Annotated in this window: 101 protein-coding genes and 2 riboswitches (2 of these 103 only partly in view); of the genes, 45 read left to right on the forward strand and 56 right to left on the reverse strand. The window is 71.0% G+C overall.

Annotation, left to right across the window (positions count from 1 at the left end; all coding sequences use genetic code 11):
- Together ABIC53_RS10270 and ABIC53_RS10275 are read left to right on the forward strand one after the other, a co-directional pair.
- Nucleotides 1-1,034, forward strand: partial view of a carboxylesterase/lipase family protein gene (locus ABIC53_RS10270; RefSeq protein ID WP_354451344.1) — the 3' portion only. The gene continues 445 nt to the left of window position 1, outside the view; only the last 1,034 of its 1,479 coding nucleotides appear in the window; the start codon falls outside the window, past its left edge; it ends in the stop codon at nucleotides 1,032-1,034.
- Between the two features lie 26 nt (nucleotides 1,035-1,060).
- The gene (locus ABIC53_RS10275; protein WP_354451346.1) at nucleotides 1,061-1,816 is read left to right on the forward strand and encodes a hypothetical protein; all 756 of its coding nucleotides are present in this window, start codon (nucleotides 1,061-1,063) and stop codon (nucleotides 1,814-1,816) included.
- Between the two features lie 12 nt (nucleotides 1,817-1,828).
- On the opposite strand, the gene lplAB is transcribed toward ABIC53_RS10275, so the two are convergent.
- Nucleotides 1,829-2,878, reverse strand: a complete 1,050-nt coding sequence (gene lplAB / locus ABIC53_RS10280) for a lipoate-protein ligase LplAB (protein ID WP_023952552.1) — start codon at nucleotides 2,876-2,878, stop codon at nucleotides 1,829-1,831.
- A 100-nt stretch (nucleotides 2,879-2,978) separates the two neighbouring features.
- Here lplAB and ABIC53_RS10285 point away from each other — a divergent pair, with 100 nt between their 5' ends.
- Both ABIC53_RS10285 and ABIC53_RS10290 read left to right on the forward strand, forming a co-directional pair.
- Complete coding sequence (locus ABIC53_RS10285) at nucleotides 2,979-3,722, forward strand: ABC transporter ATP-binding protein (protein ID WP_354451348.1); 744 nt, start codon at nucleotides 2,979-2,981, stop codon at nucleotides 3,720-3,722.
- On the forward strand, nucleotides 3,719-5,134 hold the full coding sequence (locus tag ABIC53_RS10290; protein ID WP_114589116.1) for an FtsX-like permease family protein: 1,416 nt from the start codon (nucleotides 3,719-3,721) through the stop codon (nucleotides 5,132-5,134). The genes ABIC53_RS10285 and ABIC53_RS10290 overlap by 4 nt, the downstream gene beginning before the upstream one ends.
- Nucleotides 5,135-5,156: 22 nt before the next feature.
- Here ABIC53_RS10290 and ABIC53_RS10295 read toward each other — a convergent pair whose 3' ends face one another.
- Nucleotides 5,157-6,002, reverse strand: coding sequence for an alpha/beta fold hydrolase (locus ABIC53_RS10295; RefSeq protein ID WP_274178307.1), 846 nt, complete (start codon nucleotides 6,000-6,002; stop codon nucleotides 5,157-5,159).
- Between the two features lie 83 nt (nucleotides 6,003-6,085).
- On the opposite strand from ABIC53_RS10295, the gene ABIC53_RS10300 reads away from it, so the two are divergent.
- Nucleotides 6,086-6,544, forward strand: a complete 459-nt coding sequence (locus ABIC53_RS10300; RefSeq protein ID WP_112616303.1) for a MarR family winged helix-turn-helix transcriptional regulator — start codon at nucleotides 6,086-6,088, stop codon at nucleotides 6,542-6,544.
- 8 nt (nucleotides 6,545-6,552) lie between these two features.
- Nucleotides 6,553-7,893: an MFS transporter gene (locus ABIC53_RS10305; protein ID WP_274178306.1), complete on the forward strand. Its 1,341-nt coding sequence runs from the start codon at nucleotides 6,553-6,555 to the stop codon at nucleotides 7,891-7,893.
- 140 nt (nucleotides 7,894-8,033) lie between these two features.
- Here the strand turns inward: ABIC53_RS10305 and ABIC53_RS10310 are convergent, their stop codons facing one another.
- Both ABIC53_RS10310 and ABIC53_RS10315 read right to left on the reverse strand, forming a co-directional pair.
- Nucleotides 8,034-10,910: a rhamnogalacturonan lyase gene (locus ABIC53_RS10310; RefSeq protein ID WP_354451352.1), complete on the reverse strand. Its 2,877-nt coding sequence runs from the start codon at nucleotides 10,908-10,910 to the stop codon at nucleotides 8,034-8,036.
- 229 nt (nucleotides 10,911-11,139) lie between these two features.
- Nucleotides 11,140-12,144, reverse strand: a complete 1,005-nt coding sequence (locus ABIC53_RS10315; RefSeq protein WP_354451354.1) for a LacI family DNA-binding transcriptional regulator — start codon at nucleotides 12,142-12,144, stop codon at nucleotides 11,140-11,142.
- A 128-nt stretch (nucleotides 12,145-12,272) separates the two neighbouring features.
- Here ABIC53_RS10315 and ABIC53_RS10320 point away from each other — a divergent pair, with 128 nt between their 5' ends.
- From ABIC53_RS10320 to ABIC53_RS10355, 8 genes are all read left to right on the forward strand, one after another.
- The gene (locus ABIC53_RS10320) at nucleotides 12,273-12,698 is read left to right on the forward strand and encodes an L-rhamnose mutarotase (protein WP_354451356.1); all 426 of its coding nucleotides are present in this window, start codon (nucleotides 12,273-12,275) and stop codon (nucleotides 12,696-12,698) included.
- Nucleotides 12,695-13,861 (forward strand): L-rhamnose isomerase, encoded by a 1,167-nt coding sequence (gene rhaI, locus ABIC53_RS10325; protein ID WP_269267134.1) that lies wholly within the window; start codon nucleotides 12,695-12,697, stop codon nucleotides 13,859-13,861. Before ABIC53_RS10320 ends, rhaI begins: the two co-directional genes overlap by 4 nt.
- Nucleotides 13,858-15,174: an MFS transporter gene (locus ABIC53_RS10330; RefSeq protein ID WP_354451358.1), complete on the forward strand. Its 1,317-nt coding sequence runs from the start codon at nucleotides 13,858-13,860 to the stop codon at nucleotides 15,172-15,174. The genes rhaI and ABIC53_RS10330 overlap by 4 nt, the downstream gene beginning before the upstream one ends.
- A complete protein-coding gene (locus ABIC53_RS10335) occupies nucleotides 15,171-16,031 on the forward strand; it encodes an alpha/beta hydrolase fold domain-containing protein (RefSeq protein ID WP_354451360.1) in 861 nt (286 codons plus the stop codon). The genes ABIC53_RS10330 and ABIC53_RS10335 overlap by 4 nt, the downstream gene beginning before the upstream one ends.
- Nucleotides 16,032-16,059: 28 nt before the next feature.
- Complete coding sequence (locus tag ABIC53_RS10340) at nucleotides 16,060-18,111, forward strand: bifunctional aldolase/short-chain dehydrogenase (protein ID WP_354451362.1); 2,052 nt, start codon at nucleotides 16,060-16,062, stop codon at nucleotides 18,109-18,111.
- 97 nt (nucleotides 18,112-18,208) lie between these two features.
- Nucleotides 18,209-19,636 carry a rhamnulokinase gene (locus ABIC53_RS10345; RefSeq protein ID WP_502915522.1) on the forward strand — a complete coding sequence of 476 codons (1,428 nt, stop codon included), beginning with the start codon at nucleotides 18,209-18,211 and terminating at the stop codon, nucleotides 19,634-19,636.
- Nucleotides 19,637-19,805: 169 nt separating this feature from the next.
- Complete coding sequence (locus ABIC53_RS10350; RefSeq protein WP_112616291.1) at nucleotides 19,806-20,027, forward strand: hypothetical protein; 222 nt, start codon at nucleotides 19,806-19,808, stop codon at nucleotides 20,025-20,027.
- Between the two features lie 103 nt (nucleotides 20,028-20,130).
- Nucleotides 20,131-21,741, forward strand: a complete 1,611-nt coding sequence (locus ABIC53_RS10355) for a DHA2 family efflux MFS transporter permease subunit (RefSeq protein WP_354451366.1) — start codon at nucleotides 20,131-20,133, stop codon at nucleotides 21,739-21,741.
- On the opposite strand, the gene ABIC53_RS10360 is transcribed toward ABIC53_RS10355, so the two are convergent.
- The 4 genes from ABIC53_RS10360 to ABIC53_RS10375 form a co-directional block, all read right to left on the reverse strand.
- Nucleotides 21,725-22,570 (reverse strand): transglutaminase family protein, encoded by an 846-nt coding sequence (locus ABIC53_RS10360; RefSeq protein WP_354451368.1) that lies wholly within the window; start codon nucleotides 22,568-22,570, stop codon nucleotides 21,725-21,727. The genes ABIC53_RS10355 and ABIC53_RS10360 overlap by 17 nt on opposite strands.
- Nucleotides 22,567-23,499, reverse strand: a complete 933-nt coding sequence (locus ABIC53_RS10365; protein WP_112616285.1) for an alpha-E domain-containing protein — start codon at nucleotides 23,497-23,499, stop codon at nucleotides 22,567-22,569. The genes ABIC53_RS10360 and ABIC53_RS10365 overlap by 4 nt, the downstream gene beginning before the upstream one ends.
- Nucleotides 23,493-25,157: a circularly permuted type 2 ATP-grasp protein gene (locus ABIC53_RS10370; RefSeq protein WP_354451371.1), complete on the reverse strand. Its 1,665-nt coding sequence runs from the start codon at nucleotides 25,155-25,157 to the stop codon at nucleotides 23,493-23,495. Before ABIC53_RS10370 ends, ABIC53_RS10365 begins: the two co-directional genes overlap by 7 nt.
- Nucleotides 25,158-25,252: 95 nt before the next feature.
- Nucleotides 25,253-26,377 carry an aminotransferase class III-fold pyridoxal phosphate-dependent enzyme gene (locus tag ABIC53_RS10375; protein ID WP_354451373.1) on the reverse strand — a complete coding sequence of 375 codons (1,125 nt, stop codon included), beginning with the start codon at nucleotides 26,375-26,377 and terminating at the stop codon, nucleotides 25,253-25,255.
- Between the two features lie 206 nt (nucleotides 26,378-26,583).
- Here ABIC53_RS10375 and ABIC53_RS10380 point away from each other — a divergent pair, with 206 nt between their 5' ends.
- A complete protein-coding gene (locus ABIC53_RS10380) occupies nucleotides 26,584-27,474 on the forward strand; it encodes an aldo/keto reductase (RefSeq protein WP_354451375.1) in 891 nt (296 codons plus the stop codon).
- 33 nt (nucleotides 27,475-27,507) lie between these two features.
- Here ABIC53_RS10380 and ABIC53_RS10385 read toward each other — a convergent pair whose 3' ends face one another.
- Complete coding sequence (locus ABIC53_RS10385; protein WP_274178296.1) at nucleotides 27,508-27,828, reverse strand: DUF952 domain-containing protein; 321 nt, start codon at nucleotides 27,826-27,828, stop codon at nucleotides 27,508-27,510.
- Nucleotides 27,829-27,877: 49 nt separating this feature from the next.
- Between ABIC53_RS10385 and ABIC53_RS10390 the strand changes: the two genes are divergently transcribed.
- On the forward strand, nucleotides 27,878-28,435 hold the full coding sequence (locus ABIC53_RS10390; protein ID WP_354451377.1) for a TetR/AcrR family transcriptional regulator: 558 nt from the start codon (nucleotides 27,878-27,880) through the stop codon (nucleotides 28,433-28,435).
- A 30-nt stretch (nucleotides 28,436-28,465) separates the two neighbouring features.
- On the opposite strand, the gene ABIC53_RS10395 is transcribed toward ABIC53_RS10390, so the two are convergent.
- The 11 genes from ABIC53_RS10395 to thiM form a co-directional block, all read right to left on the reverse strand.
- The gene (locus ABIC53_RS10395) at nucleotides 28,466-28,747 is read right to left on the reverse strand and encodes a hypothetical protein (protein ID WP_354451379.1); all 282 of its coding nucleotides are present in this window, start codon (nucleotides 28,745-28,747) and stop codon (nucleotides 28,466-28,468) included.
- Between the two features lie 36 nt (nucleotides 28,748-28,783).
- A complete protein-coding gene (locus tag ABIC53_RS10400; RefSeq protein WP_354451381.1) occupies nucleotides 28,784-32,479 on the reverse strand; it encodes a proline dehydrogenase family protein in 3,696 nt (1,231 codons plus the stop codon).
- Nucleotides 32,480-32,531: 52 nt separating this feature from the next.
- Nucleotides 32,532-33,092, reverse strand: coding sequence for an acyl-CoA thioesterase (locus ABIC53_RS10405; RefSeq protein WP_112616269.1), 561 nt, complete (start codon nucleotides 33,090-33,092; stop codon nucleotides 32,532-32,534).
- 170 nt (nucleotides 33,093-33,262) lie between these two features.
- Nucleotides 33,263-34,804 (reverse strand): arabinosylfuranosidase ArfA, encoded by a 1,542-nt coding sequence (gene arfA, locus ABIC53_RS10410; protein ID WP_114589100.1) that lies wholly within the window; start codon nucleotides 34,802-34,804, stop codon nucleotides 33,263-33,265.
- 58 nt (nucleotides 34,805-34,862) lie between these two features.
- Nucleotides 34,863-35,780: a carbohydrate ABC transporter permease gene (locus tag ABIC53_RS10415; protein ID WP_354451383.1), complete on the reverse strand. Its 918-nt coding sequence runs from the start codon at nucleotides 35,778-35,780 to the stop codon at nucleotides 34,863-34,865.
- Entirely contained in the window at nucleotides 35,777-36,748 is a 972-nt protein-coding gene (locus tag ABIC53_RS10420; RefSeq protein WP_274178291.1) for a carbohydrate ABC transporter permease, read from the reverse strand. Before ABIC53_RS10420 ends, ABIC53_RS10415 begins: the two co-directional genes overlap by 4 nt.
- Entirely contained in the window at nucleotides 36,745-38,076 is a 1,332-nt protein-coding gene (locus ABIC53_RS10425) for an extracellular solute-binding protein (RefSeq protein WP_112616261.1), read from the reverse strand. The genes ABIC53_RS10420 and ABIC53_RS10425 overlap by 4 nt, the downstream gene beginning before the upstream one ends.
- 109 nt (nucleotides 38,077-38,185) lie before the next feature.
- A complete protein-coding gene (locus tag ABIC53_RS10430) occupies nucleotides 38,186-39,238 on the reverse strand; it encodes a LacI family DNA-binding transcriptional regulator (RefSeq protein ID WP_354451386.1) in 1,053 nt (350 codons plus the stop codon).
- Nucleotides 39,239-39,247: 9 nt separating this feature from the next.
- Nucleotides 39,248-40,750: a bifunctional hydroxymethylpyrimidine kinase/phosphomethylpyrimidine kinase gene (gene thiD, locus ABIC53_RS10435; RefSeq protein ID WP_354451388.1), complete on the reverse strand. Its 1,503-nt coding sequence runs from the start codon at nucleotides 40,748-40,750 to the stop codon at nucleotides 39,248-39,250.
- Nucleotides 40,747-41,427 (reverse strand): thiamine phosphate synthase, encoded by a 681-nt coding sequence (thiE, locus tag ABIC53_RS10440; protein ID WP_354451390.1) that lies wholly within the window; start codon nucleotides 41,425-41,427, stop codon nucleotides 40,747-40,749. The genes thiD and thiE overlap by 4 nt, the downstream gene beginning before the upstream one ends.
- Entirely contained in the window at nucleotides 41,424-42,251 is an 828-nt protein-coding gene (gene thiM / locus ABIC53_RS10445; protein ID WP_274178288.1) for a hydroxyethylthiazole kinase, read from the reverse strand. The genes thiE and thiM overlap by 4 nt, the downstream gene beginning before the upstream one ends.
- Nucleotides 42,234-42,330, reverse strand: a riboswitch (TPP riboswitch). (Overlaps the previous gene by 18 nt.)
- Nucleotides 42,331-42,446: 116 nt before the next feature.
- On the opposite strand from thiM, the gene ABIC53_RS10450 reads away from it, so the two are divergent.
- From ABIC53_RS10450 to ABIC53_RS10460, 3 genes are all read left to right on the forward strand, one after another.
- Nucleotides 42,447-43,406, forward strand: a complete 960-nt coding sequence (locus ABIC53_RS10450) for a hypothetical protein (protein ID WP_354451392.1) — start codon at nucleotides 42,447-42,449, stop codon at nucleotides 43,404-43,406.
- A 65-nt stretch (nucleotides 43,407-43,471) separates the two neighbouring features.
- Nucleotides 43,472-43,978, forward strand: coding sequence for a GNAT family N-acetyltransferase (locus ABIC53_RS10455; RefSeq protein WP_112616251.1), 507 nt, complete (start codon nucleotides 43,472-43,474; stop codon nucleotides 43,976-43,978).
- 130 nt (nucleotides 43,979-44,108) lie between these two features.
- Nucleotides 44,109-45,449 (forward strand): HNH endonuclease signature motif containing protein, encoded by a 1,341-nt coding sequence (locus tag ABIC53_RS10460; protein WP_354451394.1) that lies wholly within the window; start codon nucleotides 44,109-44,111, stop codon nucleotides 45,447-45,449.
- Nucleotides 45,450-45,494: 45 nt separating this feature from the next.
- Here the strand turns inward: ABIC53_RS10460 and ABIC53_RS10465 are convergent, their stop codons facing one another.
- Both ABIC53_RS10465 and ABIC53_RS10470 read right to left on the reverse strand, forming a co-directional pair.
- Complete coding sequence (locus ABIC53_RS10465; protein ID WP_274178285.1) at nucleotides 45,495-46,424, reverse strand: cytochrome b/b6 domain-containing protein; 930 nt, start codon at nucleotides 46,422-46,424, stop codon at nucleotides 45,495-45,497.
- 9 nt (nucleotides 46,425-46,433) lie between these two features.
- Nucleotides 46,434-47,210, reverse strand: a complete 777-nt coding sequence (locus ABIC53_RS10470) for an enoyl-CoA hydratase-related protein (RefSeq protein ID WP_274178284.1) — start codon at nucleotides 47,208-47,210, stop codon at nucleotides 46,434-46,436.
- Nucleotides 47,211-47,329: 119 nt separating this feature from the next.
- On the opposite strand from ABIC53_RS10470, the gene ABIC53_RS10475 reads away from it, so the two are divergent.
- On the forward strand, nucleotides 47,330-51,115 hold the full coding sequence (locus ABIC53_RS10475) for a choice-of-anchor I family protein (protein ID WP_354451397.1): 3,786 nt from the start codon (nucleotides 47,330-47,332) through the stop codon (nucleotides 51,113-51,115).
- 28 nt (nucleotides 51,116-51,143) lie between these two features.
- Here ABIC53_RS10475 and ABIC53_RS10480 read toward each other — a convergent pair whose 3' ends face one another.
- The 4 genes from ABIC53_RS10480 to ABIC53_RS10495 are packed head-to-tail and all read right to left on the reverse strand — an operon-like array spanning nucleotide 51,144 to nucleotide 55,481.
- Entirely contained in the window at nucleotides 51,144-52,334 is a 1,191-nt protein-coding gene (locus ABIC53_RS10480) for a bifunctional 2-methylcitrate synthase/citrate synthase (protein ID WP_274178282.1), read from the reverse strand.
- Between the two features lie 41 nt (nucleotides 52,335-52,375).
- Nucleotides 52,376-53,302 (reverse strand): methylisocitrate lyase, encoded by a 927-nt coding sequence (gene prpB, locus ABIC53_RS10485; protein WP_274178281.1) that lies wholly within the window; start codon nucleotides 53,300-53,302, stop codon nucleotides 52,376-52,378.
- A complete protein-coding gene (locus ABIC53_RS10490) occupies nucleotides 53,302-54,822 on the reverse strand; it encodes an MmgE/PrpD family protein (protein WP_274178280.1) in 1,521 nt (506 codons plus the stop codon). Before ABIC53_RS10490 ends, prpB begins: the two co-directional genes overlap by 1 nt.
- A complete protein-coding gene (locus ABIC53_RS10495) occupies nucleotides 54,819-55,481 on the reverse strand; it encodes a GntR family transcriptional regulator (protein WP_181574183.1) in 663 nt (220 codons plus the stop codon). Before ABIC53_RS10495 ends, ABIC53_RS10490 begins: the two co-directional genes overlap by 4 nt.
- Before the next feature lie 107 nt (nucleotides 55,482-55,588).
- On the opposite strand from ABIC53_RS10495, the gene ABIC53_RS10500 reads away from it, so the two are divergent.
- Nucleotides 55,589-56,119, forward strand: a complete 531-nt coding sequence (locus ABIC53_RS10500) for a ribonuclease H family protein (protein WP_354451400.1) — start codon at nucleotides 55,589-55,591, stop codon at nucleotides 56,117-56,119.
- A 17-nt stretch (nucleotides 56,120-56,136) separates the two neighbouring features.
- Here ABIC53_RS10500 and ABIC53_RS10505 read toward each other — a convergent pair whose 3' ends face one another.
- The 4 genes from ABIC53_RS10505 to rlmN are packed head-to-tail and all read right to left on the reverse strand — an operon-like array spanning nucleotide 56,137 to nucleotide 59,931.
- Nucleotides 56,137-57,072 carry a hypothetical protein gene (locus ABIC53_RS10505; RefSeq protein WP_354451402.1) on the reverse strand — a complete coding sequence of 312 codons (936 nt, stop codon included), beginning with the start codon at nucleotides 57,070-57,072 and terminating at the stop codon, nucleotides 56,137-56,139.
- Between the two features lie 21 nt (nucleotides 57,073-57,093).
- Nucleotides 57,094-57,576: an NUDIX hydrolase gene (locus ABIC53_RS10510; protein WP_323987175.1), complete on the reverse strand. Its 483-nt coding sequence runs from the start codon at nucleotides 57,574-57,576 to the stop codon at nucleotides 57,094-57,096.
- Between the two features lie 2 nt (nucleotides 57,577-57,578).
- Complete coding sequence (locus tag ABIC53_RS10515) at nucleotides 57,579-58,592, reverse strand: aldo/keto reductase family protein (RefSeq protein ID WP_354451404.1); 1,014 nt, start codon at nucleotides 58,590-58,592, stop codon at nucleotides 57,579-57,581.
- Between the two features lie 55 nt (nucleotides 58,593-58,647).
- A complete protein-coding gene (gene rlmN, locus ABIC53_RS10520; protein WP_112616219.1) occupies nucleotides 58,648-59,931 on the reverse strand; it encodes a dual-specificity RNA methyltransferase RlmN in 1,284 nt (427 codons plus the stop codon).
- Nucleotides 59,932-60,026: 95 nt separating this feature from the next.
- Here rlmN and ABIC53_RS10525 point away from each other — a divergent pair, with 95 nt between their 5' ends.
- From ABIC53_RS10525 to ABIC53_RS10550, 6 genes are all read left to right on the forward strand, one after another.
- Entirely contained in the window at nucleotides 60,027-60,938 is a 912-nt protein-coding gene (locus ABIC53_RS10525; RefSeq protein ID WP_112616217.1) for a PRD domain-containing protein, read from the forward strand.
- 187 nt (nucleotides 60,939-61,125) lie between these two features.
- On the forward strand, nucleotides 61,126-62,985 hold the full coding sequence (locus ABIC53_RS10530; RefSeq protein ID WP_354451407.1) for a beta-glucoside-specific PTS transporter subunit IIABC: 1,860 nt from the start codon (nucleotides 61,126-61,128) through the stop codon (nucleotides 62,983-62,985).
- Nucleotides 62,986-63,113: 128 nt separating this feature from the next.
- A complete protein-coding gene (locus ABIC53_RS10535) occupies nucleotides 63,114-64,529 on the forward strand; it encodes a glycoside hydrolase family 1 protein (RefSeq protein ID WP_354451409.1) in 1,416 nt (471 codons plus the stop codon).
- Nucleotides 64,530-64,613: 84 nt separating this feature from the next.
- Entirely contained in the window at nucleotides 64,614-65,489 is an 876-nt protein-coding gene (locus ABIC53_RS10540; RefSeq protein WP_354451411.1) for an HAD family hydrolase, read from the forward strand.
- Between the two features lie 23 nt (nucleotides 65,490-65,512).
- Nucleotides 65,513-66,382, forward strand: coding sequence for a Cof-type HAD-IIB family hydrolase (locus tag ABIC53_RS10545; RefSeq protein WP_274178270.1), 870 nt, complete (start codon nucleotides 65,513-65,515; stop codon nucleotides 66,380-66,382).
- Nucleotides 66,382-66,861 (forward strand): GNAT family N-acetyltransferase, encoded by a 480-nt coding sequence (locus ABIC53_RS10550; RefSeq protein ID WP_274178269.1) that lies wholly within the window; start codon nucleotides 66,382-66,384, stop codon nucleotides 66,859-66,861. Before ABIC53_RS10545 ends, ABIC53_RS10550 begins: the two co-directional genes overlap by 1 nt.
- Nucleotides 66,862-66,871: 10 nt before the next feature.
- Here the strand turns inward: ABIC53_RS10550 and ABIC53_RS10555 are convergent, their stop codons facing one another.
- The 3 genes from ABIC53_RS10555 to ABIC53_RS10565 are packed head-to-tail and all read right to left on the reverse strand — an operon-like array spanning nucleotide 66,872 to nucleotide 69,290.
- Nucleotides 66,872-67,714: an SDR family oxidoreductase gene (locus ABIC53_RS10555; RefSeq protein ID WP_269267089.1), complete on the reverse strand. Its 843-nt coding sequence runs from the start codon at nucleotides 67,712-67,714 to the stop codon at nucleotides 66,872-66,874.
- Nucleotides 67,711-68,532: an enoyl-CoA hydratase/isomerase family protein gene (locus ABIC53_RS10560; RefSeq protein WP_274178268.1), complete on the reverse strand. Its 822-nt coding sequence runs from the start codon at nucleotides 68,530-68,532 to the stop codon at nucleotides 67,711-67,713. Before ABIC53_RS10560 ends, ABIC53_RS10555 begins: the two co-directional genes overlap by 4 nt.
- Nucleotides 68,529-69,290, reverse strand: coding sequence for an SDR family NAD(P)-dependent oxidoreductase (locus tag ABIC53_RS10565; RefSeq protein ID WP_274178267.1), 762 nt, complete (start codon nucleotides 69,288-69,290; stop codon nucleotides 68,529-68,531). Before ABIC53_RS10565 ends, ABIC53_RS10560 begins: the two co-directional genes overlap by 4 nt.
- A 74-nt stretch (nucleotides 69,291-69,364) precedes the next feature.
- On the opposite strand from ABIC53_RS10565, the gene ABIC53_RS10570 reads away from it, so the two are divergent.
- Both ABIC53_RS10570 and ABIC53_RS10575 read left to right on the forward strand, forming a co-directional pair.
- Nucleotides 69,365-70,102, forward strand: coding sequence for a phosphotransferase (locus tag ABIC53_RS10570; protein WP_354451414.1), 738 nt, complete (start codon nucleotides 69,365-69,367; stop codon nucleotides 70,100-70,102).
- Nucleotides 70,087-70,596 carry a GNAT family N-acetyltransferase gene (locus ABIC53_RS10575; RefSeq protein ID WP_240309802.1) on the forward strand — a complete coding sequence of 170 codons (510 nt, stop codon included), beginning with the start codon at nucleotides 70,087-70,089 and terminating at the stop codon, nucleotides 70,594-70,596. Before ABIC53_RS10570 ends, ABIC53_RS10575 begins: the two co-directional genes overlap by 16 nt.
- A gap of 2 nt (nucleotides 70,597-70,598) precedes the next feature.
- Here ABIC53_RS10575 and glpK read toward each other — a convergent pair whose 3' ends face one another.
- From glpK to ABIC53_RS10590, 3 genes are all read right to left on the reverse strand, one after another.
- A complete protein-coding gene (gene glpK, locus ABIC53_RS10580) occupies nucleotides 70,599-72,113 on the reverse strand; it encodes a glycerol kinase GlpK (protein WP_112616195.1) in 1,515 nt (504 codons plus the stop codon).
- A 48-nt stretch (nucleotides 72,114-72,161) separates the two neighbouring features.
- Nucleotides 72,162-72,914, reverse strand: a complete 753-nt coding sequence (locus ABIC53_RS10585) for an MIP/aquaporin family protein (RefSeq protein WP_274178264.1) — start codon at nucleotides 72,912-72,914, stop codon at nucleotides 72,162-72,164.
- 101 nt (nucleotides 72,915-73,015) lie between these two features.
- Nucleotides 73,016-74,734, reverse strand: coding sequence for a glycerol-3-phosphate dehydrogenase/oxidase (locus tag ABIC53_RS10590; RefSeq protein ID WP_274178263.1), 1,719 nt, complete (start codon nucleotides 74,732-74,734; stop codon nucleotides 73,016-73,018).
- Nucleotides 74,735-74,856: 122 nt separating this feature from the next.
- Between ABIC53_RS10590 and ABIC53_RS10595 the strand changes: the two genes are divergently transcribed.
- On the forward strand, nucleotides 74,857-75,837 hold the full coding sequence (locus ABIC53_RS10595) for a sugar-binding transcriptional regulator (protein ID WP_112616956.1): 981 nt from the start codon (nucleotides 74,857-74,859) through the stop codon (nucleotides 75,835-75,837).
- 22 nt (nucleotides 75,838-75,859) lie between these two features.
- On the opposite strand, the gene ABIC53_RS10600 is transcribed toward ABIC53_RS10595, so the two are convergent.
- From ABIC53_RS10600 to ABIC53_RS10610, 3 genes are all read right to left on the reverse strand, one after another.
- Entirely contained in the window at nucleotides 75,860-76,651 is a 792-nt protein-coding gene (locus ABIC53_RS10600; RefSeq protein ID WP_114589073.1) for an energy-coupling factor transporter transmembrane component T family protein, read from the reverse strand.
- Nucleotides 76,648-78,258 carry an ABC transporter ATP-binding protein gene (locus tag ABIC53_RS10605; protein ID WP_502915523.1) on the reverse strand — a complete coding sequence of 537 codons (1,611 nt, stop codon included), beginning with the start codon at nucleotides 78,256-78,258 and terminating at the stop codon, nucleotides 76,648-76,650. The genes ABIC53_RS10600 and ABIC53_RS10605 overlap by 4 nt, the downstream gene beginning before the upstream one ends.
- Nucleotides 78,177-78,812 carry an ECF transporter S component gene (locus ABIC53_RS10610; RefSeq protein ID WP_112616187.1) on the reverse strand — a complete coding sequence of 212 codons (636 nt, stop codon included), beginning with the start codon at nucleotides 78,810-78,812 and terminating at the stop codon, nucleotides 78,177-78,179. Before ABIC53_RS10610 ends, ABIC53_RS10605 begins: the two co-directional genes overlap by 82 nt.
- A riboswitch (TPP riboswitch) is annotated at nucleotides 78,805-78,914 on the reverse strand. Its footprint overlaps the gene before it by 8 nt.
- A gap of 37 nt (nucleotides 78,915-78,951) precedes the next feature.
- Here ABIC53_RS10610 and ABIC53_RS10615 point away from each other — a divergent pair.
- Complete coding sequence (locus ABIC53_RS10615; protein ID WP_354451420.1) at nucleotides 78,952-80,304, forward strand: D-alanyl-D-alanine carboxypeptidase family protein; 1,353 nt, start codon at nucleotides 78,952-78,954, stop codon at nucleotides 80,302-80,304.
- A gap of 22 nt (nucleotides 80,305-80,326) precedes the next feature.
- On the opposite strand, the gene ABIC53_RS10620 is transcribed toward ABIC53_RS10615, so the two are convergent.
- Both ABIC53_RS10620 and ABIC53_RS10625 read right to left on the reverse strand, forming a co-directional pair.
- Nucleotides 80,327-81,250 (reverse strand): DnaJ domain-containing protein, encoded by a 924-nt coding sequence (locus tag ABIC53_RS10620; protein WP_269267077.1) that lies wholly within the window; start codon nucleotides 81,248-81,250, stop codon nucleotides 80,327-80,329.
- Between the two features lie 100 nt (nucleotides 81,251-81,350).
- Nucleotides 81,351-82,421 (reverse strand): enoyl-CoA hydratase/isomerase family protein, encoded by a 1,071-nt coding sequence (locus ABIC53_RS10625; RefSeq protein ID WP_354451423.1) that lies wholly within the window; start codon nucleotides 82,419-82,421, stop codon nucleotides 81,351-81,353.
- 86 nt (nucleotides 82,422-82,507) lie between these two features.
- Here ABIC53_RS10625 and ABIC53_RS10630 point away from each other — a divergent pair, with 86 nt between their 5' ends.
- Both ABIC53_RS10630 and ABIC53_RS10635 read left to right on the forward strand, forming a co-directional pair.
- Entirely contained in the window at nucleotides 82,508-83,440 is a 933-nt protein-coding gene (locus ABIC53_RS10630; RefSeq protein WP_354451425.1) for an ATP-binding cassette domain-containing protein, read from the forward strand.
- On the forward strand, nucleotides 83,437-84,258 hold the full coding sequence (locus ABIC53_RS10635; RefSeq protein WP_282501977.1) for an ABC-2 transporter permease: 822 nt from the start codon (nucleotides 83,437-83,439) through the stop codon (nucleotides 84,256-84,258). Before ABIC53_RS10630 ends, ABIC53_RS10635 begins: the two co-directional genes overlap by 4 nt.
- On the opposite strand, the gene ABIC53_RS10640 is transcribed toward ABIC53_RS10635, so the two are convergent.
- From ABIC53_RS10640 to ABIC53_RS10665, 6 genes are all read right to left on the reverse strand, one after another.
- Complete coding sequence (locus tag ABIC53_RS10640) at nucleotides 84,225-84,644, reverse strand: hypothetical protein (protein ID WP_114589068.1); 420 nt, start codon at nucleotides 84,642-84,644, stop codon at nucleotides 84,225-84,227. The two genes, ABIC53_RS10635 and ABIC53_RS10640, sit on opposite strands and share 34 nt — an antisense overlap.
- 70 nt (nucleotides 84,645-84,714) lie before the next feature.
- Nucleotides 84,715-85,515 carry a uroporphyrinogen-III synthase gene (locus ABIC53_RS10645; RefSeq protein WP_112616173.1) on the reverse strand — a complete coding sequence of 267 codons (801 nt, stop codon included), beginning with the start codon at nucleotides 85,513-85,515 and terminating at the stop codon, nucleotides 84,715-84,717.
- Between the two features lie 200 nt (nucleotides 85,516-85,715).
- On the reverse strand, nucleotides 85,716-85,982 hold the full coding sequence (locus ABIC53_RS10650) for a hypothetical protein (RefSeq protein WP_114589066.1): 267 nt from the start codon (nucleotides 85,980-85,982) through the stop codon (nucleotides 85,716-85,718).
- On the reverse strand, nucleotides 85,972-86,382 hold the full coding sequence (locus ABIC53_RS10655) for a phage holin family protein (RefSeq protein WP_023952744.1): 411 nt from the start codon (nucleotides 86,380-86,382) through the stop codon (nucleotides 85,972-85,974). The genes ABIC53_RS10650 and ABIC53_RS10655 overlap by 11 nt, the downstream gene beginning before the upstream one ends.
- Nucleotide 86,383: 1 nt before the next feature.
- Nucleotides 86,384-86,743 (reverse strand): hypothetical protein, encoded by a 360-nt coding sequence (locus ABIC53_RS10660; protein ID WP_112616169.1) that lies wholly within the window; start codon nucleotides 86,741-86,743, stop codon nucleotides 86,384-86,386.
- Nucleotides 86,744-86,837: 94 nt separating this feature from the next.
- Nucleotides 86,838-88,373, reverse strand: a complete 1,536-nt coding sequence (locus ABIC53_RS10665) for a protoporphyrinogen/coproporphyrinogen oxidase (protein ID WP_354451428.1) — start codon at nucleotides 88,371-88,373, stop codon at nucleotides 86,838-86,840.
- Here ABIC53_RS10665 and ABIC53_RS10670 point away from each other — a divergent pair.
- Together ABIC53_RS10670 and ABIC53_RS10675 are read left to right on the forward strand one after the other, a co-directional pair.
- Nucleotides 88,273-88,851 (forward strand): HhH-GPD-type base excision DNA repair protein, encoded by a 579-nt coding sequence (locus tag ABIC53_RS10670; RefSeq protein ID WP_354451430.1) that lies wholly within the window; start codon nucleotides 88,273-88,275, stop codon nucleotides 88,849-88,851. The two genes, ABIC53_RS10665 and ABIC53_RS10670, sit on opposite strands and share 101 nt — an antisense overlap.
- A 94-nt stretch (nucleotides 88,852-88,945) precedes the next feature.
- The gene (locus ABIC53_RS10675; RefSeq protein ID WP_354451432.1) at nucleotides 88,946-92,545 is read left to right on the forward strand and encodes an endo-1,4-beta-xylanase; all 3,600 of its coding nucleotides are present in this window, start codon (nucleotides 88,946-88,948) and stop codon (nucleotides 92,543-92,545) included.
- Between the two features lie 104 nt (nucleotides 92,546-92,649).
- Here the strand turns inward: ABIC53_RS10675 and ABIC53_RS10680 are convergent, their stop codons facing one another.
- Nucleotides 92,650-94,038 (reverse strand): glycine--tRNA ligase, encoded by a 1,389-nt coding sequence (locus ABIC53_RS10680; protein WP_112616161.1) that lies wholly within the window; start codon nucleotides 94,036-94,038, stop codon nucleotides 92,650-92,652.
- Nucleotides 94,039-94,178: 140 nt separating this feature from the next.
- Between ABIC53_RS10680 and ABIC53_RS10685 the strand changes: the two genes are divergently transcribed.
- Both ABIC53_RS10685 and ABIC53_RS10690 read left to right on the forward strand, forming a co-directional pair.
- Nucleotides 94,179-95,597, forward strand: coding sequence for an SPFH domain-containing protein (locus tag ABIC53_RS10685; protein WP_323987160.1), 1,419 nt, complete (start codon nucleotides 94,179-94,181; stop codon nucleotides 95,595-95,597).
- 153 nt (nucleotides 95,598-95,750) lie between these two features.
- A complete protein-coding gene (locus ABIC53_RS10690) occupies nucleotides 95,751-96,557 on the forward strand; it encodes an SDR family oxidoreductase (protein ID WP_274178250.1) in 807 nt (268 codons plus the stop codon).
- Nucleotides 96,558-96,578: 21 nt separating this feature from the next.
- Here ABIC53_RS10690 and ABIC53_RS10695 read toward each other — a convergent pair whose 3' ends face one another.
- Entirely contained in the window at nucleotides 96,579-97,310 is a 732-nt protein-coding gene (locus ABIC53_RS10695; RefSeq protein ID WP_181574180.1) for a GNAT family N-acetyltransferase, read from the reverse strand.
- A 75-nt stretch (nucleotides 97,311-97,385) separates the two neighbouring features.
- On the opposite strand from ABIC53_RS10695, the gene ABIC53_RS10700 reads away from it, so the two are divergent.
- The 5 genes from ABIC53_RS10700 to purU all read left to right on the forward strand — a co-directional run bounded on the left by ABIC53_RS10700 (nucleotide 97,386) and on the right by purU (nucleotide 102,246).
- Entirely contained in the window at nucleotides 97,386-98,783 is a 1,398-nt protein-coding gene (locus ABIC53_RS10700) for an MFS transporter (protein WP_274178541.1), read from the forward strand.
- 20 nt (nucleotides 98,784-98,803) lie between these two features.
- Nucleotides 98,804-100,297: a peptide MFS transporter gene (locus ABIC53_RS10705; protein WP_354451436.1), complete on the forward strand. Its 1,494-nt coding sequence runs from the start codon at nucleotides 98,804-98,806 to the stop codon at nucleotides 100,295-100,297.
- A gap of 21 nt (nucleotides 100,298-100,318) precedes the next feature.
- Nucleotides 100,319-100,588 (forward strand): hypothetical protein, encoded by a 270-nt coding sequence (locus tag ABIC53_RS10710; RefSeq protein ID WP_112616153.1) that lies wholly within the window; start codon nucleotides 100,319-100,321, stop codon nucleotides 100,586-100,588.
- A 100-nt stretch (nucleotides 100,589-100,688) separates the two neighbouring features.
- Entirely contained in the window at nucleotides 100,689-101,324 is a 636-nt protein-coding gene (locus ABIC53_RS10715) for an alpha/beta fold hydrolase (RefSeq protein WP_112616151.1), read from the forward strand.
- A 43-nt stretch (nucleotides 101,325-101,367) separates the two neighbouring features.
- A complete protein-coding gene (gene purU / locus ABIC53_RS10720) occupies nucleotides 101,368-102,246 on the forward strand; it encodes a formyltetrahydrofolate deformylase (protein WP_114589060.1) in 879 nt (292 codons plus the stop codon).
- A gap of 31 nt (nucleotides 102,247-102,277) precedes the next feature.
- On the opposite strand, the gene ABIC53_RS10725 is transcribed toward purU, so the two are convergent.
- The 5 genes from ABIC53_RS10725 to ABIC53_RS10745 are packed head-to-tail and all read right to left on the reverse strand — an operon-like array spanning nucleotide 102,278 to nucleotide 108,848.
- Nucleotides 102,278-103,150: a hypothetical protein gene (locus tag ABIC53_RS10725; protein ID WP_269267066.1), complete on the reverse strand. Its 873-nt coding sequence runs from the start codon at nucleotides 103,148-103,150 to the stop codon at nucleotides 102,278-102,280.
- A gap of 31 nt (nucleotides 103,151-103,181) precedes the next feature.
- Nucleotides 103,182-103,979, reverse strand: a complete 798-nt coding sequence (locus ABIC53_RS10730) for a MerR family transcriptional regulator (protein WP_354451439.1) — start codon at nucleotides 103,977-103,979, stop codon at nucleotides 103,182-103,184.
- Between the two features lie 58 nt (nucleotides 103,980-104,037).
- Nucleotides 104,038-104,961, reverse strand: coding sequence for a serine hydrolase (locus ABIC53_RS10735; RefSeq protein WP_112616143.1), 924 nt, complete (start codon nucleotides 104,959-104,961; stop codon nucleotides 104,038-104,040).
- A 46-nt stretch (nucleotides 104,962-105,007) separates the two neighbouring features.
- Complete coding sequence (locus tag ABIC53_RS10740; RefSeq protein WP_323987155.1) at nucleotides 105,008-107,005, reverse strand: M13 family metallopeptidase; 1,998 nt, start codon at nucleotides 107,003-107,005, stop codon at nucleotides 105,008-105,010.
- 46 nt (nucleotides 107,006-107,051) lie between these two features.
- Nucleotides 107,052-108,848, reverse strand: coding sequence for an alpha/beta fold hydrolase (locus ABIC53_RS10745; RefSeq protein ID WP_112616139.1), 1,797 nt, complete (start codon nucleotides 108,846-108,848; stop codon nucleotides 107,052-107,054).
- A 127-nt stretch (nucleotides 108,849-108,975) separates the two neighbouring features.
- Here ABIC53_RS10745 and ABIC53_RS10750 point away from each other — a divergent pair, with 127 nt between their 5' ends.
- Together ABIC53_RS10750 and ABIC53_RS10755 are read left to right on the forward strand one after the other, a co-directional pair.
- Nucleotides 108,976-110,292 carry an MATE family efflux transporter gene (locus tag ABIC53_RS10750; RefSeq protein WP_354451442.1) on the forward strand — a complete coding sequence of 439 codons (1,317 nt, stop codon included), beginning with the start codon at nucleotides 108,976-108,978 and terminating at the stop codon, nucleotides 110,290-110,292.
- Between the two features lie 84 nt (nucleotides 110,293-110,376).
- Nucleotides 110,377-110,886, forward strand: coding sequence for a hypothetical protein (locus tag ABIC53_RS10755; RefSeq protein ID WP_354451444.1), 510 nt, complete (start codon nucleotides 110,377-110,379; stop codon nucleotides 110,884-110,886).
- Nucleotides 110,887-110,904: 18 nt separating this feature from the next.
- Here ABIC53_RS10755 and ABIC53_RS10760 read toward each other — a convergent pair whose 3' ends face one another.
- Nucleotides 110,905-111,573, reverse strand: coding sequence for a TrmH family RNA methyltransferase (locus ABIC53_RS10760; RefSeq protein WP_404568331.1), 669 nt, complete (start codon nucleotides 111,571-111,573; stop codon nucleotides 110,905-110,907).
- Between the two features lie 38 nt (nucleotides 111,574-111,611).
- Between ABIC53_RS10760 and ABIC53_RS10765 the strand changes: the two genes are divergently transcribed.
- Nucleotides 111,612-112,250 carry a metal-dependent transcriptional regulator gene (locus ABIC53_RS10765; protein ID WP_114589053.1) on the forward strand — a complete coding sequence of 213 codons (639 nt, stop codon included), beginning with the start codon at nucleotides 111,612-111,614 and terminating at the stop codon, nucleotides 112,248-112,250.
- A 6-nt stretch (nucleotides 112,251-112,256) separates the two neighbouring features.
- On the opposite strand, the gene ABIC53_RS10770 is transcribed toward ABIC53_RS10765, so the two are convergent.
- A protein-coding gene (locus ABIC53_RS10770; RefSeq protein ID WP_112616129.1) for an SDR family NAD(P)-dependent oxidoreductase crosses the window boundary here: on the reverse strand, nucleotides 112,257-112,819 show its 3' portion. Its footprint extends 400 nt past the window's final position; 563 of the gene's 963 nt are visible here — the last part of the coding sequence; its start codon lies beyond the right edge, outside the window; it ends in the stop codon at nucleotides 112,257-112,259.

Raw genomic sequence — 112,819 nt, forward strand, 5'->3', positions numbered from 1 at the left:
TCCTTCCCGGAGCCCCGACGAACCGCGCGGTGCGCGACTGGATCGCCGCCCTCGAATGGGTGCGGGCGAACGTGTCCGCCTTCGGCGGGGATCCGGATGATGTCACGATCGCCGGGCAGTCCGCGGGCGGCGGCGCGGTGCTCACCCTGCTCGGGATGCCGGATGCTCAACACCTGTTCCGCCGTGTGCTGGCGATCTCGGCGGCCCTGACGAACGTGCCGCCCGCCCGGGCCGCGACGGCGACAGGCCGGCTCGCCGCGCGCCTCGGCATCGCCCCGACACGCGAGGCGTTCGCCGGCGTCGACGAGCTCACGGTGCTCACGGCGCAGCAAGCTCTCGAGTCGGAGCGGCACGGCAGCATCATCGCCTCGGTGCGCTCGCGGCTCGCCGAAGGGCTCACGTGGGGTCCGGTCGTCGACGGCGAGCTCATCCCGCGCCCCACCCTCGACGCACTCGCGGCCGGCGTCGGCGCGGACAAGACGCTCGTGCTCGGCACCACCGACGACGAGTTCACGATGATCACCGACGGGGTCGCCGGCCCGTTGCGTTTCGTCCCGCCGGCGCTCGCGCTGGCCGCCCTCGGGGTCGGCCACGCGATGCGCTGGCGCTACATCCGCGACAACCGCGCGCAGCGACGACTCGGCACCGCCGCGTTCCTCGGCCGTTACGCCACCGACCGCATCTTCCGCGACACCGTGCCGCTCGTCGCCCGGGCACGAAGCGGCTCGCCGACGTGGGCCTACCGGTTCAGCTGGCCCTCCCCGACCAAGCGCTGGGCGCTGCACTGCCTCGATGTGCCGTTCTGGTGGGACGTCCTCGACGCCGACGGCGTCGCGAGGCTCGCGGGGCCGCACCCGCCGCAGGAGCTGGCCGATGCGATGCACGGCGCCGCCGTGTCGTTCGTGCGGACCGGCGACCCGGGCTGGCCGCGATGGACGCCGGACGAGCGGGCGACCCGCATGTTCGGCGCCGCGCCGTCGGTGCCGACGGTCGCGGCCGACGGCTACGCGTCGGTGCGGGCGCTCGTCGACTGACGGGGTACGGGTGAGAGCAAAAGACGATGCGTGAGAGCTCCGCCGCCTCCGCGGCCCGCGAACTCGTGGAGTCCGGGCGCGGATTCGACGCCGCGCTGATCGAGCGCGCCGCCTTCGCCGACGAACCGGCGGTCCAGGATCTGCTGGACGCGTCGGACGAAGAGCGCCGCCGCCCGGTCGGCCGCGGGTCGATGTTCCGCTCACTGGGCGTCGCACTGCTGGAGTTCCTGCCGATCATCGCCGCCGGGGTCGTCGTGATCCCCGCCCGAACGGCATCCGACCTGACCGTGCCGACCCTCGTCGCCGCTGCGCTGGCGATCGTGGCGGCGGCATCGCGTCCGGTGCTGTGGCGGCAGCTGGCGAGCGGGCGCGCCGAGGCGAACGGTTCCCAGCTGTCCATCAATGCCATCTCGGTGCTCTTCGCCGCGTTCGCGATCCTCATCGTCGCGCTGCGCTCCGATGACGCCGGTGCCCCCGGCCTCACCATCGGCGCCTTCGCCGTGCAGGGCATCGCGTCCGCCGTCACCGTCGCCACCATCGTCCGAGCCGGGCGTCGCGGCGGAGGGTCTTCGACTCCGCGCACGGGAGTCGAGGCCCTGCGCGCCGCCGTCGGCGCGCTGCCGGCCGCGCGACAGGAGCGGGCACGGGAAGACATCGCCACCGCATTGCGCGTGGCGGTCGACGGCGGCATCCTGAGCGAATCGGATGCCGCCATCCTGACGCGAGCGCCGCTCGGCGGTCTCACCCGAGCCCACTGGGCCCTGTCGCAGACGCGCCGCTGACGACGCCGCGGCTCAGGGAACGCGCTTGAGCCAGGCGTCCGTCGCGAACTTGGACTCGACGAGCGCTTCGGCCTCGGCGTACTCCTCGTCGGAGATCGTGCCGGGCACGGCGCCGTAGCGCTTCGAGAACACCTCGATGAACCGCTCGATGATCGCGTCGCGAGGCAGACCCGTCTGGCTGCGCAGCGGGTCGACGCGCTTGGCGGCCGAGACGGTTCCCTTGTCGCTGAGCTTTTCGCGGCCGATGCGCAGCACCTCGGTGAGGACCTGACCATCCATGTCGTACGACAGGGTGGCGTGGTGGAGCACCCCGCCGTTCGCGAGACGCTTCTGCGCGGCGCCGCCGATCTTGCCCGACGGTGAGGCGATGTCGTTGAGCGGCTGATACGTCGCCTCGATGCCGAGTGAGCGGAGGGCCTCGAGCACCCAATCGTCGAGGAAGGCGTACGAGTCGGCGAAGGTCAGCCCCGCAACGAGGGATGCCGGCACGTACAGCGAGTACGTCACGATCGAGTTCGCCGCCATCATCATCGCTCCCCCGCCGGAGATGCGGCGCACGACGTCGAACCCGTGCTTCGCGGCACCCTCGGGGTCGACCTCGTTGCGGTACGACTGGAACGACCCGATCACGACGGCCGATTCGTTCCACTCCCAGATGCGCAGGGTGGGGTTCCGCCGGCCGTCGCCGACGCGGGTGGTCAGCACCTCGTCGAGCGCGAGGTTCATGCTGGGCGACACGGCTCGGTCGTGGACGACCTCCCAGTCGAACTCGCGCCAGCCCGGGGCCGTGATCATGGCGCGCCGCACCGCAGTGCCCACCGACTCGGGCGTGAAGCCGAGCAGCTGGGCGCCGTCGGGCAGCGCCGAACGGACGGCGGCGGCAATGGTGGCGACATCAGACTCCTCGGGCAGGCCCGTCACTGCCGCATCGATGTCGGCGAGCGCGTCGTCGGGCTCGAGGAAGAAGTCGCCCGCCAGGTGGAAATCGGCGATGCGGCCGTCGCGCACCTCGAGGTCGACGACGACCAGCTTTCCTCCGGGGACCTTGTATTCGCCGTGCATGCGTCCAGCCTAGGACCGGGCGGAGGATCGGTCGCCCGACGGATGCCGTTACACCTCGCGACGGACGACGGCGCGGGCCCCGCTCGGAAAAGTGGATGACATGAACCCCACCATCGATTCCGCCCCCGTCCTCGAAGCCCGCGGGCTCGTGAAGCGCTACGGGGCGCTCACCGCGCTCGACCGCGTCGACCTGACCGTGCGCGCCGGCGAGGCCGTCGCGATCATGGGCGCCTCGGGGTCGGGCAAGACGACGCTTCTGCACTGCCTCGCCGCAATCATCTCGCCCGATGCCGGCTCCGTCCGCCTCGCCGCTCCCGGCGCCCCGGCGCAGGAGCTCGTCGGCATGCCCGACGCCGACCGCTCCGCCGTACGTCGCAGCAGCCTCGGCTTCGTCTTCCAGGACCACCTGCTGCTGCCCGAGCTCACCGCCGTCGAGAACGCCGCCCTTCCGCTGCTCCTCGTCGGCACGGCGCGAGCTGCTGCCGAAGCGCACGCCGCCGCCTGGCTCGGCGCCCTGGGCCTCGCCGGCATGGAGACCCGGCGCATCGGCGAGCTCTCCGGCGGGCAGGCGCAGCGCGTCGCCATCGCGCGCGCCCAGGTGACCGGAGCCCCCGTGGTGTTCGCCGACGAGCCGACCGGCGCCCTCGACTCCACCACCTCCGCGGAGGTCCTCGATGCGCTGCTGCACGCCACCACCGGCCAGGGCCGCAGCCTCGTCGTCGTGACCCACGATGCGGAGGTCGCGCGCCGCTGCGACCGCGTCCTCCGGATGCGCGACGGACGCATCGTCGATTCGTCCGTCGCGCCCGCGCGTGGGGCCGCAGCCGCCGAGGTGACCCGATGAGCGTCGTCGTCGCGACCGGTTCGCTCCCGCAGCCTCCGACCCCGCTGGCCCGAGCGACGGAGACACCGGGCAGTGTGCGCCGCGTCGCGGCTCTCACGGTCCTGCTCTCCCGGCCGGCGCGGCAAGGGTCTGCGGCCATCGTCCTGCCACTGGTCGCCTTCGCGGTGACGACGATGCTCATGCTGATCGTCGCGGGCGGCACCCGCATGTTCCTCACCGACCCGCGCACGGGCCAGATGGCTTTCCTCTACGGCGTGCTCAGCGTCCTCGCGCTCATCCTTCTCGCCGTTCCGACAGCAACCCTCGGGGCTGCCGCCGCGCGCCTGTCGAGCCGGCGCCGCAACGACCGGCTCTCGACGCTGCGCCTCCTCGGCGCCACCAACACCGAGGTCGGAGCGATGGCTGTGGGTGAGGCATCCGCCGTCGCGTTCGCGGGAGCACTGGTCGGCGCCGCCGCCTACGGCATCGCCCTGCCGCTGGTCGGGCTGCTCCCCTTCTTCGGTGGCCCCGTCGGTGCCGCCGCCGTGTGGGCCGGATGGCCGATCGTCCTGGCCGTCATCCTGGGCGTCGGGCTCATCGCGACGGTGAGCGCGGCAGCGAGCCTGCGACGCGTGCGGCTCACCCCACTGGGCGTGCGCCGCCGCACCGAGGCGCCGCCGCGACGCACCCGCACCCTCGTGATCTCCGGGATCGCGATCGTCGCCGTCGGCACGATCGTGGCCCAGTTCAGCAGCGTGAGCGCGGTCCTCGCCCCCGCAGCGTCGATCGCCCTCCTGCTGGCTCTGTTCGCCGGGGCCCTCGCTCTGGTGAACCTCATCGGTACGCCCATCGTCGCCGCACGCGGCCGCTCGATGGCACGCCGCGCCCGGACGGCTGCTCAGCTCATCGCAGGCCGGGAGCTCGCCGCACATGCCCCCACCGCCTGGCGTCGAGTCTCGAGCATCGCGATGATCTCGTTCATCGCCGTCGTGGGGGGCAGCGGCATCGCGCTCACCGAGATCGCCGGCGACGAGCCTGGAATGACGCTGTTCGCCGACATCCGCACCGGCGTCCTCGTCACCCTCGGGGCGGGCTTCGTCCTGCTCGCCGCCTCGGTGGGCGTCAGTCAGGCGGCGTCGGTGCTCGACGACCGCGAGCTCATCGTGGGCCTCGACCGGCTCGGCATGGAGCCCGCGGAACTCGCTCGGGCACGTCGCATCACGGTGATGCTGCCCCTGCGCTGGGCTGCCGCCGGCGGAGCGGTCGTCGGCGTGGCGCTGGCTCTCCCGGTCGTGGGGATCAGCCTGGTCGTCGCGCCGCTGACGATGGCCGTCATCGCGGCGACCTTCGTCGCGGGCTTCGGGGCGGTCGCGCTGGCGCTCCTCGCGTCACGCCCGCTCGTCACGGCAATCCGACGCGGTCCCGCCGGGTGACACCGACGCTGCTTGCCGCGATTCAGTCCCGCGGGAAGCGGGCGTCGAGCCAGGCGAGCAGATCGGCCTGCACGTCACCCCGGACCGCCTCGTTGAAGATCTCGTGACGAGCACCGGGGTAGACGAGCGTCGTCACATCCGTCAGGCCCGATCGCGTGCGGTAGGCGTCGGCGAGGCGATGGACGCTGCGAGGCCCGCCGACGGTGTCGTCCCGGCCGACCATGAGCAGCACCGGGACGTCGACACCGAGGTCGCGTCGGGGTCGGCCGATGAGCTTGAGCGTCTCGACCGGCCCGAACAGGCGGGGCAGCGCGGTCGTCGTCGTGAGCGGGTCGTCCAGGAAGCTCTGCTGGACGGCGGCATCCGTGCTCAGCCACTCGACGCCGTTCGCGCCGGGCGCCTTCCACGGCGCGTTCAGGTCGCCCGAGTTGAGCGATCCGGGCCAGCGCAGCGCCGACCCCGACAGCACGAGTGCCGCGTATGCCTCGGGCCGGTCGTCGAACAGCATCTGCGCGAGGAATGATCCCCACGAGTGGCCGAGGAGCACGATCGGCGCCCCGGGATGGTCGCGCTCGATGATGCGGGTCAGCTCGGCGCAGGCGTCGCGCGCGGCATGCAGCCCTCCCCGACCGAGCTTGCCGAGCTTGCTCGGATCACCGTGCTGCCGGATGCCGGTGCGGCCATGACCCCGGTGGTCATCGGCGTAGACGGTGAAGCCCGCTGCGGTGAGGATCCCGGCGAGTTCGGCATACCGGCCCGCGTGCTCGCCGACACCGTGCAGCAGCTGCACGACGGCCCGCTGCTCGCCATGCGCGGGATGGATGTCGTAGACGATCGCGACCCCGTGCGCGTCGATGAACTCGGGCATGCGGCGAGTCTACGTTTCCGGCCGTCGCATTCCGGACACCACAGACCGTTAGCAAAACTAATGAGCTAAGCTAAACATCACAGATGAGCACCTCTTCCCCCGCTTCCGCCCCACCGACCGCCATCGATCTCGCGCACGACGCGACCGACCTCCGCATGGCGACCTTCCGCCTCGCACGGCGGCTCCGCGCGCAGCGTGCCGTCGATTCGATGAGCGACGGGCAGTACGCCGTGCTCGCGAACCTGCACGTGCACGGTCCGCACACGCTCGGCGAGCTGGCCGACCGCGAGCGCGTATCGGCACCGTCGATGAACCGCACCGTCAACCACCTCGAAGAGCTCGGGTACCTGACCCGGACACCCGACGACGGCGACCGCCGCAAGGTGAACATCGCCCTCACCGACGAGGGCCGCACCGTCGTGATCGAGACGACCCGCCGTCGCGACTCCTGGCTCGAGCACGCGCTGGAAGAGCTCGAACCGGCGGACCGTGAGACTCTCGCGGCCGCCGCCGTCATCATGCGGGCGGTGGCCGACCGATGAGCTCCGCGATGTTCCGCTCCTTCTCGGTGTTCAACTACCGGGTGTGGTTCTTCGGCGCCCTCGTGTCGAACGTCGGCGCGTGGATGCAGGCCACAGCGCTCAGCTGGGTCGTCCTCACCGGCCTCACCGACAACGACGCGGGAGCGATGGGCGTCACGATGGCGCTGCAGTTCGCCCCGCCGCTCCTGCTCGTGGGCGTCACCGGGTGGGTCGCCGACCGTTTCGACCGGCGCCGTCTGCTCGTGGTCACGCAGAGCTCGCTCATGCTCGTCGGGCTGGTCATCGGCACGCTGCTGCTCACGGGCGTCATGACGCTCCCGCTCATGTACGTCTTCGCGTTCACGCTCGGCATGATCTCGGCCTTCGACAATCCGGCGCGCCAGGCGTTCGTCTCCGACATCGTCGCGCGCGAGATCGCGGCCAATGCGGTCGCGCTCAACGCGGCATCCTTCAACGGAGCGCGCATGATCGGCCCCGCTGCCGCGGGAATCGTCATCGTCGCGGTCGGCACCGGCTGGGTGTTCTTCATCAACGCGGCGACGTTCCTCGCGATGATCGTGGCGCTGTTCCTCATCCGACCCGGCGAGCTCATCCCGCGGGTCACCTCTCCCGGCGCGGCGCGCCTCGCCGACGGCTTCCGGTACGTGCGCGGGCGCCCCGACCTCATGGTGACGTTCGCGATGGTGTTCCTCCTCGGCGCCTTCGGTATGAACTTCCCGATCTTCGCCTCGACGATGGCGATCGAGTTCGGACGCGATGCCGACGGGTACGGCCTCCTCAGCTCGATCCTGGCGATCGGATCGCTCGCGGGCGCCCTGATGGCAGCACGTCGCGATCGCGCCCGCATCCGCGTCGTGATCTTCGGCGCCGGACTCTTCGCGCTCGCCGCAGCGGTGTCGGCCTTCATGCCGGACTACTGGCTGTACGCAGTGACCCTGATGTTCACCGGGTTCGCGGTCGTGACCACCCTCACGACGGCCAACGGGTACGTGCAGACCACGACCGACCCGGCGCTGCGCGGCCGCGTGCTCGCGCTGTACATGGCGATCCTCATGGGCGGCACGCCCATCGGCGCGCCGATCGTCGGGTGGGTCGCCGACCAGTTCGGGCCGCGCGCGGCCATCGGCCTCGGTGCCGTCGCCGCCTTCGTCGCGTTCGGGGTCGGGGTGACGTGGATGCTCGTCTCCGGACGCGTGCACCGCTCGAGCTCGCGCCGGTTCGCCCTCTCGCTCGACGAGACGCGTCCGATCTCGGTCGTCGCCCCGGAGGAGTTCAGCGACGAGGTCGCGGGCACGACGCCCATCTCCCTGCCCGACGCCACGTCCGACCGCCCCCGCCGCTCCCGCTGACGCCCGCGCCCGCGCCCGCGCCCGCGCCCGATACATCTGTCGGATGGGTGGGGCTGGTGAGCATTCGCACGGCCTCACCGGCCCCACCCGTCACTCCGGCCCTTCGGATGTATCGGGGCCTCGCGTCCGAGCGGGACGCCTCAGCACATCCGGGCGAAGTAGGGCACGTCGTAGGTGGCGTGGTAGCCGACACCGTCGACCCACTGATACGCCGTGACGGTCGCCGACCCGGGCACGAGCGAGTCGCGGCCCGAGTCGAAGAGCCGGTACGCCGCGTCGGCCGCCGCGACCTTCCGCTGCGCGTGCTCGCCGCCGACCGCGGCCAGCCGCACGTCGACCGGCGCCCCCGCCTGATTCGCGGCATGGACCGCGACGTGCACCGCTCCGTTGACGCACTGCGACCGCGCGCTGACTCGGAGTGGCACCGGCTGCCCCTCTCGCACTGTGGCCGTCGCCGACGGCTGCGACTGCGCCGCCGAGCCGAAGGTGCCCGCAGGCGTGACGGTCGCGGTCCACTCCCCCGGCGGGACCGTCGCGAACCGCGCAGAGCGAGCCTCGGTCCCGACCTGCTGCTCGATCATGTCGCCCGCCTCCGAGCCGAGGATGACGGTGAAGCCGGTGACCTCGGCGCCGGCATCCGTCGTCTTCCAAGTGACGTTGACGCCGGTCGAGTCCACCCCGATGCCGGGCGTCGCGACGGGCGCGGGAGCGGGCCGCAGCGGCACACCGGCGAAGTCCATGCCCGAGGCGAGGTGGAAACCGGTGTAGCTCGGCTGGTTGTAGGTCGTCTGCTGACGGGCGACCTCGGCGCGGTACTGCGGATCGTGCATGAGCGTGTACAGCTTGTGCTCGGTCACCTCGGTCGAGACGTACACCCGCAGCGCCGACGAGTCGGCCGTGCGCACGACCAGCTCTTCGCGCCAGTCTCCCAGCACGTCGGCGACGAGCCCGGGGTTGCCCTTCGTGCCGTTGTTGGCGAGGGTTCCGGATGCCGTCAGTACGGTGCCGCGCGCCCAGTCGTCGATCGTCGGGGTGACGTCACCGCTGCCGTTCACGATCTGCGTCGTGAGGTCGCCGCCCCAGCGGATCGAGGCGTTGGTGCCGGGCGTCGCCGCCGAGAGCACCTCGCCCTGGGCGGTCAGCAGGCCCGAGGCATCCGTTCCGCCGGGCATGCTCGACCAGACCTCCATGCCGGGCACATCGGGGCGGACGTCGCCGATCATCCCGCGCCCGGTGTCACGGCCCGAGTAGGCGCCGAAGATGACCTCGCCGGTGGCGGCATCCCGCAGTGCCGTACCGGACGGCGCGTACGCTCCGCCCTCGTGCACGGTGAAGATCTCCAGGCCCGGGCGGGACGGGTCGATGTCGGCGACGTGCATCGCGTCGCCGTGACCGAGGCGCGCCATCTCGCCCGGCGTCGCCGATCCCTCGGGCATCTCGGCGAACGAGCTGTAGAGCAGGCTGCCGTCGTCGTCGAGCGTCGCCGATCCGTAGACGATCTCGTGGCGGCCGTCTCCGTCGACATCCGCCGCCGACAGACTGTGGAAGCCCTGCGTCGTGATCGAGCCGTACACGGGATCGGTGCCGTCGACCCCGTGGGGACCGTCGTTGAACGGGTTGGTCATCGGGGCATGCCCACTGTCGACGAACCACCGTTTCGAGAGGTTCTCGCCGTCCCAGTCGTAGGTCGCGATCGTCGTGCGGGTGTAGTAACCGCGAGCGAACACCGCCGACGGGCGCTCACCGTCGAGATAGGCGACGCCCGCCAGGAACCGGTCGACCCGGTTGCCGGGCTCGATGCGCGACATCGCGTAGTCGCCCCACAGCAGGCCGTCGTCGCCGCGGTCCGGCTCGTAGCGCACGGTCTGCAGTTCGGCTCCGCTCTCGCCGTCGAAGACGGTGAGGTACTCGGGCCCGTCGAGGATGAAGCCCTCGAAGTTCCGCAGGACGTTGCGGGCGCTGCGGCTCGGCGCGTACACGTCGATGAAGTGATCGACGAGGGCGCGGGCGTCGGCATCCGACAGCGGGTAGTCGTAGCGCGGCTCGATGCCGAAGGCCTCTTCCAGGGTGGCCGGCCACTGGCCCGAGACGACTTCGTCGCGCGTCGACCATCCGCGGAACATCTCATCGAGGTGGTCGGCGTAGTCGGCGGCGCTCATGCGGTAGTCATCGGTGTGGGCGTAGCCCGCCGCGACATCCTCGTCCGGCATCGTGACGTACTGCTCCGAGGCCACCGAGCCGTCGTCGGCGTAGGTGATCGACTTCGTCCCGGGCGCGGTCTTGAGCATCGTCTCCGACCGGCCGTCACCGTCGAAGTCGTAGACGAGGAACTGCGTGTAGTGCGCGCCGGCACGGATGTTCGGACCGAGGTCGAGCCGGTTCAGCAGGCGCCCCTCGAGGCTGTAGGTGTCGATGTAGACCCCGCCGGTGTACCCGACCTGCGAGACATCCTTGGAGTTCGAGGGATCCCACTTCACGATGAACTCGTAGCGCCCGTCACCGTCGACGTCACCGACGGAGACGTCGTTGGCCGAGTAGGTGTACTCCTCGCCCGCCGGGGTCACGCCGCCTTCGGGCCGCTGCAGCGCGATGTCGAGGAAGCCGGCATCCATCGCGATCGCGGCCTCGCTCGCCGCCGCCTCGACGCCCGCCGTGACCGGCGCCACGCGATAGACGGATGCCGCCGTCCCGGCGTCGTCGCGGTAGTTCGTGCTGTCGGTGACGGTGGCGATCGGAACGTCGTCGCGGTAGACGACGAAGTCGGTGCCCGTGAGGCCGGTCTCGCCGGCACCGCTGGCCTCGCCCGCGAGCAGACGCCAGCTGAGGAAGACGCCCTCGTCCGTCGGCACGGCGACCAGGCCGCGATCGAGGGTCTCGAGCCGCGGTATCGGCGCGGACGGCGGCGCCTCGACCCCTGCCGCGGGAAGCGTTGCGACGCCCCCGACCGTGAGGGTCGCCGTGGCGAGCGTGCCCGCGGCGAGGCCGGCGAGCAGCGAGGAGCGGAGTCTGTTCTTCATTGAATGGATCCCATCGGAATGCGCTTTCCTGCGTTCCGATGAGCCTAGGCGCACCTCCCCCGCGCGCCGATGAGTCTTCTCTCATCCGGGCCGCGCGGCGGGTACCCGATGGTGCCGAGGTCCCACTTGGGCCGGTAAAGCGGCGCGCAGAACCGGCCGAACGGGGACCTCGCGGGGCGACGGCGCCTCGCGCGGCGACGGTGCCTCGAGGGGCGACAGGATGCCGCGGTCAGCCGGTCGACTCGCGGACGACGAGCTCGGGGCGGAAGCGCACGCGGCGCTCGTGCTCGCCGGCGGGATCGTCGAGGCCGCGCAGCAGGAGGTCGACGGCGCGGTATCCGATCTCGTGGGCGGGCTGGCGGATCGAGCTGAGCGGCACTACGGTGGCGGACGCGAAGTCGATGTCGTCGTAGCCGATGAGCGCGACCTCCTCGGGCACGCGAAGCTGCCCGAGGACCGCGAAGGCCTGCAGCACTCCGACGGCGAGCAGGTCGTTCGCCGCGAACACGGCATCGACGCGGTCCTCTCCGCGGCGGTCGCGCAGCTGCTCGCCGGCAGCACGGCCGTGCAGCACCGACAGGGCGGGCACGGCGAGCTCTTCCAGGTGGGCACCGGCGACTTCGGCCACCGCGCGCCGCGCACCCTCGAGACGATCGGCGACCTGACGGATCGACACCGGCCCGCGGACGAACGCGATGCGCCGACGCCCGCGGGCCAACAGGTGCGACACGGCGAGATAGCCGCCCTCGACGTCGTCGACCGACACCGAGGCGAAGACGTCGTCGGGCACCTCGCGGTCGACGAGGACGACCGGGACCCCCGCCGCCTGCAGCCCACGCAACCGGTCCAGGTCGTCGCTCGCGGGGGTCACGAGCACGCCGTTGACGCGCTGCTCGCGGAAGAGGTCGAGATACGCCGACTCGCGCTCGGGCTTCTCGTCGCTCGTGCTGAGCAGGACCGCCATGCCGCTCTCGGCAGCACGCTCCTCCGCGCCCCGCGCGACCTCGGCGAAGAACGGGTTGCCGATGTCGAGCACCACGAGGCCGATCGACCGGCTGCGTCCGGCCCGCAGCTGTCGGGCCGCATCGTTGCGGACGAACCCCAGATCCGCGATGGCCTGCTGCACGCGCGCGACCATCTCCGGCGACACGCGCGTCGGGTTGTTGAGGACGTTCGAGACGGTCCCCACCGAAACGGATGCCGCGACCGCGACATCCCGCACGCTCACTGCCATGCACACCACCGTAGCGCGAGCACGACGGCAACGGCAGGATGTGGGTAAGCGCTTGCCGTTTGTGCCCGCGCGCACAACCCGCTACGCTCGTGAAACGATTCACACCAGCTCACCAAGGAGCCTCGACGATGAGTGCATCTACCCACCGGGTCTGCTTCTCGCTGCAGATCCATCCGGATCTGCTCGACGAGTACGTCGCCCGACACACCCCCGTATGGCCCGAGATGCTGGCGGAGATCGCCGCGTCCGGCCGCCGCAACTACTCCCTGTTCCTCGGTGAGGGCGGCCGGTTGATCGGCTACTACGAGGTCGACGACGACGCCGCGGCTCAGGCGTACCTCGCCGCGTCGCCCGTCGCAGCCCGCTGGGAAGCCGAGATGGCCCGCTTCTTCGTCGGACTCGAGGGGCGTCCCGATCAGGCCGCCACGCCCCTCACCGAGGTCTTCAACCTGCACGACCAACTCGCGGCGACCGTCACCGGCACGGCGACCGCCACAGGCACGGCCCCGACGACATCCACCGAAACCTCCGACGAAAGCGACGACGCATCGTGAGCACCCTCTCCCCCGACCACTTCGCCCTGCTCGAGCGCCAGGGCATCGAGCTGCCCAGCTGGGCGTTCGGCAACTCCGGCACCCGTTTCCGGGTGTTCCCCACGGCCGGCACGCCGCGCGATCCGTTCGAGAAGATCGCGGATGCCGCCGAGGTGAACCGCGTCACCGGGCTCGCCCCGGCCGTCGCGCTGCACATCCCGTGGGATAAGGTCGACGACTTCGGTGCCCTGCGCCGCCACGCCGAGGATCTGGGCGTTGCGCTCGGCACGATCAACTCGAACACGTTCCAGGACGAGGACTACAAGTTCGGGGCGCTGACCCACGAGGATGACGCGATCCGCCGCAAGGCCATCGACCACCACCTCGAGTGCATCGACGTCATGGATGCCACGGGCTCCCGCGACCTGAAGATCTGGCTGGCCGAGGGGTCGAACTACCCCGGGCAGAACGACATGCGCGCGCGTCAGGACCGCCTGGCCGATTCGTTGCAGCGGATCTACGACCGCCTGTCGGGCGAGCAGCGCCTGGTGCTGGAGTACAAGTTCTTCGAGCCGTCGTTCTACCACACCGACGTCCCCGACTGGGGGACGAGCTACGTGCAGGTGGCGGCGCTCGGCGAGCGCGCGATGGTGTGCCTCGACACCGGCCACCACGCTCCCGGCACCAACATCGAGTTCATCGTCATGCAGCTGCTGCGCCTCGGCAAGCTCGGCTCGTTCGACTTCAACTCCCGCTTCTACGCCGACGACGACCTCATCGTGGGCGCGGCCGACCCGTTCCAGCTGTTCCGCATCCTCGTCGAGGTGCTGCGCGGCGGCGGCTTCGACAACCCCGATGTCGTCTTCATGCTCGACCAGTGCCACAACATCGAGGCGAAGATCCCGGGCCAGATCCGCTCGGTGCTCAACGTCCAGGAGATGACCGCCCGCGCGCTGCTCATCGACGCCGACGCCCTGGCCGCCGCCCGCACCGCGAACGACGTCCTCGGGGCGCAGGCGGTGTTCATGGACGCGTTCTACACCGACGTCCGCCCGGCCCTGGCCGAGTGGCGCGAGTCGCGGGGTCTTCCCGCCGACCCGATGGCCGCGTACGCGGCATCCGGCTACCAGGAGAAGATCGAAGCCGACCGCGTCGGCGGCACCCAGGCCGGGTGGGGCGCATGAGCACGACCCGCACCCGCCGCCCGCTGAGCGCCTGGAAGGCGACGATCGCCGTCGCCATGTCGAACTACATCGAGGCCGGCGCGATCATCGCGCTCGCCACGAGTCTGACGCTGTGGCAGGAGGCCTTCGGCTTCGACGACGGGGTCGTCGGCATCGTGGCCGCCCTGTCGGCCAACGCCTTCGGCGCCGCGATCGGTGCCGCGATCGGCGGTCCCCTCTGCGACCGCCTGGGCCGCAAGTTCATCTACACCTACGACCTGATCGTGTTCATGCTCGGAGCTCTGGCCGTCACGTTCGCGCCGAACCTCGGGGTCCTGCTCGTCGGCGTCATCCTCATGGGCATCGCGGTCGGCGCGGGCGTTCCGGCGTCGTGGACCTACATCGCCGAGGAGGCACCCAACGAGCACCGTGCCGCACACGTGGGCACGGCGCAACTCGCCTGGTCCATCGGCCCGGCGGTCGGGTTCCTGCTCGCGGTCATCGTCGGCCCGCTGGGTCTGCTCGGCTCGCGCCTGATCTTCTTCCACCTCTTCGTCATCGCCGCCGTGACGTGGTGGGTGCGCCGCGGACTCCCCGAGTCGCGCCGGTGGAAGAGCCAGCGCGAGGCCGCGCTCGTCGCGGGCGAACGCCCGTCGTTCTTCTCCGGCATCGTGGGCCTGCTCAAGGAACCGAAGAACTGGGGCGCCCTCGCCTTCCTCATCGGCGTCTACGGCCTCTGGAACACCGTCGCGGGCCAGGCCGGCATCTTCCAGCCGCGTGTGTACGACGCCGCGGGCCTCCACGACCCGATGCAGCAGAACCTGCTGCAGGTGCTCGTCTGGAGCCTCACGGCAGCCGCGACCTTCTTCGGCTTCATGCGCTTCGGCGACCGGGTGCGCCGCAAGTGGCTGTACCTCGGCGGTGCGGCGCTCGGCGTCGTGGCGTGGGCGGTGCTGATCTACGCTCCCCCGGGGCTGTTCTCGCTGCTGTTCTTCGCCGTCGCGTGGGGTATCTCCGCCGGCGTCGGGGCGCAGGCGTTCTACGGTCTGTGGACTGCCGAGCTGTTCGCCACCCGCTACCGCGCGAGCGCGCAGGGCGTGCTCTTCATGCTCGCCCGGGTCATGGTCGGACTCCTGAGCCTCGTCTTCCCCGTCCTGCTGTCGGGACTGGGACTCGCCGGACTGGGCGTGATCATCCTCGGGCTGCTCGTCGCCGCGCTGCTGATCGGAACCATCTGGGCGCCGAACACCGAGGGCAAGTCACTCGAGGACATCGAGCTCGAGCGCTACGGCCGGCATGTCCCGACTCCCGCGGAAGAGCGGGTCGTCCGGTGAGCGCCGCCTCCCCGGCCGCGCCCTCGCCCACGTCCGAGGCGGGCGGGCTCATCCGGCTCTACCGCGCGGCCGAGCCCGACGGCACCGGCATGGTATGGATGCACGGCGGCGGCTTCGCGTTCGGCGACCTCGACATGCCCGAAGCGGATGCCGTCGCTCGCGGGCTCGCCGCGGCGGGGACGACGGTCTTCTCCGTCGACTACCGCCTCGCCCCGGTGCCGCCCGCGTGGGACGGCGCCGACCAGCAGACGGACGACCGCAGCGGCAACCGCTACCCGGCGGCATCCGACGACGTCCTGCGGGCTTGGCAGTGGGCGGCGTCTCACGCCGAGGAGCTCGGTGTGACGCGCCTGGCGATCGGCGGCGCGAGCGCGGGCGCGAACCTCGCGACGGGCGCGACTCTGCGCCTGCTCGGCGAGGGCGGCATCCTGCCCCGCCTCGTCGTGCTGGCCTATCCCACCCTCCTCGCGGTGCAGCCCGCCCCCGGCCCCGCGCTGCGCGCCGCTCTCGCCGCGCACCCCGAGCACGACCGGTTCGGGGCCGACGTCGTCCGTGAGATGTACGAGAACTACCTCGGCCACTCGGTGATCGGCGCGCCGATCGCGGCCGTTCCGGGCCTCGCGTCGACCGACGAGCTGCGCGGCTTCCCGCCGACGCTCATGATCAACAGCGAGATCGACGAACTGAGCGTCTCGGGCGACGTGTTCGCCGCGACGCTGCGGGCCGCCGGCGGCGATGTCGACGTCGTCGTCGAGCCGGGCACCGATCACGGCCACCTCAACCGGCCCGAGCATCCGGGTTTCGCCGCATCGATGGCACGCATCGTGCAGCGATTCGCTGCCCTCGCCGCATCCTGACCTCCCCTCCCTACCCCGAAGGAAAGCCATGACCTCCGCCGCAGCCGCCGACCTCATCGCGCGCAGCAACCGCCTGGGCTCCGACCCCAAGAACACCAACTACGCCGGCGGCAACACCTCCGCCAAGGGCACCGACATCGACCCCGTCACCGGTGAGCCCGTCGAGCTGCTGTGGGTCAAGGGATCGGGCGGCGACCTCGGCACCCTCACCGAGTCGGGGCTCGCGGTGCTGCGCCTCGACCGGATGCGCGCGCTGGTGAACGTGTACCCCGGTGTCGAGCGTGAAGACGAGATGGTCGCCGCGTTCGACTACTGCCTGCACGGCAAGGGCGGGGCGGCTCCCTCGATCGACACCGCGATGCACGGGCTGGTGGATGCCGCGCACGTCGACCACCTGCACCCCGACGCCGGCATCGCGATCGCGACCGCCGCGGACGGCGAGGAGCTGACGGCGAAGATCTTCCGCGACGGCACCGGTTCACAGCGCGTGGTCTGGGTGCCGTGGCGGCGACCGGGCTTCCAGCTCGGCCTCGACATCGCCGAGATCAAGGCGCAGAACCCGCAGGCGATCGGGTGCATCCTCGGCGGGCACGGTATCACGGCGTGGGGCGACACCTCGGATGAAGCCGAGGCGAACAGCCTCTGGATCATCGAGACCGCGCAGGCATACATCGACGAGCACGGCGCGGCCGACCCCTTCGCCGGCGTGCGCGCCGGGTTCGAGGCGCTGCCCGAGACCGAGCGCCGAGCCCGCGCAGCCGCCCTGGCCCCCACGATCCGCGGCATCGCCTCGACCGACAAGCCGATGGTCGGCCATTACACCGACAGCGACGTCGTGCTCGACTTCCTGGCCTCCGAGAAGGCTCCCGCCCTCGCCGCGCTGGGCACGAGCTGCCCCGACCACTTCCTGCGCACGAAGGTCAAGCCGCTCATCCTCGACGTCCCCGCGACGGCAACGGCCGAGGAGCAGATCGCCCGCCTGCACGAGCTGCACGCCGAGTACCGCGCCGACTACCAGGCGTACTACGACGCACTCGCCGACGCGGACTCCCCGGCGATCCGCGGCGCCGACCCGCTCATCGTGCTGGTCCCGGGCGTGGGCATGTTCTCGTACGGGGCGAACAAGCAGACCGCACGCGTTGCGGGTGAGTTCTACGTCAACGCGATCAACGTCATGCGCGGCGCCGAGGCCCTCTCGACCTACGCGCCGATCTCGGATGCCGAGAAGTTCCGCATCGAGTACTGGGCGCTCGAAGAGGCCAAGCTCCAGCGGATGCCCAAGCCCAAGACCCACCAGGGGCGCATCGCGTTCGTCACGGGAGCGGCATCCGGCATCGGCAAGGCCATCGCCACCCGGCTCGCGGCCGAGGGGGCATGCGTCGTCGTCGCCGACCTCGACCTCGAGAAGGCGCAGGCCGCGGCCGCGGAGCTCGGCGGCACCGACGTCGCGATCGGCGTCGCAGCCAACGTCGCCGACGCCGACGGCGTGCAGGCCGCGATCGACGCGACGCTGCTGGCGTTCGGGGGCATCGACCTCGTCGTCAACAACGCCGGTCTGTCGCTGTCGAAGCCGCTGCTGGAGACGACCGAGAAGGACTGGGACCTTCAGCACGACGTCATGGCCAAGGGCTCCTTCCTCGTCTCCAAAGCCGCGGCGAAGGCACTCATCGAGCAGAGAATGGGCGGCGACGTCATCTACATCTCCTCGAAGAACTCCGTCTTCGCCGGCCCCAACAACATCGCCTACTCGGCGACGAAGGCCGACCAGGCCCACCAGGTGCGGCTGCTGGCGGTCGAGCTCGGCGAGCACGGCGTGCGCGTGAACGGCATCAACCCCGACGGTGTCGTGCGCGGCTCGGGCATCTTCGCCTCCGGCTGGGGCGCCAACCGCGCCGCAACCTACGGCGTCAACGAAGAAGACCTCGGCCAGTTCTACGCCAACCGCACGATCCTCAAGCGCGAGGTCGTCCCCGAGAACGTCGCCGACGCGGTGTTCGTGCTCACCGGCCCCGAGCTCTCCCGCACGACCGGCCTGCACATCCCCGTGGACTCCGGCGTCGCCGCCGCGTTCCTCCGATGAGGGCAGGCATTCGAATGCACGGCTTCGCGCCGAGTGCACGGCATCCGCACGCTCCAAGGTCGTGCACTCGGCGACAGGCCGTGCACTTGCGGGAAGGATGCCGCGCGTGAGCGCGTCAGGGAATGTGGTGGCGGTTGACCTCGGGGCCACCAGCGGGCGGGTCATCGTCGGGCATGTGGGGGCTGACGCGCTGCGCACCGAGACCGTGGCGCGGTTCGCCAACGATCCGGTGCACGCGGGCGACGGCCTCCACTGGAACCTCGTGGGGATGTACGGATCGGTACTGGGCGGCCTGCGCGAGGCCTTCCGCGCGACGCCTGAGATCGCGTCGATCGGGGTCGACTCGTGGGCGGTCGACTACGCGCTGCTGCGCGGCGGGCGGATGCTGGGCGAACCGTTCCACTATCGCGACGAGCGCACCGCCCGCGGGGTCGAGAGCGTGCACGCGCGCTTTCCGCACGCCGAGCTCTTCGAGCGGAACGGCCTGCAGTTCCTGCCGTTCAACACGCTGTACCAGCTCGCCGCTGAGGACCCGGAGGTACTCGCGTTCGCCGACACCGCCCTCCTCGTACCCGACCTCCTCGGGTACTGGCTGACCGGCGAAGCCCGCGCCGAGCAGACCAACGCGTCGACGACCGGGCTGCTGCGGGTGCTGCAGGCCTCGTGGGACGACGCCCTCGTCTCGGCGCTCGGCATCCCCCGCGGCATCCTCCCTCCGCTCATCGCCCCGGGCGATCGGCTGGGCCCGCTGCGTGCGGACGTCGCAGCGTCGATCGGGGCGCCGACCGACACGCCCGTGACTGCCGTCGGCTCGCACGACACCGCTTCGGCCGTCGTCGCCGTGCCGATGCAGCCGGATGCCGCGGCCTACATCTCGTGCGGCACGTGGGGTCTCGTGGGCGTCGAGGTCGACCACCTCGTGATGACCCGCGCCGCTCTCGAGGCGAACTTCACGAACGAGGGCGGCGTCGACGGCCGCGTGCGCCTCCTGCACAACGTCATGGGCCTGTGGGTCCTGAGCGAGGCCGTGCGGCAGTGGGAGCGCCGCGAGGGACACCGCATCGATCTGCCGACCCTGCTCGACGCCGCACGCGAGGCGGACGGCGTCGTCTTCGACGTCAACGACCCGCGTTTCCTCGCGCCCGGCGAGATGACCTCGCGCATCGACGCCTGGTGCGCCGAGCACGACGTCGCGCCGCCCCGCACGCGAGCGGAGTACACCCGGTCGATCGTCGAGTCGCTCGCACAGGCGTTCGCCGACGCCGTGGCCGACGCCGCGCGCCTCGGCCGCGTCGATGTCCGGACGATCCACATCGTCGGCGGTGGGGCGCTCAACGAGCTGCTGTGCCAGCGCACGGCCGACCGCGCCGGAATGCCGGTGCTCGCCGGCCCCGTCGAGGCGACGGCCCTCGGCAACGTCCTGGTGCAGGCCCGTGCCGCCGGTTTCGTCTCGGGGTCGCTCGAGGCGCTTCGCGACCTCGTCGCCCGCACGCACGCACCGCGTCGCTACGAGCCCCGCGCCTAGCCGCGGAGCCCGTTCGCGATACATTCGCCGGACCGGCGGTGCGGGAGTGGCCTCAGGCGGCCGCCGACACCACTCCTGCCACGCCGATCCGACGGATGTATCGGCACCACGGCCGGATCGCGTGTCAAGGGGTGCCGCGCGCGGCGACGGCGCGCGTAACGTCGCGGCCATGAGCAGCCACGACACCCCGGCCGGCGGCGCCGGCGACAGCGCGATCCCCTCCGAAGAGCCCACCGGCGACCGTCACCTCGACGATCCCAGCGCCGAGCAGTCGATCACCGATGACGCGCCCCGAGGCGGCGACGAGACCACCGAGGACGAGCTCACGGCCGACAACGCCGCCGAAGAGGACATGCTGAAGACCCTCGACCCGGGCGACCCGCCCGCCTGATCCACTTCTCCATCGAGACGGCCGGTTCCCCGCGGGACCGGCCGTTTTCGCGCTGCGCGAACCTCATCTTGTGTCCGCAATTTTGCTAGCTATTCTAGCAATCATGGAAACTTCGGCACGCCGCCGGTGGGCGGGACTCGTCTTCATCAGCATCGCCGTCGCACTCATCATCGTGGACTCGACGATCGTCAACGTCGCCGTCCCCTCGATCGTCGACGACCTCGGCATCACCTCCACTCAGGTGCAGTGGGTCCAGGAGGCGTACACCCTCGTGTTCGCCTCCCTGCTGCTCGTCTTCGGCAGCGTCGCCGATCGGGTGGGTCGACGACGGATGCTGCTGACCGGCGTCGTCGTCTTCGCGCTGGCCTCGGTCGGCGCGGCGCTCGCGTCGAGCGGTGACCTGCTCATCCTCGCCCGCTTCGTTCAGGGCGTCGGCGGCGCGATGATCCTCCCGACCACCCTCTCGCTCCTGAACGCGACGTTCCGCGGCCGCGAGCGCGGCATCGCCTTCGCCGTCTGGGGCTCGACGATCGGCGGCATGGCCGCCGTCGGGCCGCTGCTCGGCGGCTGGCTGACCACGACGTTCTCGTGGCACTGGGCCTTCGGCATCAACATCCCCCTCGGCATCCTCATCGTCGTGGGCGTCCTGCTGACGGTCGACGAGTCGCGCGGCGGCGCCGCAGGCGTCGACGTCGTCGGAGCCGTCCTGTCGGTCATCGCCATGGGCACCCTCGTGTTCGGCCTCATCGAGGGACGCACCTACGGCTGGTGGACGGTCGACCAGCGGCCCGAGCTCTTCGGTGCGTCGTGGCCGTGGGACCTCTCCCCGGTCCCGATCGCGTTCGCCGCCTCAGCCGTGACGATCGCGGTCTTCATCGCCTGGGGCGTGCGCCGTCGCCGGGTCGGCAAGCCCACTCTTCTCGCCTTCGGGCTCTTCGGCATCCCGTCGTTCCGCAACGGCAATCTCGCCGCCCTCGTCGTCGCGCTCGGCGAGTTCGGCATCATCCTGGCCCTTCCCCTGTGGCTGCAGTTCGCGCTCGGATTTGAGGCGGTCCAGACGGGCCTCGTGCTGCTCGCCCTGGCCGCGGGCTCGTTCGTCGCCAGCGGGCTCGCCGGCGCCCTGTCGGGCAAGGTCTCGCCGGTCTGGATCGTTCGCGCGGGCCTGGCCGCCGAGATCGTCGGCGTCGTCGGCGTGGCCCTCGTCATCGCCCCCGATGCGACGTGGGGCCCGCTCGTCCCGGCGCTGTTCGTCTACGGGATCGGCGTCGGCCTCGCGACGGCGCAGCTCACCGGCGTCGTCCTCGCCGATGTCCCCGTCGCCGAGGGAGGGCAGGCGTCCGGAACCCAGTCCACCGCACGCCAGCTCGGCGCCGCGCTCGGCATCGCGATCCTCGGGACCATCCTGTTCTCGACGACCTCCGGCGCCCTCACCGCCAAGCTCGACGATCGCGGCATACCCGCCGAGCAGCGCGATCAGGTCGTCAGCGCGGTCGTCGAGAGCGCGGGCGGCGCGATCGCGGGCCTCGAGGCCTCGCCGCAGACCGCCGACGTCGCGACCGACGCGAAGGCTGCCCTCTCGGACGGCACACGGGCCGCGAGCTTCGCCGCGGCGGGCTTCCTCGTGCTGGGCCTCGCGGCGACGGCATCCCTCGGCCGGGGCGCCCGCCGCGAACCGGTCGAAGCGGATGCCGCGGAGGTCACGCCTCGCGGGTGATCGTCACCGTGACGTGCAGGGCGCTTTTGTACGGGCCCGCGAAGACCCCGCGCAGCGGCGGGACGTCGTTGTAGTCTCGGCCCCGCCCGACCAGCACGTGCCGGTCGCTGATCTCGACGTTGTTAGTGGGGTCGAAGCCCTGCCAGTCACCGGCGAACCACTCGATCCACGCGTGCGACTCGCCCGTCACCGGCACGCCGACCTGAGCGTCGGGATCGGGATGCAGATAGCCCGAGACGTATCGCGCCGGGATGCCGACGCTCCGCAGAGCGCCGAGCGTGATGTGCGCGATGTCCTGGCACACGCCCGTGCGCTGGGGCCACGACTCCGCGGCGGTGGAGTGCACCCCGGTGACGCCGGGCATGTACTCGACGGCATCCCCGATCGCGATCGCGATCGCGTGGGCCGCCGGCCCCGGCTCGTCGTGCGACCCCGCGATCTCGCGCGCCAGCGCCACCACCTCCGGATGCGGCGCCGTGCGCGCCGTCTGCCCGAGCTGCTCGACCGTGTGGATCGAGCGCTCCGTCTCCGCGGCGAGCTCCTCCCACGAGATCTGCCGGTGCTCGATGGGGCGCGGCCGAACCTCGACCAGCGAGCGGGCCGTGATCGACAGCGCGTGATGCGCGGCGAGCACGTCGAACGCGGCGACCCGGGTGCCGAAGTAGTCCACGTAGTGGTTGACGGCCGTCGTCGGGTCGATGTCGAGCTGCGAACTCAGCACGAACTGGCTGTCGGTCGAGCCCGGCAGCATCCGCGCCTCGTTGTACGACGCGGCGACGTCTCCGGGATAGGTGAATCCGGTCGCGTGCTCGATGCGCAGACGCTTCACGAGGTCTCTCCAATCCAGTTCGGTTCCGCCGCCGTGGGGAAGAATCGACCGCGGATCGCTTCGGATGCCTCGCGGGTGACCTTCTGCACGTTGTCCATGTGCTCGGGCAGCTCGGAGAGGATCTCGCCGAGCGGCCGGTACTCGAGGTCGTTGCGGATACGGCCGAGGGCCCGCAGCACCGCATTGGAGTGCCCCACCCGGTCGGCGACAGGGTCGATCGCGCTCATGCACTCCTCGGCACGTTGGATCGAGTGGATGATCGAACGCGGGAAGAGACGGTCGAGCAGCAGGAACTCCGCCGCGTTGCGCGCGCTCGGCATCCCGCGGTACGTGCGCAAGTACGCCTCGTACGCACCGCAGGAGCGGAGGATCGTCGTCCACGACGGGCCGGACTCCTCCGTCAACGAGCGCGTCGCGAGCAGCCGCGCGGTCATGTCGGTGCGCTCGATCGAGCGCCCCAGCGTGAAGAACTGCCAGGCCTCGTCGCGACTCGTCGACGAGTCGGTGACCCCGACGGCGAGCGCCGCGCGCTCTCGCACCCAGTGGAAGAACTCGTGCACCTTCTCGGCGTTGAGCCGCCGCGGCATCCGCGAATAGGTGGTGTTGAGGGTCTCCCACAGCTCGGTGGACACGATCTCGCGGGCGCGGCGGGCGTTCTCGCGCGCCGACTGCAGCGAGTAGGCGATGCTCGACGGATTGGTGCGGTCGACCGCGAGCCGGGTCAGCACGTCCTGACGGGTGACGGTATCGAGCCCCTCGGGCGGGAACGACCCCATGACCGACAGGAGCGACCGGCAGGCGGTGTCCTCGTCGATCCAGGGGTCCTCGAGCAGCAGCTGCAGGTGGACGTCGAGGATGCGGGCGGTGCCGTCGCTCCGCTCGATGTAGCGTCCGATCCAGAAGAGGCTCTCGGCGATGCGGCTCAGCACGTCGCACCTCCGGCCTGCTGCTGCTGCTCCTGCTGCTCGCTCAGGCCGCCGGGGTGGTCCTGCGGCGAATGGGCCGGCTCGTCCTGCTCGTCGTAGATGATCGGGATCGCCTGCGTCGACGCCTGATCGGCGACGAGGCCGGCGAGGTTGCCCTGGCTGTACTCGACCGTGCGCGGCGCGTCACCGCCGACGACCCACGTGTCCTTCGATCCGCCGCCCTGACTGGAGTTGACGACGAGCTGCCCCTCCGGCAGCGCGACGCGCGTGAGGCCGCCCGGCAGCACCCACACCTCTTCGCCGTTGTTGACCGCGAACGGGCGCAGGTCGGCGTGGCGGGGGCGCATGCCGTCCTCGACGAGCGTGGGGATCGTCGAGAGCATGACGACGGGCTGCGCGATCCACCCGCGCGGATCGGCCAGCAGCTTCTTGCGCAGCTTCTCGAGCTCGGCGGGCGAAGCGTCCGGGCCCACGACGAGTCCTTTGCCGCCCGACCCGTCGACGGGCTTCACGACGAGCTCGTCGAGCCGGTCGAGCACCTCTTCGAGCGCGCCCGGGTCCTCGAGCCGCCAGGTGTCGACGTTCTTGAGGATGGGCTCCTCCGCGAGGTAGTACCGGATGAGGTCGGGCACGTAGGTGTAGAGCAGCTTGTCGTCGGCGACGCCGTTGCCCACGGCATTGGCGATCGTGACGTTGCCCAGGCGCGCGGCGAGCATGAGGCCCGGGGCGCCGAGCATCGAGTCGGCACGGAACTGCAGCGGGTCGAGGAAGTCGTCGTCGACTCGGCGATAGATGACGTCGACGCGCTGCGGACCCCGGGTCGTGCGCATGAACACCTTGCCGCCCGAGCAGACCAGGTCGCGGCCTTCGACGAGCTCGACGCCCATGAGTCGCGCGAGCAGCGTGTGCTCGAAGTACGCGGAGTTGTAGACGCCCGGCGTCAGCACGACGACGTTGGGGTCGTCGACTCCGGGGGGCGCGGAGGCCCGCAGGGCCTGGAGGAGCTTGTTCGGGTAGTCGCCGACGGGTCGGACCCGCATCGAGACGAACAGCTCGGGCAGGGTCTGCGCCATGACGCGGCGGTTCGAGATGACGTAGCTGACCCCCGAGGGGACGCGCACGTTGTCCTCGAGCACGCGCATCTCGCCGTGCTCGTCGCGGATGAGGTCGATGCCCGAGACCTGGATGCGCACGCCGTTGGCGGAGCGGATGCCGGCCGCCTGACGGTAGTAGTACTGCGACGAGGCGATGAGCTTCGCGGGCAGCACGCCGTCGCGGACGCAGAACTGATGTCCGTAGGCGTCGTCGAGGAAGGCCTCCAGCGCACGCACGCGCTGCTTCACGCCCGACTCGACGTGCGACCACTCGTCGTAGTCGATGACGCGGGGAACGGCATCGAGCGGGAAGGGGCGCTCCTCCCCCGCGAAGTCGAACGTGACGCCCTGCGCGAGGTACGAGCTCGCGAGCGATTCGGTGCGGCCGCGGAGCTCCTCCTGGGTCATCTGCGCGAGCGCCTGATACAGCTCGCGGTACGCCGCGCGCGAGCTGCCGGGGTCGGGCATCGTGCCCGAGACCTCGAACATCTCGTCGTACGGCGGCACCCCCGATACGGTCTTGCGCGGCGTCAGCGTCGAGCCGTATCCGTCGAAGAGGTCACCCATGGATGCGAGCCTAATCCGGGCTGTGTTGCGTCAGTATTTCCCGACCTGTTTCCCCCGCCGTGTTGACATCCGGCGCGCGGGCCGGGCCGGCGGGATCAGGCCGCGAGCACGACGCGCAGCTGCTCGATCGCCCAGTCGAGCTCGGTCGCCCGGATGACCAGCGGCGGAACCAGCACGATCGTCGCGTCGCCGACGACATCGACGAGGACGCCGCGCGCGACGAGGCGCCGGGCGACCTCGGCTGCGGTGACGACCGTCGGGTCGACGTCGACGCCCGCCCAGACCCCCGCGGTCCGGACGGCCACCGCGCCCGCCCCGACGAGGGCCTCAATGCGTCCGGCGAGATGTTCGGCGAGAGCACGGGCCCGGTTCTGCACCTCGCCCGCCTCGAGCATCTCGACCACGCGGTGCGCGATGGCGCTCGCGAGCGGAGACACGGATGCCGGGTCGGCGGCGTCACCGAGCAGCGCGCGGCCCCCGACGACGGCGCCGACGGGGACGATGCCGCCGCCGAGCGCCGGGCCGATCACACGGAGGTCGGGCGCCGCTCCCGTCCCCGCGAGCGCGACGGTGTCGCCGAGCCTGCCGAGGCCGCTGCGCGTCTCGTCGAGGATCAGGGCGATCCCGCGATCGGCGGTCGCCTGCCGTGCGGCTTCCAGGTATCCCGCGGGCGCGCCGATCACCCCCGCCGCGGCCTGCACGGGCTCGAGGACGACGGCGGCGACGGTGTCGTCGAGCGCCGCGACGAGCGCATCGATCTCGCCGAAGGGCACCACGACGGCGCCCGCTGCCGTGAGATCGGGATGCGAGCCGGCAGCGACGACGACGGCCGTCCGTTCCCCCGCGGCGAGCGTGGCGTCGACGGCTGCTCGCAGTGCGTCCCGCCCGGTGGTGGCCGGCAGCACCGCCTCAGCCCCCAGCAGCGCAGCCAGCGCGTCGGCGAATCCGTCGGCGCGGTCGTCGGCGACGACGGTGCTCGTGCTGGTCAATCGGCCCAGCTGCTCGGTGGCGACGGCGAGCAGAGCGGGATGGCGGTGCCCGAAGGTGAGCGCCGGATCGGCGGTCAGGTCGAGGTGTCGGCGCCCCTCGACGTCGGTCACCCACGCTCCCTCGCCCGTCGCGACCATGACCGGCAGGAGCGGCGGCGCTCCCGCGAGAGCGCGCTTCGCGCTGTCCATGTTGTTCGCGTCCGGCGTCGGGTGGTGGTCGGCGATCGTCATTCGGACTCCTGGCTTCGGCGGTCGCGCACGCGGCGGCGGGTCGCCGCGCGGCCGGCATCCATTCTCCCCCGGCACGCTCTGGGGCCGCTGAGGACTGCGACGACGACCCGCGGTAGCCCCCTGACCCGATTGCGCAAGGTCCTGCCCATTCGTCGTCGCGCCTGACAGGCTGGAGCCACACCACCGCGAATCGTCGAAGGAGACCCATGCAGCAGCGCACCCTCGGACCGTTCACCGTCTCGGCCATCGGCCTGGGCGGGATGCCCGTCTCGATGAACAACGACAAGCAGATCCCCGACCGGAAGGATGCCGTCGCGACGGTGCACGCCGCGCTCGACGCGGGCATCACCCTGCTCGACACCGCCGACATCTATGCCCCGAGCTGGGACACGATGGGGCACAACGAGGAGATCATGGCCGAGGCTCTGGCCACGTGGGGCGGCGACCGCTCTCAGATCGTGGTGGCGACGAAGGGCGGCATCACCCGCAGCGACGGCGAGAAGTGGGGCCGGGACGGCTCGCTCGACTACCTCCGGAAGGCGGTCGAGGCCTCGCTCCGGGCGCTCCGAGTCGACGTGATCGACCTCTACCAGTACCACCGCCCCGACCGCTGGATGGTCTACGGCGAGGTCATGGAGAACTTCAAGACCTTGCAGCAGGAGGGCAAGATCCGCGCGATCGGCATCTCCAACGCCAGCGTCGAGGAGATCGAGATCGCCCAGCAGGTGCTCGGCGAGGGCAACCTCGCGAGCGTGCAGAACGAGTTCTCGCCGCGGCATCCGGGCAGCTACGACGAGCTGCGCTACTGCGCCGACCGCGGCATCGCATTCCTCCCGTGGAGCCCCCTGGGCGGAACGGGCGGTGGCGCACGGTCGATCGGTGATCGCTTCGCGGTCTTCGGCGAGGTCGCCCGCGCCCACGACGTGAGCCCGCAGCAGGTCGTGCTCGCGTGGGAGCTGGGGCTCAGCGACACCGTCATCCCGATTCCGGGAGCGCGCCGCGCCGCGTCGATCGCCGACAGCGCGAAGGCCGTGCACCTCGAGCTCTCGGGCGACGAGCGCGCACGCCTGTCGCACTCGGTCGGCATCGACGCCTGATCCGGCGCACGCCGCTCACGGCCCGAGGCGACCTCAGGCCGTGAGCGGACGCTCGCCGACGACGGCATCCGGGTTCATGGGAATCGGCCCGTGGATGCGGGGCCGCCCGTCGACGCGCGTCACCTCGACGCCGTGGCGCGCGAGGCCCGCGACGCTGCAGTCGATCCGCAGGAGCGGCAGCCGCACGTCGGCGTAGACGGTTGCGACGACGTCGGCGACGTCGGCGGGGTCGCAGGCCCGGATGTACTCGCCCGGTTCCCACGGCACGCCCCGCGTCGCGACCTCGTACTCGCCGAACTTGCGGCTCATGCCCCAGTCATCGGCGATCGCGATGTGGCAGACGATCTCGTCCATGGCGCCTCCTTAATGAAACGCCACCGTATCATTCTGCTAGCCTGTCGTCATGCCCTCGACCGGAGATCGACGCCGAGGCCGCCCGCCCGCCCATGAACAGGCCGCGCGCGACGCCCGCATCGTCGCGATGGCGGCAGACGTCTTCGTCGAGGTCGGCTTCCACGCCGCCTCGCTCGACGCGATCGCGCAGCAGGCGGGCGTGACCAAACGCACGATCTACGAACGCATCGGCGACAAGTCGGCGCTGCTGGGCGCCGCGGTGACCGATGTGCACGGCTACCTCGATGTCGCGGCCCGCGACCTCCGGCACGCCTGCACACTCATCGCGACGGCGCTGTTCGCCGACCGCGCGATCGGCCTGCACCGCGCGGCCGTCGCGGTCGCGCTCGACGACCCCGCGGTCTCGCGTGCGTTCTACGCCGCCGGCCCGATCGCGGCGCAGCGTTACCTCGCGGCCCACCTGGACGGCGACGACCGTCGCGCCGAGCATCTGTTCGGTGCCCTGCTCGGCGAACCGCACCGTCGACGCCTCCTCGGCCTCGACCCCGAGCCGGCGGCCGCGTCGCTCGACGCCCACGTCGACGCCGTACTCGCCGCCTTCGTCTGAGGCGCCGAGCAGCGCTCAGCTCGGCTCGGCTCAGCGAGAGACGGAGGCCGGAGCGGACTCGAGCCGGTCGAGGGCGGCCGCGGCACGGGCGGCAGCCGAGCGGCGCAGGATGCCGTGGACGAGCAGCACCGTTCCCGCGCCGACGCCAACGAGCACGGGCAGGTTGAGCCCCGGCGAAAGCGCCAGCGCGATGACGGTGATCGCGAGCGCCACCGCCCCGAGCCCGATGAACAGGGCACCGAGGAGCGACTCGCGCTCGACCGACAGTCGGGCGAGGATCAGCGTGGGTGCAGCGGCTGCGTCATCCGTCATCCCGCCACGCTACCGAGACGGCACCGCGGCCGCACGTCAGATGACCGCCTCGGACCAGTCGTCGGGATTGCCGAAACGGTGCGCGGTGATCGTGATGGACTGCTCGTGCACGAAGGGCAGCAGCTCGATCCGCGCCGCGGTCGTGACCTCGTCGGCGTAGACGGCGACATCCGGGTCTCCCTCGGTCGCTGCCGCGATGGCCGTCCGCAGCTCGGCCACCGTCTCACGCGAGCCGACCAGGCGGATGCGTCCCGGTCGACGCTCGGGGGCGGCGATGCGCTGCAGCCATTCGCCGTCGGTCTCGACCGAGACCGCGATGTCGACCTCGCCGAGCGCCCGCCGGACGTCGGCGGGAAGACCGACCGGCGAGCTCAGCGTCACGGCCGATCCGGCCCGCACGCCCGCGACGAGCACGCGGAGCACCGCCTGCCAGGTCGCGTCCGACGACGCTCGCACCGCCACGTCGACCGGGCGATACCGGAACAGGTTCCGCTCGACGCCGAGGCCGGACACGTCGCGCACCTGGCCGAACTCGCGGTCCCAGGCGACGGCATCCGAGAGCGCGCCGCGCCGCAGCCATTCGAACGATTCGTAGTCGAGGGTGGGCTGGGCCGACTCGATGATGGTCGTGATGCGCGAGTCGAGACCGCGCAGATGCAGCGTGCTGGATGCCGAGCCGTTCGACGCACGCCAGGAACCGAGCCCGACGAGGTAGTTCGGTCCGCCGGCCTTCGTGCCTGCGCCCACCGACGACCGCTTCCAGCCGCCGAAGGGCTGACGCTGGACGATGGCCCCCGTGATGCCGCGGTTGACGTAGAGGTTGCCGGCCTCGACCCGGTCGAGCCAGGTCGCCAGGTCGGCGGCGTCCTGGGTGTGCAGGCCCGCGGTCAAACCGTAGGCGACCGCGTTCTGCAGTTCGATCGCCTCGTCGAGAGTGCGCGCGTGCATGACGCCGAGCACGGGTCCGAAGAACTCCTCGAGGTGCGTGCGCGACCCGGCGCTCACCCCCACCTTCACGCCCGGAGACCAGAAGCGCCCAGCGGTCGCGTCACCGAAGTCGAGGGGACGAGGCTCGACGAGCCAGCGCTCACCCTCCTCGAGTGAGGTGAGAGCCCATTCGAGCTTGCCCTGCGGCGGCTCGATCACGGGCCCGACCTCGCTGCGGGGATCGGTGGGCGGTCCGACCCGCAGCGACCGCGTGGCGTCGACGAGTTGACGCGCGAACCGCTTCGACCGCCCGACCGGCCCCACCAGGATCGCGAGCGACGCGGCGGAGCACTTCTGACCCGCATGACCGAAGGCGCTCTTGATCAGGTCGGACGCCGCCAGATCGAGGTCGGCGGAGGGCATGACGATGATCGCGTTCTTGCCGCTGGTCTCGGCAAGCAGCGGCAGCTCGGGCCGCCACGACCGGAACAGCGCCGCCGTCTCCCACGAGCCGGTGAGGATGACGCGGTCGACCGACGGGTGGGTGATGAGCCGGCGGCCGAGATCGCCCTCGTCGATGTCCACGAGCGCGAGGAGATCGCGGGGCACCCCGGCATCCCACAGCGCCTCGGCGACGACCGCCGCACAGCGACGGGCCTGCGGAGCGGGCTTGAAGACGACGCCCGATCCGGCGGCGAGGGCCGCGAGCACGCCGCCGGCGGGGATGGCGAGCGGGAAGTTCCACGGCGGAGCGACCACCGTGACCGACGCCGGCTCGAAGACGGCGCCGCTGACCCGATCGAGCTCGCGCGCCGTCGCGGCGTAGTAGGCGGCGAAGTCGACCGCTTCGCTGACCTCGACGTCGGCTTCGGCCAGCACCTTGCCGGTCTCGGATGCGGCGACCTCGATGAGCTCGGCCCGACGTGATTCGAGTGCGCGCGAGGCGGCGAGCAGCACCGCACTGCGGTCGGCCGCGGCCATCGAGCCCCAGGCGGATGCCGCCGATCCCACACGCGCCACGATTCCATCGAGCTCTCCCGCGTCATCGACCCGGGCGGCGGCGATCGTCTCGTCACCGGCCGTGCTGCCCTCGATCCGCGACAGGATGCCGCGGGCCCACTCCCGGTTGACGGCGAGCGCGGGGTCGGAGTCGGGAGTGTTGGCGAACCCGGGCGCTCCGAGCGCCGGGGCCCGGCGCGTCTCGCGCGGGGCGTAGACGGCGGTCTCGACGAAGTGCTCGCCGCCGAACAGGACATCGTCGGGCTCGCCCAGAGCCGTGGTCTCGTCGGAACGGCCCGCGGCGTCGGCGATGCCGAGCACCGCCTGCGTCAGCCCGTCGTCGCCCTCGGCGGGGTCGCGCGTGATGCGTTGCGGCGCGATGGGCCGCAACGACATCGTGCGGTCCTGCGTGCGGTTCGGCCCGCTGGGCAGGGCCGGGTCGGCCGCGCGCTCGAGGGAGGCGAGGAACCGATCGCGTTCGCGCTCGAACAGGCTCTCGTCGGTCGCGAGGTCGAACGCCGCCGAGAGGAAGTTCTCGCTCGAGGCGTTCTCCTCGAGCCGCCGCACCAGGTAGCTGATGGCGACGTCGAACTCGTCGGGGCGGACGACCGGGACGTACAGCAGCACGTGGCCCACGTCGGCCGTGACCGCGGCGACCTGACCCTGCGCCATGCCGAGGAGCATCTCGATCTCGATGTCGTCGCGCACACCGCGCTCGCCGGCGAGCAGCCAGGCGTAGGCGATGTCGAAGAGGTTGTGCCCGGCGACGCCGAGCCGCACCGCGGCGCTCCGCTCGGGGCGCAGGGCACGGTCGAGGCACCGCAGGTACATCGCGTCGGCGTCGAGCTTGCTCGCGTGGGTCGCCAGCGGCCAGCCGTGGATCGTGGCGTCCACGCGCTCCATCGCGAGGTTCGCGCCCTTGACCAGCCGCACCTTGATGCGGCTCCCGCCGGCGGCGACGCGGGCCTGCGCCCAGGCGGTCAGCTCGTCGAGGGCGTCGGCGGCGTCGGGCAGATAGGCCTGCAGCACGATCCCGGCCTCGAGCCCCCGCAGCCGCTCGTCCTCGAGGATGCGCGTGAAGACGGCGATCGTGAGATCGAGGTCGCGGTACTCCTCCATGTCGAGGTTGATGAAGGTGCCGTCCTCAGCCGCGCTCAGGTAGAGCGGCAGCAGCCGCTCGACGACATCGGCGACGACCTCGTCGAACGCCCACATCGAGATGCGGCTGACGATCGCCGAGACCTTCACCGAGACGTAGTCGACGTCGGGCCGGCGGATCAGCTCGTGGATGCCGTCGAGCCGGCGGCGTGCTTCGTCCTCGCCGAGCACCGCCTCGCCGAGGAGATTGAGGTTGAGGCGGGCCCCGGACTCGCGGATGCGGGCGATGGCGGGGCCGAGCTTGTGCGGTCGCGCGTCGACGACCAGGTGCCCGACCATCTCCCGCAGCGCCGTCCGCGCGATCGGCACGACGGGGGTCGGCAGCACGGGAGCCACGGCGCCGCCGATGCGCACGGCGCCGCGGAGATACCAGGGCAGGAACTCCGGGACCAGCGGGGCGACGTGGTGCAGTCGGGTCGCCGCGGCGGTCACGCTCTCGGGTCGCATGACGCCGTCGACGAACCCGATCGTGAACGGCAGTCCGTTCGGGTCGCGAAGGACTCCCGCGAGGCGCTGCGCTGCGGCATCCGCGGGGAAATCGGCCGACGTGTGCACCCATTTCTGGGCCAGGTCCACCGCCTGATGGGCGAGGGAATCGTCGGCGGGGAAGCCCGGCGGGGTGGTGCCGGACGAAACGGTGTCGGACATGCCGTCAGCCTATGTCGCAAGCGCTCTCGAAGGGCGGCGCCTCGCCCGGGGATCACTCCCAGACGCTGGGCGCCTCGGCACGCGTCGACGGCAGAGCGGTCGCCGCAGCCCACTCGGTCATCCACGGCTCGAGCTCGGGCAGATCGTCGCGCCGGCCGAGCACCGCGAACAGCTCGTCGAGCGGCACGATGCCGCCCGTGCGACGCAGGAACCGCGAACGCACCAGCATCTCGGCGTAGACCTCGCCGCGGACGACCGCACGATGCACCATGTACACCGACTTGTCGTCGTGTCCGTGCAGGCGCGTCTCGATCGTGAAGCGCTGCCAGAGGTTCAGCGACTTCCGGAAGGTGATCGTGCTGCTCGCGACGACGCCGTACCAGCCCTTCTCCTGGAAGGTGTCCCAGATGCCGTTGCGCACCAGCAGGTCGAACCGGCCGAGGTCGAACAGCGAGGCGTACCGCCCGTTGTTCATGTGCCCGAGCAGATCGATGTCGGTGGGCAGCGTCCGGAGCTTCACCCGGCCGACCGCCATGAGCGGCCGCGGGCCGTTCCTGCGCAGCTGTCGCTTCGCTCGCCAGATCGTCAGCAGGGTCCGGAGCCACACGTTCACGAGGGCCGACGCTATCGGATGCCCCATGCCCCCACCCGCATCCGTTGTGCGCCTTCCACAACTCCGCGCCCGCCGCCCCGCGCGCAGGAACGGAGAATCGCGCGAACATCGGAGGATCTCGCGGGATCCGTCCGACGTACGCGCGATTCTCCGACGTACGCGACGCGCGGTCAGGCGCGGGCGGTGTCGAGCACGATCACCGCCCACGACAGCGCGGGCAGGGTCGCTCGCAGCGTGCCCTCGTCGAGTCCGACGCCGCGCAGCGGCACGAGGCCGACGGCGTCCTGGTCGTGCTCGGTGTTGGCCGACCGCCGGTCGCCGCCCTCGGGCACCGTCAGCACCTCGGCCGAGACGACGCCCGACGCGCCCAGCCCGCGCAGCTCGAGCGACACCTCGGTCTCGGACTCGAGCGAGCGATTGGCGACGAACAGCGCGACGCGGCCGGTCGCCTCGTCCCACGTCGCGGCCGCGTCGACGACATCCACGTCGCCGAACTTCGCCGTCGGCGTCTGATCGGAGTCGATCGCGAGCCGCAGCACGCGCCCCTGCGCCAGCTGCGACATGCGGGCGAACGGCCAGAAGATCGACTGCCGCCAGGCCGGTCCGCCCTCCTCCGAGCGGATGGGTGCGATCACGTTGACCAGCTGCGCCTGGTTGGCGATGCGCACGCGGTCGCCGTGGCGCAGCAGGCTGTGCAGGAAGGTCCCGACCACGACGGCGTCGGTGACGTTGTAGGTGTCCTCGATGAGGCGCGGGTGGGCGCGCCACTCCTTCGACGCCGAGACGATGTGCGGCTGGTCCTCGGTGTCGAGGCCCCGCTGGTACCAGACGTTCCACTCGTCGAACGAGATGTCGACCTGCTTGCGATGCTTGCCCGCAGCCTTGACCGCGTCGATCGTCGAGACGACGCCGTCGATGAAGGCGTCCATGTCGACGGCCTCGGCGAGGAAGGATGCCGCGTCCCCGCCGTCCTCCTGGTAGTAGGCGTGCATCGAGATGTAGTCGACCTCGTCGTACGCGTGCGTGAGGACCGTGTGCTCCCACGAGCCGAAGGTCGGCATCTGCCGGTTCGACGATCCCACCGCCACGAGCTCGATGTCGGGGTCGACCAGGCGCATCGCCTTCGCCGTCTCCTGCGCGAGCCGGCCGTACTCGTGCGCGGTCTTGTGGCCGATCTGCCACGGGCCGTCGAGCTCGTTGCCGAGGCACCAGAGGCGGATGTCGAAGGGCGCTGCGGCCCCGTTGCGGCGACGCAGGTCCGACCAGTACGTACCGCCGGCGTGGTTCGCGTACTCGACGAGCGCGCGGGCCTCGTCGACACCGCGCGTGCCGAGGTTGACCGCCTCCATGACCTCGACCTCGGCCTCGCGCGCCCAGTCGACGAACTCGTGGAGCCCGAACGCGTTGGTCTCGACCGTGTGCCAGGCGCCATCGAGCCGGTGCGGACGGTCGGCGACCGGCCCGACGCCGTCCTCCCAGTTGTAGCCCGAGACGAAGTTGCCGCCGGGGTAGCGGATCACGGTGGCGCCCAGCTCCTTCACGAGCGAGAGCACGTCGCGACGGAAGCCGCGTTCGTCGGCCTGCGGGTGACCCGGCTCGTAGATGCCGGTGTAGACGCAGCGGCCCATGTGCTCGACGAACGAGCCGAAGAGGCGGCGCGGCACGTCGGCCACGGTGAAGTCGCGATCGAGGACGATGCGGGCGCGGGGCATGATGCTCCTGTTCTTTCGGGGTGAGGGGATGCGGACGACGCGTGCCGGGCGGCGCCGGTCACTGACCGCCGAAGCCGGTCGTGGCGACGCCGCGGACGATCTGCTTCTGGAACACCAGGAAGACGATGATCAGCGGCACCGAGGCGAGGACGGCCTGGGCCATGACCTGCGCGTACTGCACGCCGTAGGCGCTGATCACGGTCTGGAGTCCCACCGGCAGGGTCATGAGGGTCGTGTCGTTGATGATGAGGAACGGCCAGAGGAAGTTGTTCCACGCGCCGATGAACACGAAGATCGCGACGGCACCGAGGATGGGCCGCGACAGCGGCAGCACGATCGACCAGAACACCCGGAAGCGCCCGGCGCCGTCGACCCGCGCGGCATCCTCGAGCTCGATGGGCACCTGGTCGAAGAACTTCTTGAGGATGAACACCATCGCCGGCGCGACGACCTGCGGCAGGATCAGGCCCCACGGGGTGTCGACGAGGTTGAAGGCGAGCATCTCGTAGAACAGCGGGATGATCAGCACCTGCGGCGGGATGACGATCGAGGCGATGACCGCGCCGTAGAAGAACTTCTTGCCGCGGAACTCGAGCCGTGAGAACGCGTACGCGGCCACGGCCGAGATCGCGACGGTGAGCAGGGTGATCACGGCGGACGTCCAGAGGCTGTTGCCGGCCCAGACCCACACGTTGCCCTGCGAGAGGATCGAGGTGAAGGCCTCCGTCGTGGGCCCGCTCTCGCCGATCCAGCCGCCGGCGCCGGAGGCGGCATCCGTCTCGGTCTTGAAGGCGGTCGCGACCGCCCAGAGGAACGGCAGCAGCCACCCGATCGCCAGGAGGGCGAGCGCGACGAACGCGACGATGTTGAGCGCGCTGAACCGGCGCTGACCGGGTTTGCGGCTCCGCGGATCGGGGCCGACCCCGGGCGCGACGACGGCGCGCGTGGCCGTGGAGCTGGCGGTGGCGGCGCTCATGAGTGCTCCTTCCGGCGACGGGTGGCGAGGGCCTGAATGACGCCGATCAGCACGATCACGGCGAAGAAGACGTACGAGATCGCCGCCGAGTAGCCGAAGCGGTACCCGACGAACCCGGATTCGTAGATGTACTGGACGATCGAGCGGGTCGTCTCGCTCGCGATGCCTCCGAGCATCTGGTACGCCTGGTCGAACAGCTTCAGCGACGCCAGCACCTGCAGGATGACGATGAGCACGGTGACCTGGCCCAGCTGCGGGATCGTGATCGAGAAGAGCTTGCGCCACTCCCCCGCGCCGTCGATGGACGCCGCTTCGTACTGCGTCTCGGGGATGTTCTGGAGGGCCGCGAGGTAGAGCAGGAAGTTGAAGCCGATCGTCCACCACACCGTCGCGACGACGATCGCGAGCATGTTGGTGTCGGGGTTCTGCAGCCACGCGATCGGCTCGAGACCGAACGCCTCCAGGATGCCGTTGGCCGCGCCGATCTGCGGGTTGAAGATCCACACCCAGATCTGCGAGATCACCGTGGAGGCGAGCAGATAGGGCATGAAGAACGACAGCCGCCAGAGCCACTGTCCGGGCAGTCCGCGCTGCACGAGCAGAGCCATGACCAGGGCGAGGACGACCAGCGGCACGGTCGAGAGCACCGTGAACCAGGCGGTGTTGCCGAGCGATCGCCACATGACGGGGTCGCCGAGCGCCTCGACGTAGTTCGCGATGCCGATGAACGACCCGCCGGCGCCCGTCAGCGACTGGTCGGTGAAGCTCAGGTAGAGCCCGTGCAGCAGCGGCCAGACGAGGAAGAGGAGGAAGGCGGCGAGGAACGGCGCGAGGAAGGTCCAGGCGATGCGCTGCTCGCCGCGGTCGCCGGCGTGCCGGCGTCGCCCCGCGCGGTCGCCGGTGACGATCGTGCGCGTCGCAGCGGTGTCGGCGAGTCCGGCGCGGCCGGATCCGGTGTCGAGGGTCATGCGCGGGCTCCGTCCGGTGCGGCGGGGTTCGGCGTCTGCAGGCGCAGGTCGACGCCCGCGCGGAAGCGGGAGACCGCTGCGGCCGGATCGGCGCCCTGCAGCAGGACGTTCTGCACCGCGGCGCCGAAGTCGGCCTGGAAGCGCGAGCCCGATCCGGTGAACCAGGCCGGCGGGTCGTATCGGACGAGCTCGGCGGCCTCGGCGTAGTGCGCCTGCGGCAGCAGATCGGCGTAGGCGGGCGACTGCGTCACGGGAAGATACGCGGGGATGTGGCCGGCCCCGGCCCAGTCGAACGAGCCCTTCAGGATGTCGGCGACGAAGCGGTAGACCAGGTCGCGGGTCTCCTCGTCGGGCGCGCTCTGGTGCGGCAGGGTGAACGAGTGCGAGTCGGCGTAGACCGACGGGGTGCCGAAGACGGCCGGGATGATCGCGGCGTCGATCGGCAGGTTCTGCTGCTGCATCGAGCGCAGCTCCCAGACGCCCGTGAGGAAGAGCCCGCTGCGCCCGGTCGCGAACTCGGCGATCGCGCTCTGGTAGTCGGCGCTGCGCGACGCGATCTCGTCGTCGAGGAGCTGCTGCATGAAGGTCAGCGCCGCGACCGCGGCATCCTCATCGATCTCCGCTTTGCCGCCCTCGGGAAGCTCGATCTCGAGCCCGTGCTGCGTGTAGAGCGTATAGAAGAGGCGCCACATCTGCGCGCCGTCGCCGAGATAGCCGAAGGACAGCCCGTGAGACTCCGACACGGCCGCTACGGCTCGCCCGAGCTCGAGGAAGTCCTCGGGCGAGGTGATCGGCAGCAGCTTGCCGTCGCTGTCGAGAACCCCCGCCTCGGCGCAGATGTCGGTGTTGTACATCAGGATGAACGGGTGGGCGTCGAGTGCGACGCTGTAGAGGTCGTCGCCGATGAAGCCCTTGCGCCAGATCGCGTCGGTGAAGGTGCTCGCGTCGACGCCGAGGTCGGCCAGCCGCCCGGTGTCCCAGGTGTCGAGCAGCCCGCCCGGCGCGTAGCCGACGACGCGCGAGGCATGCATGACCGAGACGTCCGGCGCCCGCCCGCCCGCGGCCGCCATCGCGAGCTTGGTGTAGTACGGCTCACCCCACGCGAGCACCGTCGGACGCACGCGATAGTCGGACTGCGCGGCGTTGACGCCGTCGATGAGCCCGGACATGGTCACGCCGTCGGCGCCGGAGAGCAGGTGCCAGAACTGGAGGGTGCGGGCGCCCGTGGCGCCGGGGAGACCGGCGCACGAGGCGAGGAAGGCGGTTCCGGCGAGGGCTGCGGCTCCCGTGAGGAATCGCCGTCTGCTGAGTTCTATGGGTGGGGCCATCGGTCACTCCTTTGTGACGGCACGACATCGTGACAACCAGGGACCCTCATACTTTTACATCGATGTAATCAATGCGCAAGGAAAATCCGGATGTCGTCGATGCCGACGGTCAGCGGCCGGGCGATACGCCTCGCGGCACCGCGTCCGTGCTCGCTCGAGCGACCACCCGGTGCTCGATCGCCACCGCTCGCACCGGAACGTCGCGCGCCGCGATGCGCTCCTCGAGGAGCGCGATCGTCGCACGCGCGAACTCGTTCCGGTCGAAGGAGACGGTCGTCAGCTGCGGTGTCGTGAAGCGCGACTGCTCGATGTCGTCGAAGCCGCACACGAGCACGTCCTCCGGCACCCGGATGCCCGCACACGCCAGTTCGTGCAGCGCGCCGACGGCGATCGAGTCGGTGAAGCAGAGGAGGGCGTCGACCTCGACCCCGCGATCGAGCAGTGTCCGCACGCCCAGCGCGCCCGCCTCCATGTTCCAGGGCAGCAGGTTGACCTCCCGGCGGCGGTCGTGCTCGAGCCCGGCCGCGGCGAGCCCGTCGCGCACGCCCGCGAGGCGCAGGCGACTGGTCGCCGTGGCGAGCTCGGGCTGATCGTCGCCGCCGATCGCGGCGATCCGCCGCGCCCCGCGCGCCACGAGGTGAGCCACGGCATCGCGCGCGCCGCCCCGGCTGTCGACGAGCACCCGGTCGGTGACGTGCTGCTCGACCTCGCCGATCAGCACGACAGGCGGCAGCCGTTCGTCGCGATCGACGACGCTGTCCTCGATGCGGATCGGGTTGAGCACGACACCATCGACGAGATGCTGACGCGCCCGCGAGACGAGGTCGCGCTCACGCTCCGGCTCGAGCGCGGTCTCCTCGATCTGGACCGCGTAGCCGCGCTGGTGAGCCGCGTCGACGAGGTGATGCAGCATCTCGGCGGAGAACGCCGTCGCGAGGTCGGGGAGCGCGATGGCGATCACGCCGGAGCGGCCGTTCCGCAGGCCCCGGGCGCTGAGATTCGGCACGAAGTCGAGCTCGCGCATCGCCGACTCCACGCGCTGCTGCGTCTGCGGCCGGACCGCGGCGGTGCCCGTCAGCACGTTGGAGACCGTCTTCGCCGATACCCCGGCGAGCGCCGCCACATCCTTCATCGTGGCTCGGCCGGCTCTCTCCTTCGGCATGAGCACAGACTAGGCCCCGCGCGCAGGCCCTCTCGCCCGTGTTGCGCCGGCCAGCGCTGCGATGGGCGCCTCGAAGAAGGCGAGCTCGTGGCGCATCGATCGCGCGAACGCGACGCTCATCCGCGCGCGCTCTGCCGCCGACGCGTCCGCCGCCGCCCGCTCGACGATCTCGATCGCGGCGCGGGTCGATGCGGCGAAAGCGGGGTCGGCGTAGGTCGAGAGCCAGTCCCGATACGGATGGTGCGGGTGCGACGCCGCCGCGAATCGCTCGCCCACATCGGAGTACAGCCAGAAGCACGGCAGGAGGGCGGCGACCAGCTCACCGTACGAGCCGCGAGCGGATGCGGCGTGGAGGTGATCGGTGTAGGCGAGCGTCGCGGCGGCGGGGTCCGCGGCGTCCGCGCCGACCCGCGAGCGGTGGAGCTCGGATTCGACCGCGATCGCCGAGGCGGCGGCCTCCGCCCAGAACACCTGTTCCTCGCCTCGCGGGGCGAGCGCGCTGGCTCGGGCGAGGACACGGGCGTACTCCGAGAGGTACAGCGCGTCCTGCTGGAGGTACCAGGCGAAGACCGGCTCATCGAGCTCTCCCGTGCGCAGCCCCTCGACGAAGGCGCAGGAGTCGACGGCGGCGCGGAGCGGAGCGGCGCCGGCCCAGGCGCGCTCTGTCCACGACACGGGCGACGGGAGGTGCGGGCGCAGCTCGTGCAGGTGGTCGACGGGGCCGTTGCCTCGCCCGACGCCGAGCGCCGCGCCCGCTGTGATCGAACCGGCCAACCATTCGGTCGCACGCGCGAGGGCAACGGTCCAGCCGATGCCACTCGCGCCGAGCGTCGCCATCGCCGACGACAAGGAGCACCCGGTGCCGTGGGTGTTGGTCGAGGCGATGCGGCGGCGCGACACCTCCGCCGCGACCCCGTCCGGCGTCACGATCGCGTCGGGGCAGTCGTCGCCGTCGAGATGCCCGCCTTTGACGAGCACCGCCGCACCCGATGTGCGCGCGAACCGCTGTGCCTGGGCGAGGGCGGCGAGCCACGTGCGTGCGACCGGCTCCTCCGCGAGCACGGCCAGCTCGGGGAGGTTCGGCGTCACGAGGGCGGCGCGCCCGCAGAGGGCGCGGATCGCGTCCTCTGCGGCGGGATCGAGCAGGCGATCGCCGCTCGTGGCCACCATGACGGGGTCCAGCACGACGAGGTCATGGCCCCGCCGAGCCAGCCAGTCGTCGACGACCGCGACGAGCGGCTCGGAATGCAGCATCCCGATCTTGATCGCATCGATCTCGACGTCATCGCCGACCGCGTCGAGCTGCGTACGCAAGAACTCCGGCGGAGGCACGTGCACGGCCCGCACACCGCGGGTGTTCTGCGCCACGAGGGCCGTGACGACGGCCATGCCGTAGCCGCCCATCGCCGCGATCGACTTGAGGTCGGCTTGAATGCCCGCGCCGCCCGACGGGTCGGTGCCCGCGATGCTCAGCACCCGCGGCACTCGCGGCGCCCGTGCCCCCGCGGTCACCGGACCGCTCCGTCCGCAGTGTCGGAACCGCGCCCGCGCGCTGCGACGGCGAAGGCGCGCGCGGCCGCGGCGGGGTCCGCAGCACCGCTGATCGCCGAGACGACGGCGACCCCGGCTGCCCCCGCTCGGCGGAGGGCGGCGACGTCATCGGGACCCACGCCCCCGATCGCGACGCACGCGAGCGGCGTCGCCGCGGCCCGTTCCGCGAATCCCTCGATGCCCAGCGCGGGCGGGTGATCGGCCTTCGTGATCGTCGGCCGGATCACGCCGACCCCGAGATAGTCGAGGGTGCCGTCCGGCATCGCGTGGGCGGCCTGCAGATGCGCCGCCGTGTTCGCCGTCCACCCGATGACGGCGTCGGGCCCGAGGACTCGCCGCGCAGTCGTGGGCGGGATGTCGTTCTGACCGAGATGCACGCCGTCCACGCGGGCCCCCGCATCGATGGCGGCGAGGGCGACGTCGACCCGGTCGTCGATGAGCAGCGGAACCCGCCCCGCGATCACATCCGACAGCATCCGGGTGCGGCGGATCAGCTCGGCCGCGGTCACTCTCTTGTCGCGCAGCTGCACCACCGTCACGCCCCCGTCGACGGCGGCGTCGACGATCGACAGCAGCGTGTCGGCGTTCAGCCGGTCATCGGTGACGAGGTGCAGGGCGAGGTCGACCCGGCGGGTCACCGGACGCCCTCCGCCGCCATCGCGCGGGTCGCGACGCGTGCGGCATCGAGGTCGCCGGGAGCGAGCGTCGCGAGCGCGTCGAGGAAGGCGACGGCGAACGAGCCGGGACCGGACGACACGGATGCCGCAGCCTCGGCGGCCTGCTTGTGCACGAGCGACGCTGCGACGGCTGCCGAGAAGGGCTCGACGACGCCGAGGAAGGCCGCCATCGTCGCGCCCAGCGAGCAGCCTCCGCCGGTCACCCGGGTCAGCAGCGGGTCTCCCCCGGGAACCCGCGCGACCCGTTCTCCGTCGGTGACGAGGTCCGTCGCGCCCGACACCGCGACGACCGCGCCGGACCGGCGGGCCAGGGCCGCCGCGGCCGCGTGCACCGAGTCCGGGTCGTCGATGCTGTCGACGCCGCGGCCGCCCGCGCCGGTTCCGGCGACCGCCGCGATCTCCGAGGCGTTGCCGCGGATGATCGCGGGGCGAGCAGCGACGAGCTCCGCGGCGAGGGCCGTGCGGATCGGCAGCATCCCGACCGCGACGGGGTCGAGCACCCAGCGCCGCGTCGCCGCCACGATCTCGCGGGCGCTGGCCTGCTGCTGCGGATTCGGGGTGCCGAGGTTGATCAGGGCACCGTCGGCGACGCCGGCGAAGATGCCCGCCTCACCCTCGATGTCGACCATCGCCGGACTCGCCCCGAGCGAGAGCAGCGCGTTCGCGGTGAACCCGGTGACGACGGCGTTGGTCACGCAGTGGGTGAGCGGAGCGGCATCCCGCAGCGCTCGGAGCGCCGCTTCCGGTCCTCGGACGGTGGGCACGACATCGCGCATTTTCGACATCCCTTCGCCAGCATTGCACTGGAGCAGGTTCGACGGGTCTGATCTCAGCTCGCGGTCGCGGGCACCCCGTGTCGGGACACGACCATAGCAGGCCGGTTTGCACGCTCTGGGCCGCTGTGCTTTTCTCCCGGCCCCCGAAGCGCGTAGGTTGCGAGTGAGCGCGCTTCACGGGCCGGCGCGCGAGGGGGTGGGGCCGTGCTGACAGCGGGATGCGCGCTGGTCTTCGCGTGCCTCATGACGATCATCGGTCTCGTCGTGCTGTTCACGCTGCGCCCGAGCTGGCGTCGGCGCGGCGCGCTCCTGCGCTTCGGGATCGTCGGCGCGCTCTCGGCCACCGCGTCCAGCCTGCTGTACCTCGTCCACACCCAGACCGGCGATCCGGCATCGCTCGTCATCAGCGACATCGCCATGGTCCTCGGCCCGGGACTGATCTTCGCCGGGCTCGGCTCGCTCGGCGGCGGCGTCCTCGCCCGCGGCGGCATCGCCGTCTCGCTCGCCGCTGTCGTCGGCGTCGTGTCCGCGGCGATCGGGCTGCCCGTCTCGCTCGCGGTGAAGGTCCTGATCATGGCGGTCATCTGCGGGTTGACCAGCGTCGCCGCGAGGCACCCGGCCATCGCAGCGCGACGCGGGTCGTGGCTCCTCGCAGCGACCATGGCGGCCTACGCGCTCTTCTCCGTGTGCCGCGCCGGCGTGGGGCTCACGCTCGGATGGGATTCAGCGCTCTACCGCCTCGGATTCTCGGTCGTGCCGACGACCATCGCGGGGGCCGTGCTCGTCCTCCTGAGCGGCGCTGCCCTCCTGATGATCCTGTCGGACCGCAGCGCCGCGCTGGCCGCGCAGCGCTCGCGCGGGGCCTCGGGCGACGACCGGGGGCCGGCGTGGACGGTCACGCTGGGTTCGTACGAGATCGTCCGAACCGCCCTCGGGGCCGCGCGCGCCGATCGGATGCGGGAGGACCTGATCGCCGCGGCGCGGACTCTCGATCCCGGCGCCGTCGTCGAACCCGCGGGGGCCGGTGCACGGCTGCACAGCCCCAGCGAGCAGAGGGTCATCGAACGAGCGCTGCGGGCTCGACTGGTCGCGGCGGGCTGGAGCCCGGGCGAGGTCGGCCTGGTCTCGGTCGAGGTCGCCGTGGTGGACGGTGTCGGCGCATGACGGCAGGCGGCGCAACCCCGACTCCCCGATTTCACGCCGTCGCCGGCCGCGCGTAGAGTCTGGCCATGGAAGCCGAACTGCAGACCGACATCGTCGTCCGTCCGGTGCGGGATGTCGACGCCGAAGCCCTCGGGCGGGTGCACGCCACCTGCTGGCACGAGACCTACGACCACCTCATCAGCACCGCCGCTCTACAGAGCGTCTCGCCGCGACGACTCGCCGAGCTGTGGACCCACTGGGCCGCGCAGGGCGAGGACTTCCGGATGTACGCCGCGCTCGTCCGCGGCGAGATCGTCGGCTTCGTCGGGTCGGGCCCGGCGCGCGATCGCGACGCCCCCCGGATGCGCGAGCTGTACTTCATCTACCTGCTCGACGCCTGGCACGGCACCGGCATCGGTCAGCGGCTCTTCGACGCGGCCGTCGAGAAGGACGAGGGCGTCTACCTGTGGGTCGCGGAGGACAACCCCCGCGCGCACCGCTTCTACGAGCGAAATGGCTTCACGCTCGACGGGCAGACCCACACCGAGCCGTTCCTCGGCGAGACGCTGACCGAGGTCCGCTTCGTCCGCTAACCCGGCGCCGGCCGGGTGACGGCGGCGGAGCGTTCGGCGCCGCTCCTCCCCCGCCGGTCTTCTTAGCGAGTTGCCCACATTCGCACCTCTGTTCGACTTCGATGTCGTACCCCACTGCCATCATGGGAACATGACAGCGAATGGCGCGGGTGGCGAGGTGGGACGCGAGGCACCCACGCCGTCGCAAGCGCTTGTTTTCTCGCGTTACGCCGAGGCGCTCGACCTCTCTCACGCCGCCGATATCGCCCGCACCCGGGCGCTGGCGGACCTGGGCCACGCTGCACTGCACGACGCGCGGCGCGACGGGGTTCGTGGGATGGCGTCGGACATGGAGCTGCGTTCGGTCGCGGCCGAGGCCGCGGGGATGGCGCGGCTGACGGACCGGCGCCTACAGGTCGAGATCGACCACGCGATGACCGTCATCGACGACTACCCGGCCGTGTTCCAGGCGTGGGTGCAGCGGCGGATCGAACGCGGACACGTCGATGTGGTCGTGCGGGTCGGCGCGAGGGTTCCTGACGAGGTGCGGTCGGCGTACGAGGCAGCCGCGATCACGGTGTGCGAGCGGGATGTGCCGTCGCGGGTGCGGGGTGCGCTGGACGCGTTGGCGGCCCGGTTGCATACGCAGACGTTCACCGACCGACACAAGGCTGCCGCGGCGGAGCGGTGCGTGCGGGTGTTCCACGGGTCGGATGGGATGTCGAATCTCGTCGCGAACCTCCCGACGGTCATCGCCGCGGGGATGCTCGACCGGCTCACGCAGATGGGGCAGTGGGTGAAGGACGCGCGGGCGGAGAGTGATTCCGGCGACACGCGGACGATGGATCAGCTGCGCGCCGACATCCTCGGTGACCTCGTCCTCGGTGGGGCGCCCGTGGTCGACCCGACCTACGGGGCCGACCGGGCTGGTGGGCTCGGCGCGATTCGGGCACGCGTGCAAGTCGCCGTCACGGCGGAGACGTTGATGGGGCGTGACGAGAACCCCGCCGAAGCCGTGGGCGCTGCGCTGATCGATGCCGACACGGCACGCGAGCTCGCCGGGCAGGTCAGCGAGTGGGACCGGCTCTTCATCGCCCCCGTCACCCGCACCCCGGTCGAGATCGACACCTACCGGCCCACCGCTTCGATGAAGAAACTCCTGATGGCGCGCGACCAGCACTGCCGGTTCCCCGGATGCCGACGAGCCGCGCTCCGCTGCGAGATCGACCACACGATCGACTACGCCCTGGGTGGGCATACCCACATCTTCAACCTCGCCCATCTCTGCCAGCGACACCATTCGATGAAGCAGTTCACGAAGTGGGAGGTCCGGCAGGTCGGCGGAGGCGTTCTCGAATGGACCTCGCCCCTCGGCCGGGTGTACCGCGAAGACGTACCCATACCCGCGGTCTGCTTCACCATCGACACCGCGGATCCGCCACCGGATGCGACACGCGGCGGACCACCGCCGGACGAACCGCCACCCTTCTGACACCGCCTGATCGCGCGGGCGTGATCTCCGACCGGCCGACGACGGTCAACGGGTGATGGTCGTGCCGAACAAACGCGCGATCGGTACGAGGACAGCGGGGCGAGCGGCGACGCACGCCCCGACGATGACGGCGAGCGACAGGACGAACAGCCAGAAGCCGGTCCAGTTGTCGGCGTAGGCCGTCGGGTCCGCCGATCCTTGTGCGGCGTACATGTGGTTGAGGTTGCGGAGCGCTCCCGTAGCCAGGACGAGAGCGACATGGGTCACGATGAAGACGACGAAGAAAAGCATCACCAGCACGTGCAGGCGTCGTGCCCACTCGAGCGGGTACAGATGGTTGATCCGCCCGTCGCCCCGCGGCCAGACCGTGCTGAGCCGCGCGCCGGTGACGACCGCGAGCGGTGCCGCGACGAACACGGTCGTGGCGTACGCGAGCTGCTGCAGGCTGTTGTAATTCACCCAGCCGTTCTCCGTCGGCCAGTCGAGCGACACGTACTGCAACGCCGCCGAGGCAGCATTCGGCAGCACGTCCCAGCTCGTCGGCACGATCCGCATCCACTGTCCGGTCGCGAAGAGCAGGATGACGAACACGATGCCGTTGCCGATCCAGATGACGTCGAGCGCCTGATGGAACCAGATCGTGAGGCTCGTCCGGCGCTTCGGCCTGCCCCGCGGTGACCAGAACACCCTCGGACGCTTCTCCTTCCGCGCCTGCAGACCCGTGCGAATGATCAGCACCATCAGGAAGGCGTTGAAGAAGTGCTGCCAGGCGAGCCACGGCGGAATCCCGACCGGCGCCCCCGCCGGCAGCGGGTATGCGCCCGGGTACCGCTCGACGAACCCACGCATCGCATCGAGGCTCAGCGCCCAGCGGGCGAACGCGACGGCACCCGCCGCCGCGAGCACCAGTGCGACGCCGACGGCCACGATCACCGTCACCCGTCGGCGTGCGGCGGCCCCGCGTTCGACCAACACCGCGGCAGGTCAGCGGTGGCGGAACTCGGGGGCGCGCTTCTCGGCGAAGGCGGCCATGCCTTCCTTCTGGTCCTCGAGCGCGAACAACGACGCGAAGAGCGTGCGCTCGAGGCGCAGCCCTTCCGCGGCACTCGTCTCCTGCGAGGCGCGCAGCGCCTGCTTCGCCGCATAGGCGACCGGCAGCGATCGCGACGCGATCCGCTCGGCGACGGCACCGGCTTCGTCGAGCAGCTGCGCCGCCGGAACCACACGAGACACGAGCCCGGCGCGCTCCGCCTCCTCCGCCGGCATCCGCCGTCCGGTCAGCACGAGCTCCGCGGCCTTGTAGTAGCCGACCGCGCGCGTCAGCCGCTGCGTCCCGCCGATGCCCGGAATGACGCCGAGGTCGATCTCGGGCTGCCCGAACACCGCGGTGTCGGCGGCCAGCACGATGTCGCACATCATCGCCAGCTCGCACCCGCCGCCGAGCGCGAACCCGGCAACCGCGGCGACAACGGGGGTTCGCACCCGCGCGAAGTCCTCCAACGCGGCGAAAGGGTTCTCCATCGACATGTCGCGGGCACTCTTGCCCGCCATCTCTTTGATGTCCGCGCCGGCCGCGAACGCCCGCTCCGAGCCGGTCACGACGATCGCGCCGATCGCCTCGTCGCGGTCGAACGCCATGGCCGCGTCGGCGAGCTCGGCGACGAGCGTCGAGTTCAGGGCGTTCAACGCCTCCGGTCGGTTCAGTGTCAGCCAGCCGACGCGCCCTCGCGTCTCGCTGACGATGGTCGTGTAGTCGCTCATCCCCTCATCGTGCCACGCGCCTCTCCGCGCGTCTCCGATCGGTTGCCGGGCATTCACATGCCGGACACGTGCGGAGAGTACTCACGACCTGCACCCGTTCACCCGACCAGAGGACACCTATGCCTTCGCCTGCCCGGAGCCGCACGGTTCCCCGCACGCTCGCCGCCGTCGCGACGGCCGCACTCACCTGCACGCTGGCACTGACGCCGCTCACCACGGCATCCGCCGCGATCGTCAGCGAACCGATCACCGACTCCGCTCCCGGCGCGACGCTCGCGCTCACGCCCATCGGCACCCACGAGACCGGCGTCTTCGATGAGTCCGCCGCCGAGATCGTGCAGTCGTACCGCGACCGCCTCTACGTCGTCAACGCGCAGGCCGGCTCGGTGACGGTGCTCGACAACAGCGACCCGACCGCGCCGGTCGAGCTGTTCACCATCGCCGATGCCGGCACGGCGAACTCCCTCGCGATCCGCGACGACGGTCTCGGCATCGTGGCGTTCGAGGCCGAGGACAAGACCGCGAACGGGTCACTGGTCTTCTTCGACGCGAACGCCGGCGACGCGGCAGCCGCTCGCCTCGGCTCGGTCACCGTCGGCGCCCTGCCCGATATGGTCACGATCTCGAAGGACGGCGCGTACGCGGTCGTCGCGAACGAGGGCGAGCCCGCCGACGACTTCTCGGTCGACCCGGAAGGATCCGTCGGCGTCGTCGCGCTCCCCAAGACCGTCTCGGCCCCCGCGCCGGCGGCCGTGCGCATCGCGGGCTTCGGCGCGTTCGAGCCCGGCGGCTCGAAGACGCTTCCGGCCGGCGTGCGCGTGTTCGGACCGGACGTCGCGGCACCGGACCAGGGAGACAAGCCCCTCACCGCCAATCGTGTGAGCCGCAACCTCGAGCCCGAGTACATCACCGTCGACGGCACGACCGCTTACGCGGCGCTCCAGGAGGCGAACGCGATCGCCGTCGTCGACCTCGCCAAGGCCGAGGTCACCAAGGTCGTCCCGCTCGGGTTCAAGGATCACGGCGCGGTCGGCAACGGGCTCGACGCGAGCGATAAGGACGGCGCGATCAACATCGCCGAGTACGCCGGGCTGAAGGGCATGTACATGCCCGACGGCATCCAGTCGTACTCGGCCACGGCAGGCGGCAAGGCCACGACCTACCTCGTCACCGCCAACGAGGGCGACGCCCGCGAGTGGGGCGACTACGCGGAGGCCGTCCGCGTGAAGGACCTCGGCAAGAAGGGGCTCCCGGCCGTCTGCGCCGATTCTCCCCTCGCGGCGCAGCTCGGCGATGCAGCCCTCGGACGTCTGAACGTCACGATCGAGAACGGTCTGCGCGCGGACGGCAGCTGCTACGACGAGCTGTACTCCTTCGGCGGTCGCTCGTTCTCGATCTGGGGCACCGACGGCTCGCTGGTGTTCGACTCGGGCGACCAGTTCGAGCAGATCCTCGCGCGCGTCGCGCCCGAGTACTTCAACTCGAACCACACCGAGGCCAACCTCGAGGGACGCAGCGACGACAAGGGCCCCGAGCCCGAGAACCTGTCGATCGGGACGGTCGGCGGCCGCACGTACGCCTTCATCGGCTTCGAGCGCGTCGGCGGCGTCATCGTTTACGACATCACGGATCCGAAGGCGGCGACGTACGTGACGTACGTCAACAACCGCGACTTCAGCGCCGCCGCCGACTCCCCCGCCGCGGGCGACCTCGGCCCCGAGGGCATCCAGTTCATCGGGGCGCACCGCTCCCCCACGGGCCAGCCGCTGCTCGCGGTCGGCAACGAGGTGTCGGGAACGACGACGCTGTACAGCATCGAGCAGCTCGTCGGCGGCGCTCCCGTCGCGCAGCCCGACATCCGCGTGCTGACGATCAACGACTTCCACGGGCGGCTCGTGCAGGAATCCAGCGGCGTCGCGGGTGCCGCTGTCCTCGCGGGCGCGGTCGACACGTTCCGCCAGCAGAACCCGAACACCCTGCTCGTCTCGGCCGGTGACAACATCGGCGCGTCGGCGTTCGAGTCGTTCATCGATCAGGACACCCCCACGATTGACGCACTGAAGACGGCCGGCCTCGACGTCAGCGCAGTCGGCAACCACGAATTCGACCGTGGTTTCGACGACCTGACCGGTCGCGTCATCCCTCGATTCGAGGAGGACGCGGATGCCGACGCCTTCAGCGACTTCGCACTCGGTGCGAACGTCTTCGTGAAGGGCACCGACGAGCACGCGCTCAAGCCGTACACGATCAAGGAGGTCGACGGCACGCAGATCGCGTTCGTCGGCACCGTGACCGAGCAGACCGCGGGCATGGTGAGCCCACAGGGCATCGCGGGCATCGAGTTCCGCGACCAGGTCGCATCGGCCAACGATGCAGCGACCGACGCGGTCGCCGAGGGCGCGGACGTCGTGGTGCTTCTCGCGCACGAGGGCTCCGCGGGCTCCGACTGCACCGCGATCGCCACCGAGACCGGCGACTTCGGCGACCTCGTCCGTGGCGCGTCCGACGACATCGACGCGATCGTCTCCGCTCACACGCACCAGAAGTACGCGTGCGAGATCGGCGGGCGCCCGGTGCTCCAGGCGCACCAGTACGGCACGACGCTCGGCGCGCTGGACATCGAGCTGACCGACGCGGGCGAACTCGAGTCGATCACCCCCAGCACGGTGTCGCTGTACGACGCCACGCTGGGGCAGTACATCGCCTACCCCGACACCGAGACGGCCCAGGTCGTCGCGAACGCGGTGCGCATCGCGGACGAGAAGGGCCGCGTGCAGGTCGGCTCGATCACCGCCGACATCCTGCGCGGCAAGACCGCGTCGGGCTCGGAGGACCGCGGCGTGCACTCGACGCTCGGCAACACCGTCGCCGACGTCTACCTGTGGGCCACGTCGCAGAACCCGGCCTACGGTGGGCGCGACGCCGAGGTGGCGTTCATGAACCCGGGCGGCCTGCGCGCCGACCTGCTGTTCGGCGACGACAACGGCGCTGTGTCATACCGTGAGGTCGCCAACGTCCAGCCGTTCGCGAACACCCTGGTCACGCTCGAGCTCACCCCGGCACAGATCAAGCAGGTTCTCGAGGAGCAGTGGCAGCCCGACGGAGCGTCGCGTCCCAAGCTCGCGATGGGCGTGTCGAAGGGCTTCACGTTCGAGTACGCACCCGAGGGAACGAGGGGCTCGCACATCCGCTCGATGCAGCTGAACGGTGAGCAGCTCGCGCTCGACGACACCACCACGAAGATCCGCGTCGTCACCAACTCGTTCCTCGCGGGCGGCGGCGACCACTTCGGCACCTTCGCGACGGGCACCGGCGCGGCGGACTCCGGCCAGGTCGACCTGCAGGCGACGGTGGAGTTCTTCGCCGCCGTGGGCCCGGTCTCACCGGCGCCGGCGAACCGTGCCTACGTCGCCGGCGAGCAGCCGCCGGTCGAGCAGCCCGGCTTCCCCGGCCCCGGCGCGCCCGGTGACGGCGAGCCCACGGAGCCCGGCGAGCCCGGCGAGCCCGTACAGCCGTGGGCGACGGTCGAGCTCGGCGGCAGCACGGTCGCGCAGGGCGGCACGCTCGATGTCACGGTGACCGGCCTCGAGCCGGGCCAGCGGATCGCCGCGACACTGTTCAGCGAGCCGATCGTCGTCAGCGGCATCCCCGCGGCCGACGCATCCGGCCGCACGGCGTTCTCGATCGCGATCCCGCGTGACTTCGAGGTCGGCGCGCACCGCCTCGTCGTGACGTCGGGGACGCTCACGCCGATCGAGGTCGCCGTGACGGTGACGGCCGCCGCGCCGGCGGGCACGATCGCCGTCACCGGCGGGACGGCTCCGATCGGGTTCGCGGTGGCGGGCATCCTCGCCCTCGCGCTGGGCGGCCTCCTGGTCGCCGCGCGTCGCCGCCGGACCGCCTGACCCGTCCGAGTCCGCCCCGAGGGAGCCGTCAGCCGGCGGCTTCCTCGGGGCGCTCTGCTGCTTCGACCTCGGCCTCGTCGGCGACATATCCGTCGACGTGGCGCTCATCCGGCCCGTCGTACGCCGACAGCGGCCGGATGAGCGCATTGGCGGCGTACTGCTCCACGATGTGCGCCGTCCATCCGACCACGCGGGCCGCGACGAAGAGGGGCGTGAAAGTGACGGTGTCGAAGCCCATGAGGTTGTACGCGGGGCCCGACGGATAGTCGAGGTTCGGGTAGATGCCCTTGCGCTGGGTGAACTCGCGCTCGAGGGCGTCGTAGAGCTCCGCGACATCCGGCCGGTCGTAGTGGGCGACCAACGCGTCGAGCGCCGCCTTCATCGTCGGAACCCGCGAATCGCCGCGCTTGTAGACGCGGTGACCGAACCCCATGATCTTTCGCTTCTCGGCGAGCGCCCGGTCGAGCCAGGCCTCGACGGCGGCGGCATCCCCGATCTCGTCGAAGACGTGCATCACCGCCTCGTTCGCTCCGCCGTGGAGCGGCCCCTTGAGGGCTCCGATCGCCCCGACGACGGCCGAGTACAGGTCGCTCAGGGTCGAAGCGATGACCCGAGCCGTGAAGGTCGAGGCGTTGAACGAGTGCTCGGCGTAGAGGATCAGCGACCGGTTGAACGCGTCGGCGACGACCGGATCGGGCTCCTCGCCGAAGGTCATCCACAGGAAGTTCGCCGCGTCGTCGAGGTCGTCGCGCGGCTCGATGGGGCCGAGCCCGCGGCGGCGACGCTGCCCGTAGGCGACGACCGCCGGCAGCACCGCGAACAGGCGCAGGCTTCGCTCCAGGTTGCGCTCGGGCGTCCCGACGGCGTCGAGCACGGATGCCGCGCCGGCGGTGTCGAGCGCGCCGAGAACGCTCACGGCGGTCCGCACCTCGTCCATCGGGTGCGCGTCCACCGGCATCCGGTCGATCGCCTCCCGCAGCTCCGGCGGCAGCGCCCGCTGCGGCCGAGCCCGCCGGCGCTGCTCGGCGAGCTGGTCGTCGGTCGGCAGTTCGCCGTGCCACAGCAGATGCGCCACGGCGTCGACCGGCTGCGTCGCGGCGAGCTCCTGCACCGGGTAGCCCCGGTAGAGCAGCGAGTTCGTCTCGGGGTTCACCTTCGAGATCGCCGTCACATCGGCGACAACCCCCACGAGCCCCTTACGGATGTCTTGCTCGGTCATGTTCTGTTCCCTCTCCGTCGAGTAGCCAGAATCCGCGGGTCTCAGCCCCGGTCGATCGACTCATTCTGGCGAGTCGACAGGGTGAAGTCGAAGACCGACGAGTCGAAGCGCGTGTAGCCCTCGTAGTCGACGAGGTCGTACAGGTCGGCGCGGTGCTGCATCTCACCGAGCTTCGCGGTCAGGTTCCCGGCCGCCGTGAGCTCGTCGAGCGCGCGGCCCGCCGCCCCCATCGCGATGCGCAACAACGAGACGGGCCAGATCACGATCCGCACACCCGCGTCTCGTAGCTGGTCCACCGTGAACAGCTCCGACTTCCCGAACTCGGTCATGTTCGCCAGGATCGGCACGTCGATGGCCGACGCCATCGCCTCGAACTCCGCGAGGTCGCGCATCGCCTCGGGGAAGATCGCGTCGGCCCCCGCGTCGACAAGCGCGCGGGCGCGGTCGACGGCGGCATCCATCCCCTCGATCGCCCGCACATCGGTGCGCGCCATGATGAGGAAGTTCGCGTCGCGCCGGGCGTCGACGGCAGCCCGGATGCGGCCCACGGCCGTGTTCTCGTCGACGACGCTCTTTCCGTCGAGGTGCCCGCAGCGCTTGGGGTTGACCTGGTCCTCGATGTGGCATCCGGCGAGGCCGGCATCCTCGAGCGTCTGGATCGTGCGGGCGACGTTCATCGGCTCGCCGAAGCCCGTGTCGGCGTCGATGATCGCCGGAAGCTCCGTCATCCGCGCGATCTGCTGGCCGCGCCCGGCGACCTCGCTCAGCGTCGTGAGGCCCACATCGGGCAGCCCGAGGTCAGCCGCGATGACCGCACCCGAGACGTACACGCCGTCGAAGCCGTGCCGCTCGATGAGCCGGGCCGAGAGCGGGTTGAACGCTCCCGGAAAGCGCAGCGTCTCTCCGCTGGCGAGTCGTTCCCGGAGGATGCGGCGCTTGTCGGCGGCGGTGGTCTGCGAATACAGCATCAGAACAGCCCTCGCGGGTTCGGCGCGGACGCGATGACGCCGTCACGTGCGACGATGTTCAGCTCGCGCACCTCGTCTGCCGTGAGATCGGGCAGACGCTGCGCGAGGTCGAGGAAGCGCTCGATCTGGGCCGGTTCGAGCACGGGCTCGGCGAGGATCCGGAACTTGCGGATGTAGTCCTCGCGCGCGAACGGGCGAGCACCGAGCGGGTGGGCGTCGGCGACGGCGATCTCGTCGACGATCGTCGAGCCGTCGGCCATCCGGATCTCGACGCGCCCGCCGAAGGCCTTCTCCGCCGGATCCTCCGAGTGGTAGCGCCGCGTCCATTCGGCATCCTCGGCCGTCGTGATTCGCTGCCACAGGGCGACCGTGTCGGGGCGGGCGGCGCGCTCGGGCGTGTACGAGTCGACGTGGTGCCAGCCGCCGTCCTGCAGTGCGACCGCGAAGATGTACGGGATCGAGTGGTCGAGCGTCTCGCGCGACGCGGTCGGGTCGTACTTCTGCGGGTCGTTCGCCCCCGAGCCGATGACGTAGTGCGTGTGGTGGCTGGTGTGGAGCACGATGCTCTCGACGTTCGCGGAGTCGAGCAGCTCGGGGTGCTCGCCGTGCAGCTTGCGCGCGAGGTCGATCCACGCCTGCGCCTGATACTCGGCCGAGTGCTCCTTCGTGTACGAGTCGAGGATGCCGCGCTTGGGCTCTCCCGGCGCCGGCAGCGGCACCGTGTAGGCGGCATCCGGTCCGTCGAGCAGCCAGGCGATGACACCGTCCTCACCCTCGTAGATCGGGTTCGGGCTCGTCTCGCCGCGCATCGCGCGGTCGACGGCCTCGACCGCGAGCTTGCCGGCGAAGGCGGGGGCGTGGGCCTTCCATGTCGAGATCTCGCCCTTGCGCGACTGGCGCGTCGCGGTGGTCGTGTGCAGCGCCTGGCCGACCGCCTGGTAGATCGTCGCGGTGTCGAGGCCGAGCAGCGTGCCGATGCCGGCGGCGGCCGAAGGCCCGAGGTGGGCGACGTGGTCGATCTTGTGCTTGTGCAGGCAGATGGCCCGCACGAGGTCGATCTGGATCTCGTACCCGGTCGCGAGGCCCCGCACGAGCGCCGCACCGTCGGCACCGACGTGCTGAGCGACCGCGAGGATCGGCGGGATGTTGTCGCCGGGATGCGAGTAGTCGGCGGCGAGGAAGGTGTCGTGGTAATCGAGCTCGCGCACCGCGACGCCGTTCGCCCACGCGGCCCACTCGGGGCTCGTGCGGTCGGTCACGCCGAACACGCTCGCCCCCGCGCCGCCCCGCGAGACCGGGTGGTCGAGCGCCTGCGCGCGGGCCGAGCTGACGGGCGCCCGGGTGAGGGATGCCGCCGCGACGGCGGCGTTGTCGATGATGCGGTTCACGATCATGTCGACCACGGCGGGCTCGACCGCCACGGGGTCGACGGCGACCTCGGCGATCTTCCACGCGAGCTGGTCCTCGCGCGCGAGCTCCTCGTCGCTGCGGTGGACGCGGACGTGATGGCTGACGGTCATGCGGATGCCTCCAGGGAGTCGAGGATGCTGGTCAGGGCGTTGTGCAGGTGGACATGGGTCGCGTGCGCCGCCAGGTCGGCGTCGCGGGCGGCGATGGCGCTCGCGATGAGCCGGTGCTCCTCGATCGACGCCGCGAGGCGCGCCGGGTTGTCGCGTGCGAGGCGGCGAACCCGCACGAGGTGAGCGCGGACCTTCGTCAGCGCCGACGTCAGATAGGCGTTGCCGGCGGCGTCGTCGAGCGCCGCGTCGAAGCGAGCGATGAGCGCGTAGTACGCGTCGGGGTCACCCGCTGCGGGCGCATCGGCCTGCGCGGTGCGGTCGAACGCTGCGGCGAGCTCGGCGAAGAGCGCGGCGTCGCCCCGGGATGCCGCGAGCCGTGCGGCGGTCTCCTCGAGCGCACGCCGCACCTCGAACAGCGAGCGGATGTCGTCGCGATCGATGTCGGCGACGACGGTCACCCGCGGCGAGGCCTGGCGCACGAGGCCGTCGGCCGCGAGTCGCCGGAGAGCCTCGCGCAGCGGAGTACGGCTGACGCCCAGTCGCGTCGCCTGCTCCACCTCGCCGAGCACCGCCCCGGGAGCGAGGTCGCCGTTCTGGATCTCCGCCAGCAGAGCGGCGTAGGCGCGCTCTCCCGCCCGTGCTCCGCCCTCGGCCACCATGCGACGATTGTATACACAGAGCCCGCGCCGGCGGGTCAAAACCGCGGAATCGGGCTCCAACGTATACAGAAACCGCATCACACGACTCCCCGGGTACCCTTGCCCGAGTGAGTTCCGACCGATACACCGTGGCCACCGACGGCGCCTGCAAGGGCAATCCCGGACCGACCGGCTGGGCCTGGGTCGGCGAGGACGGCCACTGGGCCGCCGGAGCGATCCCGCAGGGCACGAACAACATCGGGGAGCTGCTCGGACTGCTCAAGGCGATCGAGGACCACCCCGACGTCCGCGAGCTCGTCGTTCAGGCCGATTCCAAGTACGCGATCGACACGTACGCGTCGTGGATGGACGGCCACCGCCGCCGCGGCTGGAAGACCTCCACTGGCGCGCCGACGAAGAACCGCGACATCCTCGAGCAGCTCATCGCCGCCCGCGACGCCCGGCGGGCGCGCGGACTGCCCGACGTCATCCTCGAGCACGTCCGCGGGCACCGCGGCCACGTCCTGAACGAGTGGGCCGACGAGCGAGCGGTTCGCGGCGCCGAGCACGCGGCGAAGGGAACGGCGAGCGCCTGGTCATCGCTGGGTGGGCTGCACGACAAGCTCGACGTGTCGGAGGCCCCGAAGAAGAAGCGCTGACGGGACGGCGAGACCGGTCAGCCGTCCCGATTGTCGGGATGCCGCGGATCGTCCGTGGCGTACGCCGACCGCGCGAGCGCCTCCGGCATCCAGGTGAGCGGATCGGCGAAATCCGCGATGACGACACCGCCCGCGCCGTGCGCGTCCCCGTGCCGCGCGAGCCTTCTCCGCGCCCGCTCGGGCACGCGCTCGTCGGCCCGCACTCGTTCGAACACGGCGGCGCGGACGCGTTCGACGAACCGGGCTCGCTCCGGCGGCAGTGCAGCGCTCGTCTCGCGCTCGAGACGCTCGACATGAGCGGGAAGGTCCGCGATGACCGCCCGGTAAGCGGCGGTCAGACTGTCATCCACCTCGCGGGCCTGCTGCGGCTTGGCGCCCCGGATGATCATGCCTGCGACCAGGGAGGTGACGACGATGACCGGGGCAGCCACCAGCACGGCCATCGCGGGGGCGGTGGCACCGCTGCCGACGAGGACGGCGGCAACCGCCGTCCCGACGAGGGCGACAGTCTGCGGCCGCCACAGCGCACGATCGAGCGGGCGTCCTCGCGCGCCCGCGGCCGCCACCAGCACCGCCATCGCCGTCGCGGCGGAGAACGCGGCTGTGAGCACCACGTCCTTCGTCTGCAGCGCGACGGCGAATGCGAGTCCGCCGGTGAGGGCGGCGAGCACCAGCACCCACCCGATCCAGCCGATGCTGGATGCGCGACCGCCGAAGCGAAGCCGAGCCGACGACCGGGCGCGTGCGTTCGCTGACTCGCCGAGCCGTCGGGCTGCATGCCAGATGCGCACGCCGTCCGCGCTCATGCCGCACGCGTCGAAGATCACCATCTCCGCTTGCCGCGGCGCGAAGTCCGCGGCGGCCGAGGCCCGGACGATGCGATCCGTGGCGACGGGGATGACGCGCGCCAGGTGCTCATCGGAGAACGGCTCCCACCGGTCGGCGGGAAACATGCGATGCTGCGCCACCCTCGACTACCTCCCGCTCGCTTGAACGAGTTCATCGAGCCGGTCGAGGGCCGGTCGCTGACCCTTGACGAGCAGCTCGCGAGCGCGCCCCACCTCGACCCACTCGACCCGGTCGACCTCGGGGAACGACGCCGTGCGCCCCGACCGCGGCGGCCACTCCATCTCGAACTCGCCGAATGCCGCGTTCGAGGCATCGAACCCGCTGCCGTCGACGACGAACACCGTGATGCGCTTGCCCGACGAGTACGAGAAGGTGCCGAGCTCGGCGTACTCGCCGTCGGGCGGCTCGAGCCCGAGCTCTTCGCGGAACTCGCGCCGCGCGGCACCCAGGGCCGCCTCGTCGTCGGGGTCGTACTCGCCTTTGACGATCGACCACGCCCCGGCGTCCTTGGCCGCCCAGAACGGTCCGCCCATGTGGGCGACGAGCGCCGACACCGTGCCGTCCGCAGCGATGCGGTAGGGCAGGATGCCGGCGCTCGTTACCGCCACGATCAGGCCGGGCGGGTCTTCGGCGAGACCGTGTCGGTCTCGGCCGGGTCGGTCACCGCGACGCCGCCGAGGGCATCGTTGATCGCGTCGTACGCCGACTGCTCGAGCTTCACGCCCGAGGCCTTGACGGTGTCCTCGAGCTGCTCGGGACGCGAGGCGCCGACGAGCGCTGCCGCGATGTTGTCGTTGTGCAGCACCCACGCAAGCGAGAGCTGCGCGACGGTGAGGCCCGCCTCGTCGGCGATCGGCTTCAGCTTCTGAACGGCCGTGAGCACCTCGTCGTTCAAGAAGCGCTTGATGAAGTTCGCGCCGCTCTTCTCGTCGGTCGCGCGCGATCCCTCGGGTACGGGCTGGCCCGGCTGGTACTTGCCCGTCAGCACGCCCTGCGCGAGCGGCGACCAGACGATCTGCGAGATGCCGAGCTCCTGCGAGGCGGGAATGACCTTGCCCTCGATGACGCGCCACAGCGCCGAGTACTGCGGCTGGTTCGACACGAGCTGGAACCCGAGCTTCGTCGCGAGGGCGTGCCCCTCGCGCAGCTGCTCGGCGGTCCACTCGCTGACGCCGATGTAGAGCGCCTTGCCCTGGCGGACGATGTCGGCGAAAGCCTGCATCGTCTCTTCCAGCGGCGTCTCGTAGTCGTAGCGGTGCGCCTGGTAGAGGTCGACGTAGTCGACACCGAGACGGCGGAGCGACCCGTTGATGCTGTCGAAGATGTGCTTGCGCGAGAGGCCCTGGTCGTTCGGCCCCTTGCGGCCGGTCGGCCAATACACCTTCGTGAAGATCTCGAGCGTCTCGCGCGGCTGACCCTTCAGCGCCTCGCCGAGCACGACCTCCGCGGCCGTGTTGGCGTACGCGTCTGCGGTGTCGAACGAGGTGATGCCGAGGCCCAGCGCCTTGTGGACGGTCGCGATGGCCGCGTCGTTCTCCACCTGCGACGCATGCGTCACCCAGTTGCCGTACGTGATCTCCGAGACCTTGAATCCACTGTTGCCGAGGTAGCGATACTCAACCATGGGAAAACGCTACCTCGCGGTGGGCCCCGGCGGGCCGGAGTTGCGTCTTATGACCTCAACCCGCGGGAACCGTGTCGGCCGCGCGCTGGTCGTCCTCGGTCGCGACGAGCTGACCGCACGCCCCGTCGATCTCCTTGCCGCGCGTGTCGCGAAGGGTCGTCGGGATGCCGGCCTCGTTCAGCCGTCGCACGAACTCGTCCTGCACCTCGGGCTCGGACGAGGTCCAGATGGAGCCGGGCGTCGGATTGAGCGGGATGGGGTTGACGTGCACCCAGCCGCGTCCGCGGGCGTTCAGCTTCTCGGCGAGGAGGTCCGCGCGCCACGCGTGGTCGTTCATGTCCTTGATGAGGGCGTACTCGATCGACACCCGCCGGCCCGTCTCGTCGAAGTAGGCCTTCGCCGCGTCGAGCGCCTCGTCGACCTTCCACCGCGAGTTGACGGGGATGAGCTCGTCACGCAGCTGGTCGTCGGGGGCATGCAGCGAGAGTGCGAAGGTGACGGGAATGTCCTCCTTCGTCAGCTTCTGGATCGCCGGCACGAGACCGACCGTGGAGACGGTGATGCCCCGCGCGCTCATGCCGATGCCGTGATCCTTGTCGACCATCGTGCGCACCGCCTGCATGACGCGGGCGTAGTTCGCCAGCGGCTCGCCCATGCCCATGAAGACGATGTTCGTGACGCGCTCGCCCTCGTGCCCGACCTTGCGCGGGTCGCCGAGGCCGCCGTCGGCGATGAGACGGTTCGCCCGGACGACCTGCTCGATGATCTCGGCGGCCGACATGTTGCGGGTCAGGCCCGCCTGGCCGGTCGCGCAGAACGGGCAGTTCATGCCGCATCCGGCCTGGCTCGACACGCACAGCGTGATGCGGCCCGTGTAGCGCATGAGCACCGACTCGACGAGGGCGCCGTCGTGGAGCTTCCACAGGAACTTGATCGTGTCGCCGCGGTCGGTCTCGAGCCGGCGCACCTCGGTCAGGAGCGGCGGGAGCAGACCGGCGACGAGCTCGTCGCGCCCCGCGGCGGGCAGGTCGGTCATCTCCGCGGCATCCGAGGTGAAGTGCCGAAAGTAGTGCTTCTCGAGCTGCTTCGCCCGAAAGCCCGGCATGCCGAGCTCCTTGACCTTCTCGACGCGCTGCTCGGGCGTGAGGTCGGCGAGGTGGACGGGCGGCTTGCCGCGCTTCGGGCTCGCGAACTGCAGCAGCGGACGACCGGACTCGTCCTTCTGCTGCGACCAGCCCTCGGTCGCCGGGCGCACCTGACGCGGCTTGGTGGAGCGCACGGGCGACGAGGTCTCGCGCACGGACGACGCGGTCTCGCGCACGGGATCTGAATCGGTCATATGATCCAGGGTACCGGCGCCGCCTGCGCGAAGGCTGGCCGCCGGCGTTCGCCGCGCCCGGCGGCCCCCGCCCTGCTCCGCCCTAGACTGCAGCCATGAACCTCGACGACGTCGCTCCGCCCCCGCGGGGCACCGTCGTGCACAAGGTGCTGAACAACAACGTCGTCATCACTCTCGACGAGCATGGCCGCGAACGCGTGCTCATGGGACGCGGGCTCGGGTTCCAGCTGAAGCCGTCCGACACCCTCGACCCCGACAAGGTCGAGAAGACCTTCATCCTCGATGCGGGGGATGCCGGCGACCGCGAACGCCAGCTGCTCACCGACGTGCCCTACCCGGTGGTGGAAGCCGTCACTCGCGCCGTCGACGAGGCCGAGCGCCGTCTCGGCCACCACCTCGACCGGTTCTTCACGATGGCCGTCATCGATCACATCCAGTTCGTGCTCGAGCGGCTCGACAACGGCATCCGGATCCCCGCGACCAACATGCCCGAACTGCGCGTGCTGCATCCCCACGAGTTCTCCGCGGCGCAGCGCATGGCCACCGCGATCTCCGAGTCCCTCGATCGCGAGCTGCCCGCCGAAGAGGCGGTGTTCCTCACGATGCACCTGCTCAACGCGACCCGCGACGAGCCCAACGGCACGGCGGCGCTCCTCTTCCGCCGCCTGCAGCACGTCGTCATGACGGTCGAGAACGGCCTCGGCGTCAAGCTCGACACCGACAGCCCCGATTACGCCCGATTCATCCTGCACATCCAGTTCCTGCTGCAGCGCCTCGTCTCGAAGACGATGCTGCGCAGCGCCGACACCTCGTTCTTCGAGTTCGCCAAGCACAGCTACCCGCGCTCCTACGCGATCGCGGAGGAGGTGAAGGCCTACGTCCGTGCGGCGACGGAGTCGGAGCTGACCGACGAGGAGCTCCTGTACGTCATCGTGCACGTCGAGCGCCTCGCGACGCAGGTCGGTGCGAACGAAGCTGGCCAGAACCCCGGTCCCGTGCTACCGTGACCCTCGCAGGGCGTCGCTGCCCTGCGGAAGTCTCCGGATTGTTACCGCGGCAGCGGGCAAAACCTGAACTCACATCGTCTTGATCGGCGGTGAACGAGTTCAGGTTTTTTTGTTGCCCGGAAACAGGGATGCGGCGGCTTCCTCCACCCGAGTGCCGCGATGCTGCGGCAGAAAGCGAGCAGTCCCGATGGATTACTCGAAGACCGCGGCCGGCGTCCTGGCGGGCGTCGGCGGCGAGGAGAACGTCACCTCCCTCGTCCACTGCGCGACGCGTCTGCGTTTCGTGCTGAAGGATGAGTCCAAGGCGAACACCGCCGCCGTCAAGGCCGTGCCCGGTGTCGTCACCGTCGCCCAGGCCGGCGGCCAGTACCAGGTCGTCATCGGCAACGACGTCCCCGACGTGTTCGCCGAGATCGGCAAGATCTCGAAGTTCGGCGCCGGCTCCGACGCCGCGGCATCCGAGGGCCCGAAGGGCAACCTCTTCAACCGCTTCATCTCGATGATCTCGGCGATCTTCACGCCGCTGCTGTGGGCCCTCGCGGGCACCGGTCTGCTGAAGGCCTTCCTCGCAGCCGCGGTCACCTTCGGCTGGATCGGCACCGACAACTCGACCTACGCGGTGCTGAACGCCCTGTCGGACGGTCTCATCAACTTCCTGCCGATGGCGCTCGCGTTCACCGCGGCGCGCTACTTCAAGGCCAACGAGTTCACCGCGTTCGCGATCGCGGCCGCGGTGCTCTACCCGACCATCACCCCGCTCGTCGGGGTCGAGGGGCTGACGTTCTTCGGCATCCCCTTCACGATGGTCACCTACGTCTCGAGCGTCATCCCGATCATCGTGATCGTGTGGCTGCAGAGCCACGCCGAGAAGTTCCTCTACGCGAAGCTCCCGGGCGCGGTACGGCGCTTCGTCACCCCGATGATCGTCGTGCTCATCGCCGTCCCGATCGTCTTCGTCGTCATCGGCCCGATCTCCGCGATCCTCAGCGGCGCGCTCGGCAACGGCATCGGCTGGGTCTTCGAGAACGCCTCGTGGGCCGGCGGCGCCATCATGGGCGGCTTCTGGCAGGTCTTCGTCATCTTCGGTCTGCACTGGGGCCTCGTGCCGCTGTTCACGCTGGAGTACCAGACCACCGGTCAGATCCTGCTCATCGGCCCCGTGTTCGCAGCCGTCCTCGCGCAGGCTGCCGCCGTCGCCGGTGTCTGGGTGCGCGCCCGCAACAAGAACCTCAAGTCGCTCGCGGCTCCCGCGACGCTGTCGGGCTTCCTCGCCGGCATCACCGAGCCCGCCATCTACGGCATCAACCTGCCGCTCAAGCGCCCCTTCGCCTTCGGCATCGTCGGCGGTGTGGTCGGCGGCGCGATCATCGCGATGGGCGGCGTCTTCTCGACCGCCTTCGTCGTCCCCTCCGGACTGGCGCTTCCGGCCCTGTTCGGCAACGGGAACATGGTCATGCTCATCATCGGCCTCGCTGCCGCGATCGCCATCCCGTTCCTGCTGACCGCGATCGTCGGCTTCAAGGAGCCCGAAGAGGATGCCGCACCGGCGGCCACCCCGGCGGCATCCGGCAACGACGTCGTCGTTCTCAGCCCGGTCGACGGCACGGTCGTGCCGCTCAGCGAGACCCCCGACGCGGCCTTCGCCGAGGGCAGCCTCGGTGACGGCGTCGCGATCAAGCCGCGTTCCGGCGCCGTCTACGCCCCGTTCGACGCGACCGTCGCAGCTGCGTTCCCGACCGGACACGCGATCGGCCTGCGCCACGCCGACGGCGCCGAGGTGCTCATCCACATCGGCATCGACACGGTCAAGCTCGCCGGCGCTCACTTCGACGTCAAGGTCACCACCGGCCAGGAGGTCAAGGCCGGCGATCTGCTCGTCGAGTTCGACGGCGACGCGATCGAGCGGGCGGGCTACGACCTGACGACGCCCGTCATCGTCACCAACGGCGAGCTGTACCCCGCTCTGACCGACCAGGCGTCCGGCCCGATCGCGCACGGCGAGCCGCTGTTCACGGCGGTCTCGGTCGAGTCCGCGCTGGCGAGCTGACCGACGCACCCGAACGGAGGGGGCGGGCAACCCGAACCCCGCCCCCTCCCCCCACCCGTCCCGCCATTCGCGGGACCAGCGATACCGTCCCGCCAACCGCGGGACCAGCGATACGAAACGAGAGAGTCATGAGCACCATCACCTTCCCCGACGGATTCCTCTGGGGCGGCGCGACCGCCGCGAACCAGCTCGAGGGCGCCTACGACGAAGGCGGCAAGGGCCTCTCGGTGCAGGACGTCATGCCCCGCGGCATCGTCGGCGCCCGCACCGACGCACCGACCCCCGACAACCTCAAGCTCGTCGGCATCGACTTCTACCACCGCTACGCCGAAGACATCGCCCTGTTCGCCAAGATGGGCTTCAAGACCTTCCGCTTCTCCATCGCGTGGAGCCGCATCTTCCCGAAGGGCGACGAGACCGAGCCGAACGAAGAGGGCCTCGCCTTCTACGACCGCGTGCTCGACGAGCTCGAGAAGCACGGCATCGAGCCGCTCGTCACGATCTCGCACTACGAGACGCCGCTCCACCTCGCCGAGACCTACGACGGGTGGACCGACCGCCGGCTCATCGGCTTCTACGAGAACTACGCGCGCACCCTCTTCGAGCGCTACGGCGCACGGGTGAAGTACTGGCTGACCTTCAACGAGATCAACTCGCTCCTGCACGCCCCCTTCATGTCGGGGGGCATCAACACCCCGAAGGACGAGCTGACGGAGCAGCAGCTGTACCAGGCGATGCACCACGAGCTCGTGGCATCCGCCCGCGCGACGCGCATCGCGCGCGAGGTCGCCCCGAACGCGCAGATCGGCTGCATGGTGCTGTCGATGCCCGTGTACCCGCTCTCGCCCTCTCCCGCCGACGCACTCGAGGTCATGTCGTTCGATCACTCGAACCTCGTCTACGGCGACGTGCACACCCGCGGCGCCTACCCCGGCTACTTCCTGCGCACGCTCGCCGAGAAGGGCATCGCGCTCGACATCACCGACGAGGACCGCGACGACCTCACCAACACGGTCGACTTCGTGTCCTTCAGCTACTACATGTCGGTCGCCGCGACCGCCGACCCGGCGAAGAAGGTCACCGGCGAGGGCAACATCATGGGCGGCGTGCCGAACCCGACCCTCGAGGCGAGCGAGTGGGGCTGGCAGATCGATCCCGTCGGCCTGCGACTGGTGCTCAACCAGTTCTGGGATCGCTGGCAGAAGCCGCTGTTCATCGTCGAGAACGGCCTGGGCGCGAAGGACCAGCTCGTCGTGGTCGACGGCGTCAAGACGGTCGTCGACGACTACCGCATCGCCTACCTCAACGACCACCTCGTGCAGGTCGGCGAGGCGATCGCCGACGGCGTCGAGGTGCTCGGCTACACCTCGTGGGGCTGCATCGACCTCGTCAGCGCCTCGACCGCTCAGCTGAGCAAGCGGTACGGCTTCATCTACGTCGACCGCAACGACGACGGCTCGGGCACGCTCGAGCGCTTCGAGAAGAAGTCGTTCGGCTGGTACGCCGAAGTCATCCGCACCAACGGCGCCTCGCTGACCCGCTGAGACGCTGACCCGACCGGGCGCGGTCGCGGGGCCCTCCTTCTGGCCCGCGGCCGCGCCCTTCTCCGCATCCGAGAGGGGATCCGCATGACCTCGTCCGACTTCCGCCGCCGCGCCGTCTTCCTCGACGTCGACGGCACGCTTTTGCAGGACGGCACCCACCTGCCCGAATCCGCCGTCGCCGCCGTCCGCCGTGCCCGCGAGAACGGTCACCTCGTGCTGCTGAGCACCGGACGCGGCATGGCCGAGCTCCGCGGCCGCATCCTCGACATCGGCTTCGACGGTGCCGTCACCAACGGCGGCGCGTTCGCCGGGGTCGGCGACGAGCTGATCGTCTCGCGACTCATGACCGCCGCCGAGGTCGCACGCCTCAGCGCCGCGTTCGAGTCCCGCGGCATCCACTGGTACTACCAGTCGTTCGACCGCATGTTCGCGAGCCCGGGACTGCCGGCTCTACTCGCGGACCGTCTGGAGCGCGACCGCGCCCGCCATATCGAGGACGCGCGGGCCGCCGGGGCCGACCCGGAGGAGCTCGAGTTCTTCAGCGTCGGGATGAAGACCTTCGACGACGAGGTCCACTTCTCGGATGCCGAGGTCGCCAAGGCCGTCATCCTCGGGCACGACGCGGACGCGGTCGCCGATCTGCTCGCGGAGCTCGCCCCCGACTTCGCCGTCGTCTCGGGCACGATCCCCCTGCCCGAGGGCAGCTCGGGCGAGGTGGCACCACGCGGCGTGAACAAAGGCGCCGCGATCCTCGAGGTGCTCGCCCACCTGGGCGTCGACCCGGCCGACGCGATCGGCATCGGCGACAACTGGAACGACGCCGAAATGTTCGAGGTGTGCGGCACCGCGATCGCGATGGGCAACGCCGCGCCCGAGGTCCAGGCCCTCGCCGACGAGGTCACGACCGCGATCGACGACGACGGCATCCACCACGCCTTCGTCCGCCACGGCCTGCTGTGAGCCACCCGCATTACGCTGGAGGGGTGACGTCGGATTCTCGCATCATCTTCCTCGACGTCGACGGCACCATCCTCGCGCACGGCGAGACGATCGCCCCCTCGACGATCGCAGCGGTTCGCGCCGCCCGCGAACGCGGGCATCTCGTCTACCTGTGCACGGGACGCGCCGCCGGCGACATCAACCCCCGCGTGCTCGACATCGGCTTCGACGGCGCCATCTCCAACGGCGGGGCCCTCGCGGTCTCCGGCGACGAGACGGTGCTCGCCGAGCTGATGCCCCGCGCCGCCGTCGAGCGGGTCATGGCCTACTTCGACGAGCAGGGCACGAGGTACTTCATCCAATCGCACGACGGGGTGTACGCGAGCGAGGGCGTGCGGTCCTTCATCGCCGAGTTCATCAGCGAACGCCGACGCCGCCACGCCGAGGACCTCTCGACCGTCGCCCTCGCCGAAGACGTCGTGGCCGCGCCGCGCTTCGCCCCCGTCGAAGAGGCCGATCTCGACCACATCGCGAAGGCGGTGTTCGTCAGTTCCGATCCCGACGCCGTCGAGAAGACCCAGCGCGCGCTCGGCGACGAGTTCCACGTCATCCCGGGCAGCATGCCCCTGCCCACCGGGGCGAACGGCGAGGTCGGGATGCGCGGCACGAACAAGGGAACCGGTATCCAGGCGATGCTGACGCACCTCGGCCGTGACGCCGCCGACGCCGTCGGAATCGGCGACAGCTGGAACGACGTCGAGATGTTCGAGGTCTGCGGCACCGCCATCGCGATGGCCGAGGCCGACCCCCAGCTGCAGCGCATCGCCGGCGAGGTCACCACCGGTGTCCTCGACGACGGCATCTGGAACGCCTTCGTCCGCCACGGCATCATCGACCCCGAGACGGCCGTCTGATGTCCCGCGAGGCCGGCGACCGCGACATCCGCCCCATCGACCCCGCTGACGCGGGCGAGGTGCTGACCCTGCAGCGCGCGGCATTCGTGTCCGAAGCCCTCATCTACGACGCCGCCGACATGCCGCCCCTCACGCAGACCCTCGATGAGCTCCGTGCGGAGCTGCAGGAGAACCTCGGCTGCGTCGCCGTCGACGACGGTCGCATCGTCGGAGCGGCGCGCGCCCGCCTCGACGGCGAGCTGCTGCTGATCGGCCGCATCGCGATCGCCCCCGACCAGCAGGGGTCCGGACTCGGCACGGCACTGCTCGCCGCTGTCGAGGCCCGCGGACGGGCGGCCGGAGCGCACGAGGCCGAGCTGTTCACCGGCTCGCTCAGCGAGGCCAACCTGCGCCTCTACGAACGCGAAGGCTACAGCGAGTCCGAGCGCGTGCCGCAGGGCGACGGCACCTTCCAGATCTTCCTGCGCAAGCCTCTCTGATCCCGACCCGTCAGTCGAGGAAGACGTCGGGGAACAGCTCGGCGTCGGGCGTTCCCGGGACGGCGGCGTAGCTCGAGAAGTCGGTCACGCCGGCGGCTTCGAGCACATCCTCGACGATGAGGGTCTGCCCCGTGTACTCGCGCGAGGGCTGGACGAGCACGTGGTAGGCGGCATCCGCGTAGATCTCCGGAGTGCGGCTCGCGGCCATCATGCGGTCGCCGCCGAGGGAGTACTTCACCGCCGCCGTCGCGATCGTCGTCCGCGGCCACAGGGTGTTGGCGGCGATGCCGTCGCCGGCGAACTCCGCGGCGACGCCGAGGGTCGCCATCGTCATGCCGTACTTCGCGAGGGTGTAGCCGGTGTGCGCGCCGAGCCACTTCGGCGAGAGGTTGAGCGGGGGCGACAGCGAGAGGATGTGCGGGTTCTCGGCCTCTCGCAGGATCGGGATGGCGGCCCGCGAGAGCAGGAACGTGCCGCGCACGTTGACCCCCTGCATGAGGTCGAAACGCTTCGTGGCGAGCTCCAGCGTGCCCGAGAGATCGATCGCCGATGCGTTGTTGACGACGATATCGATCCCGCCGAACTCGCCCTGCGTCTTCAGCACCGCCTCGGTGATCGAGTCCTCGTCGCGGACGTCGCCGACGATCGGCAGGGCCTGGCCGCCGGCCGCGACGATCTCGGCGGCGGCAGTGTGGACGGTGCCCTCGAGCTTCGGATGCGGCTGGTCGGTCTTGGCGAGCAAGGCGATGTTCGCACCGTCGCGCGCAGCGCGCAGCGCGATGGCCAGACCGATGCCGCGGCTCCCGCCCGACATCAGCAGCGTCTTGCCCGCCAGGGGCTTCGGGTCGGTCATGACTTCTCCTCGGGTCGGGTCCGGCGGGCGGATGCTGCGGCGAACGCGTCGATGCGGACACGCGCCTCGTCGCTGTCGAAACGCGCGCCGATCGTCCGCGCCTCGTCGTCGAGGTTCTGCGCGAAGGTGCGCCCGGCGCCCTCGCGCACGAGGCGCTTGGCCTGACCGAACGCGGTCGTCGCGCCGTGCAGCCACGATTCGGCGAGCGCCTGCGCGCGGGCGGCCGGGTCGTCGATGACCTCGGCGATCAGGCCCCAGTCGCGTGCGGTCGCGGCGTCGAGCGCCGTGTCGTCGAGCAGCAGCTGCAGCGCCCGGCGCTGGCCGATGGCGGCCGGCAGCAGAGTCGACACACCGAGATCGGGAGTGAGCCCGATGTTGGCGTACTTGCTGACGAAGACCGCCGACGGCGACGCGACGATGTAGTCGGCGACCAGCATGATCCCGAGCCCTCCCCCAGCGACCGCGCCCTGGACCGCCGCGACGATCGGCACCGCCGCCTCGGTCAGCGAGGTGATGCCGTCGTGGATGACGCGGGCCGTCTCGGTGACCGCGGTGCCGCCCATGCCCGACGTAGACATCGACACGACGTCGCCGCCCGCGCAGAAGGCACGGCCCGCAGCATCCAGGATCACGGCCCCGATCGACGCGTCGGCCGCGACCTCGGCGGCGACCTCGCGCCAACGGGCGGCCATCTCGGCGTCGACCGCGTTGAGGGATGCCGGACGGTTCAGGGTGATGCGCGCGAGCGCGCCCTCGCGCCGCAGCAGAACGGTGTCGGATGCAGTGTCGGGTGCGATGTCGGATGCAGTGTCGGTCATCGTGGTGCCATTCTGATCGCGCCGTCGAGACGGATCGTCTCGCCGTTGAGGTAGTCGTTGTCGACGATGTGGGCGGCGAGCGCGGCGAACTCCTCCGGCGCCCCCAGCCGCTGCGGATACGGCACCTGCTCACCGAGCGAGCGCTGCGCAGCATCCGGCAGCCCCGCCATCATCGGCGTCTGCATGATCCCGGGGGCGATGGTGCAGACGCGGATGCCGTAGCGCGCGAGCTCGCGCGCTATCGGCAGGGTCATCGCGTGCACTCCCCCCTTCGATGCGGCGTAGGCGGGCTGGCCGATCTGGCCGTCGAAGGCGGCGACGGAGGCGGTGTTGACGATCACGCCGCGGGCTCCCGAGTCGGTCGGCTCGGTCCGCGCGATCGCCGCCGACGCCTGAGCGACGACGTTGTAGGTGCCGACGAGGTTGATGCGTATGATCCGCTCGAAGTCCGGGAGCGGCGTGGGCGCGCCCTCGCGGTCGAGCACCTTGGCGGGCGGTGCGATTCCGGCGCAATTGACGACGATCCGCAGCGGCGCGGCACGGCCGGCTGTCTCGACGGCATCGGTGACCTCGTCCGGGTCGGTGACGTCGGCGGGGGCGAACCGCCCGCCGAGCTCGGCGGCGACCTCCCGGCCGGGCGACCCCGGCAGGTCGACGATCGTGACGTGCGCACCGTCGGCGGCGAGGCGCCGCGCCGTGGCCGCGCCCAGTCCGCTGGCGCCGCCCGTGATGAGGGCGGAGACTCCCGCGATCTGCATGTGTTCTCCTTCGAACTCGCCCCTCCACCCTAGAACGCCCGCGGCCGGCTGAGCTGCAGGGGCAGGATGGGGCTGTGACCCTGCTGCCGCCGGATTCCCCGATTCCGCCGGACTTCTCCGCGCGGCTGCGCCGGCTCACGGGCGACGCGAGCTCGACGCCGCTGTGGCGCAACGCGATCGGGGGCCTCACGTTCCGCACCGACGACGGCCGCGTCGTCAAGATCGGTCCGCGGAATCTCGAGACCTCGATGCACGACGAGTCGGAGCGCCTGCGATGGGCCGCACGATTCACACCGGTGCCCGAGGTCATCGAGACCGGTGAGGACGGCGACATCGAATGGCTCGTGACCCGCGCGCTGCCCGGCCGGTCGGCGGTCGATCCTCGCTGGATCGCGGAACCCGCCGCCGCCGTCCGCGCCGTCGGGGAGGGCCTCCGCGCGCTCCACGACGCGCTGCCCGTCGTGGACTGCCCGTTCGACTGGAGCGTCGAGCACCGGCTGCGCACCGCAGCGGCCCGCGGCATCGCCGTTCCGACATCCCTCCACGAGGCGCCCGAGCCCGATCTCCTCGTCGTCTGCCACGGCGACGCCTGCTGCCCGAACACCCTCATCGACGACGGCGGACGGTGGCTCGCGCACGTCGACCTCGGCGCGCTCGGCGTCGCCGACCGCTGGGCCGACATCGCCGTCGCCTCGATGAGCACCGAGTGGAACTACGGTCCCGGCTGGGAAGACACGCTCATCGCGGCCTACGGTGTCGCCCCCGACCCCGAGCGACTGGCCTACTATCGGTCGCTGTGGAACGAGACCTGACCTGGCGGATCGTCGACGTCGCCTACGACGATGCCCGCGCCCGCGACCTGCGCCGCCAGCTCGACGACGACCTCGGCGCGCGTTACGACGGCTTCCACGGCGACGAGCCGGACGAGCGACGCCGCGCCCGCGCCCGTGCACTCGCGACGCACCCCGACGAGATCGTCGCGACGCTGATCGCCCTCGCCGCCGAAGCCGGCGCCGACGAGGCCCCCGCGGGGCACGTCATCCTGCGCCGGCTCGGCGACGAGTGGGAGATCAAGCGCCTCATCGTGGCACCGGGCTTCCGAGGGCTCGGCATCGCCCGCGGACTCATGTCGGCCGCGCTCGAGGCCGCCCGCGCGGACGGCGCGGAGCGCGTGATCCTGCAGACCGGACTCCAGCAGCCCGAGTCCATGGCGCTCTACGCGTCGATGGGCTTCAGCCGCATCCCCGTCTACGAGCCCTATGTCGAGACGATGCCGCGCTCGGTCTGCTTCGCCCTCTCCCTCTGACCTCAGCGGACGTCGTCGTCGACCCAGTCCATCGACTTCGTCACGGCCTTCTTCCACAGCCGCAGCTGGCGCTCGCGCTCCTCGACGTCGTCGTTCGGCGTCCAGCGCTTGTCTTCCTGCCAGTTGGCCCGCAGCTCGTCGAGGTCGCTCCAGAAGCCGACCGCGAGGCCGGCTGCGTAGGCGGCACCGAGCGCCGTCGTCTCGGCGACGACCGGCCGCACGACGGGAACGCCCAGGATGTCGGCCTGGAACTGCATCAGCGTGTCGTTGGCGATCATGCCGCCGTCGACCTTCAGCTCGGCCAGGTCGACCCCGGAGTCGGCGTTGACGGCATCCAGCACCTCGCGGGTCTGGAAGGCCGTGGCCTCGAGCGCTGCGCGGGAGAGGTGGCCGCGGTTGGCGTAGCGCGTGAGCCCGACGATCGCGCCGCGGGCATCCGGCCGCCAGTACGGTGCGTACAGACCCGAGAAGGCGGGGACGAAGTACACGCCGCCGTTGTCTTCGACCGAGAGCGCGAGCTGCTCGACCTCGGGAGCGGTCGAGATGATCCCGAGCTGGTCGCGCAGCCACTGGATGAGCGACCCGGTGACGGCGATCGAGCCCTCGAGCGCGTAGTGGGTCGGCCCGTCGCCCAGCTTGTAGCCGACCGTCGTGAGCAGACCGTTCTCGGACTTTACGATCTCGGTGCCGGTCTGGAAGATCAGGAAGTTGCCGGTGCCGTAGGTGTTCTTGCTCTCACCGGCGTCGAAAGCCGCCTGGCCGAAGGTCGCGGCCTGCTGGTCGCCGAGGATGCCGGCCACCGGCGTCTCGCGCAGCAGAGACGTGTCGCGCGCCTCGCCGTAGACCTCGCTGGACGAGCGGATCTCGGGCATCATCGAGCGCGGCACACCGAAGTCGGCCAGGATGTCGTCCCGCCATTCGAGGGTCTCGAGGTCCATGAAGAGCGTGCGCGACGCGTTCGTGACGTCGGTGGCGTGGATGCCGCCCGTCGGGCCTCCGGTGAGGTTCCACAGCACCCACGTGTCAGTCGTGCCGAAGATGAGATCGCCGGCCTCGGCCTTCTCGCGTGCACCCTCGACGTTCTCGAGGATCCAGACGATCTTCGTGCCCGAGAAGTACGTCGCCAGCGGCAGCCCGACGATGTCCTTGTACCGCTCGACGCCCTCGTCGCCCGCCAGACGGTTGACGATCGACTGCGTGCGGGTGTCCTGCCACACGATCGCGTTGTACACGGGGATGCCGGTGTTCTTGTCCCACACGACGGCGGTCTCGCGCTGGTTGGTGATGCCGATCGCGGCGATGTCGTGACGGGTCAGGTTGGCCCGGCCGAGCGCGATGCCGATGACCTCGCGCATGTTGTCGCGGATCTCGATCGGGTCGTGCTCGACCCAGCCGGCCCGGGGCATGATCTGCTCATGCTCCTTCTGCCCGACGGAGATGATCGACCCCTTCTTGTCGAAGATGATGGCGCGGCTCGAGGTCGTGCCCTGGTCGAGGGCGATGATGTAGTCGGTCATGATGTGACGTCCTTGTCTGTCAGCGTTGTCGGTTCGGGGGTGGACGGATCAGGCGAAGCCGAGCAGGGCGCCGGCAGCGAGTGCCGCGAGCGTACCGCCGATGAGGGGTCCCACGACGGGAACCCACGCGTACGACCAGTCGCTCGAGCCCTTGCCCTTGATGGGGAGCACGGCGTGAGCGATGCGGGGTCCGAGGTCGCGGGCCGGGTTGATCGCGTAGCCCGTCGGTCCGCCGAGCGAGGCGCCGATGCCGACCACGAGGAGGGCGACCGGGACGGCGGTCAGGGGTCCGAGCGAGCCCGGGGTGCCGATCTCGATGTCGCCGTAGTCGGCGAAGCCGAAGATCACGAACACGAGCACGAAGGTCGCGATGATCTCGGTCACGAGGTTCCAGCCGTAGGCGCGGATGCCGGGGCCGGTCGAGAACACCCCGAGCTTGTTGGCCGGGTCGGGCTCGGCGTCGAAGTGGTCGTGGTAGGCCAGCCAGCAGAGCACGGCGCCGAGGAAGGCGCCGACGAACTGGGCGGCGATCGCGACGAGGAACTGGACGAACTCGATCTTCCCGCCCACCAGGAGCCCGATCGACACGGCGGGGTTCAGCTGCGCGCCGGAGTACGACGACACGAGCACACCGGCGAAGACCGCGAGGCCCCAGCCCCAGTTGATCATCAGCGTCCCGCCGCCGAGACCCTTCGACTTGGCGAGGATGACGTTGGCGACCACGCCACCGCCGAGCAGGAGCAGCATCGCTGTTCCCACGAGCTCTGACACGAAGTAGAGCCCGAGATTGATGTCGTGCATGTCAGCGTCGACCTTTCTGCAGAATCATCGCGGGCGACGTCGCCGCGCGAGAGGGTGACCCGAGGGTGATCCGGCGTCGGGCCTCGCCGGGTCTGCGAGCGTCAGGCGTCGAGCGGCGCCAGGTGCGAGGTCCGCACGTCGATGCGGTGCGCCTCCTCGAGGGCCTGCGCCGCCTCCTCGACCTGGGCGCGCACGGCGTCATCGTCCCAGTCCAGCGCCGACGCAGCCGCCTCGGCGACCTCGGAGAGCGTCTCCATCGAGACGCCGCCGACGAACGCGATCGACGTGCGACGCAGCAGCAGGTCCATCAGCGACACGACCTCCTCGCGCTCCGCGAGGAAGGCGATCTCCTCGACCGAGTAGCCGGGGGCGTGCGCGAGCTCCTGCTGAGCGACAGGGAGGGCAGCGAGCACCTCCTGGGCGTAGGTGCCGTAGCGCTCCAGCATCCGATCGGCGAACTCCGCCGAGTGCGCACCGCGATGGGCGTCGATCCAGCGACGGCGCTGCGCGACGCTGCGGGGGTACCCGGCACCGCCGCCGATCGCGAGGTCGGTGGTGGCGACCCGGCGCGGACGCCGCATCAGACCGAGCACGTCGGTGGCGAGGTGCTCGGCGAGCGCCCGGAACGTCGTCCACTTGCCGCCGACGAGGCTCAGGACGGGCACATCGCCCAGACGGTCCTTCTCGATGCGGTAGTCGCGCGAGACGAAGCCCGGGGCGAGGTCGTCGTGCCGCGGGAGGGGACGGATGCCGGAGAAGGTGTAGACGATCTGCGATCGATCGACCGAGATGTCGGGGAAGACCTGCCCGATCAGATCGAAGAAGTAGTCGATCTCGTCGTCGGTGCAGACCGTCGCGCTCGCGGGGTCGGCGTCGATGTCGGTCGTGCCGACCATGACCCGGCCCTTGAGCGGGTAGATGAGGACGATGCGGCCGTCCGCGGCCTCGAAGAAGATCTCGTTGCCGCCCGTGGCCTCCAGCAGCGACGTGTTGTCGAGGACGATGTGCGAGCCCTTCGTGCCACCCATGAAGCGCGTCGGGGTGCCGAGTGCGGTGTTGGTCAGGTCGGTCCAGGGTCCGCTCGTGTTCACGATGACGTCCGCCGAGAAGGGGAACTCCTCGCCGGCGACGGCGTCGCGGATGATGACCGACGATCCGTCGGCACCGACCACCGGGGCGTAGTTCGCGGCCCGAGCGGAGTCCTCGCGCGCTCCGTCGCGCAACACGTCCAGCGCGAGGCGCTCGGGGTCGTGCATCGAGGCGTCGTAATACGTTGCGGTGTACCGGAAACGCTCGTCGAGTTCGGGGAACTGCGTCCGCGAGCTGCGGCGGCCGCGGAACCGGTGACGAGGCACCGATCCGCCGTCGCGCGAGAAGGTGTCGTACATGATCAGACCGACCTTGATCAGCAGAGCGCCGCGCTCGCGGGGCTTGCCGCGGCCGTGCGTCACGAGCAGCCGGAACGGGGCCGCGAGGATGCCCGAGAAGGTGCGGTGGATCGGGATCGTCGTCGGCAGCGGCTTGACGAAGTGGGGGGCGTTGCGCACGAGGCGGTTGCGCTCGGTCACCGACTCTTTCACGAGGCGGAACTCGCCGTTCTCGAGGTAGCGCACGCCGCCGTGGATCATGTGGCTCGATGCCGACGAGGCGCCGCTGACGTAGTCGCCGCGCTCGACGAGGGCGACGTCGACGCCCTGGAGCGCGAGATCGCGGAACGTCGCGATGCCGTTGATACCGCCGCCGATCACGAGGACCTCGGCATGGGGGCGCTCACGCAGGGCTCGGATGTTCGCTCGGGTGGTCGGCGTCGACTCGGTCATACATGCATCCTTTTCCACGGCTGTCCCGATCTACACTGGGGTCCACCGCACGGATGCGCAACGGTCGTGCACAGATGTGCACCGGCGCCGCGGCTATGCACGAACGTGCAGAACGGACGACGATGAGCGCGGATGCCGAAGCCGAAGCCCGGACGCGCGACGCATTGCGCGCCGCGCAGCTCTACTACGTGCAGGACCGGACCATGGATCAGATCGCGGCCGAGATGAGCCTGTCGCGGTCATCGGTGTCGCGTCTGCTCTCGCACGCCCGCGACATCGGTCTCGTGGAGATCACGGTTCACTCCCCGCACGAGGCGAACTCGGTGGTGGCACGGCGGCTCTCCGAGCGCTTCGGCATCTCGGTGCACGTCGTGAGCACACCGCCGCGCACGAATGACGCCGAACGGCTCGAGCGCACCGCACGGACGGCGGCCCACGTCCTGTCGTCGACGCTCGATCCCGACGCCAGCATAGGCATCGCCTGGGGAGCCACGGTGTCGGCGATCGCCCGCCACCTGCCGACGAAACGGCTGCACGACTCGCAGATCGTGCAGATGAACGGTGCGGCGAACGAGTCGACGTCGGGCATCTCGTACTCCGGCGCGATCCTCGAGCGGTTCGGGCAGGCGTTCGGCACCGACGTCCAGCAGTTCCCCGTGCCGGCGCTGTTCGACGACCCGCTGACCAAACAGCTGCTGTGGCGCGAGCGGTCGATCCGGCGCGTCCTCGACGCGCAGTCGCGCGTGCAGGTGTTCGTCTTCGGGCTCGGCTCCCCGCACGCCGACGTCCCGTCCCATGTGTACGCGGGCGGCTACCTCACCGGCGAGGACCTGCGCTCGCTTCTCCGCGACGGCGTCGTCGGCGACTGCGCGACGGTGTTCTACCGCATCGACGGCTCGGCGACCGGCATCGAGCTCAACGCCCGCTCGAGCGGACCCTCGCTCGAAGCGATCCGGCGCATCCCCCGCCGCCTGTGCGCGGTCTCGAGCCTGACCAAGCTCGACGCGCTGCGCGGGGCTCTCGCCGCCGGGCTGATCACCGAGCTCGTCGTCGAGGAGGCGCTGGCCCGGCGCTTGGCGGAGACGACGGTCGGGAGCCTCTGAGACCCGATCTCGTGGCCTGATCTCAGGACGGGCCGAAGATCGGGTGAAAGGCTCCCACCGCAACCGACACGGCCACTGCCGTGACCGAGATCGCGAGCCCGCCCGCCATGACCGCGACATCGGATGCCGCGAGCCGCGACTCCCGCGCCCACGTGCGGCGCACCGGCGCACCGAAGGCCCGAGCCTCCATCGCGGTCGCGAGCGCCGAGCCCCGTCGAATGGCCAGCACGAGAAGCGCGAAGGCCATCCCCAGCGTGCGCCGCAGCCGGCCGGCGTCGGCCACGCCACGGGCCCGCCGCGCGAGGGCGAGCGCGCGCCAATCCTCCGCGAGCAGACCGAGCATCCGCATCCCGGCGAGTCCCCCGATGACGAAACGGGCCGGAAGGCGCAGGATCTGCGCCAGCCCGTCGGCGAGGTCGGTCGGGTCCACCGTGATGAACAGCACGACGGCCGGCAGCCCGATCGCGAGGACGCGGAGCGCAGCCGCCAGCCCCAGCGCGAGCGAACCCTCGCTGACGTGGACGAATGCCCAGGAGAAGACCTCGGCGCCGCTTCGCTCGCCGTAGAGCGAGATCGTCACCGCGGCCGCCGGCGCGGCGATCCACAGCGGCAGTGTCCGCATCCAGAACCGGCGCCACCCGACGCCCGACGCGAGCAGGAGCGGCAGCTCGAGGAGCAGGGCCACGCCGGCCGAGACCGGGTCGATCGTGATGACCAGCGGAAGTGCAATGAGGAGCGCCGCCAGCAGCTTCGCCACGGGGTTGAGCGTCGCGACGCCGCGCGGCGCAGCTTCGAGATGCACGGGAGCGCTCACGCCCGCACCCCCGCCGGCGCGAGCGCGAACCGGCGCGCCGCGAGCGCGTCGAGCACGGCATCGTCGTGGGTGATCGTGACGACGCCGAGCGGGCCGCGGTCGTCGACACCGTCGCGCAGGGAAGCGATGATCGCGACCAGCTCCGACCAGGTGCGCGCATCCTGGCCGAAAGTCGGCTCGTCGAGGACCACGACCCGGGGACGCGCCGCCAGCATCGCCGCGACAGTGAGGCGACGCTTCTCGCCGCCCGACAGTGTGTACGGGTTGGCCCCGGCGAGCGGGGCGAGCCGAAGCCGCTCGAGCAGTTCGTCGACGCGAGCAGTGATCTCCGTATCCTCGAGACCCAGAGCGCGGGGCCCGACCTCGAGCTCGTCGCGCACCGATGCGCGCAGGATCTGGTGCTCGGGCTCCTGCAGGACCGTCCCGATCCGCGTCAGCAACGCCGTCGACGTCCACGCCGCGGGGTCGGCGGGGGCCGCGGCGACACGTCGCCGCGGCCGGCGGACGAGCGCAGCCCCGGCAGCGAGTCCGTCCGCCGCGCGCACGGCGCCGCCCTGCGCCCGGAGCAGTCCCGCAAGAGTGAGCCCGAGAGTCGACTTGCCGACGCCGTTCGGCCCGACGACACCGAGCACCTCGCCCGCGCGCACGTCGAGGTCGAGTGGCCCGGCGGCCGTCGAGCCGGCGGCACGTCCGACGACGAGATCCGCGGCCGACAGCAGCACATCGCCGGGCGCAGTGGCGGGCCGCGGCGGGAAGGAGGGGCGGATGCCGGGCACCCACACGCCCGCCGCAGCGAGCTCCTCGCCCCGTTCGGTCAGCACCATTCGAGGATCGCCGTCAGCGATGACCTCGCCGCCGGGCGCCAGCACGATGACCCGATCGACGACGGGAAGCCACGCCTCGATCCGGTGCTCGATCACGACGAGCGTGGCCCCGGTCGCATCGAGCGCGCGGGCGACGGCATCCCGGACGTCGACGACGCCCGCAGGATCGAGGTTCGCGGTCGGCTCGTCGAGCAGCACCGCACCCGGCTGCATCGCGACGATGCCCGCGAGGGCGAGGCGCTGCTTCTGCCCGCCCGACAACGCCGCGGTCGAACGATCCAGCGGGACGTCGAGTCCGACCGCATCCAACGCAGCCCGTACCCGGCGCCAGATCTCGTCGCGGGGCACGCCCAGGTTCTCGCAGCCGAACGCGACGTCGTCGCCCACCCGCGCGAGGATCGTCTGGCTGTCGGGGTCTTGCAGAACGAGCCCTGCTCGGCCACGGGCCTCCGCGGCCGGCTGCCCGTCCACGAGCAGCGTCCCCTCCTGCTCGCCTTCGCCGGCTCCGCCGAGGACCCCTGCGAGGCCTTGCAGCAGCGTCGATTTGCCCGACCCCGAAGCGCCGAGCAGCAGCACGCGCTCGCCGGCATCGATGCGGAACGTCGTCTCTCGTGCAGCCCACGCGCGTCGCGTCGCGTAGCGCCACCCCCACCCGCGGGCCTCGAGGGTCGCGGGCCGCGGAGCCCCGGCGTCGCCCACCGTCAGACGCGGGCGGTGGCTTCGCGCCCGGCCGCGAACCGGCCGAGGGCTCCCGTCCGCGCCAGCGCGCGCGTGATGAGCCATCCGCCGAGACCGGCGATGACGGCGCCCGAGATCGTCGTCGAGGCGATGTAGACCGACGTGAAGAGAGTGTCGGCACCGGGGTACCAGAGGATGCGGTCGTTGATGCCGCCGGCGAGACCCGCCCCCGCACCCGCGAGGAGCGCGACCGGAAGACGCCACGACGCGTAGAGGAACACCAGGAAGATCAGTTCCGCGCCCAATCCCTGGACGAGACCGGAGACGATCGTGAGGGGGCCCCACTGGTTGCCGACCAGCGCCGAGATCACAGCCGCGAGCAGCTCGGTGTAGAGCGCGGCGCCCGGCTTGCGGATGATGAGGCCGCCGAGAACGCCGGCGATGAGCCAGGGCCCGGCGAGCAGGCCCTGCAGGCCAGGAAGCAACGGCGTGAGCGCGGCGGACGGGCCCTGATAGGCGACGTTCCACAGCAGGAACACCGCGGCGCAGGCGACGCCGATGACGCTGGCGATGACGATGTCGACGACGCGCCAGCGGAAACGGCCGGGCGTGCGGCCAGTACGACGATCGGACTCGGTGGTGGACGCAGCAGCGTGCATTCTCTCTCCTCCCTGCGCCGGCATGATCCGGATCAGGTTCGACGGTCGAAGCGTGGATCGCTTCCTCTCAGCCCGGCTCACCGGACTCCCGTGGTTGTCGCTGAAGTATAACGTCGCGCGGGCGATGTACGTTGGGCGGGTGAGTTCTCCCGACGCGCGCGTCGCCCTCGCGTGGGTCGACGAGGACGCCGTCGCGCGCGGCGGCAGGCGAAACGAAGCGGCTGCCTCAGCAGGCCCGTACACGGTCGCGCACGCCGACCTGCTCACCGAGCCGCCGCGACGCTCCGCGGCGCCGGCCGCCCTGTCGACGCTGGGAATCGCCGCCCTCACCGTGGGCGGCTACGCGGCGGCGACGCTTCTCTGGCCGCTCGACGCCGTCGCGCCCGACATCCTCCCCGCCGCCGTAACCGTCCCCGCCGCAGCCGTCGCACAGCCGGCGTGGCCCCTCGAAGGCGCCGGCGCGACCGGCGTCGAGGGCTTCGCGAACGTCTCGACCTCGTCGAGCGAGCCCGAGTCCATCGCGAGCATCACCAAGCTCGTCACGGCCCTCGTCGTCCTCGACCGGATGCCGCTCCCCGACGGCGAGCAGGGTCCGGAATTCGCTTTCACCTCCGCCGACCGCCGGGAATACCGCGCCTACCTCGCCGACGACCAGTCGGCTCTCGACGTCCCCGTCGACGGCGTACTGACGCAGTATCAGCTGCTGCAGGGCGTGCTGATCGGATCGGCGAACAACTACGCCGACCGTCTCGTGTTCGACCTCTGGCCCGATGAAGACGCCTACGTCGAGGCGGCGAACGCCTGGCTGCAGGCCCATGATCTCGGCGGCGTCACCGTCGTCGATTCGAGCGGGATCGATCCGGAGAACACGGCGGCACCGGCATCCGTCATCGCCCTCGCCGAGACCGCGATGACGAACCCGGTCATCGCCGGTATCGTGGCGCAGCGCTCCGTCGAGCTGCCCGGCGCCGGTTTCGTCGAGAACACCAATGCTCTGCTGGCCGACCCCGCGGTCGTCGGCGTCAAGACGGGCAGCCTGTTCGGGTCGTACAACCTCGTCGCCGCGAAAGACACCGCCATCGACGGGGTGAACGTCCGCGTGTACGCGACCGCTCTCGATCAGCCCGACGACGAGACCCGCCACTCGGCGACGGCCGAGCTGCTCGATCGCACGATCACCGAGATCGGCGCCTCACCGGCCCTGCCCGCGGGAACCGTCGCGGGCACCGCGACCACCGCGTGGGGTGCGACTGCCGAGATCGTCACCGTCGCCGACGTTCGTGTCGCGCTCTGGAACACGCAGTCGTCTCAGGCAGCGGCGAACGTCGAGCTCGGCGATTCCCGCGACGCCGGCGACGAGGCGGGCGAGCTGACGCTCACCGGCCCGCTCGGCTCGGCGACCACGACCCTGCGCCTGACCGCGGACATCCCCGATCCGGACGTCTGGTGGCGCCTCAGCCACCCGCTGCAGCTGTGGGGTCTCGCGGACTGACCTCGCGACGCCCGAGCAGACATCATACGAAGCGGACGGTCTGCTGCAGGCGGGTGCGGACGTCGAAGAGCTCGTTCCCGCCGATCTCACGCGCACCGGCGACCCCGCGACGGAGCACCGTGGCCAGCGCCGAACGTCCCACCACCGCGACCGCGAGACCGCGCACACGGCCGAGTTCCTCGATGGCCTGCACCACATCGTCGTCGGGGAGCACCACGATCGCGCCGCTGAACTTCACCCGCGCGGCGCGGCTGAGTGCTCGCGCTCGATGCACGAGCGTCGCGATCGGCGAGTCGACGCCCTCGCCGATCAGCTCGCCGCGCCGAGTGCGCACCGGAGCGCCGAAGTCCTCCGACAGCACGGCGTAGAGCCCGGAGGGCCCGAGCACCACGTGGTCGAGCTTCACGTCGGGATCGCGGGGGTCGGCGGCCACGTCATGCCAGACGGTGTACCCCATTCCGAGGTCCGCGACCACGCGAGCCGTCGCCTCCTCAGCGAGGGCGTCGGCCAGCAGCCGCCGGATCTCGTGGGGCGCGGTCCGGACGAGCGCGGGGTCGTACGGGTCGTCGACCGCTGCGCCACGTCCGACCCACTCCCGGATGAGGGTCAGGTAGCGCTCACGGCGCCAGCCGCCGGGCTGCCCGAACGACCGCGCCCGCGGGCGGGTGTCGGTCGGGCGCTGCGGCGGCCGCCACGTCGGGGCGTCGGGAGAGAAGGTCGGGGCGTCCGCGAAACCGTGTCCGCGGTCGTAGGCGGCGCGGGCGGCGGACGTGCCGACCAGGTCCCAGGCACGCTGCACCTGCACGAACTTCACGGCGTCGCCCCCGGTGTCGGGATGCGTCTGCCGCAACCGGAGGCGGTAGGCGCGGCGAAGCTCCTCGTCGTCGACGTCGGGCGCGACCCCGAGCACGTCGTACGCCGAGACGGACAGCGGACTGTCGAACACGAACCCTCCCTCGCGCGGCGCAGCCCCGGGACGGCGCGGACGCACAGCATCCCGAGACTATTACCTCGCGACCGGGCGGAGCCCGGACGTCCGACGGGACTCAGTCAGTCCATAGGGCCGGGACGGGCTCGAACCCGAACGCCCGCGCGACGACATCGGGAGCGAGGTCGTCACGAGACGCGGGCGACCACGACGGCGCCCCGTCCTTGTCGACGAGGCGGGCTCGGATGCCCTCGACGAGGTCGGGCTGCGTCGTGGCGAACCACAGCACCAGGCCGTACTCCTGCGCCAGGACCGTTCGCAGCTCGTCCTGCTCGCGCGCGGCGCGGACGGCCGCGAGGGTGACGGCAAGAGCGGTCGGCGGAAGCGTCTCGAGCAGCTCAGCGGTGGCGTGGGCCTCCGGCTCGGCGCGCTTCCGCAACCGGCCGATGATCTCGCCGACGGAGTCGGCGGCGAAGGCGTCGTCGATCCAGGGCCGGGCGGCCTCGAGGCGGGCAGGAGCGGCCGTCTCGTCGAACAGGAGGACGAGCTCGGTCGCGGTCTGGGGGTCGGCGCGGCTGACGAGGGCGTCGCGCAGATCATCGAGCCGCTCGGAGGGAACGAGGTGGTCGGCGAACCCGGCGTAGATCGCGTCAGCGGCATCCATCGACTCACCGGTCAACGCGAGGTACTCCCCCACGCGCCCCGGCGCCCGGGCCAGCAGCAGGCTGCCGCCGACGTCGGGAGTGAAGCCGATCCGCACCTCGGGCATCGCCAGGCGCGACCGTTCGGTGACCACCCGCACCGCCGCGTGACCGGCGAGCCCGATCCCGCCGCCCATCGTCACACCGTCGGCGAACACGACCACGGGCTTGGGGTACGCGGCGATCCGTGCGTTGAGGGCGTACTCGGCCCGGAAGAAGTGCGCCGTCTCGGCGACATCGCCCGCGACGATCTGGTCGTACAGCCCGCGGACGTCGCCCCCCGCGCACAGCCCGCGGTCGCCCGCGCCATCGAGGAGGACGGCGTCCACACCCGGGTCGTCCTCCCACGCGTCGAGCGCTGCGGCGAGGCGCTGGATCATGCCGAGGTCGAGGGCGTTGATGGCGCGCGGCCGGTCGAGAGTGAGATGTCCGAGTGCACGATCGACACGGACTCGGACACGCGGATCGGATGCAGCGGCGTCGGTCACCCTCGCCACGCTACCGCTCGGAGTTCGCGGTGAACGCGGCGTGTCGGGCAGGATGGGAGCGGAACCACCCGGCGAGAGGGGGCGCGATGGCGGACGGACAGGTGCTGGAGTTCAACGACGTGGCCAAACGTTTCGGCACCGTCGCGGCGGTCGACGGCCTGACGGCGCGGGTCGAACCGGGCGCCGTCACCGGCTTCCTCGGACCGAACGGTGCGGGCAAGACCACGACGCTGCGAATGCTCCTCGGGCTCATCTCCCCCACGTCGGGCTCCGCCACGATCGGTGGCCGCCGCTACCGCGACCTGAAGCACCCGCTGCAGACCGTCGGCGCCGTCCTCGAGTCGTCCAGCTTCCACCCGGGCCGATCGGCCGCCGCACATCTCCGGGTCTACGCCCATGCGGCGGGGATCCCGACGTCGCGCGTCGACGACGCCCTGGGCATCGTCGGTCTCGGCGATGTCGCCGGCCGCAAGGTGGGCGGGTTCTCACTCGGGATGCGGCAGCGCCTCGGTCTCGCCTACGCCCTGCTGGGCGACCCCGGCGTCCTGGTCCTCGACGAGCCGACGAACGGGCTCGACCCCGAAGGCATCCGCTGGATCCGCCGCTTCCTCCGCGACCTCGCCGCGGAAGGACGCACCGTCCTGGTCTCGTCGCACCTGCTGGCAGAGGTGCAGCAGTCCGTCGATTCGCTCATGATCATCACGCGCGGGCGCCTCGTTTACCAGGGCGGCATCGAGCATGTCGTGCCGCAGGACGAGATCGCGACCGTCGTCGACGCCGAAGATCGCGACGCGCTCCGCCGAGCCCTCTCGGCCGCCGGCTTCGAGAGCGACGAACGCCGCACGGGCCTTGCCGTACGCGGTGCCGACGCCCCGACGGTCGGACGCATCGCCGCCGACGCCGGCATCGCCCTGACCGCGTTGCAGCGGAAGGGTCCGGCTTTCGAGGAGGTCTTCCTGGAGCTCGTCAGCGGTACCCGCGTGCACCCGTCGGCCGTGACCGGGGAGGAGACGCGATGAACCTCGTGAACGCGACCCGATCGGAACTGACGAAGCAGTTCTCCACCTCGGTCTGGTGGATCCTCCTGATCGTCCTCGTCCTGTACATCGGCGGAACGGCCGGCGGCATGGCCGCCGTCTTCGCGGCGGGCGAGAACGGCTCGCTCCCGGGCACCACGTCGCTGCCGACGGGGCTCGGCGATCGGCTGCCGAGCCTCATCTACGGGCTCGCCACGGCGATGGGATACGTGTTCCCGCTCGTCGTGGGTTCACTGCTCGTCACCGGCGAGTACCGCCACAAGACCCTGACGCCGACCTTCCTGGCCACCCCTCGACGTGGCGTCGCGTTGTCGGCGAAGATGCTCGCGGGCGTCGTCATGGGTCTCGTCTTCGGCGTCGCCGCCGTCGGCTCGACGGTCGCCGCAGGCGGTGGGATGCTGGCGCTGTTCGGCGTCGACCCGCAGCTCGGACGCCCCGAGACCTGGGCGTTCCTCGGACGGATGCTGCTCGCCCTCGTGCTCTGGGTGCTCGTGGGCATCGCGCTCGGCACCCTCATCCGCAACCAGATCGCCGCCGTCGTCGGCATCCTCGCTTTCACCCAGTTCGTCGAGCCGATCGCCCGCGTGGGCGCGAGCATGGTCGACGGGCTCGCCGACGTGGTGCGCTTCCTCCCGGGTGCGGCCTCGGATGCGCTCGCGGGCGACAGCATCTACGCCGCCATGGGCGGGAGCGCCGGCCAGCCCCTGGAGTGGTGGGCGGGCGGGCTCGTGCTCGTCGGCTACGCCGTCGTGTTCGCCGTGATCGGCTACGCGGTGTCGTGGCGGCGCGACGTCGCCTGATCGACCAGATCCGCCACGTCAGCCGGCTCGTCCTCGACGTCGAGGCGCAGGGCGCGCACGAGCGCCACCCCGTGCCGCGTCGTGAGGATCAGACGCTGGAACTCGTCGTCGCCCTCGAGGTCGACGACGACCGACGGGCGGCGACGCCGGACCAGGACGAAATCGGTGCCTCCCGCTGACTCGAAGGAACCGGCCGCGATGACCGCAGGAACCAGCAGTCCGGGGCGCGGCACGCCGCGGAGCCACGACCACGCGTCATCCGTCAGCTGCACCCGCGCGATGTGCTCGCGAGACACCAGGACATTCCGCTGACGGAATGCTGCGGCGCGCTCGGTCGCCGAGAGCACGACTTCGAGCTGCGCGGAGTCGAGCAGAAGCGTCACCATGCGTCTCAGTCTGCCAGTCGGACACTCACGAAATGCTCACAGACCGGCAACGATCACCGCCGCGATCGCGTCAGGACGCCGATGCTCCCGATGCCGGGGCAGGCTGGCGGGCGATCGCATCGAGGAGGGATGAGATCGTGGTCTCGGCGGCCACCACATCGACGGTGAGACCGAGCTTGCGCGCGTCGCGGGCCGTCCGCGGGCCGATCGCCGCGATCAGGGTCGACGCCGGCAGATCGGGGAACTGCTCGCTGACCTGCTCGGCGACCGAGCCGCTGGTCACGAGCACCGCATTGATGCGCCCGCTGGCCACGTCGGCTGCAATGCGTTCGGTCACCGGGACGCCGACGGTGCGGTACGCCACGACGCTGCGGACGTCGTGACCGGCCTCGACGAGCATCCTGGTGAGGACGGGCTTGGCGACCTCGCTGCGCAGCGCCAGGACGCGTGTCGGCTCGGGCTCGATGGCGAGGATCTGCTCGGCGAGCCCGGCCGCCGAATCGTCCTCGTCGGGAACCAGGTCGACGCGGTACCCGACCGCGGTCAGCGCCGCAGCCGTCGTCTCACCGACCGCGGCGACGCGCGTGCGCGCGGGGATCTCCGCGCGATAGGCGTACAGGACGTCGACGGTCGTGGCACTCGTCAACGTGATCCAGTCGAAGGCTCCGGCCGCGAGCTCGGCGAGCGCGCCTTCGAGATCGGCGACATCCGTCGTGGGCGCGAAGTTCACCAGCGGCGCGATGACGGGCGTGGCACCGTGCGATCGCAGCAGTGCCGCGACCTGGTCGCCCCAGGGGCCGCCGCGCGGCACGAGCACGCGCCACCCCCGGAGGGGCTTCTGCGGCTCTGGGTGGCCGGGCTCGACATGCATATGGTGGCTCTCATGAGGCGCGGCCGCCCCCGGAAGAGCGGCCGACGCACGTTCCTTCTCCGGGCGGTGCAGACCCGGATGCGCAACATCGGCAGCATCCGCTCCATCGCCGCTGCCTCGTTTCCGAGCATACTCCGATGCGGGCGCGAGGCGGCGGCGGGAGGTATCGATCCGGACTCGCTTGGCCGAGAACGGACGGGTCAGCGGGCGATCAGCCGGGCGATGCCCCAGACCACGGCGCCCACGGCGACCGCGACGCCGACCGCTGCCGCAGCGGCTCCGGCCGGGTTGCGCTGCGCGTAGGCGCGCGCCTCGCGGCTGGCGCGGTCGGTTGCGATGACCGCCCGCTTGGGGAGGTTCGCCTTGTGCTCGATGGCGGCGAGCGCGGCCTTCAGCTCGGCACGCGCCTTCTCGACCGGGTCGGAGATGCCCAGCGGCACCGCGGTGTCAGGGAGCTCAGAACTCATCGGCCACTTCCTTCACGATCTTGGCGTCGGTGGAGATCGCCTGGGCGGGGTTCTGCCGTGAGCTCAGACGCTTGAAGCGGAGGAGCCCCAGCACCGCGAACACGGCGGCGATCACCAGGAGGATTCCGATCACGATCAGCGACGCGGCCCACGCGGGCAGCCACGACGACAGCCCGATGATCGCGAAAGCGCCGATGGCCGGGATCGTCCAGAACAGGAAGAACAGCGCGACGATGAACCAGACACCGCCGAGGCCGGCATCCTTTCCCGTCTTCTTGGCCCAGGCCTTCGCCGAATCGATCTCGGCGACGACGAGGTTGCGGACCAGCTCGGGGATCTCGCCGATCAGAGTGAACAGGCTGTCGTCGGCGCGATCGCGGAATCCGCGGGGCGTGCTCATCTCAGCTGTCCGCCACGGCGCTCGCGTCGGCCACCTTGCGCGCATCGCGCTCGGCGGCCTTGCGCACGTCGCCGGCGGCCTTCTCGCCCTCGGCCACGGCCGCGTCGAGCTTCTCGCCGGGGGTGCCGCTCTTGCTGGCGGCCTTGACGACCTTCTTCGCGCTGTCCCAGACGACGCTGGGGACGGCGAGGGCGGCGGACTTGCCGAGCTCGGTCACCTTGCCGACCTGCTTCTGCACGGGGTCGAGCTCCCAGACCTGCTGGGCCTTCTCTTTGATCTGCTCGTAGCGCTGACGCCCGGCGCGTGCCCCGAGCACGTAGCCCGCGGCGAGTCCGACGGCGATGCCAATCTTGCCCCTCATGGGGTCTCCTCACGTTCGACGTTGCTGCGTGGTCCCAGGCTATCGCCGTATGCCGCCTCAGGTATCCACTCCCGAAACCCGGCGGAGCCGACTATCATGCCGGATCGACTCCTCGCCAGAGCACCGCGCGGCGTGCGGCGTCGGCCTCGGCGATCGCGTCGGCGGCGACCCGATCGAGGCTGTTGCCCGACAGCCACCCGCCCACGAGCGCCAGGGCGGGCATCTCACGCGCCCGCGCCCGGACAGCCTGGGCCGCCTCGTCATGACCCAGCAGTGACGCCGGGGCCGCGCGGGAGTAGCTGATGCGGGCCGACGCGCGTACGGCGCCTGCCGGGATCGCCACGCCGCACAGATCGGATGCCGCCGCGCGCGCGGCCCCGACGACCTCCGCGTCCGACCCGGCGGAGTGCGGCAGGGTCACCCGGATGATGTGCTCGCCCTCGGCAAGCGCCTCGCCGATCCACGGCCAGGTCCGCGAGATCGGACGCACGGTGGCCGGCTCGGACCCGGGCCCGATCACGAGCGACCCCCGCTCGGGCAGGTCGACCCCCTCGATGCGGAGCAGCACCACGTCGAGCGGCGCTGGCCGGGGCTCGGCGCTCGCGGGAAGCTCCACGTGCGGGGACAGCAATCGGCGCGCGGCGTCTTCGTCCGCGGCGACGATCAGCAGATCGGCAGGTACCGGCTCTTCGACGCTGTCGGCACGCACGAGCCACGTGTCGCGCTCGCGACGGATCTCCGTCACGGCCGCGCCGGTGCGGATGTCGACGTCGAAGTCCCGCAGGCGCGCTTCGAGCGCATCGATCAGGCGGAACAGCCCGCCGCGCGGCGCGCGGCGCTGCGCGGAACCGGGGCGCACGGTCTGCGCGACCGCGCCGCTGAGCGAGCCGGTCCGCGTGAGCGCGGGGTTGAGCGACGGCGCCGCGGCGTCGACGTCGATGAACTCGGGAGCGACGCCGTGGACGGCGAGCACATACGGGGCTACGAGCCGGTCGCGCACCCGCTCGCCCATGCGCGACGAGACCAGCTCGCCGAGACTGCGGTGACGCCCGACCGTCAGCGGCGGGCGCACGCGGTCGAGATAGGCACGCCAGGCGCCACGCCCCTCGATGTGTCGTCGCACATCCTCGGCCCAGGGGTTGGCGGGGATGCCCAGCACCGTCCCCGCGGGCGCGGGAGCAGGTCCGGCCGGACCGGCGCCGAGCCACAGCTCGTCGTCGCGGGCGGTCTCGAGTTCATCGCTCAGCCCGACCTCGTCGATGAGCTTCGCGAGCGTCTTCGCGGACGCCGGGATGCCGTCGGCCGCGGCATCCACCGTCAGGTCGCCCAGCGTCGCCCGGTCGAGGGAGCCGCCGAGCTGCGGCCCGGCCTCGATCAGGGTGACCTGCAGTCCGAGGCGCGCACATTCGAGCGCCGCGACGATGCCCGCCATACCGCCGCCGACGACGACGACCCGGGTGTCGTGGGCATGCGTCACGAGATCCGTCATGCCCCCATCCTGCCGTCTCGCCGATGAGAACATGGAGAGCATGAGCCTGCACATCACCGACGACTCCGCCGCCGACCAGCTGCTGACCGAGAATCCGCTCGCGCTGCTGATCGGGATGCTGCTCGACCAGCAGATCGCCATGGAGACGGCGTTCACCGGGCCGCTGAAGATCCGCGAGCGCGCGGGGTCGGTCGACGCGGCGACGATCGCGGGCTACGACCCCGACGAGTTCGTCGAGGTCTTCCGCCTGACGCCGGCCGTGCACCGCTTTCCCGGGTCGATGGCGGGCCGGGTGCAGACGCTCTGCCAGACGATCGTGGACGACTGGGACGGCGACGCGTCGGCGATCTGGACCGCCGGCGACCCGGACGGCCTCACCGTCTTGAAGCGGCTCAAGGCGCTGCCGGGGTTCGGTGAGCAGAAGGCGAAGATCTTCCTCGCGCTTCTGGGCAAGCAGTACGGCTTCACCGGCGACGGTTGGCGGGAGGCCGCTGGCTCGTACGGCGACGAGGGCTCGTTCCGCTCGGTGGCCGACATCGTCTCACCCGAGTCGCTGACGAAGGTCCGCGAATACAAGCGCGCGGCGAAGGCGGCAGCGAAGGACGCCTCTGCCTCCTGAGTCGCGGTTTTCGAAAAGACTGGCGGACGACACCGAATATGTTTGAGTAGTCGACATTCCGTACCCCCGGTCTGCGCAAAGGAGCGCTCGAACCATGCGAATTCGTCGACCCCGTTTACTGGCAGCCGCGGCGACCGCGGCGCTCGCCGCACCGTTACTCGTCGCGACGGGAGCCGCCGCGGCCCCCGGAGCGACTACCCCCGTCGTCGCCAACGACTTCTCGAGCCCGACGCTCGGTGACGCGCTGACGCAGAGCGGAGGCGACGGCTCCACGCTCGACTACGTCGACGGCGCTCTCGTCGTGCGGGACCGCGACGCCGACTACGTCGGCATCCAGACGGCGCCGGGCATCCTCGAGCCCGAGACCGAGTACACCGTCAGCGCCCGCGTCCGGCTGGCCGCGGGCACGCCCGACACGCAGGCGCGCTGGGTCGGCGTCCCGGGATACACCTGGATCGGGAACACGACCATCACGGCCGGCGACTGGACGACGGTCACCGGCACCTGGACGTCGCCGCAGACCACCGAGGACGTCCGGCTCTACCTCGGCACCGGCGACATCGCCGGCACGGCCGCGTACACCTACCTCGTCGACGACGTCACCGTCACGGCGACGGACGGCGATCCGGGCACGAATCCGGGTACCGGCCCCGACGCCCCGGGCACCGTCCTGATCGAGAGCACGTTCGACGACGGCGCCCTCGGCGCCTGGCAGCCGCGGGCCGGGTCGAGCGGTGCCGGCCCGACCGTGGACGTCGTGCCCGGCGGAGCCGACGAGTCGTCGCACGCGGCTCTCGTCACCGATCGGACGCACGAAGGCGACGGCATCCTCCTCGATGTCACCGACACCCTTCTCGCGGGACAGACCTACGCCTTCTCCGCGGCGCTGCGCTTCGCGCCCGGCGCGGACCCCGGCCAGGGCCTCACCGTCTCGATGCGCACCGACGACGGCGGCACGGTCACCTATACCAACCTCCTGCAGGCCGAGAGCGTCTCGGCGACCGGATGGACGACCGTCGCCGGCGACATCACCATCCCCGGGTACGACGCCGCGGCCGAGCTCTACATCGAGGCGCGGTACAACTCCGGCAACACCTCGCCGTTCCTCGTCGACCAGGTGCGGGTCGCGGTGCCCGAAGCCGGCCAAGGCGACCTCGATCTCACTCCGCTGAAGGACACGACCGACTTCCCCGTCGGCGTCGCGATCGATCAGCGCGAGACCAGCGGCGCGGCATCCGATCTGCTCCGGCACCACTTCGACCAGATCACACCCGAGAACCACATGAAGGTCGAGGCCTGGTACGACGACCAGCAGCGGTTCCAGCGCCACCCGCAGGCCACCGCGCTGCTCGACTACGCGGCCGCGAACGGCCTGCGGCTCTACGGGCACGTGCTGCTGTGGCACGCCCAGACCCCCGACTGGTTCTTCCAGGATGCTTCCGGGCGAGAGCTCACCGACTCGGAGGCCGACAAGCAACTGCTGCGCGACCGGCTCGCGACGCACATCGACGACGTCGCCCGGTCGATCGCCGACGACTACGGCCTGTTCGGGTCCGAGACCAATCCCCTCGTCGCGTGGGACGTCGTCAACGAGGTCATCTCCGACCAGGCGACGCCCGACGGCCTGCGGACCAGCCGGTGGCACGACGTCCTCGGTGAGGAGTTCATCCACCTCGCCTTCCGGCTCGCCGACCAGGCGTTCAACCGCGACTACGCGGCCCCGGGCTCGGACCGCCCCGTGAAGCTGTTCATCAACGACTACAACACCGAGCAGGACGCCAAGGGAACGCAGTACGAGGCCCTCGTCGGCCGGATGGTCGCCGCCGGAACGCCCCTCGACGGCGTCGGCCACCAGTTCCACGTCTCGATCAACACCCCTGTCAGCGCTCTCGCGAGCGCGCTCGACCGGTTCGCCGGACTCGGCCTCATGCAGGCGGTCACCGAGCTCGACGTCACCGTCAACCCCGCCACCGCGGCGAACCTCGCGCGCCAGGGGTACTACTACCGCGACGCGTTCGAGGTGTTCCGCGGCTACCACGCCGGGGCGCCGGCATCCGAGGGCCTCTACTCGGTCACCGTGTGGGGTCTCACCGACGCCCGCTCGTGGCGCTCGGAGCAGGCGCCGCTGCTGTTCGCGGGCGACCTGAGCGCGAAGTCGGCGTTCTTCGGTGCGATCGGCCAGGACGACGGTCTGCCGCCGCTGGTGACGACCGCCGATGTGTTCCGCGGCGACGTGGGGCTCGACGGCGCGATCGTCGATGCCGCCGAATGGCGCAACCTGCCCGAGCACCCGCTCACCGGCGACGCGGGCGGTTTCCAGACGCGCTGGAGCGACGATCACCTCACGGTGCTCGTTCGCTCGAACGTGCGGCCCGAGCGGATCGAGTTCACCTACCGTGACGAGCAGGCCGCTTTCGGCACCGGCGGCGACCTCGCCGGCCGGACCGTCGAGGCCGACGGCGCGTTCTACTCCGTCGTTCAGCTGCCGCACGAAGCCCCGGCCGTAGGCGCGACCGCCGCCTTCGACGTGCGCGTCTTCGGTGCCGACGGGCTCGTGGGATCGTGGAACTCGGCGGGTGCCATGGGTCAGCTGACCTTCTACGAGGAGCTGTCGTACCTCGAGATCCCCCGCGCTGACACGATCACGGTCGACGCGGTCGTGGATGACGCGTGGGCCGACGCTCCGCGGATCGAGACGGCCAAGCGCGTCGAGGGCGACGCGACCGGCGCCACGGCGACGGTCCGGACGCTCTGGCGCGACAACGTGCTCTACACCCTTTTCGAGGTCGTCGATCCCGAGATCGACACGTCGAACAGCGATCCCTGGAACCGCGACGGCGTCGAGATCTTCCTCGATCTCGGCAACACCAAGAGCGGCGCGTACGGTCCCAACGACACGCAGATCCGCATCACGGTCGACGGCGACGTCACCTTCGGCACCGGCAACGAGGCGCTCCAGCGGTCACGACTGCTCGAGAGCGCGACCGCGCGCACCGCGAACGGGTACATCGTCGAGGCGGCCATCGACCTCGTCGGTCAGTCCGGCGGGCAGAGCGACGTTCCGCTCGGTGGTCCCGGCACCTTCCAAGGCTTCGACGCGCAGGTCAACGACGCTCGCGGCGGCTCGCGCTTCGCCGTGCACACGTGGGCCGAGCCGACCGGCACCGGCTACCAGACCACCTCGCGGTGGGGCGTCGTGCACCTCGTCGACTCGCTGACCACGCCGGGCGAACCGGGCGGTCCGGGTGAGCCCGGCGAGCCCGACGCGTGGGCGACCGTCGACATCGGCGACGGCCGCGTGGCCCAGGGCGGATCGCTGCCCGTGCGGGTCTCGGGCCTCGAGCCGCAGCAGCAGATCGGCGCCACGCTGTACAGCGATCCGATCGTCGTCAGCGGCATCCCCGCGGCCGACGCATCGGGCGAGGTGCGCTTCGCCGTCGCCGTCCCCCGTGACCTCCCGACCGGAGAGCACACGCTCGTCATCACGTCGCCCGGGTTCGACGACATCCGCGTGGCCGTGACGGTCGTGAGCGGCGCCTCGAGCGGCAGCGGCGCCGCGGGCGGCACGGCCAGCGGGAGCGGCAGCCTCAGCGCGACCGGGGGCGAACTGCCGTGGGGCGCGGCACTCGCGGCGGCGGCGCTGCTCACCGCGGGCGGACTGTTCCTGGCGCTGCGGCGACGCCGCACCCCCTGACCCGCGGGTCTGCTCTCGGGCGCGAACGTCGGAGAAAAGCGCGAACCTCGGAGTCCATCGCAGGATGGCTCCGAGGTTCGCGTCGTTCTCCGCCCGAAGGTGCGTCAGGCGCCGCGCAGGCGCTCGGCGAGATAGCCCTCGAGCGCGTCGAGCGCGATGCGCTCCTGCGCCATCGTGTCGCGGTCGCGCACGGTGACGGCCCGGTCGTCGAGCGAGTCGAAGTCGACGGTGACGCAGAACGGCGTGCCGACCTCGTCCTGACGGCGGTAGCGGCGCCCGATCGCACCGGCGTCATCGAAGTCGATGTTCCAGCCGCGGCCGCGCAGCGTGTCGGCGACCTCGCGCGCCAGCGGCGAGAGACGCTCGTTGCGGCTGAGGGGCAGCACGGCCACCTTGACGGGCGCCAGGCGCGGGTCGAGGCGCAGCACGGTGCGGGTGTCGACGCCGCCCTTCGCGTTGGGCACCTCTTCTTCGTCGTACGCGTCGACGAGGAAGGCCATCATGGCCCGCGTCAGGCCGAACGAGGGCTCGATCACGTACGGCGTGTACTTCTCGCCGGATGCCTGGTCGAAGTAGGTCAGCGACTGGCCGGATGCCTCGGAGTGGCTGCCCAGGTCGTAGTCGGTGCGATTCGCGACGCCCATGAGCTCGCCCCACTCCTTGCCCGGGAACCCGAAGCGGTACTCGACGTCGATCGTGCCGGCGGAGTAGTGGGCGCGGTCGTCCTCGGGGACGTCGAAGCGCCGCATGTTGTCGGCGTCGATGCCCAGCTCGATGAACCAGTTCCAGCACGCCTCGACCCAGTGCTCGAACCACTGCTGCGCCTCGGCGGGCGGCGTGAAGAACTCGATCTCCATCTGCTCGAACTCGCGCGTGCGGAAGATGAAGTTACCGGGCGTGATCTCGTTGCGGAACGCCTTGCCGACCTGGCCGATGCCGAACGGCGGCTTCTTGCGGCTCGCGGTGAGCACGTTCGAGAAGTTCACGAAGATGCCCTGCGCGGTCTCGGGGCGCAGGAAGTACAGGCCGGTCTCGTCGTCGACGACGCCGAGGTAGGTCTTCACGAGGCCCGAGAACGACTTGGGCTCGGTGTACTGGCCCTTGGTGCCGCAGTTCGGGCACGGGACGTCGGCGAGGCCGTTCTCGGCCTTGCGGCCCTTGCGCGCCTCGAAGTCCTCGATGAGGGTGTCTTCGCGGAAGCGCTTGTGGCACTGCAGGCACTCGACCAGGGGGTCGGTGAAGGTCGCGACGTGGCCGGAGGCCTCCCAGACGCGCTTGGGCAGGATGATCGACGAGTCGAGGCCGACCATGTCGCCGCGACCGCGCACGAAGGTCTGCCACCACTGGCGGCGGATGTTCTCCTTGAGCTCCGTGCCGAGGGGGCCGTAGTCCCACGCGGAGCGCGAACCGCCGTAGATCTCCCCCGCCTGGAAGACGAACCCGCGGTGACGGGCGAGGGCGATGACTTTGTCGAGGCGGGACTGCTCGGCCACAGGTGGCTCCTCATGGTCGTTTTCGGGATGCGCCGGCGGCGCGGATGCCGCAGACAACGGCATCCTCGATTCTAGTCGCGCCGCGCAGGTCGACCCCGATACGGTCGAAGGACACATCGTTACGCACGGGAAAGGTCAGCATGGAAGCTCTATTCGCCGGAGGCGCGCTCGTGATCGGCGGCATCGCCGTGATCGCCGTCATCATCCTTCTGATCTTCCTGCTGATCATGGTGCGGGCCTGGTACAAGGTCGCCAAGGCCGACCAGGCACTCGTCGTCGTCGGTCGCAGCCAGAAGAACGCGGCGGGAGACTCCTCGCGCATCTCGGTGATCACCGGCGGCGGCGCCCTCGTCAACCCGCTGACCCAGCGCGCCGAGATGATCTCGCTGCGCGCACGTCAGATCAAGATGGAGCCCACGGCTCAGGCATCCAACGGCGTCACCGTGTCGGTGGCAGGCGTGGCCCTCGTGAAGATCGGCTCGGACCCCGAGTTCGTGCGTCGTGCCGCCGAGCGCTTCCTGTCGCAGGACGGCGCGATCGAGCAGTTCACGACCGAACAGCTCGAGGGCGCGCTCCGCGGCGTCGTCGCAACGCTGACCGTCGAGCAGCTCATGAAGGACCGCCAGAAACTGTCGGACCAGATCGCCGAGGGCATCAAGAGCGACCTGCTGGCCCAGGGCCTCATCCTCGACTCGTTCCAGATCCAGGGCATCACCGACAAGAACGGCTACATCGACGCCCTCGGCGCGACCGAGGTCGAGCGCGTTCGCCGCGAGGCCGAGGTCGCCCGCATCAACGCCGCCCGCGAGGTCAAGGCGCGTCAGCTCGCGACCGACGAGGCGAACCTCATCGAGCAGACCGCGTACGACAAGAACTCCGCCGCCGCCTCCGCCGAGGTCGGCCGCGCCCGCGCCGAGGCAGAGCAGGCCGAGGCTCTCGCCCGCGCGCAGCGCGAGCAGGACGTGCTGCTGCAGGCCGCCGAGAACCGGCAGGCCCAGCTCGACGCCGACATCAAGAAGGTCGCCGACGCCTCGCTCTACGAGCGCCAGCGCAAGGCCGACGCCGATGCGTACGCCGAGGTCAAGGCCGCCGAGGCCCGCGCACAGATCGCTGCCCAGGAGGCCGAGGCCACGCGCCTGCGCGCCCAGGCCGAGGCCGACGCCGTGCGCCTGGCCGGTGAGGCCCGCGCCGAGGCGATCGAGGCCGAGGCCGCCGCCATCGCCCAGAACCAGGAGGCCCTGCTCGCCCAGCGTGCGATCGAGGCCCTCGTGCCGCTGATGACCGAGTTCGCCCGCGGCTTCGACAAGGTCGGCTCCATCACGGTGCTCGGCGGCGACGGCGCATCGAGCCACATCGCCTCCGAGAGCGCGTCGAGCATGCGCGCCACCTTCGACGCCGTGCAGGCCACGACCGGCATCGACCTGCGCCAGATCATCCAGGGCCAGGCCACCGGCCGCGGTGTCGCCCAGGGCCTGCGCGAGGACGACGCCGCCGCGGCTTCGGCGCCGGCTCCGGCTCCGGCTCCGGCTCCGGCTCCGGAGGAGACCTCGGCGGAGTGACCCCGCGCTGACTCCTCAGATCCGACGACGCCCCGTCTCACCTCTCGCGTGATGACGGGGCTTCGTCGTTTCCGGGCGCCGGGATCTGAGGAGTTCCCGCGCGGGATTGTCAACCGGGTGCGACACCGCGCCGGGGGTTCGTAGCGTCGGGGCATGACGTTCACTCCTCGCCGTGCCATCGTGACCGCTTCCGACTCGGGGATCGGCCGTGCGACCGCCCTCGCCCTCGCCGACGTGGGGATGGACGTCGGGGTCACCTGGCACTCCGACGAGGAGGGCGCGAACGAGACCGCAGCGGGCGTTCGGGCCCGGGGCCGCAAGGCCGTCGTCGCCCAGTTCGACGCGACCGAGTTCGAGAAGGTCCCCGGTGTCATCGAGCACCTCGCCGAGGAGCTCGGCGGCCTCGACGTCTTCGTCAACAACGCCGGCGGCGGCACCGGCGGGCCCGTGCTCGACCTCGACCTCGACGGGTGGCGGACGGTCGTCGCGCTCAACCTCGACGGCGCCTTCCTCGGAATGCAGACCGCCGCGAAGCTCATGGCGGATGCCGGTGACGGCGGGCGCATCATCGCGGTGACGAGCGTCCACGGCTCGCAGCCGCGGGTCGGCTCGGCCGCCTACGTCGCCTCGAAGCACGGCCTCGAGGGCCTCGTGAAGACGATGGCGCAGGAGCTCGGCCCCCGAGACATCACCGTCAACTCGGTCGCGCCCGGCGAGATCGCGACCCCCATCAACGACATGGAGGGCGACGAGGCCGAGAAGACCCACCGCCCCGGCATCCCGATCCCGCGCCCGGGCAAGCCCGAGGAGATCGCCGCGGTCGTCGCGTTCCTGGCGTCGCCGGCGTCGTCGTATGTCACCGGTGCGACGTGGGTCGTCGACGGCGGGATGCTGCAGATGGGCCCGCAGGCCGGCTCTCACCTCGAGTCCGACGACTGGCGCGACGCCGGCGCGGAGTAACCACGCCGCGCGCGGCGCAGGTCAGGGTCGGACGAGGAGGTAGCCGCGCTCGTCGTCGAAGCCGCCGACGGTGAGCCCGGCCGCGAAGTGCTCGAGGAACTGCGCGCGCACGCGGTCGCGCCAGGCGTCGGCGTCCGCGGGAGAGGCGGCGCGGATGGCGTGGATGTCGGCGGGCACCTCGATCGTCGCGACGATCCGGTCGTCGGACGGACGCTCCTGCGGCGGCGCCGCGAGCGGCCACGTCACCATGAGCCGGTCGGTGACCTCGCCGCGATTGATGCCGTCGTCCATGAGCCCGTACTGGTCGACGAGGTAGTCGCTGATGCGGGCTCCGAGTACCTGCAGGTTGAAGTGCGCGTTGCGCGCGAAGAGCGGGTCGAACGTCCACGTGATGGTGCCGACCTCACGGGCGAAGGCCCACGCGCGCTGGTGCTGCTTGAGCACGCGCCCAAGTCCCTGCTGCTGGTACTCCGGCAGCACACCGGTCACGTGCGAGTGCATCGACCGCGCACCCGGCTCGGCGAAGAACGCCACCGACGCACCGACGACCCGGTCGCCGTCGAAGAGTCCGACCACGTAGTTGCCGGAGTAGGCGAGGGCGCGCATGAGGTTCGTGGGCACCGAATCGCGGTCGCCGCCCCACACCTCGCGCAGCACCGCGGCGCCGGCGAAGATGTCGGCGACGGTCTCGAGGGGGCGGATGTCGATCCCCGCGGGCACGTCGGCTGGGGTCGGGGGAACGCTCTCGCTCATGAGCCCACCCTACGCCGCCGCGGATAGCCTGAAGGGATGGCATCGGGTGAGAGCGGACGACGACGACTCACCCGGATGCCGCGACAGGGCGCGATCGTCACGGTGCTGGCGATCGCGGGACTGGCCTCGTCGTTCATGTTCACCCTCGTCGTCCCCATTCAGTCGAAACTGCCCGAGCTGCTCGACGCGAGCCGCGAAGACACGGCGTGGGTCGTCACCGCCACCCTCCTCGCCGCCGCGGTGTTCACCCCCATCGCGGGGCGCCTCGGCGACATGTACGGCAAGCGCCGCATCGTGCTCGTACTGCTCGGCCTGCTCATCGCCGGGTCGGTCGTCGCGGCGCTGTCCACGGACATCGTCGGGGTGATCGTGGGGCGCGCGCTGCAGGGTGCGGTGACCGGCGTCGTGCCGCTCGGGATCTCGATCATGCGCGACGTGCTGCACGAGAACCGCGTCGACGCGGCGATCGCACTGATGTCGGCGACCCTCGGCGTCGGGGGCGCCGTCGGCATGCCCGTGAGCGCGCTCATCACCGAGACGAGCGACTGGCACGTGCTGTTCTGGATGTCGGCGGGCCTGGGCGCGATCGTGCTCGTGCTGGTCGTGCTCGTCGTTCCCCCGAGCGTGCTGCGGACGCCGGGGCGCTTCGACCTCATCGGGGCGATCGGCCTCGCGGTCGGTCTGACCGGAGTGCTCCTCGCGGTCTCGCGCGGGAACACTTGGGGCTGGACGTCGGCGGCGACCCTCGCGTGCGGCCTCGGCGGCATCCTCGTCCTGCTGGTGTGGGGCCGGTTCGAGCTGCGCATCGCCGACCCGTTGCTCGACCTGCGCGTCGCCGCCCGCCCGGCAGTGCTGCTGACGAACCTCGCGTCGGTCGCGATCGGTTTCTCGCTCTTCGCCTCGAACGTGTCGTACCCGCAGATGCTCGAGCTTCCCGAGACGGTCGGCGGCTTCGGGCTGACGCTGCTGCAGGCGAGCCTCATCATCATGCCGGCGGGTCTGGTGATGATGATCCTCTCGCCGTTCTCGGGGCGACTGGCCCGAACGGTGGGGCCGCGCCTGCTGCTCGTCCTCGGCTCGATAGCCCTGATCCTCGCCTACGGCTTCTCGCTGCTGTGGGCCTCCGAGGTCTGGCACCTGCTCGTGGCGAACCTCCTCATCGGCGTGGGCATCGGATTCGGCTACGCCGGCATGCCGATGCTCATCATGCGCTCGGTCCCGCCGACCGAGACCGGCGCGTCGAACGGCCTGAACGCCCTCTTCCGCTCCCTCGGGACGAGCACCGCGGCCGCTCTCGTCGGCGCCGTGCTGGCTGCCCTGTCGATCGAGCGCGACGGCGTCGCCGTGCCGACACCGGCCGCGTTCCAGGTCTCGTTCGCCCTCGGCCTGGGCGCCGCCGTGATCGCCCTGGCCGTGGCGCTGTGCATACCGCAGCGCCGCGATCCGCACGAGTCGCGCCCGTCGCTGCCCTGAGCGGCGTATCGTCGGCATCCATGAGCCACGAGGACGCAGACACCACCGCATCCCGCCCCCACTCCCCCGACGACAGCCGGAACGACCGCCGCTTCTTCGGGCAGCCGTGGGCGCTCACACACATCTTCGGTGTCGAGCTGTGGGAGCGGTTCAGCTTCTACGGCATGCAGATCGTCCTGGTCTACTACCTCTACTTCTCGGTCTCGGAGGGCGGGGCGGGCCTGCCCGAGGCCACAGCCGTCGGCATCGTCGGCGCCTACGGCGGAGCGGTCTACCTCTCCACGATCCTCGGAGCCTGGATCGCCGATCGCCTGCTCGGCTCCGAGCGCGTGCTCTTCTTCAGCGCGATCATCATCGTCGCGGGCCACGTCGCGCTCGCCGTGCTCCCGGGGCTGCTGTCTGTCGCGGTCGGACTCGTGCTGGTCGCGCTCGGCTCGGGCGGGCTGAAGGCGAACGCCACGGCGGTCGTCGGATCCCTCTACTCGGAGCACGACCCCCGCCGCGACGCCGGATTCTCGCTGTTCTACCTCGGCATCAACCTCGGCGCCTTCGCGGGGCCGCTGCTCACCGGCTTCCTGCGCACGAGCCTCGGTTTCCACTGGGCGTTCGGAGCCGCGGCGGTCGGCATGACCATCGGCCTGATCCAGTACGCGATCGGACGCCGGTCGCTGCCCGAGGCCGCACGTCGCGTTCCCAACCCGCTGCCCCGGTCGCGCTACCCGCTGGTCATCGGCATCGCGGTCGCAGCCGTCGCGGCTATCGCGCTCCTGATCACCCTCGGCGTCATCCGGGCCGACAACCTGTCGCTCGTCGTCGTCATCGTCGTCATCGCCGCGACCCTCGCGTACTTCACCGTGATCATCTCGAGCTCTCGGATCACCTCGACCGAGCGGTCGCGCGTGTACGGCTTCATCCCGCTCTTCATCGTCAGCGTCGCCTTCTGGTCGCTGTATCAGCAGCAGTTCACCGTCATCCCGATCTACGCCGAGAAGCGGCTGGACCGGAACGTCCTCGGGTGGGAGATGCCGCCGGACTGGGTCAATTCCATCAACCCCGTGTTCATCATCATCCTCTCGGGGGTCTTCGCGGCCCTGTGGACGAAGCTCGGAACTCGTCAGCCCTCGACGCCGATCAAATTCGCCGCGGGCGTCATCGTCATGGGGCTGGCGTTCCTGCTCTTCCTGCCATTCGCCGGCGGCGGCCCGGCCGCGACCCCGCTGCTCGGCATCGTCGGCATCCTGTTCGTCTTCACCGTCGCCGAGCTGCTGATCTCGCCCGTCGGGCTGTCGGCCGCGACGAAGCTCGCGCCGGCGAGGTTCCAGACGCAGATGGTCGCGCTGTTCTTCCTCTCGGTCTCGCTGGGAACGGCGATCTCGGGACTGCTCGCGCCGCTCTACAATCCCGAGAACGAGGTGCCCTACTTCTCGATCCTCGCCGCCATCGCGATCGTCCTCGGCCTCGCGCTCGCAGCGGCCCGCAAGCCCGTGCTCGCTCTCATGCGCGACGTCCGCTGACACACGCGAGAGGATGGACACATGTCCTCTTCCGTCGCGCGTCGTTCCAACCCCACCGCCTGGGCCGCCTTCTGGGTCGGCCTCCTCGGGCTCATCCTCATGCCGATCCCGCTGTTCATCGGCTTCGTGCTCGGGGGCGGTCTCTCGCTCGTGGCCGCTGTGCTGGTGGTGATCGCCCTGCTCAAGGGCCTCGCGCGCAGCGGCGCCGGTATCGCTCCGGTCGTCTTCGCGGGCATCTTCGTGCTGCTCACCTGGGGCGGCATCTCGCTCGGCGGCGGCATCGTCTGGTGACCCACCCCCGCGGGCTGTCGGGCCGCGATGCACCCGCGACCGCGGGCGCCCAGCTGATTCGGCTAGCGTGAATGGTCGCAGGACACCGCGAGAGGGAGCCATGACCGACACACAGCCGCAGATCTTCGAGCCCGAGGGCCGCGCCATCCCCTACGTCGAGGATGCCGGCAGCGAGCCGGTCCTGGTGCTGATCCCGGGCTACAGCAACGTCGCGGCGCTCGGAACGCTCGCCCACGTGCTGGCCGAGGAGGACTTCCGCATCCTGCGGGTCGGCTACCGCACGGCGCAGACCGAGGGCGTCACGCTGCACGACCTGGCACAGGATGTCGTCGACGTCATGGACCACGTCGGACTCGGCGACGCCTGGGTCGGCGGTCACGCCTTCGGCGGCGCCGTCGCGCGCACCGTCTCGATCGACCACACCGACCGCGTCGACGGCGTGCTGCTGCTCGGCGCCGAGGGCGACGAGCCCCGCACCGACCTCGAGCCGCTGCAGGCGGCGGCCGCGGCATCCGTGTCGGCCGAGGAGTGGCGCGCGCTCGCCCCGACGGTTCCGGTCATGCTCATCCAGGGCGCCGACGACGAGGTGCTGCCGCCCGCGAACGGCGAGCGCCTGCAGGCCGCCGCTCCCGGCCTCGTCAGCCTCGTGACCCTCGAGGGTGGCGGGCACCTCTTCCCGGCGACGCACGCCGGCGAGGCCGCCTTCGTCATCGAGGACTACCTCGACGTCGACTGAGCCGGGTGCCGAACCGGGGGCTGGGACAGGGCAGAATCGAAGGATGACCGATTCGTCGACTGCGCTCCACCCCGCCCACGCCTGCCTCATCGTGCACGGGCAGGACCAGCCGGGCATCATCGCCGCCCTGTCGGCGATGGTCACCCGCGTGGGCGGCAACATCGTCGCGTTCGACCAGTACTCCGATGACCCGACCGGTGGCGCCTATTTCTGCCGCGTGGTCTTCCACCGCCCGAACTTCGCCGTCGACCGCCCGTCGATCGAAGCCGAGATCGGCGAGACGCTCGCCGGGTTCGATCTGCAGTGGTCGCTGACCGACCAGTCGGTGCCTAAGCGCATGGCGATCCTGTCGTCGAAGCAGGACCACTGCCTGCTCGACCTGCTGTGGCGCCACCGCCGCGGCGATCTGCCCGTGACGGTACCGATGGTCGTGTCGAACCACACCACCTCGGCCGAGGACGTCCGCTCGTTCAACGTCCCGTTCTTCCACGTCCCGTCGACGCCCGGCCCCGACAAGTCGGCGTCCGAGGCCGAGATCCTGAAGCTGCTCGTCGGCAACGTCGACTTCGTCGTCCTGGCCCGCTACATGCAGATCCTGTCGTCGGACTTCCTCGAGAAGCTCGGCGTGCCCGTCATCAACATCCACCACTCGTTCCTCCCCGCCTTCATCGGCGCCGAGCCCTACAAGAAGGCCAAGGAACGCGGCGTCAAGCTCATCGGCGCGACGAGCCACTACGTCACGACCGACCTCGATGAGGGGCCGATCATCGAGCAGGACACGATCCGGGTCACCCACGCCGAGACGGCGGCCGAGCTCGCCCGCCGCGGCGCCGACGTCGAGCGTCAGGTGCTCTCGCGGGCGGTGCTGTGGCACGCGCAGGACCGCGTCATCCGACACGGCAACCACACGATCGTCTTCTGACCGCGGGCCGCGCGAGCTCGCGGGCCGGGTCTCAGCTCGCGGGCTGCACCGGCTCGAAGTCGTCGGGGCCCGTCGCGCCGGTCGGCGACAGGAAGATGCGCGTCGTGTCGCCGGGATCGGCGGGATCGAATACGAGCGGACGCGTGTCACCGATCGCCGGCACCTCGCGCGGCGCGATGAGCACCATGGTCGTGACCCAACGATCCGTGCCCACGGCGTCGGTGAACTTCGCCACCAGCGACGCGGCCATCCGCGACGCGTCATGCGCGGGAAGGGGTGCCTCGACGATCTCCGCGTCGACGCGCGAGCCGGAGGCCAGGAGGCGTGAGATGACCGCGTTGTTGCGGCGGCGCGTCGCGAGGGAGCGCACCCGCGCGATGTAGCTCAGCACGGCGAGGAGCGTGAAGAGCCCGGGCAGCCACCATTGTCCGGCGTACAGGATCCACTCGCCGACACCCCAGGTCTCGTTGCCGCCGAATGTCGGGTCGACGGCGACGCCGACGGCGTCGGGCTCGATCCACATCGTCGTCGCGATCCACGTGCCGATCGCCAGCCCGGCCAGGATCATCGTGAGCGGGCCGATCGCCGCGTAGCCCTTCTCGCGGGCGCTGAACCGGTGGTTCCACTTGCCGTACTGGCCGATGCAGACGATCAGCAGAAGGATGCCGACGGGCAGGCCCCACCCGCGCGCAGCCATGGGGACGCCGGTGTCGCGCGTGCCGAACACACTGTTGATGTTCACGACCCGGAGCTGCTCGAAGATGCCGCCGATAGCGAACCCGACGACCGCCGCAGCGGCGACCGACAGGATGCCCCAGATCAGGCTCGCGGCCAAGGCGGAGGTGGTCCCCCGATACTTGGCCTGTTCACGTCGTGCGGCTTCTCGGGGATCCAGCAAACTCACTCCCCCAGGCTAGCGCTGCCCGCGCCGGCGCTCAGGACACGGGCTGCTGCAGGTCGATGACCCATCGGTCGCCGTCATAGGGCGTCTGCAGGTAGATCTCGCGGCACGCGCCGTCGGATCGCAGTCCGCGCCGCTCCGCCTCGGCGACCAGCGCCTGCCACGCGCTCTGGATGCCAGCGAGATCGTCGGCCTCGTAGCGAAGGGTGAGCGCTCGCGGTTCGGCCGAGACGACCGCCCGCTCGAGGCCGTCGGGCACCGGAGCGTCACCGATCTGCTCGGCCGCGGCGGCGATCATGCCGTCGCCTGTTGTCATGTAGACCGCGACGCCGGGGCCCAGCCGTCGCGCACCGGCGGCATCGATGCTGTCGTTCACGCGTTGGAACATGACGCTGATCTCGTCTTCGATCTGCGCCATCTCGTCGATGCGGACCGACAGCTGAGTCAGAGTCAGCTCGGGCAGTGCGGTCTCGATGAATGTGGACACGGGTATCTCCTTCTCGATCGATCGGAGCCTCGCCTCGACCTCGTGCAGCCGCTGTACGTCCGCGGTGATCTGACCGCTCAGCTCAGCCCTCCGCTCCCGCAGGAGCGCGGCCACCGATGCCGACGACATACCGTCGTCGAGCAGCCGGCCGACCTGTTCGAGGGTGAAGCCGAGGTCCTTCAGCGCGATCAGCCGGTTGGCTCGATCGAGCTGCGACGCGGAGTATGAGCGGTAGCCCGAGGCCGGATCGACGCGATGCGGATGCAGCAGACCGAGTTGGTCGTAATGGCGCAGCATCCGCACCGACACGCCGGCCAGCCGGGCGAACTCTCCGATACTCAACATGGTGATCCCACTCGACAGCCTGACACGGTGTGAGAGTCAAGCGAACAGCGGGATCGGATCAGAAGACGTACTCCATGAGATCGAGCCCGAACGCGCGGAACGCCTCATGAGCGCGCAGGCGGTCGCTCATCGACAGGTCGTCGAACCCGACCAGGAGCGCGTACGACACCCCGGCACGGGGGCCAGCGAGCACGCCGGCCTCGGCGCGGATGCCGTCGGCGCGGCCGGTCTTGTTCACGAACAGCAGCTCGTGCTTGTCGTCGTCGTGCGCGAAGGGGTCGAGTCCCGTCACCGAGCCGACGAGCGACAGGTCGTGGTTCAGGCTCAGCCACTCCGACACCTGGGCGCTGACGCCGGGCGAGACGACGTCGGTGTTGACGAGGGCCGCGAACATCGCGGCGAGCTCGCGTGCCGTGCCGAGCGCGTAGTGCGGGGCATCGTCGGGCCCACGGGTGTCACGGAACCGGTCGAGCAGCGCCGTGCGCGGCATCCCCAGGCTCCCGATCCGGGCGCGCACCGCATCGAGACCGACCCGCTCGAGCAGGGCGTTGGCCGCGAGGGCGTCGCCCGTCGAAGCCGCGAGCACGGCGAGGTCGCCGAGCGGGAGGGCCGGTGCCACGAGGTGTCGCCAGAGTCCCGCGACGGCGACGTCGCCCACTGTCGAACGATCGACGATCTCGAGCGGGTCGAGGGTCCCGGCGTCGAACCGCGTGGCCACCTCGATCAGCAGCGGGACGATCCCCATCCCCGCGACGGGCAGCGTGACGAAGTCGTCGCCCGCGAGCACCGGTGTGCCGCGGTCGAGGTCGCTGACCCGCACGGACACCCGTGCTCCTGAAGCCGCCAGCGTGTCGAGCGCCTTCTCGGTCGACGCGAACCCCCGGCGCGGCACGCTCGAGCGACGTCGCGGACGCGCGGCGCCCCGTCGCTCCGCGCGCGAGCGGGCGGTCCCGGAGGAGGACTCGGATCCATCCACCGTCATGTTCTCGTCTCCGTCGGAGTCAGTCTGAGCGATTCGGTTCGGGTGATCACCAGATCGTGACGCGGCGATCAGGGGCGAGCCACAGCTCGTCTCCCTCGGTGACGCCGAATGCGTCGTAGAACGCATCGATGTTACGGACGATCTGGTTGCAACGGAACTCGTTCGGAGCGTGAGGGTCGATCGTGAGCAGTCGAATGGTCTCGGCGTCGCGGCCCTTCTGCTGCCAGATCTGACCCCAGCTCAGGAGCAGCCGCTGCACACCCGTGAAGCCGTCGATCACGGGACCGTCGGGCGCTTCGGCCAGCTCCTCCGGCGACATCGTCGCGGCGAGGTGGAGCCGGTAGGCCTTGAGGGCGATGCCGAGGCCACCGAGGTCGCCGATGTTCTCCCCGATGGTCAGCGCCCCGTTCACGGTGTGCTCGTCGCCGAGGCCCCGCGGCACGAGGGCGTTGTACTGCTCGATCAGGGCGCCCGTGCGCTCCTCGAAGGCAGCACGATCAGCGTCGGTCCACCAGTCGTTGAGCGCGCCGGTGCCGTCGTAGGCGCTGCCCTGGTCGTCGAACCCGTGCCCGATCTCGTGACCGATGACCGCCCCGATGCCGCCGTAGTTCGCCGCGGCATCGCGCTCGGACGAGAAGAAGGGCAGCTGCAGGATCGCCGCGGGGAACACGATCTCGTTCATCAGCGGGTTGTAGTACGCGTTGACCGTCTGCGGCGTCATGTGCCACTCGTCGCGGTCGATCGGCTGACCGAGCTTCGCCAGCTGACGCTCGTACTCCCACTCGGTGGAACGCAGCACGTTGCCCAGGAGGTCGGTGGGGTCGATCTCGAGCGCGGAATAGTCCTTCCAGCGGTCGGGGTAGCCGATCTTCGGAGTGAAGGCGGCGAGCTTCTCGAGCGCGCGCTCGCGGGTGGCCGGCGTCATCCACTCGAGCCCCGTGATCGACTGCCGGTACGCCTCGATAAGGTTGTCGACGAGGGCATCCATCTCGACTTTGGCCTGCGGCGGGAAATGCCGCTCGACGTAGATCTCGCCGACAGCCTCGCCGAGCGCCGCCTGCACGATGCTCACGCCGCGCTTCCAGCGCTCGCGGTTGACGGGCACGCCGGTGAGCTGGGTGCCGTAGAAGTCGAAGTTCTCGGCGACGAAAGCGTCGGGCAGGAACGGCGCCGAGGCGCGAACGACCTGCAAACGCAGCCAGGCCTTCCAGTCCTCGAGGTGCTCGTCGGTCAAGAGCGTGCCGAGCCCGGAGAGGAAGCTCGGCTGATTGACGTTGATCTCGGCGAAACCGTCACGGTGCCGCGGCGCGAGCCCCTCCAGCCACGGGTCGAGGTCGACGCCGGCGAGGGCCGTCACCTCGTCCCACGTGTGCAGGTTGTAGGTCGCGACGGCGTCGCGGTTTCGCACGTTGTCCCAGTGGTGCGCGGCGAGCTCCGTCTCGAGCCGTGCGATGCGCTCGGCCTGCTCCGCGGCGTCTGCGACCCCGGCGAGCTCGAGCATGCGCTCGGCGTATCCGCGGAAGGCCGTGCGCGTCGCGGCGAAGCCGTCGAGGCGGTAGTAGCTCTCGTCGGGGAGCGACAGCCCGCCCTGCACGAAGAACACGACGTAGCGCTCGGGATTGCCCGGGTCGGGCTCGATGAAGGTACCGATCATGCCGCCGATGCCCTCGCGCTCGAGCTCGCCGACGGTGCGCAGCAGCGCCGGGATCGAGTCGACCGCGTCGACGCGCGCCAGCTGCGGTCGGAGCGGCTCGGCACCGAGCTCGTCGATGCGAGCCGTGTCCATGAAGCTCGTGAACAGGTCGCCGATCTTCCGCTGCACCGTGCCCGGCTCGGCGGTCGTCGCCTCGTCGATGATGGCGCGGACGTCGCTCTCGGCCTGCTCGGCGATGACGTGGAACGATCCCCAGCGGGCCTTGTCGTCGGGGATCTCGGTGCGCTCGAGCCAGCTGCCGTTGACGTGCCGGAACAGGTCGTCCTGCGGTCGGATCTCGGGACTCAGCTCGGCGATGTCGATGCCGGAGGGAAGGACGGGGTCGGTCATGGCACCCATGCTAGGCCGACCGGACGACACGAACTTCTGAGACCATTCAGCGTTCCGTGGTGGTACACCCCTCGGCAACCGGGATGCCGGCGAAACGATCCCTCGTCCAGTCGAACAGCTCGTCGATGAGGGGCGACGGTCGCTCGACGACCCCCGCATGCTCGAACCCCGCGTACGTGCGGAAGTCGACGTCCTGACCGGCCGCGCACATGCGGTCGACGAATGCGGCCTGGGTCTGCACCGGGATGACGCTGTCGGCCCCGCCGTGCGCCAGCAGCACGGGCGCGGTGGAGCGCAGCGGCGCCGTGTTCTCGCGCAGGTGCCGCCCGAGCACTCCGGATGCCGGCGACCGCGAGAACAGCGCCGGGTCGCGGCTCATCCCGAGAGCCGCGGCGACGGAGAGCACGATCGTCGGGTCGGACAGGCACCGCTCCGACATCTGCCGCAGCACGGTCTCCGCGCCGGGACGCACATAGTCGCGGTACTCGATCTCGGGATAGATCGACGAGAACGAGGCGAAGGCGTAGGACGCGAAGATGCTGCCGCCGGTGACACTCGAGATGCCCTGCACGAGAGCTGCGGGGTCGCTCGCCGGCGCGAGGGCGGCGACGCCCTGCACCCAGACCTCGGGAGCGTACTCACGGGCGACCGCGCCCGTCCACAGCGCCGCCGCACCGCCCTGCGAATGCCCCCACACGACGGTGCGGGCGCCGAGGTCGGCCTCCTCGAGCTCGCGCGCAGCCCGAACGGCGTCGAGCGAGGCGTGGGCGCTCGGCAGCCCGACGAGATAGGGATGCGGCCCCTCGGTGCCGAGTCCGATGTAGTCGGTGCCGACGACGGCCCAGCCCTCTTTGATGGCTCGCGGCAGCATGTAGAAAGCGCCCGCCCACAGTCCGCGCGGCTGCAGCGAGGGGGCGCAGTGCTGCGCGAACCCGGTGGTCCCGTGGTTCCAGTCGATCACCGGCCATTGCCCGTCGCCCTCGCGCGGCACCGCGACGATGGCGCTCGCGACGCGGACATCTCCGTCGACGCCGGTCGTCGTGTAGAGGATCCGCCACCCTTCCGCGCTGGCCGGGATGCCGGCGTCGAACGGCTCCGCCCGCACGAGACGCCCGGGCTCGTCGGGCAGGTCACGCGGCGCCGCATAGAAGTCGTCGACGACGGTCGAGCCGTCGCGCAACGGCGCTGTCACGATCGTCGTGGTCACGGCCAGCGCGACGGAGGCGATGGCGACCACCGTCCGTCCCCAGCGCCGGCGGGGCCTGCCGTCCGGCCCCACGCGTTCGGCCACGCGGTCGTCGCGACGGCGGCGGAGCCGCGTCCAGAGGTCGACGACGCCGCTCATGATCAGCCGGGCGCCGAAGACGACGGCGGTCACGAGCAGGGTGATGTCGGGCCAGAACAGTGCGAGCGCGCCGAAGATGACGCCCGACGCGCCGAAAGCGGCGTCGGCGATGCGCGCGTCCCAGGTACGGCCACGCCCGAAGGCTGCGATGACGCCGAGGATGCCGCCACCGAGGAGAAGGATGCCGACGACGACCGCGACGACACGCACCGTCAATCCCGGCGCGAGGAGGACGATCGCGCCGCCGAGAAGCCAGGCGACCCCCGTTGCCGTGCGCCAGCGCGGGCGGTGCGCCTCGCCCTCGCGCCCGGTGAGCTCGAGGAGGCCTGTCAGCGCCATTCCGCCGCCGATCAACCAGGCGAGGACGTCGAGAGCCGTCGTCGGACGGATGACGATGACGACGCCGAGCACGACGGCCGCTGCGGCCACGACGACGCGGACCCACGTCGGCAGCCGAGCGTGCAGGCGCGCAATCGCCAGGCGTTCGAGCAGCCGCATCCGGCGTCCTCTCCCTCGGTCGATGATCAACGGTAACCGTCGTTGCGGTGGCGTTCCGCGCGCTCGACAGCGACCCGGCGGTCGTGCAAAGGCGGGTCCGCCGGCGTCACGCCTCTAGGCTCGAGTCATGGCGCCCACGCTCAACCGCGAGATCCTGCGGCTGGCCGTTCCCGCCCTCGGCGCCCTCATCGCCGAGCCGATGTTCCTCATCGTCGACGCCGCGCTCATCGGCCACCTCGGCGTCGTGCCGCTCGCGGCGCTCGGCATCGCCGGCGCCGTGCTGCAGACGATCGTGGGGCTGATGGTGTTCCTCGCCTACGCCACGACCCCGGCGGTGGCCCGTCGCTTCGGAGCGGGCGATTCGACCAGCGCCGTCAGCGCGGGGATCGACGGGCTGTGGCTCGCGCTCGGCCTCGGCGCCGTGCTCGCGGCCGCGGGCTCGCTCGCCACGCCGCTGCTGGTCGGCATGTTCGGAGCCGGCGAGGCCGTCGCGACGGATGCCGAGACCTACCTCCGCCTGTCGATGTGGGGTCTTCCGGCGATGCTCATCGTCTTCGCCGCGACCGGGCTGCTGCGCGGCATGCAGGACACCGTCACCCCGCTGTGGATCGCCGGCCTCGGCTTCGGCGCCAACGCGGTGCTGAACGTCCTCTTCATCTACGGGTTCGGCTGGGGCATCGCCGGGTCGGCGATGGGCACCGTGATCGCCCAGTGGGGCATGGTCGGAGCCTACGTGGTCGTGATCGGCCGCCTCGCTCGCCGGCACTCGGCGTCGCTCCGGCCCCGCGCCGACGGCATGCGCGGGTCGGCGCGTCTCGGCGGCTGGCTGTTCCTCCGGACGGTCTCGCTGCGCGCGGCGCTGCTCGCGACCGTCGCCGTCGCGACCGGCCTGGGCACGAGCGAACTCGCCGGCTGGCAGGTCGCCTTCACGATCTTCTCCACCGCGGCCTTCGCGCTCGACGCGCTCGCGATCGCCGCGCAGGCGCTCATCGGGCGTGGCCTGGGTGCCGGCGACGAGGCCTTCGTCCAGCGCGTCCTCGGTCGCACCGTCGCCTGGGGCGCCTGGTTCGGCGTACTCGTCGGGGGCGTCATCGCCGCGACGTCGGGGGCCATCGGGTTGCTGTTCACCGGCGACCCGGCCGTGGCCGCCCTGATCCAGCCGGCGCTGCTCGTCCTCGCGATCGCGCAGCCCGTCTGCGGCATCGTCTTCGTCCTCGACGGGGTGCTGATGGGCGCCGGCGACGCGCGCTATCTCGCGATCGCCGGAGGCCTGAACCTCATCCCCTTCATCCCCGCTCTCCTGGTGATCGGAGCGCTGCACCCGGGCGGCGCGGCAGGCCTCGCCTGGCTCGCCGTGGCGTTCTTCGGCGTCTACATGATCGCCCGGCTGGTCACGCTGGGGTGGCGCGTGCGGCGCGGCGCGTGGCTGCGCATCGCCGTCTGAACCCCGGAGACGCGAAGCCGAACTGTGATCGGGTCGAAACCCCATTCACGTGCGAACCTCAGATTCCGCGCTTAGCGTGGCGGCATGCCGAAGCTCACCTCTGCCGCCGCCGCCGGTGCCGCCGTGCTCGTGGTCGGGATGCTCGCCTCCGGCTGCGCGCAGGAGACAGCGCCGGTCGAGATCCCGACGCGCTCCGACGACCCCCGGACGCTGCCCCGCCCCACCGCCGACGACGCCCGGCAGTGGGCTGACACCGTGATCCCCGAGAACGGGCTCGGCGGGGCGTCTTGGACCCAGCGCGAGGCCGGTGTTCTCGAGCCCGGCAGAGAGCCGATCATCACCGTCACCGCCGGCGAGGCTCCCGCCGTCGTGACGATCGCCTGCGTCACCGGATCGGGAAGCGAGCTGACCTACACCGTCACCGTCGACGGCACGAGCACCGAGAGCGGAAAGGTGCCGTGCGCCGCCGTCGACGGGAACGCCGAGCCGCACGGCATCCAGGATGTCCCGGCCGGTGCGACGGTCGAGCTCAGCGCCTCGGCGACGGGCCTGTTCGTCTACGCCGTCACCCCGGACCGCCACCCGGAGCGGTGACCTCTCGCCGGTCGGGTCTCATCGAGCCCAGCGACGGCACCACTCGTACATCACGACGGCGCCCGCGGCCGATGCGTTGATGGAACGGGTCGAACCGTACTGCGTGATCTCGACGACGACGGATGCCGCAGCCACGGCCTCGGGCGACAGCCCCGGCCCCTCCTGACCGAACATCAGGACGGCCCGCTCGGGCAGGTCGGCGCGGTCCACCGGCACCGACCCCGCGACGTTGTCGACGGCGACGATCGGGAGGTCGTTCTCCTGCGCCCACGCGGCGAAGGAGGCGACATCCTCGTGGTGGCGGACGTGCTGGTAGCGGTCGGTCACCATCGCGCCCCGGCGGTTCCACCGCCGGCGTCCCACGATGTGTACCTCCGCCGCGCCGAAGGCGTTGGCGCTGCGCACGATCGAGCCGATGTTCATGTCGTGCTGCCAGTTCTCGATCGCGACGTGGAAGGGATGCCGATGCTCGTCGAGGTCGGCCACGATCGCCTCGAGCCGCCAATAGCGGTAGTGGTCGACGACGTTCCGGCGGTCACCGTCGGCCAGCAGCTGCGGGTCGTACCGGGGGTCGTCAGGCCACGCGTCCGGACCGCCCGGCCACGGCCCCACGCCGACCGGCAGCTGCGGTTCCGCGTCGACGCCGTCGCGGTCGCCGCTCGTGTCGGCGGGGTCGGGGCGGGTCACCGGGACAGGCTATCCCGCCGCCGCGGATAATCTGGAGTGTGCCCTCCCCCGCCGTCGACGACTACCTGAAGACGATCTACCACCACACCGAGTGGCAGCCGGCGCCGATCACCCCCTCGCAGCTCGCGGCGACGCTCGGGCTCGCACCATCGACGGTCACGGAGATGGTCCGCAAGCTCGCCGCTCAGGACCTCGTGTCGCATCGCCCGTACGGACCGGTGGCCCTGACCGAAGCCGGCCGGCGGCGTGCGGCATCCATCATCCGGCGTCACCGCCTCATCGAGACCTGGCTCGTCCGCGAGTTCGGCTACGCCTGGGACGAGGTCCACGACGAGGCCGAGGTGCTCGAGCACACCATCAGCGACCGGCTGCTCTCGGGCATCGCCGAACGGCTCGGCGATCCCCGGTTCGATCCGCACGGCGACGCGATCCCGGACGCCGACGGCGAGGTCCATCGCGAACCGTTCGTGCTGCTCGCCGAAGCGGCGATCGGCCACGAGGGCCGCATCCTTCGCGTGAGCGACCGTGATCCCGCCCTGTTGCGCACGCTCGAGGGCCACGGCGTCGACGTGGGCCACACCCTGACGGTCAGCGGACGCGACAGCGTGCGGCTCGACGGCGGCGGTTCCGTCGTGCTGCCACCCGGTGCCGCCGCGGCCATCTGGGTCACCGCCTGAGCGCGATCAGCTCTTCGCGCGCGTCCGGCTCGCCTTCAGATACGGCCACGGCGTGCGCGTCGTGTGCTCGCAGTACGACCACAGGCGCGCGGCGATGTCCGGATCGCGCGTGATCGCCGCGGGCGTCGCGACGCGCGGCTCGCCCCGAAGCACACCGGCCGGCCCGTAATACTCGCCGCCCGCGGCATCCGGGTCGACGAGTGCGCGCACGAGCGCCCACGCCCCCCGTTCCTTGGACTGCGTCACGGCGACCTGCAGGTTGTCGGTGAAACGCGTCATGCGCGAGGGCTCGTTGATGCCGGCGATGCCACGGGTGCGCCCGCTCGTGGAATAGCCGGGGTGGGCGACCAGGCTCGAGACCGGCACGCTCGCCGCCCGCAGGCGCTCGTCGGCCTCGAGGCCGAGTGAGGTCGTGGCGACCTTCGACTGCACGTATGCGCGCCAGGGCGAGTAGTCGCTCTCGAGCTCGATGTCGGTCGGGTCGTACTTCCAGATCGATGTCGACACGGAGCCGACCCAGACCATGCGGCCGCGGCCGGCGGCGAGCGCGATGAGCAGCTCCCCCGCGA

This window comes from Microbacterium sp. 1262 (assembly GCF_040544895.1).
Classification (GTDB): Bacteria; Actinomycetota; Actinomycetes; order Actinomycetales; family Microbacteriaceae; genus Microbacterium; species Microbacterium plantarum.

Coding starts and splice junctions, on each gene's coding strand:
- ABIC53_RS10710 (WP_112616153.1), top strand. CDS start 100,319: ATGTCCTCTTCCGTCGCGCGTCGTTCCAACCCCACCGCCTGGGCCGCC.
- lplAB (WP_023952552.1), bottom strand. CDS start 2,878: ATGCACGGCGAATACAAGGTCCCCGGAGGAAAGCTGGTCGTCGTCGAC.
- ABIC53_RS10320 (WP_354451356.1), top strand. CDS start 12,273: ATGAGTGCATCTACCCACCGGGTCTGCTTCTCGCTGCAGATCCATCCG.
- ABIC53_RS10345 (WP_502915522.1), top strand. CDS start 18,209: ATGCCGCGCGTGAGCGCGTCAGGGAATGTGGTGGCGGTTGACCTCGGG.
- ABIC53_RS10430 (WP_354451386.1), bottom strand. CDS start 39,238: ATGCCGAAGGAGAGAGCCGGCCGAGCCACGATGAAGGATGTGGCGGCG.
- ABIC53_RS10330 (WP_354451358.1), top strand. CDS start 13,858: ATGAGCACGACCCGCACCCGCCGCCCGCTGAGCGCCTGGAAGGCGACG.
- ABIC53_RS10300 (WP_112616303.1), top strand. CDS start 6,086: ATGAGCACCTCTTCCCCCGCTTCCGCCCCACCGACCGCCATCGATCTC.
- rlmN (WP_112616219.1), bottom strand. CDS start 59,931: ATGACCGATTCAGATCCCGTGCGCGAGACCGCGTCGTCCGTGCGCGAG.
- ABIC53_RS10630 (WP_354451425.1), top strand. CDS start 82,508: ATGGCGGACGGACAGGTGCTGGAGTTCAACGACGTGGCCAAACGTTTC.
- ABIC53_RS10640 (WP_114589068.1), bottom strand. CDS start 84,644: ATGGTGACGCTTCTGCTCGACTCCGCGCAGCTCGAAGTCGTGCTCTCG.
- ABIC53_RS10700 (WP_274178541.1), top strand. CDS start 97,386: ATGCCGCGACAGGGCGCGATCGTCACGGTGCTGGCGATCGCGGGACTG.
- ABIC53_RS10635 (WP_282501977.1), top strand. CDS start 83,437: ATGAACCTCGTGAACGCGACCCGATCGGAACTGACGAAGCAGTTCTCC.
- ABIC53_RS10745 (WP_112616139.1), bottom strand. CDS start 108,848: ATGCGGCTGCTCGAACGCCTGGCGATTGCGCGCCTGCACGCTCGGCTG.
- ABIC53_RS10315 (WP_354451354.1), bottom strand. CDS start 12,144: ATGGCAGTGAGCGTGCGGGATGTCGCGGTCGCGGCATCCGTTTCGGTG.
- ABIC53_RS10730 (WP_354451439.1), bottom strand. CDS start 103,979: ATGTTGAGTATCGGAGAGTTCGCCCGGCTGGCCGGCGTGTCGGTGCGG.
- glpK (WP_112616195.1), bottom strand. CDS start 72,113: ATGACCGACTACATCATCGCCCTCGACCAGGGCACGACCTCGAGCCGC.
- ABIC53_RS10395 (WP_354451379.1), bottom strand. CDS start 28,747: ATGACGGATGACGCAGCCGCTGCACCCACGCTGATCCTCGCCCGACTG.
- ABIC53_RS10650 (WP_114589066.1), bottom strand. CDS start 85,982: ATGAGTTCTGAGCTCCCTGACACCGCGGTGCCGCTGGGCATCTCCGAC.
- ABIC53_RS10480 (WP_274178282.1), bottom strand. CDS start 52,334: ATGACCGAGCAAGACATCCGTAAGGGGCTCGTGGGGGTTGTCGCCGAT.
- ABIC53_RS10555 (WP_269267089.1), bottom strand. CDS start 67,714: ATGACCGACCCGAAGCCCCTGGCGGGCAAGACGCTGCTGATGTCGGGC.
- ABIC53_RS10525 (WP_112616217.1), top strand. CDS start 60,027: ATGAACCTCGACGACGTCGCTCCGCCCCCGCGGGGCACCGTCGTGCAC.
- ABIC53_RS10390 (WP_354451377.1), top strand. CDS start 27,878: ATGCCCTCGACCGGAGATCGACGCCGAGGCCGCCCGCCCGCCCATGAA.
- ABIC53_RS10295 (WP_274178307.1), bottom strand. CDS start 6,002: ATGCCCGAGTTCATCGACGCGCACGGGGTCGCGATCGTCTACGACATC.
- ABIC53_RS10550 (WP_274178269.1), top strand. CDS start 66,382: ATGTCCCGCGAGGCCGGCGACCGCGACATCCGCCCCATCGACCCCGCT.
- ABIC53_RS10565 (WP_274178267.1), bottom strand. CDS start 69,290: ATGCAGATCGCGGGAGTCTCCGCCCTCATCACGGGCGGCGCCAGCGGA.
- ABIC53_RS10420 (WP_274178291.1), bottom strand. CDS start 36,748: ATGACCCTCGACACCGGATCCGGCCGCGCCGGACTCGCCGACACCGCT.
- ABIC53_RS10305 (WP_274178306.1), top strand. CDS start 6,553: ATGTTCCGCTCCTTCTCGGTGTTCAACTACCGGGTGTGGTTCTTCGGC.
- ABIC53_RS10275 (WP_354451346.1), top strand. CDS start 1,061: ATGCGTGAGAGCTCCGCCGCCTCCGCGGCCCGCGAACTCGTGGAGTCC.
- ABIC53_RS10665 (WP_354451428.1), bottom strand. CDS start 88,373: ATGGCGATCTGCTGGTCGAGCAGCATCCCGATCAGCAGCGCGAGCGGA.
- ABIC53_RS10380 (WP_354451375.1), top strand. CDS start 26,584: ATGCAGCAGCGCACCCTCGGACCGTTCACCGTCTCGGCCATCGGCCTG.
- ABIC53_RS10685 (WP_323987160.1), top strand. CDS start 94,179: ATGGAAGCTCTATTCGCCGGAGGCGCGCTCGTGATCGGCGGCATCGCC.
- ABIC53_RS10750 (WP_354451442.1), top strand. CDS start 108,976: ATGGCGCCCACGCTCAACCGCGAGATCCTGCGGCTGGCCGTTCCCGCC.
- ABIC53_RS10455 (WP_112616251.1), top strand. CDS start 43,472: ATGGAAGCCGAACTGCAGACCGACATCGTCGTCCGTCCGGTGCGGGAT.
- ABIC53_RS10460 (WP_354451394.1), top strand. CDS start 44,109: ATGACAGCGAATGGCGCGGGTGGCGAGGTGGGACGCGAGGCACCCACG.
- ABIC53_RS10425 (WP_112616261.1), bottom strand. CDS start 38,076: ATGGCCCCACCCATAGAACTCAGCAGACGGCGATTCCTCACGGGAGCC.
- ABIC53_RS10595 (WP_112616956.1), top strand. CDS start 74,857: ATGAGCGCGGATGCCGAAGCCGAAGCCCGGACGCGCGACGCATTGCGC.
- ABIC53_RS10655 (WP_023952744.1), bottom strand. CDS start 86,382: ATGAGCACGCCCCGCGGATTCCGCGATCGCGCCGACGACAGCCTGTTC.
- purU (WP_114589060.1), top strand. CDS start 101,368: ATGACCGATTCGTCGACTGCGCTCCACCCCGCCCACGCCTGCCTCATC.
- ABIC53_RS10370 (WP_354451371.1), bottom strand. CDS start 25,157: ATGGGTGACCTCTTCGACGGATACGGCTCGACGCTGACGCCGCGCAAG.
- ABIC53_RS10660 (WP_112616169.1), bottom strand. CDS start 86,743: ATGAGGGGCAAGATTGGCATCGCCGTCGGACTCGCCGCGGGCTACGTG.
- ABIC53_RS10560 (WP_274178268.1), bottom strand. CDS start 68,532: ATGACCGACACTGCATCCGACATCGCACCCGACACTGCATCCGACACC.
- ABIC53_RS10705 (WP_354451436.1), top strand. CDS start 98,804: ATGAGCCACGAGGACGCAGACACCACCGCATCCCGCCCCCACTCCCCC.
- ABIC53_RS10505 (WP_354451402.1), bottom strand. CDS start 57,072: ATGTTTCCCGCCGACCGGTGGGAGCCGTTCTCCGATGAGCACCTGGCG.
- ABIC53_RS10610 (WP_112616187.1), bottom strand. CDS start 78,812: ATGCACGCTGCTGCGTCCACCACCGAGTCCGATCGTCGTACTGGCCGC.
- ABIC53_RS10415 (WP_354451383.1), bottom strand. CDS start 35,780: ATGAGCGCCGCCACCGCCAGCTCCACGGCCACGCGCGCCGTCGTCGCG.
- ABIC53_RS10535 (WP_354451409.1), top strand. CDS start 63,114: ATGAGCACCATCACCTTCCCCGACGGATTCCTCTGGGGCGGCGCGACC.
- ABIC53_RS10755 (WP_354451444.1), top strand. CDS start 110,377: ATGCCGAAGCTCACCTCTGCCGCCGCCGCCGGTGCCGCCGTGCTCGTG.
- ABIC53_RS10290 (WP_114589116.1), top strand. CDS start 3,719: ATGAGCGTCGTCGTCGCGACCGGTTCGCTCCCGCAGCCTCCGACCCCG.
- ABIC53_RS10340 (WP_354451362.1), top strand. CDS start 16,060: ATGACCTCCGCCGCAGCCGCCGACCTCATCGCGCGCAGCAACCGCCTG.
- thiM (WP_274178288.1), bottom strand. CDS start 42,251: ATGTCGAAAATGCGCGATGTCGTGCCCACCGTCCGAGGACCGGAAGCG.
- ABIC53_RS10495 (WP_181574183.1), bottom strand. CDS start 55,481: ATGGTGGCCGAGGGCGGAGCACGGGCGGGAGAGCGCGCCTACGCCGCT.
- ABIC53_RS10285 (WP_354451348.1), top strand. CDS start 2,979: ATGAACCCCACCATCGATTCCGCCCCCGTCCTCGAAGCCCGCGGGCTC.
- ABIC53_RS10690 (WP_274178250.1), top strand. CDS start 95,751: ATGACGTTCACTCCTCGCCGTGCCATCGTGACCGCTTCCGACTCGGGG.
- ABIC53_RS10675 (WP_354451432.1), top strand. CDS start 88,946: ATGCGAATTCGTCGACCCCGTTTACTGGCAGCCGCGGCGACCGCGGCG.
- ABIC53_RS10735 (WP_112616143.1), bottom strand. CDS start 104,961: ATGACGGTGGATGGATCCGAGTCCTCCTCCGGGACCGCCCGCTCGCGC.
- ABIC53_RS10695 (WP_181574180.1), bottom strand. CDS start 97,310: ATGAGCGAGAGCGTTCCCCCGACCCCAGCCGACGTGCCCGCGGGGATC.
- ABIC53_RS10605 (WP_502915523.1), bottom strand. CDS start 78,258: ATGGCTCATCACGCGCGCGCTGGCGCGGACGGGAGCCCTCGGCCGGTT.
- ABIC53_RS10490 (WP_274178280.1), bottom strand. CDS start 54,822: ATGACCGTCAGCCATCACGTCCGCGTCCACCGCAGCGACGAGGAGCTC.
- ABIC53_RS10515 (WP_354451404.1), bottom strand. CDS start 58,592: ATGGTTGAGTATCGCTACCTCGGCAACAGTGGATTCAAGGTCTCGGAG.
- ABIC53_RS10715 (WP_112616151.1), top strand. CDS start 100,689: ATGACCGACACACAGCCGCAGATCTTCGAGCCCGAGGGCCGCGCCATC.
- ABIC53_RS10310 (WP_354451352.1), bottom strand. CDS start 10,910: ATGAAGAACAGACTCCGCTCCTCGCTGCTCGCCGGCCTCGCCGCGGGC.
- ABIC53_RS10530 (WP_354451407.1), top strand. CDS start 61,126: ATGGATTACTCGAAGACCGCGGCCGGCGTCCTGGCGGGCGTCGGCGGC.
- ABIC53_RS10585 (WP_274178264.1), bottom strand. CDS start 72,914: ATGCACGACATCAATCTCGGGCTCTACTTCGTGTCAGAGCTCGTGGGA.
- ABIC53_RS10355 (WP_354451366.1), top strand. CDS start 20,131: ATGGAAACTTCGGCACGCCGCCGGTGGGCGGGACTCGTCTTCATCAGC.
- ABIC53_RS10475 (WP_354451397.1), top strand. CDS start 47,330: ATGCCTTCGCCTGCCCGGAGCCGCACGGTTCCCCGCACGCTCGCCGCC.
- arfA (WP_114589100.1), bottom strand. CDS start 34,804: ATGCCCCGCGCCCGCATCGTCCTCGATCGCGACTTCACCGTGGCCGAC.
- ABIC53_RS10350 (WP_112616291.1), top strand. CDS start 19,806: ATGAGCAGCCACGACACCCCGGCCGGCGGCGCCGGCGACAGCGCGATC.
- ABIC53_RS10385 (WP_274178296.1), bottom strand. CDS start 27,828: ATGGACGAGATCGTCTGCCACATCGCGATCGCCGATGACTGGGGCATG.
- ABIC53_RS10375 (WP_354451373.1), bottom strand. CDS start 26,377: ATGACGATCGCCGACCACCACCCGACGCCGGACGCGAACAACATGGAC.
- ABIC53_RS10590 (WP_274178263.1), bottom strand. CDS start 74,734: ATGACCGAGTCGACGCCGACCACCCGAGCGAACATCCGAGCCCTGCGT.
- ABIC53_RS10400 (WP_354451381.1), bottom strand. CDS start 32,479: ATGTCCGACACCGTTTCGTCCGGCACCACCCCGCCGGGCTTCCCCGCC.
- ABIC53_RS10670 (WP_354451430.1), top strand. CDS start 88,273: ATGAGCCTGCACATCACCGACGACTCCGCCGCCGACCAGCTGCTGACC.
- ABIC53_RS10540 (WP_354451411.1), top strand. CDS start 64,614: ATGACCTCGTCCGACTTCCGCCGCCGCGCCGTCTTCCTCGACGTCGAC.
- ABIC53_RS10645 (WP_112616173.1), bottom strand. CDS start 85,515: ATGCATGTCGAGCCCGGCCACCCAGAGCCGCAGAAGCCCCTCCGGGGG.
- ABIC53_RS10740 (WP_323987155.1), bottom strand. CDS start 107,005: ATGACCGACCCCGTCCTTCCCTCCGGCATCGACATCGCCGAGCTGAGT.
- ABIC53_RS10470 (WP_274178284.1), bottom strand. CDS start 47,210: ATGAGCGACTACACGACCATCGTCAGCGAGACGCGAGGGCGCGTCGGC.
- prpB (WP_274178281.1), bottom strand. CDS start 53,302: ATGCTGTATTCGCAGACCACCGCCGCCGACAAGCGCCGCATCCTCCGG.